This window comes from Arthrobacter sp. Alg241-R88 (assembly GCF_900537115.1).
GTDB lineage: Bacteria > Actinomycetota > Actinomycetes > Actinomycetales > Micrococcaceae > Arthrobacter.
This window is the reverse complement of sequence record NZ_UNRG01000002.1, coordinates 57,221-172,563: the sequence shown is the minus strand read 5'-3', so window position 1 is coordinate 172,563 and position 115,343 is coordinate 57,221. Positions and strand designations below refer to the sequence as shown.

General features: G+C 65.9%; 96 protein-coding genes (2 of these 96 running past the window's edge). 34 read left to right on the top strand and 62 right to left on the bottom strand.

Annotated elements, in window-relative coordinates:
* Window positions 1-876, bottom strand: the 5' portion of a protein-coding gene (locus tag G6R19_RS05565) for an alpha/beta fold hydrolase (RefSeq protein ID WP_240341803.1). It extends 333 nt beyond the left edge of the window; only the first 876 of its 1,209 coding nucleotides appear in the window; it begins with the start codon at window positions 874-876; the stop codon falls past the left edge of the window.
* A gap of 176 nt (window positions 877-1,052) precedes the next feature.
* Between G6R19_RS05565 and G6R19_RS05560 the strand changes: the two genes are divergently transcribed.
* The 9 genes from G6R19_RS05560 to G6R19_RS05520 all read left to right on the top strand — a co-directional run bounded on the left by G6R19_RS05560 (window position 1,053) and on the right by G6R19_RS05520 (window position 11,466).
* Window positions 1,053-1,544, top strand: coding sequence for a hypothetical protein (locus G6R19_RS05560; protein ID WP_163163180.1), 492 nt, complete (start codon window positions 1,053-1,055; stop codon window positions 1,542-1,544).
* A gap of 14 nt (window positions 1,545-1,558) precedes the next feature.
* Window positions 1,559-2,077 (top strand): peptide-methionine (R)-S-oxide reductase MsrB, encoded by a 519-nt coding sequence (gene msrB / locus G6R19_RS05555; RefSeq protein WP_205484254.1) that lies wholly within the window; start codon window positions 1,559-1,561, stop codon window positions 2,075-2,077.
* A 142-nt stretch (window positions 2,078-2,219) separates the two neighbouring features.
* Window positions 2,220-3,584 (top strand): DUF6421 family protein, encoded by a 1,365-nt coding sequence (locus G6R19_RS05550; protein ID WP_163163179.1) that lies wholly within the window; start codon window positions 2,220-2,222, stop codon window positions 3,582-3,584.
* A gap of 62 nt (window positions 3,585-3,646) precedes the next feature.
* Window positions 3,647-4,405, top strand: a complete 759-nt coding sequence (locus G6R19_RS05545; RefSeq protein WP_163164113.1) for an SDR family oxidoreductase — start codon at window positions 3,647-3,649, stop codon at window positions 4,403-4,405.
* 61 nt (window positions 4,406-4,466) lie between these two features.
* Entirely contained in the window at window positions 4,467-5,564 is a 1,098-nt protein-coding gene (locus tag G6R19_RS05540; RefSeq protein WP_163164112.1) for a low specificity L-threonine aldolase, read from the top strand.
* Window positions 5,565-5,625: 61 nt separating this feature from the next.
* The gene (locus G6R19_RS05535) at window positions 5,626-6,273 is read left to right on the top strand and encodes a DUF3000 domain-containing protein (protein WP_163163178.1); all 648 of its coding nucleotides are present in this window, start codon (window positions 5,626-5,628) and stop codon (window positions 6,271-6,273) included.
* 75 nt (window positions 6,274-6,348) lie between these two features.
* Window positions 6,349-7,686, top strand: coding sequence for an HRDC domain-containing protein (locus G6R19_RS05530; RefSeq protein ID WP_163163177.1), 1,338 nt, complete (start codon window positions 6,349-6,351; stop codon window positions 7,684-7,686).
* A gap of 316 nt (window positions 7,687-8,002) precedes the next feature.
* Window positions 8,003-9,283, top strand: a complete 1,281-nt coding sequence (locus G6R19_RS05525) for a thiolase family protein (protein ID WP_163163176.1) — start codon at window positions 8,003-8,005, stop codon at window positions 9,281-9,283.
* Window positions 9,280-11,466, top strand: a complete 2,187-nt coding sequence (locus G6R19_RS05520) for a 3-hydroxyacyl-CoA dehydrogenase NAD-binding domain-containing protein (protein ID WP_163163175.1) — start codon at window positions 9,280-9,282, stop codon at window positions 11,464-11,466. The genes G6R19_RS05525 and G6R19_RS05520 overlap by 4 nt, the downstream gene beginning before the upstream one ends.
* Window positions 11,467-11,571: 105 nt before the next feature.
* Here the strand turns inward: G6R19_RS05520 and G6R19_RS05515 are convergent, their stop codons facing one another.
* The 11 genes from G6R19_RS05515 to G6R19_RS05465 all read right to left on the bottom strand — a co-directional run bounded on the left by G6R19_RS05515 (window position 11,572) and on the right by G6R19_RS05465 (window position 26,523).
* Window positions 11,572-13,119, bottom strand: a complete 1,548-nt coding sequence (locus tag G6R19_RS05515) for an ATP-binding cassette domain-containing protein (RefSeq protein ID WP_163163174.1) — start codon at window positions 13,117-13,119, stop codon at window positions 11,572-11,574.
* The gene (locus G6R19_RS05510) at window positions 13,120-13,857 is read right to left on the bottom strand and encodes an energy-coupling factor transporter transmembrane component T (protein ID WP_163163173.1); all 738 of its coding nucleotides are present in this window, start codon (window positions 13,855-13,857) and stop codon (window positions 13,120-13,122) included. It lies immediately after the preceding gene.
* A gap of 10 nt (window positions 13,858-13,867) precedes the next feature.
* Window positions 13,868-14,686 (bottom strand): ECF transporter S component, encoded by an 819-nt coding sequence (locus tag G6R19_RS05505; protein WP_163163172.1) that lies wholly within the window; start codon window positions 14,684-14,686, stop codon window positions 13,868-13,870.
* Window positions 14,687-14,843: 157 nt separating this feature from the next.
* Window positions 14,844-15,869, bottom strand: coding sequence for a nucleoside hydrolase (locus G6R19_RS05500; RefSeq protein ID WP_163163171.1), 1,026 nt, complete (start codon window positions 15,867-15,869; stop codon window positions 14,844-14,846).
* A 7-nt stretch (window positions 15,870-15,876) separates the two neighbouring features.
* Window positions 15,877-16,854, bottom strand: a complete 978-nt coding sequence (locus tag G6R19_RS05495) for an aldo/keto reductase (protein ID WP_163163170.1) — start codon at window positions 16,852-16,854, stop codon at window positions 15,877-15,879.
* Window positions 16,855-16,862: 8 nt separating this feature from the next.
* Window positions 16,863-17,423, bottom strand: a complete 561-nt coding sequence (locus tag G6R19_RS05490) for a hypothetical protein (RefSeq protein WP_163163169.1) — start codon at window positions 17,421-17,423, stop codon at window positions 16,863-16,865.
* Entirely contained in the window at window positions 17,420-18,004 is a 585-nt protein-coding gene (locus tag G6R19_RS05485; RefSeq protein WP_240341802.1) for a DUF402 domain-containing protein, read from the bottom strand. The genes G6R19_RS05490 and G6R19_RS05485 overlap by 4 nt, the downstream gene beginning before the upstream one ends.
* 29 nt (window positions 18,005-18,033) lie before the next feature.
* Window positions 18,034-20,007 (bottom strand): 1-deoxy-D-xylulose-5-phosphate synthase, encoded by a 1,974-nt coding sequence (gene dxs / locus G6R19_RS05480; RefSeq protein WP_163163166.1) that lies wholly within the window; start codon window positions 20,005-20,007, stop codon window positions 18,034-18,036.
* Window positions 20,008-20,149: 142 nt separating this feature from the next.
* Window positions 20,150-22,975, bottom strand: coding sequence for an aconitate hydratase (locus G6R19_RS05475; RefSeq protein WP_163163164.1), 2,826 nt, complete (start codon window positions 22,973-22,975; stop codon window positions 20,150-20,152).
* Window positions 22,976-23,140: 165 nt separating this feature from the next.
* The gene (locus G6R19_RS05470; protein ID WP_163163162.1) at window positions 23,141-24,550 is read right to left on the bottom strand and encodes a class I SAM-dependent RNA methyltransferase; all 1,410 of its coding nucleotides are present in this window, start codon (window positions 24,548-24,550) and stop codon (window positions 23,141-23,143) included.
* Window positions 24,547-26,523 carry an APC family permease gene (locus G6R19_RS05465; protein WP_163163160.1) on the bottom strand — a complete coding sequence of 659 codons (1,977 nt, stop codon included), beginning with the start codon at window positions 26,521-26,523 and terminating at the stop codon, window positions 24,547-24,549. Before G6R19_RS05465 ends, G6R19_RS05470 begins: the two co-directional genes overlap by 4 nt.
* Window positions 26,524-26,643: 120 nt before the next feature.
* Here G6R19_RS05465 and G6R19_RS05460 point away from each other — a divergent pair, with 120 nt between their 5' ends.
* Window positions 26,644-27,318, top strand: a complete 675-nt coding sequence (locus G6R19_RS05460; protein WP_163163158.1) for a TrkA family potassium uptake protein — start codon at window positions 26,644-26,646, stop codon at window positions 27,316-27,318.
* A complete protein-coding gene (locus G6R19_RS05455) occupies window positions 27,315-28,058 on the top strand; it encodes a TrkA family potassium uptake protein (RefSeq protein ID WP_163163156.1) in 744 nt (247 codons plus the stop codon). The genes G6R19_RS05460 and G6R19_RS05455 overlap by 4 nt, the downstream gene beginning before the upstream one ends.
* Before the next feature lie 4 nt (window positions 28,059-28,062).
* Here G6R19_RS05455 and G6R19_RS05450 read toward each other — a convergent pair whose 3' ends face one another.
* The 4 genes from G6R19_RS05450 to dut form a co-directional block, all read right to left on the bottom strand.
* Window positions 28,063-28,887 carry a DUF3159 domain-containing protein gene (locus tag G6R19_RS05450; protein ID WP_163163154.1) on the bottom strand — a complete coding sequence of 275 codons (825 nt, stop codon included), beginning with the start codon at window positions 28,885-28,887 and terminating at the stop codon, window positions 28,063-28,065.
* Window positions 28,884-29,246, bottom strand: a complete 363-nt coding sequence (locus G6R19_RS05445) for a hypothetical protein (protein WP_240341774.1) — start codon at window positions 29,244-29,246, stop codon at window positions 28,884-28,886. Before G6R19_RS05445 ends, G6R19_RS05450 begins: the two co-directional genes overlap by 4 nt.
* Window positions 29,239-29,952, bottom strand: a complete 714-nt coding sequence (locus tag G6R19_RS05440; RefSeq protein ID WP_163163152.1) for a DUF3710 domain-containing protein — start codon at window positions 29,950-29,952, stop codon at window positions 29,239-29,241. The genes G6R19_RS05445 and G6R19_RS05440 overlap by 8 nt, the downstream gene beginning before the upstream one ends.
* A gap of 124 nt (window positions 29,953-30,076) precedes the next feature.
* On the bottom strand, window positions 30,077-30,619 hold the full coding sequence (dut, locus tag G6R19_RS05435; protein WP_163163150.1) for a dUTP diphosphatase: 543 nt from the start codon (window positions 30,617-30,619) through the stop codon (window positions 30,077-30,079).
* A 137-nt stretch (window positions 30,620-30,756) separates the two neighbouring features.
* On the opposite strand from dut, the gene G6R19_RS05430 reads away from it, so the two are divergent.
* Window positions 30,757-31,245, top strand: coding sequence for a DUF3093 domain-containing protein (locus tag G6R19_RS05430; RefSeq protein ID WP_163163148.1), 489 nt, complete (start codon window positions 30,757-30,759; stop codon window positions 31,243-31,245).
* A gap of 96 nt (window positions 31,246-31,341) precedes the next feature.
* Here the strand turns inward: G6R19_RS05430 and G6R19_RS05425 are convergent, their stop codons facing one another.
* A complete protein-coding gene (locus G6R19_RS05425) occupies window positions 31,342-31,641 on the bottom strand; it encodes a DUF4193 domain-containing protein (RefSeq protein WP_163163146.1) in 300 nt (99 codons plus the stop codon).
* 224 nt (window positions 31,642-31,865) lie between these two features.
* Here G6R19_RS05425 and sepH point away from each other — a divergent pair, with 224 nt between their 5' ends.
* Entirely contained in the window at window positions 31,866-33,272 is a 1,407-nt protein-coding gene (gene sepH / locus G6R19_RS05420) for a septation protein SepH (protein ID WP_163163144.1), read from the top strand.
* 57 nt (window positions 33,273-33,329) lie between these two features.
* Here the strand turns inward: sepH and G6R19_RS05415 are convergent, their stop codons facing one another.
* From G6R19_RS05415 to G6R19_RS05395, 5 genes are all read right to left on the bottom strand, one after another.
* Entirely contained in the window at window positions 33,330-35,066 is a 1,737-nt protein-coding gene (locus G6R19_RS05415; RefSeq protein ID WP_163163142.1) for an HNH endonuclease signature motif containing protein, read from the bottom strand.
* A 250-nt stretch (window positions 35,067-35,316) separates the two neighbouring features.
* Window positions 35,317-36,048, bottom strand: coding sequence for a thymidine kinase (locus tag G6R19_RS05410; protein WP_163163140.1), 732 nt, complete (start codon window positions 36,046-36,048; stop codon window positions 35,317-35,319).
* Window positions 36,041-37,264 carry a nucleotide pyrophosphatase/phosphodiesterase family protein gene (locus G6R19_RS05405; RefSeq protein WP_163163138.1) on the bottom strand — a complete coding sequence of 408 codons (1,224 nt, stop codon included), beginning with the start codon at window positions 37,262-37,264 and terminating at the stop codon, window positions 36,041-36,043. Before G6R19_RS05405 ends, G6R19_RS05410 begins: the two co-directional genes overlap by 8 nt.
* Window positions 37,264-38,007 (bottom strand): DUF5998 family protein, encoded by a 744-nt coding sequence (locus tag G6R19_RS05400; RefSeq protein ID WP_163163136.1) that lies wholly within the window; start codon window positions 38,005-38,007, stop codon window positions 37,264-37,266. The genes G6R19_RS05405 and G6R19_RS05400 overlap by 1 nt, the downstream gene beginning before the upstream one ends.
* Window positions 38,008-38,048: 41 nt before the next feature.
* Entirely contained in the window at window positions 38,049-40,733 is a 2,685-nt protein-coding gene (locus G6R19_RS05395) for a GNAT family N-acetyltransferase (RefSeq protein ID WP_163163134.1), read from the bottom strand.
* A gap of 77 nt (window positions 40,734-40,810) precedes the next feature.
* On the opposite strand from G6R19_RS05395, the gene G6R19_RS05390 reads away from it, so the two are divergent.
* Both G6R19_RS05390 and G6R19_RS05385 read left to right on the top strand, forming a co-directional pair.
* A complete protein-coding gene (locus G6R19_RS05390; protein ID WP_163163132.1) occupies window positions 40,811-43,318 on the top strand; it encodes a DNA topoisomerase IV subunit A in 2,508 nt (835 codons plus the stop codon).
* Window positions 43,319-43,327: 9 nt separating this feature from the next.
* Window positions 43,328-43,846, top strand: a complete 519-nt coding sequence (locus tag G6R19_RS05385; RefSeq protein WP_163163130.1) for a DinB family protein — start codon at window positions 43,328-43,330, stop codon at window positions 43,844-43,846.
* Here the strand turns inward: G6R19_RS05385 and cydD are convergent.
* The 3 genes from cydD to G6R19_RS05370 are packed head-to-tail and all read right to left on the bottom strand — an operon-like array spanning window position 43,828 to window position 50,080.
* Window positions 43,828-47,379, bottom strand: a complete 3,552-nt coding sequence (gene cydD / locus G6R19_RS05380; RefSeq protein WP_163163128.1) for a thiol reductant ABC exporter subunit CydD — start codon at window positions 47,377-47,379, stop codon at window positions 43,828-43,830. The genes G6R19_RS05385 and cydD overlap by 19 nt on opposite strands.
* 1 nt (window position 47,380) lies before the next feature.
* Complete coding sequence (gene cydB / locus G6R19_RS05375) at window positions 47,381-48,430, bottom strand: cytochrome d ubiquinol oxidase subunit II (protein WP_163163126.1); 1,050 nt, start codon at window positions 48,428-48,430, stop codon at window positions 47,381-47,383.
* A gap of 45 nt (window positions 48,431-48,475) precedes the next feature.
* Window positions 48,476-50,080, bottom strand: coding sequence for a cytochrome ubiquinol oxidase subunit I (locus G6R19_RS05370; protein ID WP_163164110.1), 1,605 nt, complete (start codon window positions 50,078-50,080; stop codon window positions 48,476-48,478).
* 273 nt (window positions 50,081-50,353) lie between these two features.
* Here G6R19_RS05370 and G6R19_RS05365 point away from each other — a divergent pair, with 273 nt between their 5' ends.
* Window positions 50,354-50,740, top strand: a complete 387-nt coding sequence (locus tag G6R19_RS05365) for a BlaI/MecI/CopY family transcriptional regulator (protein WP_163163124.1) — start codon at window positions 50,354-50,356, stop codon at window positions 50,738-50,740.
* A 6-nt stretch (window positions 50,741-50,746) separates the two neighbouring features.
* On the top strand, window positions 50,747-51,739 hold the full coding sequence (locus tag G6R19_RS05360; protein WP_163163122.1) for a M56 family metallopeptidase: 993 nt from the start codon (window positions 50,747-50,749) through the stop codon (window positions 51,737-51,739).
* Between the two features lie 65 nt (window positions 51,740-51,804).
* Here G6R19_RS05360 and G6R19_RS05355 read toward each other — a convergent pair whose 3' ends face one another.
* The gene (locus G6R19_RS05355; protein ID WP_163163120.1) at window positions 51,805-53,913 is read right to left on the bottom strand and encodes a DNA topoisomerase IV subunit B; all 2,109 of its coding nucleotides are present in this window, start codon (window positions 53,911-53,913) and stop codon (window positions 51,805-51,807) included.
* A 254-nt stretch (window positions 53,914-54,167) separates the two neighbouring features.
* On the opposite strand from G6R19_RS05355, the gene G6R19_RS05350 reads away from it, so the two are divergent.
* On the top strand, window positions 54,168-54,389 hold the full coding sequence (locus G6R19_RS05350) for a hypothetical protein (protein WP_013600696.1): 222 nt from the start codon (window positions 54,168-54,170) through the stop codon (window positions 54,387-54,389).
* Between the two features lie 139 nt (window positions 54,390-54,528).
* Here G6R19_RS05350 and G6R19_RS05345 read toward each other — a convergent pair whose 3' ends face one another.
* The 4 genes from G6R19_RS05345 to G6R19_RS05330 form a co-directional block, all read right to left on the bottom strand.
* Window positions 54,529-55,845 (bottom strand): RNA polymerase sigma factor, encoded by a 1,317-nt coding sequence (locus tag G6R19_RS05345; RefSeq protein ID WP_163163118.1) that lies wholly within the window; start codon window positions 55,843-55,845, stop codon window positions 54,529-54,531.
* Between the two features lie 255 nt (window positions 55,846-56,100).
* Window positions 56,101-57,375: a DUF4192 family protein gene (locus G6R19_RS05340; RefSeq protein WP_163163117.1), complete on the bottom strand. Its 1,275-nt coding sequence runs from the start codon at window positions 57,373-57,375 to the stop codon at window positions 56,101-56,103.
* 93 nt (window positions 57,376-57,468) lie between these two features.
* On the bottom strand, window positions 57,469-58,815 hold the full coding sequence (locus G6R19_RS05335; protein ID WP_163163115.1) for an MFS transporter: 1,347 nt from the start codon (window positions 58,813-58,815) through the stop codon (window positions 57,469-57,471).
* A gap of 51 nt (window positions 58,816-58,866) precedes the next feature.
* Window positions 58,867-59,805 carry a PAC2 family protein gene (locus tag G6R19_RS05330; RefSeq protein WP_163163113.1) on the bottom strand — a complete coding sequence of 313 codons (939 nt, stop codon included), beginning with the start codon at window positions 59,803-59,805 and terminating at the stop codon, window positions 58,867-58,869.
* 257 nt (window positions 59,806-60,062) lie between these two features.
* Here G6R19_RS05330 and G6R19_RS05325 point away from each other — a divergent pair, with 257 nt between their 5' ends.
* The 5 genes from G6R19_RS05325 (at window position 60,063) to G6R19_RS05305 (ending at window position 66,258) form a co-directional block, all read left to right on the top strand.
* Window positions 60,063-61,589 (top strand): leucyl aminopeptidase, encoded by a 1,527-nt coding sequence (locus G6R19_RS05325; RefSeq protein ID WP_163163111.1) that lies wholly within the window; start codon window positions 60,063-60,065, stop codon window positions 61,587-61,589.
* 259 nt (window positions 61,590-61,848) lie between these two features.
* Window positions 61,849-63,231, top strand: coding sequence for a dihydrolipoyl dehydrogenase (gene lpdA, locus G6R19_RS05320; RefSeq protein ID WP_163163109.1), 1,383 nt, complete (start codon window positions 61,849-61,851; stop codon window positions 63,229-63,231).
* Between the two features lie 114 nt (window positions 63,232-63,345).
* Complete coding sequence (gene sucB, locus G6R19_RS05315) at window positions 63,346-65,124, top strand: 2-oxoglutarate dehydrogenase, E2 component, dihydrolipoamide succinyltransferase (protein ID WP_163163107.1); 1,779 nt, start codon at window positions 63,346-63,348, stop codon at window positions 65,122-65,124.
* Window positions 65,125-65,289: 165 nt separating this feature from the next.
* Window positions 65,290-65,640 (top strand): hypothetical protein, encoded by a 351-nt coding sequence (locus G6R19_RS05310; RefSeq protein ID WP_163163105.1) that lies wholly within the window; start codon window positions 65,290-65,292, stop codon window positions 65,638-65,640.
* A 189-nt stretch (window positions 65,641-65,829) separates the two neighbouring features.
* On the top strand, window positions 65,830-66,258 hold the full coding sequence (locus tag G6R19_RS05305) for an OsmC family protein (RefSeq protein ID WP_163163103.1): 429 nt from the start codon (window positions 65,830-65,832) through the stop codon (window positions 66,256-66,258).
* Window positions 66,259-66,335: 77 nt separating this feature from the next.
* On the opposite strand, the gene G6R19_RS05300 is transcribed toward G6R19_RS05305, so the two are convergent.
* Window positions 66,336-69,842: a S41 family peptidase gene (locus tag G6R19_RS05300; protein ID WP_163163101.1), complete on the bottom strand. Its 3,507-nt coding sequence runs from the start codon at window positions 69,840-69,842 to the stop codon at window positions 66,336-66,338.
* 76 nt (window positions 69,843-69,918) lie between these two features.
* Between G6R19_RS05300 and G6R19_RS05295 the strand changes: the two genes are divergently transcribed.
* Window positions 69,919-70,812 (top strand): TIGR01777 family oxidoreductase, encoded by an 894-nt coding sequence (locus tag G6R19_RS05295; protein WP_163163099.1) that lies wholly within the window; start codon window positions 69,919-69,921, stop codon window positions 70,810-70,812.
* Between the two features lie 26 nt (window positions 70,813-70,838).
* Here G6R19_RS05295 and G6R19_RS05290 read toward each other — a convergent pair whose 3' ends face one another.
* Window positions 70,839-72,485: a serine/threonine-protein kinase gene (locus G6R19_RS05290; protein WP_163163097.1), complete on the bottom strand. Its 1,647-nt coding sequence runs from the start codon at window positions 72,483-72,485 to the stop codon at window positions 70,839-70,841.
* A gap of 142 nt (window positions 72,486-72,627) precedes the next feature.
* Between G6R19_RS05290 and lipB the strand changes: the two genes are divergently transcribed.
* The 4 genes from lipB to G6R19_RS05270 all read left to right on the top strand — a co-directional run bounded on the left by lipB (window position 72,628) and on the right by G6R19_RS05270 (window position 75,646).
* Window positions 72,628-73,296 (top strand): lipoyl(octanoyl) transferase LipB, encoded by a 669-nt coding sequence (lipB, locus tag G6R19_RS05285; RefSeq protein ID WP_163163095.1) that lies wholly within the window; start codon window positions 72,628-72,630, stop codon window positions 73,294-73,296.
* Entirely contained in the window at window positions 73,293-74,300 is a 1,008-nt protein-coding gene (gene lipA / locus G6R19_RS05280; RefSeq protein ID WP_163163093.1) for a lipoyl synthase, read from the top strand. The genes lipB and lipA overlap by 4 nt, the downstream gene beginning before the upstream one ends.
* Before the next feature lie 87 nt (window positions 74,301-74,387).
* A complete protein-coding gene (locus G6R19_RS05275; RefSeq protein WP_163163091.1) occupies window positions 74,388-75,140 on the top strand; it encodes a DUF4191 domain-containing protein in 753 nt (250 codons plus the stop codon).
* A gap of 161 nt (window positions 75,141-75,301) precedes the next feature.
* Window positions 75,302-75,646: a DUF3817 domain-containing protein gene (locus tag G6R19_RS05270; RefSeq protein WP_163164109.1), complete on the top strand. Its 345-nt coding sequence runs from the start codon at window positions 75,302-75,304 to the stop codon at window positions 75,644-75,646.
* Between the two features lie 12 nt (window positions 75,647-75,658).
* Here the strand turns inward: G6R19_RS05270 and G6R19_RS05265 are convergent, their stop codons facing one another.
* Window positions 75,659-76,096: an RDD family protein gene (locus G6R19_RS05265; protein WP_163163089.1), complete on the bottom strand. Its 438-nt coding sequence runs from the start codon at window positions 76,094-76,096 to the stop codon at window positions 75,659-75,661.
* A 290-nt stretch (window positions 76,097-76,386) separates the two neighbouring features.
* Between G6R19_RS05265 and glnA (G6R19_RS05260) the strand changes: the two genes are divergently transcribed.
* A complete protein-coding gene (gene glnA, locus G6R19_RS05260; protein WP_050055503.1) occupies window positions 76,387-77,811 on the top strand; it encodes a type I glutamate--ammonia ligase in 1,425 nt (474 codons plus the stop codon).
* A gap of 139 nt (window positions 77,812-77,950) precedes the next feature.
* Here the strand turns inward: glnA (G6R19_RS05260) and G6R19_RS05255 are convergent, their stop codons facing one another.
* The 5 genes from G6R19_RS05255 to glnA (G6R19_RS05235) all read right to left on the bottom strand — a co-directional run bounded on the left by G6R19_RS05255 (window position 77,951) and on the right by glnA (G6R19_RS05235) (window position 84,317).
* Window positions 77,951-78,598 carry a hypothetical protein gene (locus G6R19_RS05255; protein ID WP_163163087.1) on the bottom strand — a complete coding sequence of 216 codons (648 nt, stop codon included), beginning with the start codon at window positions 78,596-78,598 and terminating at the stop codon, window positions 77,951-77,953.
* A 292-nt stretch (window positions 78,599-78,890) separates the two neighbouring features.
* Complete coding sequence (locus G6R19_RS05250; protein ID WP_163163085.1) at window positions 78,891-79,424, bottom strand: GNAT family N-acetyltransferase; 534 nt, start codon at window positions 79,422-79,424, stop codon at window positions 78,891-78,893.
* A 5-nt stretch (window positions 79,425-79,429) separates the two neighbouring features.
* Window positions 79,430-79,888 carry a VOC family protein gene (locus G6R19_RS05245; protein ID WP_163163083.1) on the bottom strand — a complete coding sequence of 153 codons (459 nt, stop codon included), beginning with the start codon at window positions 79,886-79,888 and terminating at the stop codon, window positions 79,430-79,432.
* Between the two features lie 68 nt (window positions 79,889-79,956).
* Window positions 79,957-82,968 carry a bifunctional [glutamine synthetase] adenylyltransferase/[glutamine synthetase]-adenylyl-L-tyrosine phosphorylase gene (locus G6R19_RS05240; RefSeq protein WP_163163081.1) on the bottom strand — a complete coding sequence of 1,004 codons (3,012 nt, stop codon included), beginning with the start codon at window positions 82,966-82,968 and terminating at the stop codon, window positions 79,957-79,959.
* 8 nt (window positions 82,969-82,976) lie between these two features.
* Entirely contained in the window at window positions 82,977-84,317 is a 1,341-nt protein-coding gene (glnA, locus tag G6R19_RS05235; protein WP_163163079.1) for a type I glutamate--ammonia ligase, read from the bottom strand.
* Between the two features lie 259 nt (window positions 84,318-84,576).
* Between glnA (G6R19_RS05235) and panB the strand changes: the two genes are divergently transcribed.
* Window positions 84,577-85,473 carry a 3-methyl-2-oxobutanoate hydroxymethyltransferase gene (gene panB / locus G6R19_RS05230; protein ID WP_163163077.1) on the top strand — a complete coding sequence of 299 codons (897 nt, stop codon included), beginning with the start codon at window positions 84,577-84,579 and terminating at the stop codon, window positions 85,471-85,473.
* 54 nt (window positions 85,474-85,527) lie between these two features.
* Here panB and G6R19_RS05225 read toward each other — a convergent pair whose 3' ends face one another.
* The gene (locus G6R19_RS05225; RefSeq protein ID WP_163163075.1) at window positions 85,528-85,692 is read right to left on the bottom strand and encodes an SPOR domain-containing protein; all 165 of its coding nucleotides are present in this window, start codon (window positions 85,690-85,692) and stop codon (window positions 85,528-85,530) included.
* A gap of 118 nt (window positions 85,693-85,810) precedes the next feature.
* Here G6R19_RS05225 and map point away from each other — a divergent pair, with 118 nt between their 5' ends.
* The 3 genes from map to G6R19_RS05210 all read left to right on the top strand — a co-directional run bounded on the left by map (window position 85,811) and on the right by G6R19_RS05210 (window position 88,389).
* Window positions 85,811-86,689, top strand: a complete 879-nt coding sequence (map, locus tag G6R19_RS05220) for a type I methionyl aminopeptidase (RefSeq protein WP_163163073.1) — start codon at window positions 85,811-85,813, stop codon at window positions 86,687-86,689.
* 123 nt (window positions 86,690-86,812) lie between these two features.
* Window positions 86,813-87,616: a polyphosphate--glucose phosphotransferase gene (locus G6R19_RS05215; RefSeq protein WP_163163072.1), complete on the top strand. Its 804-nt coding sequence runs from the start codon at window positions 86,813-86,815 to the stop codon at window positions 87,614-87,616.
* Window positions 87,617-87,654: 38 nt separating this feature from the next.
* On the top strand, window positions 87,655-88,389 hold the full coding sequence (locus tag G6R19_RS05210; protein ID WP_163164108.1) for an SDR family oxidoreductase: 735 nt from the start codon (window positions 87,655-87,657) through the stop codon (window positions 88,387-88,389).
* A gap of 96 nt (window positions 88,390-88,485) precedes the next feature.
* On the opposite strand, the gene nrdR is transcribed toward G6R19_RS05210, so the two are convergent.
* The 3 genes from nrdR to G6R19_RS05195 all read right to left on the bottom strand — a co-directional run bounded on the left by nrdR (window position 88,486) and on the right by G6R19_RS05195 (window position 91,101).
* Window positions 88,486-88,992, bottom strand: a complete 507-nt coding sequence (gene nrdR, locus G6R19_RS05205) for a transcriptional regulator NrdR (RefSeq protein WP_163163070.1) — start codon at window positions 88,990-88,992, stop codon at window positions 88,486-88,488.
* A 155-nt stretch (window positions 88,993-89,147) separates the two neighbouring features.
* Complete coding sequence (hisD, locus tag G6R19_RS05200; RefSeq protein WP_163163068.1) at window positions 89,148-90,545, bottom strand: histidinol dehydrogenase; 1,398 nt, start codon at window positions 90,543-90,545, stop codon at window positions 89,148-89,150.
* A gap of 4 nt (window positions 90,546-90,549) precedes the next feature.
* Window positions 90,550-91,101, bottom strand: coding sequence for a hypothetical protein (locus G6R19_RS05195; protein WP_163163066.1), 552 nt, complete (start codon window positions 91,099-91,101; stop codon window positions 90,550-90,552).
* Window positions 91,102-91,226: 125 nt separating this feature from the next.
* On the opposite strand from G6R19_RS05195, the gene G6R19_RS05190 reads away from it, so the two are divergent.
* Window positions 91,227-91,727: a flavin reductase family protein gene (locus G6R19_RS05190; protein ID WP_163163064.1), complete on the top strand. Its 501-nt coding sequence runs from the start codon at window positions 91,227-91,229 to the stop codon at window positions 91,725-91,727.
* Between the two features lie 83 nt (window positions 91,728-91,810).
* Here G6R19_RS05190 and dnaE read toward each other — a convergent pair whose 3' ends face one another.
* The 20 genes from dnaE to rsmH all read right to left on the bottom strand — a co-directional run.
* Window positions 91,811-95,368, bottom strand: a complete 3,558-nt coding sequence (gene dnaE / locus G6R19_RS05185; RefSeq protein ID WP_163163062.1) for a DNA polymerase III subunit alpha — start codon at window positions 95,366-95,368, stop codon at window positions 91,811-91,813.
* A gap of 36 nt (window positions 95,369-95,404) precedes the next feature.
* The gene (locus tag G6R19_RS05180; protein ID WP_163163060.1) at window positions 95,405-96,331 is read right to left on the bottom strand and encodes an RluA family pseudouridine synthase; all 927 of its coding nucleotides are present in this window, start codon (window positions 96,329-96,331) and stop codon (window positions 95,405-95,407) included.
* Window positions 96,324-96,896 carry a signal peptidase II gene (lspA, locus tag G6R19_RS05175; RefSeq protein WP_163163058.1) on the bottom strand — a complete coding sequence of 191 codons (573 nt, stop codon included), beginning with the start codon at window positions 96,894-96,896 and terminating at the stop codon, window positions 96,324-96,326. The genes G6R19_RS05180 and lspA overlap by 8 nt, the downstream gene beginning before the upstream one ends.
* Window positions 96,897-96,987: 91 nt before the next feature.
* On the bottom strand, window positions 96,988-97,677 hold the full coding sequence (locus G6R19_RS05170) for a DivIVA domain-containing protein (protein WP_163163056.1): 690 nt from the start codon (window positions 97,675-97,677) through the stop codon (window positions 96,988-96,990).
* 177 nt (window positions 97,678-97,854) lie between these two features.
* Entirely contained in the window at window positions 97,855-98,142 is a 288-nt protein-coding gene (locus tag G6R19_RS05165; protein WP_163163054.1) for a YggT family protein, read from the bottom strand.
* A gap of 120 nt (window positions 98,143-98,262) precedes the next feature.
* Entirely contained in the window at window positions 98,263-98,793 is a 531-nt protein-coding gene (gene sepF, locus G6R19_RS05160) for a cell division protein SepF (RefSeq protein WP_163163052.1), read from the bottom strand.
* 90 nt (window positions 98,794-98,883) lie between these two features.
* The gene (locus G6R19_RS05155; RefSeq protein WP_163163049.1) at window positions 98,884-99,621 is read right to left on the bottom strand and encodes a YggS family pyridoxal phosphate-dependent enzyme; all 738 of its coding nucleotides are present in this window, start codon (window positions 99,619-99,621) and stop codon (window positions 98,884-98,886) included.
* Window positions 99,614-100,303, bottom strand: a complete 690-nt coding sequence (locus G6R19_RS05150) for a polyphenol oxidase family protein (RefSeq protein ID WP_163163047.1) — start codon at window positions 100,301-100,303, stop codon at window positions 99,614-99,616. Before G6R19_RS05150 ends, G6R19_RS05155 begins: the two co-directional genes overlap by 8 nt.
* An 8-nt stretch (window positions 100,304-100,311) precedes the next feature.
* Window positions 100,312-101,547, bottom strand: a complete 1,236-nt coding sequence (gene ftsZ / locus G6R19_RS05145; RefSeq protein ID WP_163163045.1) for a cell division protein FtsZ — start codon at window positions 101,545-101,547, stop codon at window positions 100,312-100,314.
* Window positions 101,548-101,731: 184 nt separating this feature from the next.
* Complete coding sequence (locus tag G6R19_RS05140) at window positions 101,732-102,748, bottom strand: cell division protein FtsQ/DivIB (RefSeq protein ID WP_163163043.1); 1,017 nt, start codon at window positions 102,746-102,748, stop codon at window positions 101,732-101,734.
* A complete protein-coding gene (murC, locus tag G6R19_RS05135; protein WP_163163042.1) occupies window positions 102,741-104,117 on the bottom strand; it encodes a UDP-N-acetylmuramate--L-alanine ligase in 1,377 nt (458 codons plus the stop codon). The genes G6R19_RS05140 and murC overlap by 8 nt, the downstream gene beginning before the upstream one ends.
* On the bottom strand, window positions 104,114-105,214 hold the full coding sequence (gene murG, locus G6R19_RS05130) for an undecaprenyldiphospho-muramoylpentapeptide beta-N-acetylglucosaminyltransferase (protein ID WP_163164107.1): 1,101 nt from the start codon (window positions 105,212-105,214) through the stop codon (window positions 104,114-104,116). Before murG ends, murC begins: the two co-directional genes overlap by 4 nt.
* Window positions 105,215-105,221: 7 nt before the next feature.
* A complete protein-coding gene (gene ftsW / locus G6R19_RS05125) occupies window positions 105,222-106,580 on the bottom strand; it encodes a putative lipid II flippase FtsW (RefSeq protein WP_163163040.1) in 1,359 nt (452 codons plus the stop codon).
* A gap of 2 nt (window positions 106,581-106,582) precedes the next feature.
* Window positions 106,583-108,160: a UDP-N-acetylmuramoyl-L-alanine--D-glutamate ligase gene (gene murD, locus G6R19_RS05120; protein WP_205484252.1), complete on the bottom strand. Its 1,578-nt coding sequence runs from the start codon at window positions 108,158-108,160 to the stop codon at window positions 106,583-106,585.
* Window positions 108,142-109,251 (bottom strand): phospho-N-acetylmuramoyl-pentapeptide-transferase, encoded by a 1,110-nt coding sequence (mraY, locus tag G6R19_RS05115; protein ID WP_163163036.1) that lies wholly within the window; start codon window positions 109,249-109,251, stop codon window positions 108,142-108,144. Before mraY ends, murD begins: the two co-directional genes overlap by 19 nt.
* A complete protein-coding gene (gene murF, locus G6R19_RS05110; protein ID WP_163163034.1) occupies window positions 109,248-110,714 on the bottom strand; it encodes a UDP-N-acetylmuramoyl-tripeptide--D-alanyl-D-alanine ligase in 1,467 nt (488 codons plus the stop codon). Before murF ends, mraY begins: the two co-directional genes overlap by 4 nt.
* A 6-nt stretch (window positions 110,715-110,720) precedes the next feature.
* A complete protein-coding gene (locus G6R19_RS05105) occupies window positions 110,721-112,352 on the bottom strand; it encodes a UDP-N-acetylmuramoyl-L-alanyl-D-glutamate--2,6-diaminopimelate ligase (protein ID WP_163163032.1) in 1,632 nt (543 codons plus the stop codon).
* An 83-nt stretch (window positions 112,353-112,435) separates the two neighbouring features.
* Window positions 112,436-114,238 carry a penicillin-binding protein 2 gene (locus tag G6R19_RS05100; protein WP_163163030.1) on the bottom strand — a complete coding sequence of 601 codons (1,803 nt, stop codon included), beginning with the start codon at window positions 114,236-114,238 and terminating at the stop codon, window positions 112,436-112,438.
* A 48-nt stretch (window positions 114,239-114,286) separates the two neighbouring features.
* Window positions 114,287-115,015 carry a hypothetical protein gene (locus G6R19_RS05095; protein ID WP_163163028.1) on the bottom strand — a complete coding sequence of 243 codons (729 nt, stop codon included), beginning with the start codon at window positions 115,013-115,015 and terminating at the stop codon, window positions 114,287-114,289.
* On the bottom strand, window positions 115,015-115,343 hold the end of the coding sequence (gene rsmH, locus G6R19_RS05090) for a 16S rRNA (cytosine(1402)-N(4))-methyltransferase RsmH (protein WP_163163026.1). The gene runs 661 nt beyond the window's last position; only the last 329 of its 990 coding nucleotides appear in the window; its start codon lies off the right edge, out of view — the gene reads right to left on this strand; the stop codon is at window positions 115,015-115,017. Before rsmH ends, G6R19_RS05095 begins: the two co-directional genes overlap by 1 nt.

Below are 115,343 nucleotides of genomic sequence, written 5' to 3'. Positions count from 1 at the left end.
GTAGCGGCCAACCAGTGACGGAATTCTGTTAATTTGCGCGTGGTGGGCGAGCACATTGACCCAGTCGGTGACCGGCGCATCCAGCACCATGGCCCGGATCAAATGGCGGTAGCGGGATAAGTCAGCAGCCTGCAGGCAGATGGCACCGCCCATGGACCAGCCGAAGAGGACGATCTCCTCGGCCCCGTTGGCAAGAGCGTATTCAATGGCTGCCTCGATGTCCCGCCATTCAGTCGAACCCAGGCCGTAGCGCCCGTCGTCGGCCGACGGGGCGAGCCCGTCGTTGCGGTAGGACACCAGAAGGCTGGTCAGGCCCAGCTCCAGCGCTGGCCCGACGGCGCGCAGCGCCTCCTGCCTGCTGGCCCCGCGTCCGTGGACCATCACAGCCCAGGTGCGTGCGGTGCCACCGGCGCGGACCAGCCAGGCGGGTGCCTGCCCCCGGTCCACTTCGATCACCACGTCCTCTGCCGGAATTCCGGCGGCGGCGGGGTCCGGATAGACGGCACCGCTCCACCAGCCCCAGCGCGCGGCAGTGAGGTCTCCCGCGTAGACCGCTTCAACGTCGCGCAGCACGGTGCGTTCAGCCGGCGAGTACGACACGATGCGGCCGATGCGGGCGTGCCCCTTGCCGCCGTCGAAAAAGAACCCGTATACACCGTCAACGGTGGTGTCCTCGTTAGCCGCCAGGATCACCTGCTGCCTCTGGCCGTCGCGGATCACGGCCAGCACTTCCTGGTCCGATGCCCGCTGCCGGGCGGGTGTGATGACGCGGCGGGCGAAATACACGGCCAATGCCGACGATCCGGTGGCCAGCAGCCCCGCCAGCGCCCCGCCTCCGATGGCTCCGCCAATCGCCCACTTCGTCCGCAGCGACATGCCCGCCCCGGAATCCTGGGGACGGGGAGCTGGGGCGGGGCCGGTCTGCTGGAAAAGTGCCATGGAACTATTCTTACCGTCCAGCCACCCAGAGCCCGTATTTCCGGCGGGCCGGTGGGAATTGCCTGCACCGGCAAAGGAGTGCAGCACCCCAGGCTCGGGACTAGGCTAAGGCCATGAGTGATCCCATCGTCATCCTGACCGAAGAACCCCTGGGGGCGGACGACCGCCTGAACATCGAGCGCCTGGTGGATGGTGCAGACACCCGGCTCGTGGTGCTGGTACCGGCAAACACTGAGCGGCACCTGCTGGTGGACTTCCTCGAAAACCTCTCCATGCTGGACATCGCCAAGGCATTCCGGGAGCTGACATCCCACGCTCCGGACCCCGCCACAGAACGGGCCCAGGCAGCCGAAACGCTGGCAGTATCACTGGCCACGCTCGCAGGACTCGGCGGAGGCGTCACGGGCGAGGTAGTGGACGGCGGGGCGGTCCAGGGCCTGGTGGCCAAAGTCAAGGAAACCGGCGCCGCGCAGGCCGTGGTGATCACCAGGCCGCACGCAGTGGCAGATACGTTCCACACCGACTGGGCCAATAAGGCACAGGACCAGTTGGGCCTCCCCGTCCTGCACCTGTACGCAGGTTCGGGATTTATCGGCGACTCCTGAGCGTTGAGAAGGCTATGAGCATCTTCGGTAACAACATCCTGGGAAACAGCATCTTCGGAAACAAGGCCACGGATCCGGCTCCCGAGTCGCCCGCCACCGGGCCCACCGTGCAAAAGAGCGACGCCGAGTGGCGCGAGGAGCTCACGCCGGAGGAGTATCACGTGCTCCGGCAGTCCGGGACCGAGCGCCCCTTCACCGGTGAATACTGGGACACCCATACGGCAGGCGTCTACCAGTGCCGCGCATGCGGGACCGAACTCTTCACCAGCAACGAAAAGTTCGATTCCCACTGCGGCTGGCCTTCCTTCTGGGCGCCGCTGGCTGAAGGCACCGTCCGGTACATCCATGACCGGACCTTGGGCATGGACCGCGTGGAGGTCCGCTGCGCCACCTGCGATTCCCACCTGGGCCACGTGTTCGATGGCGAGGGGTACGGCACGCCCACGGACCAGCGCTACTGCATCAACTCCGTGTCCCTGAAACTCGTCCCGCAGGAAAAACCGCAGGTCAGCGGCGCGGGCACGGAAGCCTGACACTGCTGAACACTGGACCTACAAGCCATACAAAGCGCCCTGAGCACAAGGCTTTCTTAGGCTAAGCCTATTTTCAGATTAGTCCTGCTGGTTGCTTGCTACGCTCACCGTAGATAGCAAGCAACCAGAAAGGCAGCCGACGATGACCGAAACACTGATCGCCCCCACCGGAATAACCGCGGAAAACCAGGACTGGCTCCGGCTTAAGGCCGCGGCCTCTTCCCTCCAGTCTTTGCAGATTAAGGACGGTTCCATCCCCGATGCCGGCGCCCACGCAGAAGCGTCCCGGCACGTGAGTGACATAGTGGAAGCAGTTCGCGTCCTGGCCCCCGCCTTTCCGCATGATGCCGCGTACCTGGACGCAGTCTGCGCCGACTTTTCCGCCTGGGAAGCCAACGGCTTCAACGTCCCGGACTTCCTGTCTTCGCTCCTGGCCTTCCAGCCGCAGGAACAGCGCCGCGACGGGCTCCAGCACCTTGTGGTCTTTCCGATGTACACCCAGAACGGCAGCAGCAACCGGCTGGTCGAGGCAGTCCTGATCGAGGTGATCTGGCCCGAGTTCATCGCCGGCCTGGAGGCAGGGGAATACTCGAACAAGCTGTTCGTCCCCATCCGGTTCCTGGACTTCACCGCCGGCTACGACACCAATTCCGCCGTGCTGTTCCCCGAAACCGTCGCCGTCCGTGAAACCCCCACCTTCACCTGGGGCGCCATCTTTGCTGACCGCGAGGCTGCCCGGTTCCGCCGCGTGCTCAAGGCGGCCGCCGAAACCACGCGCCTGGAACTTCCCGAAGGCGCCGCGGAGCTGCTCGCCGACCAGGACCTGACGGAAGCCACTTTTGTGATGTGGGACCTCATCCACGACCGCACCCACATGCGTGGCGACCTGCCGTTCGATCCGTTCATGATCAAGCAGCGGATGCCCTACTTCCTGTACTCCCTCGAAGAGCTGCGCTGCGACCTGACGGCCTTCCGTGAATCTGTCCGCATCGAGAAGGACGAGGACGCCGATCCGGAGGCCCGCCGCCACGCCAAGCTGGTGCAGTACGCCATCATCTTCGACCGGATTTTCCGCTTTGCCATTACCGGCAGCCGGGTCCGAAACTATGACGGACTGGGCGGCCAACTCCTGTTCGCCTGGCTGCACCAGCAGCACGTCCTGCACTGGACCGATACCCGGCTCACCATCGACTGGGACGAAGTAGCCGACGCCGTCATCGCCCTGGGTGCCAGCATCGATGAGCTGTACTGGCGCTCCATCGACCGCCCGAAAACCGCGCACTGGATCGCGGCATACCAGTTGGTCTCCGCTACCGTTACACCCAATCCGGCATCCGTCTGGGCGAAGGGCCCTGACGCGCTGGCCCTGGCCGGTCCGCCGCGCGGCCTGACGGACCAGGTGCTGGATGACGAGTTCCCGCTGTCCATGTTCTACGAAGCACTGGAGAAAAAGATGCGCCCCGTCATTGAGTCAACTGCCGGCATCACCGGAGCCACCGCACTGTGACAGAAGAGTTGGGGAACCAGGCACCGGATGAGGCTGGGGCCGGGACGCCCGGGACTCCGCGCCTGAACGTCCTGGTGACCGGCGGCAGCGGAGCGTCCGGCATCGCCGTCGCCCGGGCGCTTCACGCCGCAGGCCAACGGGTGTTCACCGTTGGGTCGGACCAGGCAAGGATCGATGCAGCGGCGGAAAAGGCGGGCGACGGCGTCACGGGCCTTGTGTGCGACCTCTCCCGGCTGGAGGACGTGCGGCAGCTGGGCAAGGACGTGTCAGCCGCTGCCGGGACGATTGACGCCGTCATCCACCTGGTGGGCGGCTGGCGCGGCGCCACGGGCATTGCCGACCAGACAGACGAGGACTGGGACTTCCTGGAACGCGGCGCCATCACCACGCTCCGCAACGTGTCCCGCATCTTCTTCGACCATATCGCCGCTTCCCCTTACGGCCGCTTCGCGATGGTGTCCTCCACCGCCGTGGCCAAGCCGGCAGCAGCCACAGCCAGCTATGTTGCCGCCAAGGCCGCAGCAGAAGCGTGGACCATGGCCATGGCGGACGGTTTCCGCCGGGCCAACGCCGCTGCCGGCGATGACACTGCCGCCAACGACACTGCCGGGAACGGTACTCCCGGGAACACCGGTCGCGGGGAGGCGGCCGCCGTCGTCCTGGTGGTCAAGGCCCTCGTGGATGATGAGATGCGCCGGAACCACCCGGAGCGGAAGTTCCCCGGCGCAACTGACGTCGAAGACCTGGCCCGCGCCGTCGTCGGACTTTTTGACACCCCGGCCGGCGGCCTGAACGGCAGCCGGCTCGTGCTGGCCCCCTGAGAGTCCGTTCCCTGCCTGCAGGGCGGCCGACTGTATTTAGACTGAAAGCGTGAGCAAAGCCATGACAACAACAGCAGAAACTGCCGCCGGAACCCGGCTGCACGATCCCACCATCCGCGGATTCGCCTCGGACAACTACTCCGGCGTGCATCCGGAGGTCCTCGCGGCCCTGGCCGCGGCCAACGACGGCCACCAGGTTTCCTACGGGGAAGACGACTACACGGCCAGGCTGCAGGAGCTGATGGAGGAACACTTCGGGCCCGGCATCGAATGCTTTCCCGTTTTCAACGGGACCGGCGCCAACGTCCTGTCGCTGCAGTCGCTGCTCCCCCGCTGGGGCGCCGTGGTGTGTGCCTCCACTGCCCACATCAACATGGACGAGAACGGCGCGCCGGAACGGATTGGCGGCATCAAGCTCCTGCATGTCCCCACCCCGGACGGCAAGCTCACGCCGGAACTGATCGACCGGGAGGCCTGGGGCTGGGGCGACGAGCACCGCGCCCAGCCGCTCGCCGTCTCCATCACCCAAACCACGGAACTCGGAACCTGCTACACGCCGGACGAGGTGCGGGCCATCGCGGACCATGCCCACTCCAAGGGGATGAAGCTGCACATGGACGGCGCCCGGCTGGCCAATGCGGCGGCCCACCTCCAGGTCCCGCTGCGGGCCTTCACCCGCGACGCCGGCGTGGACATTCTTTCCTTTGGCGGCACCAAGAACGGGCTCCTGTTCGGCGAAGTGGTGGTGGCGCTGAACCCGGAGGCTGCCCATGGGCTGGTGTACCTGCGGAAGATGAACATGCAGCTGGCGTCGAAGATGCGCTTTATGTCGGCCCAGTTCATCGCCCTCCTGGAGGGTGACCTCTGGCTGCGGTCCGCCTCCCACGCCAACGCCATGGCCACCAGGCTCCGCACCGCCGTCGACACCATTGACGGCGTGCAGCCGACGCAGAAAACCGAGTCCAACGGCGTCTTTGCCATCCTGCCCGACGGCGTAGCGGACCGGCTGCGGAAATCGTTCCGCTTCTACGACTGGGACGAGGCCGCCGGGGAAGTCCGGTGGATGTGTTCATTCGATACCACTGAGGAGGACATTGATGCTTTCGTGGCAGCAATCCGCCATGAGCTCCGCGCTGACGCCAGCGGGCAGTCCAGCTAGACGGCGCCTGGTGACGGCGAGCCTTCCCGCCGTCACCAGCATGGTTGCGTAACCTGCGAAGGTGAACGCACTTGACAAGGTTCCCCCGGAATTTCTCCACGCTTTGGGAACCCTCAGGAAAGCCCAGTGCCGCGGGGAACTCCACCTTGCGGAGATTCCCGCGCCTGCGCGGCTGGCGCCCTTCGCCGTAGCGCTTGGCGCGGAGGTCCTGGCACCGGGGCCGGGCACCGCCACTCCCCTGCACGGCCCGGCTGCCATGGCGCTGGCGGCAGCGTCGGGAACAGCGGACGACGACGAAACAGAGTTGGCAACGGGCCGCTTCATCCTGCTCCACGACCCCGAAGGCTCTGCAGTCTGGGACGGCGAGTTCCGCATCGTGACCTACATCCGGGCCCAGCTGGAGCCGGAGATGGGCAACGACGAGATGCTGGGAACGGTGGCATGGACGTGGCTGGTGGAGGCGCTCGAAAACCACAAGGCGCCGTACAGGGCAGCCGGCGGCACAGCCACCAGGGTCCTGTCCGAAAGCTTCGGAACACTTGCGGAGCGGCCCGGCTCCATCGACATTGAGCTGCGCGCCTCCTGGACTCCCGCGACGTCGGACGTAACAGCCCACCTCGAAGCCTGGTCCGACATGGTGTGCACTTTCGCCGGCCTACCTCCCCTCCCGGAGGGCGTCACCCCGCTCCCGCACCGGCGCCGGAACTAGCAGCATGGCTCGTGGCGTGTCCGGCGCGGTCAGAAAGGCAGTCCGGAACCGGCCGGCCGGTAAACTAAAGGCATCATGACCCCTAACATTCCGGAAAACACCACGGCCGGCGCCCCGGCTGCTGATACCGCACCCCAGATCACGGTGGAAGGCTTTGACAGCTCCATCCCCGAAATCGTTGAGCTCGACTCGCCCCGCGACGGCGTTCCGCTGGTCATCGAAACGCAAGCCGGCCTGGAGCGGTGCGCAGCTGCCATCGCCGTCGGGACCGGTCCGGCCGGAGTCGACGCAGAGCGGGCCTCCGGCTTCCGCTACGGGCAGCGTGCCTTCCTCGTCCAGATCCGCCGCGAGGGCGCCGGGACATGGCTGATCGACCCCGAACCCTTCGACAACCTGGCCATCATCAACGAATCCCTCCGGGGGGTTGAATGGATCCTGCACGCGGCCAGCCAGGACCTTCCCTGCCTGTCCGAACTCGGCATGTGGCCGGACAAGCTCTTTGACACCGAACTGGCTGCCCGCCTGGCAGGCCTGCCCAGGGTAGGCCTTGCCGCCGTCATTGAACAGCTGCTGGGATTCGGGCTGGCCAAGGAACACTCGGCCGCTGACTGGTCCACCCGGCCCCTTCCCGAACCCTGGCTGCGGTACGCCGCACTGGACGTCGAGGTCCTGACGGAACTGCGCGAAGAGCTCATTGAATTGCTGGCGGCCGACGGCAAACTGGAGTACGCGCAGCAGGAGTTCGCCGCGATCCTGGCTGCCGGCCTCGCTCCGCCGCGCGTGGACCCGTGGCGGAAAACGTCCGGCCTTCACCAGATCCGCGACCGGCGGCAGCTGGCGGCTGTCCGGGAGCTGTGGCTGGAACGGGATTCACTGGCGCAGAAGCGGGACGTGGCCCCGGGAAGGCTCATCCCGGACTCGGCTTTAGTGGCCGCGGCCAAGGCCATGCCGTCCACGGTGCCCCAACTGCTCGGCACCAAGGGCTTCCACGGGCGGGCGGCGCAGCGCGAAGCTCCCCGGTGGCTGCGCTGCATCGCGACGGCCCGGGACCTGGAGGAGCTTCCGCCGCTGCACTTGGCCACCAATGCGCCGCCGCCGCCGCGGGTCTGGGCCGACCGCGACCCTGAGGCTGCTGCACGGCTGGCCACCGCCCGGCCACTGCTGCAGGAGAAAGCCGACCAGCTCAACCTTCCCCTGGAGAATCTGCTGACCCCCGACTACCTGCGCCGGGTGGCGTGGCGGCCCCCTGCGGAGGTCAGCGAAGAATCAGTAGCGGCGGAACTGCGCGCCCTTGGCGCACGCGCATGGCAGGTGGAACTTGCGGCTCCGCTGATCACGCACGCCTTCCTCAACCCGCAGCCGCTGCCGCCCAAGGAGCCCAAACCGGACGCCGCTCCGGCAGCCCACCAGTAGGTCCCACTGGTGGCCACGGCCTCCCAAACCCCCAAACGCTCTCTCAGTTGATGCACGAAATTTGGCAACGCTCTCTCAGTCGATGCGTAAATATTGGCAACGCTCTCTCCAGTCGATGCGTAAATATTGGCAACGCTCTCTCACTTTCTAAAAGAGAGTGAGAGAGCGTTGGTCAAAAAGGGGCATTAAGTGAGAGAGCGTCCTTTCATTCCGGGCCTTGCGGCCTAAGTTACTCGCGAGTAACATCGGGGGTACTGCCGTTCAGCTGCCGCCTTCCGGCGCGCACTGACGCCTACGTCTCGATGAGGAGTTACACGTGAGCAACAACGGAAGCAGCGCGTCCAACCGCACTGTCCGGGACGTCGTTTTTGTCGACGGCCTCCGCACCCCCTTCGGCCGGGCGGGAGAAAAGGGCATCTATGCCGGCACCCGGGCGGATGACCTGATAGTGAAGTGCCTGCGCGAACTGCTGCGCCGGAACCCGTCGCTGCCGCCGGCACGCATCGATGAAGTGGCCATCGCCGCCACCACCCAAAGCGGGGACCAAGGCCTGACCCTCGGACGGACAGGGGCCCTCCTCGCGGGACTCCCCCGCACTGTTCCGGGGTTCGCCATCGACCGCATGTGCGCCGGGGCCATGACGGCCGTAACCTCCACCGCAGGCGGGATCGGTTTTGGCGCCTACGACGTAGTGATTGCCGGCGGCGTCGAGCACATGGGCAACCATCCCATGGGCTCCGGCACTGACCCCAACCCGCGGTTTATGTCCGAACGGCTCGTCGATCCGGCAGCACTCAACATGGGCAACACCGCCGAGAACCTGCACGACCGTTTCCCTTCCATCACTAAGGAACGGACCGACGCCTACGCGGTGGCGTCGCAGAAGAAGTTTGAAGAAGCCCGCCGCGACGGCAAGATCCAGCCGGACCTGGTTCCGGTAGCAACCCTGAAGCCCGGCCAGGGCTGGACCCTGAACACGGTGGACGAGCCGCCGCGCCCCGGCACTACCCTGGCTGACCTCGCCAGCCTCCGCACGCCGTTCCGCGCCCACGGCCGTGTCACCGCAGGAAACGCGGCAGGCCTGAATGACGGCGCCACGGCCGCCATCCTGGCATCGGCCGAAGCCGCCTCCGAGCTGGGGTTGCCGGTCCGGATGCGTTTAGTCAGTTACGCCTACGCCGGAGTTGAGCCCGAGGTGATGGGCATCGGCCCTGTTCCCGCCACCGAGAAGGCCCTGAACAATGCAGGGCTCTCCATCGGGGACATCGGGCTGTTCGAAATCAACGAAGCCTTCGCCGTCCAGGTCCTGAGCTTCCTGGAACACTTCGGCATTGCCGACGACGATCCCCGGGTTAACCGTTACGGCGGAGCCATTGCCGTGGGCCACCCCCTCGCTTCGTCCGGAGTGCGGCTCATGAACCAGCTTGCCCGGCAGTTCGAGGAAGACCCCTCTGTCCGTTACGGGATCACCACCATGTGCGTGGGATTGGGAATGGGCGCCACCGTAATCTGGGAGAACCCGCACCACGCCGACTACAGCGGAGCCCGGCCAGCGGAATCCGCCACCACCGAAGCCGTTTCCGAAGGAGCAGCATGAGCGCCGCAGATTTCACCAAGCTTGCCGACCTCTTCCCCCATGAAACCGTGACGCATTCCTTCGTCCAGGACATCGAACTCCCTGGCCCGGCCGGAAAGCCCGGCCCGGGCACGTTCGCCCTCATTACGCTGGACAACGGCCTGGACCACTCCAAGCCCACCACGCTGGGGCCCAACACGCTGGTGGAACTGGGCACGGTGCTCGAAGAACTCCGGGAACGGGCACGCCGGGGCGACATCGTGGGAGTGGGTGTCACGGGCAAGCCCTACTACCTGGTGGCCGGCGCGGACCTCTCTACGGTTAAGACCCTGGACAAACGCGAGCACGGTTTGTGGATGGCACAGCTGGGCCACGACGTCTACAGCACGCTGGCCAACCTGGGCGTACCCAGCTTCGCCTTCATCAACGGCGCAGCGCTGGGCGGCGGCCTGGAGATTGCGCTCCAGTCCACCTATCGCACAGTGTCCACGGGAGCGGGAGCACTTGCGCTGCCGGAAGCGTTCATTGGCCTGGTCCCGGGCTGGGGCGGCGTCTACATCCTGCCGCGGCTCATCGGCCCGGAAAACGCCGTGAAGGTCATGATCGAAAACCCCCTGAGCAACAACAGGACTCTCAGTGGCCCGGAAGCCTTCTCGCTCGGCATCGCCGATGCCATGTTCGAGCCAGCGGATTTCCTGGAGCAGTCCCTTGCCTGGGCCGCGAAAGTCATCACCGGCGAGGCGGCGGCGGAACGGCCCAACGCCGTCGACCCCGCCGATCCGGAGACAGCAGCCCGCTGGGCGGGCGCTGTAGCAGCCGGGCGGTCAATGGTGGAAGCCAAGACGTCCAACGCTGCACCGGCTCCGGCCAAGGTCCTGGACATCCTCGAAGCCAACCGCACCATGAGCCAGGCCGCGTCAGCGGAGCTGGAGTGCGAAACCCTCGCCGAACTCATGCAGACCGACGAGTTCCGCGCCACCGTTTACGCCTTCCTGGACCTGGTCCAGAAGCGGTCCAAGCGCCCGGCCGGCGCCCCCGACCGTACGCTGGCCCGGCCCGTCACCAAGGTGGGCGTCGTTGGCGCCGGCCTGATGGCCAGCCAGCTGGCACTGCTCTTCGCCCGCCAGCTCAAGGTGCCTGTGGTCATGACGGACATTGACCAGGCCCGGGTGGACAAGGGTGTGGGCTACGTCCACGCCGAGGTGGACAAGCTCCTGGGCAAGAAGCGGATCAGCCAGGACGCCGCCAACCGCACGAAGGCGCTGGTGACAGGTTCAGTTTCCAAGGACGTTTTCGCCGATGCCGACTTCGTGATCGAAGCCGTTTTTGAAGAGCTGAATGTCAAGAAGCAGGTGTTCGCCGAGCTCGAGGGGATTGTGACTCCCGAATGCGTTCTGGCCACCAATACGTCCTCGCTGTCCGTCACGGCCATGGCGGAGGACCTCCGGCACCCGGAACGGCTGGTGGGCTTCCACTTCTTCAACCCGGTGGCCGTGATGCCGCTGCTGGAAATCGTCCGCGCCCCGAAGACCGACGACGCCGTACTGGCCACCGCCTTTGAGCTCGCCAAGTCCCTCAAAAAGACCGGAGTGCTGGTCAAGGACGCCGCCGCCTTCGTGGTCAACCGGATCCTGCTGCGGCTGATGGGCGAAGTAACGGCCGCCTTTGATGAAGGAACCCCCGCCGACGTGGCGGACAACGCCCTGCGGCCCATGGGACTGCCCATGACGCCTTTCACCCTCGGCGCCATGGTGGGCCTGCCGGTGGCCCAGCACGTGCAGGAGTCGCTGCACGCCGCGTTTGGTGATCGGTTTACCGTTTCTGCCAACCTGCAGAAACTGATCGACAACGGTGTGAAGAGCCTGTGGGCTCCCGGTCCGGGCGGCGCACAGGAGATTCCACAGTCCACCTTGTCGCTGATGTCCTTCGGGACCAGCCCCTCAAGCGCCGACGAAGTCCTGCGCCGCACCCAGGATGCCCTCGCCGAGGAAATCGGCCTGATGCTGGAGGAAGGGGTGGTGGCAGGGCCGGAAGACATCGACCTCTGCATGATCCTCGGCGCCGGCTGGCCGATGTTCCTGGGCGGCATCACACCCTACCTCGACCGGGTGGGCGCCTCCGAGCGGGTCAACGGCAGGCACTTCCTTCCGCCGGGGGTGGCGTCCCGGCCTGCCGGGACGCCAGCAGCCAGGCCCGCCGGCTGAGGCTGCCCTGGCACAGCCAGGAGTCCGTTCAGAAGCGCAGGGGCTTCGTCCGGTTCTTCCGGACGGAGCCCCTTGCCTTGGAGGGACCTCATTGCCTTGCCCGCGTCAGCCTCCCGGCAGCCGCCCGCCGTCGAGCGTCAACAAGCGGTCCGCCACCGAGTGTGCGTACGGCACGTCATGGGTGACGAGGACGACGGCGGCGCCCGCCGCTGCGGCGGACCGTACCGCCTTGTCCAGCACAGCCAGGCCATCACCGTCCAGGGCAACTGTGGGCTCGTCCAGGGCAATAATCGGCGGCCTGCGGGCAAGGACCGTTGCCAGCGCCAGCAGCCGCTGCCCGGAGGCCGGCAGCTCGGCCGGGTGGTCCTCGGCAGCGCCGGACAGACCGACGGCGGCCAGGGCAGCAGCGGTTCTTTCCGCCGCCTCGGCTGCACCAAACCGCCGGTCCAGTCCGAACCGCACCTCACGGGCAGCCGTCCGTTCGAAGAGCTGGTCGCGAGGGTTCTGGAAAAGGAGCCCCACGTAAGCGGCCACGTCCCCAACCGGCCGCCCGGCAATGTCCTTCCCGTTGACGAGAACGGATCCGGACGTGGGCTGCAGCAGACCGTTGAGATGGCGTAAGAGCGTGGATTTACCCGCACCGTTTGGTCCGGTCACCGCAACGATCTCCCCCGGCTGGAGCACAAGGTCGATGCTTTGCAGCACGGTGCTGTGCTGATACCCGCCGGCTTTACCACTGGTTGCCCGGGCCTTCCTGCCGCGGCCTGCTGTGGCCGGGTAGGAGAAGTGGACGCTGCGGAGCTCCAGGGCCGGGGCGGCAGCACCACTGCCCAGGCGGGCGGCTGCGCCGGAGGCCGGCATGCTGAAATTCCTGTTCGCAACCGGCCTCCGGATGCCGGTCGGCAGACGCTCCGGCGCCGCCATCAGTTCTGCGGGTGCGCCGCTCACCGCAACCGAGCCGGCGTCCAAAACGATCCAACCGTCGGCCTCAAGCAGCACCTCCTCGATCACCTGGCTCAGGACGACGACGGCGGTCCCGCCGGCCACGAGCTTGCGGAGCAGCAGTGCGAGTTCGCCCGACCCGGTTGTGTCCAGGGAGGCAAAGGGCTCGTCCAGGACCAGCACCGCGGGCCCCAGTATGACTGCACATCCGATGGCCAGGCACCGCAGCTGGCCGCCGGAAAGCGTGCCTGGGTGACGCTCCAGCAGCCCGGCCAGTCCCAGCATGCCAGCGGTGCGCTCGACGGCTTCACGCATGGCGGCCCGGTCCATACCGGCATTCTCCAGGCTGAACGCCAGTTCTTCGGCCACAGTGGCGCGGACCGTGGACAGGGCGGCGGAGGCGTCCTGCGGAACGAAACCCACCCACTCACCCCACCTGGCAGGGTCGATGCGGGGGTCGTGCGCGGTTCCGTTGAAGTGCAGGCGGGTTCCCGCGAGTTCGAGGTGTCCTGCCAGGCTTCCGCCTGCCCCGGGAGACAACCAGCCCGCAAGGAGCCGGCCAAGCGTAGACTTGCCGCTTCCGGACCCGCCGAGGATCGCGGTGTACGTCCCGGGGGCAAACGAGACGTCCACGCCCCGAAGGACTGGCGCGTCGTCGTCGTGGAAGGCAAAACTCCGGATGCTGGCGGCGAGGGCACTGGAGGTCTTCATCTAGCCACCCGCCAGCCACAACCGGGCCGCCACGGCAGCCGCCGCGGCCAGCACCAGCAGGATCCGCAGCCAACGCTCCACAACTGGATCCGGGACGTCCCGGTAGCTGGTGCGGGGGCCGGTGCCGCCGAAGCCGCGGGCTTCCAGGGCCGCGCCGCGGACCGCGGCGTCCTCCACCAAAGCAGAGACCAGCGGAACTGCCTGGAGCCGGAATGCTGCGATCCGGTGCAGCAGGCCGCGCCGGATTACCAGCCCCCGGGCCTCCTGGGCCTGCCGGATACGTTCCAGCCGGGACGTGATGGCCGGCAGCAGGGTCAGCGTTGACGCCAGCACGAAGGCAAACCGGCCCTGGACCCCTTTCACCGAGAGCGCCGCGACCAGGTCAGGCACGCTGACACTGAAGGAGAACACCAGCAGGGCCAGGACGGCAGCCGAAACCTGCGCCACCCGCTCAAGTGCGAAGGAAAGCCCTTCAGCGGTGACGCGCGCAGGGCCCCATTGGGCAAGGATGATCTGCCCTTCGGGGAAAAACAGGCCGTGCAGGACCAGCAGCGACAAACACAGCGGCACCAGCACGGCAACTGCCGCAGGCAGGAGCCGCCGGAGCGTGCCGCCCACGGCCGAAAGGCCGAGTGCGCCCCCGATCACGGCGAGGGAAAGCGGCAAACTGGCTGCCGCCGTCGTTATCACGGCCGTGCTGCCGGCAGCCGCGAGTGACGTCAGCGGATGCAGTCGCATGGGCAGGAGGTCAGGAGTCCTGTCCGGAATTCCGGCCCGCCAGCACACGGTGCCACCGGACAAACAGGAACTGCAGCGTTGCGCGCCGGGGCAGGGCGTAGACCAGCACGGCCACCACCGTGAACACGATGGCCTTGTCCATGGGATCGGAGATCAGGGCCTGCTTGGTGATGGCGGCGAGCAGGGTGTCCCCCATGGAGCGGAAGGCGCTGACGATGGCTCCGGTAGCAACCCCGGACGTGCCGCCGAAGACGAAGGCCGCCACCGGGGCGGACACCACGCCGCCGATGATCCCGGTAGCGAATCCGGCTACAGGGGCGAGGTAGAAACGGCGGAAGAGCCCGTGACGCGCAGCCACGCCCGCGAGGCAGCCGATGAGTGCGGCCCCGGCAGCGAACGGCAGCACCGTCGGGTTGAAGAAGGACCAGACGATGCTGCTCAACGCGCCCGTTGCTGCACCGGCCGCCGGGCCGGCGAGGACCGCGATCAGTACCGTACCGATCGCATCAAGGTAGAACGGGACCAGGGTGCTGCCCACGAACTGGCCGAGCACGATGTTCAGCACCAGGGCCACGGGGATCAGCACCACGGTGGAAGTCGGCAGGGCCGGAAGGACAGCGACGATGAGCAGAACGGCGCCCACGAGGAAGCCGGACAGGGCGATCAGGGCCGAGGCGCTACCCGGCCCGCCAGTGATATCGGCGGGCTGGTTGAGGACCAGGTAGATGTAGGTGCCGGCGATGGCCAGGGCACCGAGGATTTCCAGCAGCCGGCGTTTGCGGGCGGCCGCCGGTGCCGGAGATGGAAGCGTCAGGGAGGGCGATGACATGGTGTTCCTTCGGGATGCGCACGGCCGGCCCGGGAATCCGGGGCCGGAATGGAACGCTGCCTATGTCACCTCGGCAGCTGCCGCCAGGCAGCTGCGCCTGTCCGGTCCGCGGACTATTCTACCGCGGCTGTCCGGGGCTTTGCGAAGGTTTTTATGCTCAGCCGAGGCGCCGGGCCAGGCCGCCGACGGCGGACACCAGCTCCCGGAACGCAGCTTCCGGATAATTGGTGGAGACCACGCGGGCGTTTGGCGGCTGGCCCCAGAGCCCGCGGAAGTCCGCCACCGTGGTGCCGATCAGCATCCGGGAGCCTGTTTCCACGTCCACAGTTGCCGGACGGGCTTCGAAGTCAAGGGTGCCGGCGGCAACACCTGCGGCGAAGTAGTCGTGGACGTGGGCCAGGTAGCCCTGGTCGTAGTGGCGGTGGAACTCGAAATAGAACCTCAGCGCATCGGACAGGTGCCGGATCACGGTGTTGTCAGACGTGCTGGGCTGGCCCTCGGGCTGTTCCGGCAGCACCAGTTCAGGAACCGTTGCCCCGGCCGCCTCAGCCAATTGGCGGACATGCTCGGGGTGGAGCTCCATCCGCTCCGTGGTGTCCAGCGAACAGACGATGGGAAGCTTTTCCAGCGGCCGGCCCTGGAACGCGGCATAGACTTCCTTGGCCGCGTGCGGGTCCACGTGCGTATTCCACTCCGCGGTGGGCGTTGTATTGCCCTGGTGGTAGAAGCTGCCGCCCATGATCACCACTTTGGCCAACAATTCCGGCAGCCGGGGTTCCTGCCGCAGGGCCAGCGCGAAGTTGGTCAGGGGTGCGGTGATGAGGGCGGTGAGCTCCCCCGGCCGCGCCCTGGCGTGTTCAACCCACAGGTCGACGGCGTTCCGCTCCGAGACTTTGCCGGCCGGTTCCGGCAGGACCGCGTGGCCGATGCCCTGCGGACCGTGCGTTTCGGGAGTGGTCAGCAGCTCGACGGCCAGCGGTTCGCGCGCACCTACTGCCACTTCTACTCCCTTGCGGCCGCAGAGTTCCAGCAGGGCCAGGGTGTTGCGCGCCACCTGGTCCACGTCAACGTTCCCGGGGGTGGCGGTGACGCAGACGAACTCGGTGTCAGGCAGGGCGGCAAGGTAGGCGAGGGCCAGGGCGTCGTCGATGCCCGTGTCCACGTCCAGCAGGAAGGCGGTCATGAGGGTCCTAGAACAGGGCTACCTTGGGGGCGGCAGGGAAAATACTGTCCAGCTCGGCGAGGTCCTTTTCCGTGGGGAGCCAGTCCGCTGATTCCGCGTTCTGGCGTACCTGTTCCGGCCTCGTGGCGCCCGCGATGACGCTGGCTACGGCCGGCTGTGCTGCCAGCCAGGAGAAGGCAACCTGGATCTCGCTCAGTCCGCGTTCCCTGGCAAAGCTGCTGAAGCTGTCCAGCTGGTCCCAGTCGGCGTCATGGACGAGATGTGTGCGGGTGTGGCTGAGCCGGGAGCCGTCCGGGGCGTGGCCGGGCGCGTACTTTCCGGTCAGCAGGCCATTGGCGAGGGGGAAGTACGGCAGGACACCCAGGCCGAATTCCTCTGCTGCCGGTGTTACCTCAAGCTCGGCCCGCCGGTCCAGGAGGTTGTAGTGATTCTGGGTGGAGATGAAGCGGACGCTTCCCAGTTCGCGGGCCACGTATTCCGCCTGGGCAATTTGCCAGCCGGCGCGGTTGGAGTGCCCGATGTAGCGGACCTTGCCGCTCCTGACGAGGGTATCCAGGGCGGACAGGGTTTCCTCGATGGGGGTGAGCGGGTCCGGGGTGTGGAACTGGTAGAGGTCGATCCAGTCGGTGCCCAGCCTCCGCAGCGAGGCCTCCACTGCCTGCATGATGTAGCGGCGCGAGCCGCGGGCACCGAAGTCGGGGCCGCTGGCCCCCTTCATGTCCATGCCGAACTTGGTGGCCACGACGACGTCGGCCCGCCTGGTGCCGAGGGCCTTGCCGAGCATCGTTTCGCTGAGGCCGGGTTCCCGGCCGTAGGTGTCGGAGACGTCGAACAGGGTGATTCCGGCATCCACCGCCGCGTGGACCACCGCGTCCGTGGCCTCCTGCGTCTCAGTGGCAGTGTTCGCACGGCCCAGGTTGTTGCAGCCCAGGCCGACGGTGGAGACTGTGAGGCCTGACTTTCCAACGCGGCGGTAGGTGGTCACATACGCTCCTAGAGGCTGAAGGTGTTGGCGGGCTTGGCTGAGTGCTTGAGCTTGAAGTTTTGCGGATCACTGTAGGGCGCTGCGCCGATGCTGAGCTTGGTGAAGTCCAGGTCCTCGCCGCGGCTACAGACCTTGATGGCGGCGACTGCCTTGTTGACGTCCGGGCAAAGACAGAAGATGTTGAGTTTGTAGTCAGTGAATTCAGAGCGTTCCACCGTGCCGAGTCCGCGCCAGGCGAGATGGCTGATCAGCGCGTCCGTAGCCTTTTCTTCCAGGTAGCGGTCCCTGTCGGTGCCCTCCCGGGTTTTCAGCGCGAACTGGGCCACAACCCAGAACTGTTCCTCGTCCGGAATTTCCGAGTAGCCGTCTTCCGCGCACTGGACCGCAAATGCGTCCAAAAGGCCCTCGGCTGCCTCGGGGTCCGGTACGTCGGTCTCCTCGGTTTTGCTCTGGTGCCCCACAGCCCCGTAATTCATCACGAACTGGTTGTAGTCCTCATCGAACCAGGCCTCCCGGAAATGGAGGGTGCCCTCTTCGTCGCGTTTGTAGACCCTGACAATGCCGCTCATGACCGTCCCTTTGTAAACCATTCGACGTCGGTGCCGTCGAAGGGTGCCTGCTGTGCCTCGACGGCCTGGTAAAGCTGGTCCGCGCAGGCCTCGAGTGTTTCCACCAGGGCTGCGGGGTAATCCATGGACATCCGGTGTTCGGCGAACTCGTCCTCGTCATCGATGAACACGCCGCGGCCTGCTGTCCGGACCACGTCCAGGTCCATGTCGATGACGTGGAACTCCGTGACGCCCGGCCGGATCCGGTGCCATTCGTGCGCCACGGCCAGATCGATGTAGATCCGTACACCGCCGGGGTGGGCGTCGTCATAGAACGTGGCCACCCAGTCGCCTTCGCGCGGGACCAGTAGGACGGCGTCGGACCTGGTGTAGAAGGCCGCACCGGGGCGGGAGCAGAATTCGTTGGTTCCCTGGAAGATCCACCACCCGTGGCGGTCCTCGCCCAGGTAGCGCCCGGGGACCACCCAGTGCGCCTTGCCGTTCCATTTCCGGTTCCGGGCGACCACCAGCTGGCCGGGCTCAAGATGCCGCGGTTCGCGGCTTGGTCCGGCCTGGTCCTCAGCTTCCGGCCCGGCCACCACACCCGGATACTTCAGTAGGTCCTCTCCCCTCACAGGATCGGAAGGCTGCCGGTGGTGGGGTGCTGCTGGCCTGGCAGGGGACGCGCAAAGGGGACCTTTGTCCCGAGGACCTGGGCAACGACGTCGTGCGTTATCTGCTGCGCAGTCAGGCCCACACGTTCCAGGACCTGGCTGCGGGTGCCGTGATCCAGGAATTCAACCGGCAGGCCCACCTCGTTCAGGGCGGTGTCTACGCCGGCTGCACGCATCTCCTGGCGGATCCGTGAACCCACGCCGCCGGCACGCACGCCGTCCTCGATGCAGATGACCAGGCGGTGGTGCGATGCCAGCGCGATGATGGAGCGCGGAACGGGAAGAACCCAGCGCGGGTCCACCACAGTGGTGCTGATGCCCTGCGCGCCAAGCCGGTTGGCTACGTCGAGGGCGAGCTCGGACATGGCGCCCACGGAGATGATCAGGACGTCATTCTCGGTGGAACCGCTGGGCCTGCGGGACAGGATGTCCACGCCGTCGCTGAGGCGTTCGAGCGCTTCGACTTCGGCGCCGACGGATCCCTTGGAGAAGCGGACCACTGTGGGAGCGTCGCTGATGGCCACGGCTTCGCGGAGTTCCTCGCGCAGCCTGCTCGCGTCACGGGGTGCGGCCAGGTGCAGGCCCGGGACAATTTGGACCATGGACATGTCCCACATGCCGTGGTGGCTGGCGCCGTCCGGCCCGGTGACGCCTGCGCGGTCCAGGACGATGGTGACGCCGGCCTTGTGCAGCGCAACGTCCATCAGGAGCTGGTCGAAGGCCCGGTTCAGGAAGGTGGCGTAGACGGCAACCACGGGGTGCAGGCCGCCGAAGGCCATGCCGGCCGCGGACGTCAGGGCGTGCTGTTCGGCGATGCCGACGTCGATCACCCGGTCCGGGTGCCGGGCCGCGAACTTGTGCAGGCCCACGGGAATGAGCATGGCGCCGGTGATGCCGACGACTTCCTTCCGCTCATCCGCGATCGCGGCGATCTCGTCAGCGAAAACGGAGGTCCAGGACTGGGCCCCGGCGGTGCCGGTCGGTTCCCCGGTTTCGGGGTCGATGATGCCCACGGCGTGGAATTGGTCCGCCTCATGCGCGCGGGCCGGAGCGTAGCCGTGGCCCTTTTCGGTCATGGCGTGCACGATCACGGGCCCCGCGTAGTGCTTCGCCGTTGCCAGTGCGTGCTCCATGGCCTGGAGGTTGTGGCCGTCCACCGGGCCGATGTACTTCATGCCGAGGTCTTCGAACATGCCCTGCGGCGCCCACCAGTCCTTGATGCCCTTCTTCATGGCATGCAGGCTCTTGTAGGTGAACTGTCCCGCGGGGCCGCCTCTCTGCAGCTTCTTCTTCCACCAGTCCAGCGCCCGTTCGTAGGCCGGCGTGGTGCGGAAGGAATCAATCGTGGGGCGCAGGGACGCGAGGTAATCGGCAAAGCCGCCCACGGTGGGGGCGTAAGAGCGGCCGTTGTCATTTACTACGATGACCACGCGGCGCCGCTTGTCCGCGGCGATGTTGTTAATCGCTTCCCAGGCCATGCCCCCGGTGAGGGCGCCGTCTCCGACGACGGCGACGACGTGCCGGTCGCCTTCACCGGTGAGCTGGCGGGCCCGGGAGATACCGTCGGCCCAGGACAGCGACGAGGAGGCGTGCGAGCTTTCGACGATGTCGTGCTCGGATTCGGCACGGGACGGATAACCGGAGATGCCGCCCTCCTGGCGCAGGGTGCTGAAATCCTGGCGGCCGGTCAGCAGCTTGTGGACGTACGACTGGTGGCCGGTGTCAAAAACGATGCTGTCGCGGGGCGAGTCGAAGATGCGGTGCACGGCAAGCGTCAGTTCCACCACGCCCAGGTTGGGACCGAGGTGCCCGCCCGTCTGGGAGACGTTCGTGATCAGGAAATCCCTGACCTCCGAAGCCAGCTGTTTCAGCTGTTCTTCGGACAACTCGTTCAGGTCCTGCGGATTCCGGATGGTGTCCAAGATTCCCAATGACCCCTCCTTCGGGTGGTAGACGTGCCGTTTAACTCTAACGCCTTGGTCCGCAGGACCAGACGCACCAGCAATGCCGAAGCCCCGGCTGGTCGGTGACCGGCCGGGGCTTCGGAGGGTGGTGCCTGCTGGGCAGTTACCGCTAGTTCGCGGAGATCTGGCGCAGCACGTACTGCAGGATGCCGCCGTTGCGGTAGTAATCCGCTTCACCCGGGGTATCGATACGCAGGACGGCGTCGAACGACGTCGAGCTGCCGTCCTCGGCAGTTGCGGTGACCTTGAGCGTCTTCGGCGTGGTGCCCTCGTTCAGGGCGGTTACACCCTCAACCGAGAACGTCTCCGTGCCGGACAGACCCAGGGTGGCAGCGGATTCGCCGGCCGGGTACTGCAGCGGCAGGACGCCCATGCCGATGAGATTGGAGCGGTGAATGCGCTCGTAGCTCTCGGCGATGACAGCCTTGACACCCAGCAGGGCAGTGCCCTTGGCAGCCCAGTCACGGGAGGAACCGGAACCGTATTCCTTGCCCGCCAGGACCACCAGCGGGGTGCCGGCTGCCTGGTAGTTCTGCGAGGCATTGTAGACGTAGGCCTGCGGGCCGCCTTCCTGGGTGAAGTCGCGGGTGAAGCCACCTTCGACGCCGTCCAGGATCTGGTTCTTGATGCGGATGTTTGCGAACGTTCCGCGGATCATGACCTCGTGGTTTCCGCGGCGGGAACCGTAGGAGTTGAAATCCTTGCGCTCCACGCCGTTGGCCAGCAGGTACTGGCCGGCAGGGGTGTCGGACTTGAAGGAACCGGCCGGGGAGATGTGGTCCGTGGTGACCGAATCGCCCAGCTTCAGGAGCACCCGGGCGCCCGTGATGTCCTTGACCGGCTCAGGCTGTGCCTGCATGCCCTCGAAGTACGGGGGCTTCCGGACGTACGTGGAGTTCGGATCCCACGCGAAGGTGTCACCGGCAGGCGTATCGAGCGCCTTCCAGCGGTCGTCACCCTCGAAGACGCCTTCGTAGCCCTTGGCGAACATTTCCTTGTCGATCGAGGAATCGATGACCTGCTGAACCTCAACCGGGTTCGGCCAGATGTCCTTCAGGAAGACATCGTTGCCGGCCTGGTCCTGGCCCAGGGCGTCGGTTTCGAAGTCGAAGTCCATGGAACCGGCCAGGGCGTAAGCGATGACCAGCGGCGGGGAGGCCAGGTAGTTCATCTTGACGTCCGGGTTGATGCGGCCTTCGAAGTTGCGGTTGCCCGAGAGGACAGCCGCGACGGCGAGGTCGTTCGCCTGGATGGCTTCCGAAACTTCGGCTTCCAGCGGGCCGGAGTTGCCGATGCAGGTGGCGCAGCCGTAGCCGACGATGTAGAAGCCAAGCTTCTCCAGGTAGGGGGTCAGGCCGGACTTCTCGTAGTAGTCGGTGACCACCTTGGAGCCCGGTGCAACGGACGTCTTGACCCACGGCTTGGACGTGAGGCCCTTGTCGACGGCGTTGCGGGCCAGGACCGCGGCGGCCAGCATGACCGACGGGTTGGACGTGTTGGTGCAGGACGTGATGGACGCGATGGTGACTGCACCGTGATCCAGCTCGAACTCGCGGCCGTCAGCCATCTTGACCGGAACGGGCTGGGAGATGCGTCCCGCTCCCCCGTGGCCCGCCGAGTACTTCGGGGGCTCCCGGTCGGTGTCGGAGATGTGCGTGGTTCCGGCGGTGAAGGAAGGCGAGTCGGAGGCCGGGAAGGTCTCCTCAAGCGATTCGTCCAGGGTACCGGCGTCGGCATCGTGGGAGACGTAGTTCTTCAGGTCGTGCCGGAACTCGTCCTTGGCCTCGGTCAGTTCGATCCGGTCCTGCGGGCGCTTGGGGCCGGCGATGGACGGAACAACCGTGGACAGATCCAGTTCCAGGTACTCGGAGAACTTGATCTCGCGGGAAGGATCGTGCCACAGGCCCTGTTCCTTGGCGTAGGCCTCAACAAGGGCCACGTTCTGGTCTGAGCGGCCCGTGAGGCGCAGGTAGTCCAGGGTGACGTCGTCGATCGGGAACATTGCAGCCGTGGAACCGAATTCCGGGCTCATGTTGCCGATGGTGGCGCGGTTGGCCAACGGCACAGCGGCGACGCCTTCGCCGTAGAACTCCACGAACTTGCCCACAACGCCGTGCTTGCGGAGCTGCTCGGTGATGGTGAGCACCACGTCGGTTGCGGTGGCACCGGCAGGGATGGATCCGGTCAGCTTGAAGCCCACAACGCGCGGGATCAGCATGGAGACGGGCTGACCCAGCATGGCAGCCTCGGCTTCGATGCCGCCGACGCCCCAGCCGAGCACACCCAGGCCGTTGACCATGGTGGTGTGTGAGTCGGTACCAACGCAGGTGTCCGGGTAGGCGCGCAGGGCGCCGTCAACCTCGCGGGTCATCACGGTGCGGGCCAGGTACTCGATGTTGACCTGGTGCACGATGCCGGTTCCCGGGGGGACCACCTTGAAGTCATCGAACGCCGTCTGGCCCCAGCGCAGGAACTGGTAACGCTCCCCGTTGCGCTGGTATTCGATCTCCATGTTGCGCTCCAGCGCGCCGGAGTTGCCGAAGGCGTCGATCTGGACCGAGTGGTCGATCACCATCTCGGCCGGTGCCAGGGGGTTCACCCGCTTGGGATCGCCGCCCAGTTCCTTGACCGCTTCACGCATCGTCGCCAGGTCAACCACGCAGGGAACGCCGGTGAAGTCCTGCATGATCACGCGGGCGGGCGTGAACTGGATTTCTGTATCGGGCTGGGCGTTGGGATCCCAGCCTGCCAGGGCGCGGACGTGATCGGCAGTGATGTTCGCGCCGTCCTCGGTCCTCAACAGGTTTTCAAGCAATACCTTGAGGCTGAACGGAAGGTTTTCTGAACCTTCAACGGAGTTCAACCGGAAAATTTCGTAATCGGTTCCGGCTACATTAAGTTTGCCTTTTGAACCGAAGCTGTCCACAGTGCTCATCGCAGGACTCCTCTCGCAACAGTTTCATCTTTGTCGCGCGGTTGACCGCCTGCTAGTTAGGAGGCCCTAATTAGTGCAGGGCCCGAAAATTGCACACGGCCGGCCGTGATTACGGAGCGCGACGTGGGACTACTACCGCCATAGTAGTCGATCCCGGTTCCGGTATCAGGGACGCGGTGTCAGCAGCGCGACCGTCTCCAGGTGGTGGGTGTGGGGGTAGAGGTCGAAGGCCCGGAGGCCTGCAAGCTCCCAGCCCGCCTGCCGGAAGTAGCCCACGTCCCGCGCGAACGAGGCCGGATCGCAGGATACGTAGGCAATGGCACGCGGGGCCGCCGCAACAAGCTGGTTCACCACCGCCTTTCCGGCCCCCGCCCGGGGCGGATCAAGGATGAGGGCGTCGAAGTCCCGCGGTTTCTGGCGGAGGACCCGCTCGACGCGGCCCTGGACGATCTCCACCTGGGGTGCCGCATGCAGGTTCTTGCGTGCGTCCCGGCTGGTTCCGGGAGCGCCCTCCACTGAGAGGACGGACCCCGTCTCCCCCACCGCGTCGGCCAGGACGGCTGTGAAGAGGCCGGCTCCAGCGTACAGGTCGGCCACCACCGCGCCGGGGTGGAGGAAGCCACCGCCCTGCAGGAATTCTGTGACAGCCCCCACAAGGGTCCCGGGCGCGTCGCGGTGGATCTGCCAGAACCCTGCGCCGGTCACCCGGTACTCGTGACCGGCGGCAGATTCCTGCACCCACAGCCTGCCCCGCACCTGCTGCACTTCCTCGGTGGTGGGGTCGAAGGCAGCAACGGAGACGTCAGCGGGAAGTGCGGCCGCGATGGCAGCCAGGCGCTTGGGCTTGGTTCCCTCGGCCGCGGCCAGCAGCACCAGAGGCCGGGAGCCGTTCGCCGGTGCGGCCACCTCCACGCGGTCAACTCCCTGCAGGTCGAGGTCCCACAAGCGGAGGTTGTTGATGGCGTCGGTGGCCAGCGGCATCTCATGGATTGGGACGATGTGCCCCGACCGGTGGGCGTGCATACCAAGCTTGCCGCCGGGGGTGACCGAGAAACTTGCCCGCGTCCGCCAGCGGAGGCCGTCCCCGCCGTCGCCTGTTGCCCCGGCGCCTTGACCCGGCGCCGGTGTGGGGCCGCCCACGGCTTCCACCGATCCGTCCCAGCCGTCCGGGAGCTGCTCGACGCCGGCGAGCCGCTTGAGCTGTTCAGCAAGTACGTCTGCCTTGAGCCTGCGCTGGCGGGCCAGGCTAATGTGGCCGAACTCCGCACCGCCGACAGGCGGATGCCCGTGGCCCCAGGCGCGGCGCGAATCTGCAGGGCGCCAGAAGTGGTCCACGCGGTCCGGTGAGGCCTCGAGCACCTCAACCACGTCGGCGCGCCAGAACTTGGCCTTTCCGTCGGCGTCCGTCAGCCTCGCCCGCACTTTTTCGCCCGGGATGGCGTGCCGGACAAAGATGACGCGCCCTTCGTGCCTGGCGACGCAATGGCCGCCGTGCGCCACCGGTCCGACGTCCAGCACTACTTCCGTTCCCGCTTCTCCGGTCATCGCCGGCTGGGTTTGTGTCTTTGCAATCATTGGATGTCCTGCAGGTTCTTTGCTTCTTCGGATGATTTGAGCTGCCAGGGAACGCTGGCCACCATAACGCCGGGTTCGAAGTGGAGCCGGGTCTTGATGCGCAGGGCAGTCTGGTTATGGACGAGCTGCTCCCACCACTTGCCCACGACGTACTCGGGGATGTAAACCACGATCAGGTCCCGCGGGGAGTCACGCCGCATCTGCTTGACGTACTCCATGATGGGTGTGACCGTCTCCCGGTAGGGGCTGGCCAGCACCGTCAGCGGCACGGGAATGTCAAGTTTCTCCCAGTCGGCTACCGTGCCTGCGGTTTCCTCGGGGTCGATGTCCACCGTCACCGCATCCAGCCTTGAGGGCCGGGACGCCCTCGCGTAGGCCAGGGCCCTGAGGACCGGCTTGCGCACGTGGGACACCAGCAGCACGGCATGCACCCGGGTGGGCAGGGCACGCGGGGAAGAGTCCTCATCCACTGCCAGCTCCCTGGCCACGTTGTCGTAGTGCGCCCTGATGCTCCACATGATCAGGAAGAGGACGAACATGGCGAGCAGCGCAATCCATGCCCCCTGCTCGAATTTGGTGACCAGCACAATGACCAGGACCAGGGCGGTCATGCCGAAGCCGATGCTGTTGATCGCACGGGACTTGGCCATCCGCCGTCGGACTCCCTTGTCCCTGGCGAGCTTGAGCTGCCGGCCCCAGTGCCGGATCATCCCCAGCTGGCTGGCCGTGAAGGAGATGAAGACGCCCACGATGTACAGCTGGATGAGCTTGGTGACGTCCGCGTTAAACGCGAGGACAAGCACCAGCGCTCCGGCGGCGAGGGCAAGGACGCCGTTGCTGAAGGCAAGCCTGTCGCCCCTGGTGCGCAGCTGGCGCGGCAGGTAGCCGTCCTGGGCGAGGATGGAGCCGAGCACCGGAAAGCCGTTGAAGGCGGTGTTGGCCGCGAACACGAGGATGATGCCGGTGGCGGCCACCACGACGTAGAACAGGATGGATCCGGGGCCGAAGATGGTCTGGGCGATCTGGCTGATGGCAGGGGTCTGGATGTAACCCTCCGGGAGCGGGCTGCCATTCAGCAGGAACTCGGTGGCGGGGTCAAGGACAATGTGGACCTTGGTGGCGTTGGCCAGGTAGATGATGCCTGCGAGCATGGATGCGCCGATCACGCCCAGGAGCAGGAGCGTGGTGGCTGCGTTCTTGCTTTTCGGCGGCTTGAAATTCGGCACGCCGTTGCTGATGGCTTCGACGCCGGTTAGTGCGGCGGCACCCGAGGAGAAGGCCCGCAGCAGGAGGAAGGCGCCTGCGAGCCCCACCAGCCCTTCGTCGAAGCCGGGCGCGGGCACGATGGTGAAGGCAGCTGACGGGGCCTCCCCCAGTTGCCCAGTGGCCGCTTGGAAGATTCCCACCGCCGTCATGCCCAGGATGGAGGCCATAAAGATGTAGGTCGGGACGGCGAACACGTTGCCGGCCTCCTTGACGCCGCGCAGGTTCACCAGCGCAAGGATTACCACGCCGATAGTGGCAATCAGGGCCTGCTGGCCGTGGAGGGCCGGGATGGCGGTGGTGACGTAGGAGGCCGCCGAGGACATCGAGACCGCCACAGTCAGCACGTAATCCACCAGCAGGGCCGATGCCACGGTGAGGCCCGCATACTTCCCCAGGTTTTCGCCGGCGATCTCATAGTCTCCGCCGCCGGAAGGGTACGCGTGGACGTTTTGCCGGTAGGAGGCTACGACCGTCAGCAGGACCACCATGACGGCCAGTCCCACCCAAGGTGAAAACGCCACTGCGCTGACACCTGCCAGCGCCAGGGTGAGCAGGATCTCATCGGGCGCGTAGGCGACGGAGGACAGGGCGTCGGATGCGTAGACCGGAAGTGCGATCCGCTTCGGAAGCAGCGTATGGGCCATCCGGTCGTTCCGGAACGGCCTGCCCACGAGCACGCGCTTCGCGGCGTTCAATATTGTCAGCACTCCACAAAGCTAGTCTGATTCCCGGGCTGTGTCATGACAGCCTGTGGACAGCCGGATCCGGGACGCTGACGGTAGAGTTCTAGCGGCAGGACCGTGGGGAAAGATACAGAGGAGATACTGGTGGCGCATTTCGTGATCATGGGATGTGGCCGGGTGGGGGCGACGTTGGCGCATACGCTCGAAGACGCCGGCCACTCCGTGGCCATCATCGACCAGGACGACCGCGCTTTCCGCAGGCTCCGCCAGGGTTTCACCGGGCGCAAGGTGACCGGGGTCGGTTTCGACCGGGACACCTTGAAGCAGGCCGGCGTGGCCGACGCGTACGCCTTTGCCGCAGTCTCCAGCGGGGACAATTCCAACATCCTGGCCACCAGGGTGGCCCGCGAGACGTTCCACGTACCGCATGTCGTGGCCCGGATCTACGATCCCGGCCGGGCCGAGATCTACCAGCGCCTGGGAATTCCCACGGTGGCGGCGGTCCGCTGGAGCGCGGACCAGGTGCTGCGCCGCATCCTTCCGGAACAGCACCTGGCCGGTGACTTCCGGGAGCCATCCGGACGCCTGGTGCTCGCCGAACTTGACCTCGACGCCGGCTGGATCGGCCACCGGATCAGCAGCATCGAAAAAGCGGCGAACATCCGCATTGCCTACCTCACCCGGTTCGGCGAAGGATTATTGCCCGACGCCGGAACCGCGTTCCAGGACGGCGACACCGTACACGCCATGCTGCAGGTTGACCGCAGCGCCCAGGTGGCCCAGATCCTGGCCAAAGCCCCCGCCAAGGAGTTTCAGTGAAAGTCGTGATCGTGGGGGCCGGCAGTGTCGGTTCGTCCATCGCCAGGGAATTGCTGGCGCACAAGCATGAAATCCTCCTGATCGACTTGAAGCCGGAGGTTATCGGACGGAGCGGACTCCGCGGCGCCCATTGGTTGGTCGGCGACGCGTGCGAGTTGAGCACGCTGCAGGGGGCCAGGGTTGAGGACGCGGACGTGGTGGTATCGGCCACCGGTGATGACAAGGTGAACCTTGTAGTTTCGTTGCTGGCCAAGACCGAATTTGGCGTTGGCCGAACCGTGGGCCGGGTCAACAACCCAAAAAACGACTGGATGTTCAACGATTCCTGGGGCGTGGACGTCGCGGTCAACACGCCGCAGCTGATGACCGCCCTGGTGGAGGAAGCTGTGGAGATCGGCGACCTTGTCCGGCTCCTCACCCTCCAGACGGGCGTGTCCTCACTGGTGGAGTTCACCGTTCCGCATGATTCACACGTGATCGGTCGGACCGTGGGGGAAATCCGTTGGCCGGAGGACTCCACGCTGGTGGCCATCCTGCGGGACCACGCCCCGATCACACCGAGCCGGGACGACGTGATTGACGGCGGTGACGAGCTGTTTTTCGTCACCACCATCGCCGCCGAGGACGAGCTGCGGGCGCTGCTCTCCCCCGACTCCTTCGAATCTCCGCAGCCCAGGCCTGCGGAAGAAGCGGGGCACCTGGAGCAGCAGGGCCCCGAGGACGACGGGTTCGACGGGTAGGCGGCTAGCCTTTCGCAGGCGCGCCGTCCGCCTCGTCAACGGGGGCCGGCTTCGTGACGAGCCAGGCGATCCAAATTCCCAGGATGTACAGGGGCGCACCCATAAGGAGCCTGGTGGTGGCCAGTGCGGCAAAGCCTTCCTGTCCCAGGAGGTAGAGGGGAACCTGCACCACAAGCCTGAGCACCAGGACTGCCACGATGATCCAGGTGCCCAGCCGGTACGCCTTGAGCCTGGCCGGGTCCTTGCGCCAGTCCAGGCCCTCGTTGCGGATGAACCCGAAGAGCAGCCCGGCCACCGGCCACTTCACGAGGATCGAAATCACCATTGCCACGATGTAGGCCGCATTGGTGAAGAAGCCCGGCAGGTAGAAGTCCTCGGCTTTTCCGGTGGTGTTGGCGAGCCAGGCGGAGATGCCCACACCGACGACGCCGGCCAGCGCCTGTGTCAGGGGTCGCCGCTGCACCAGCCTGACCACAGTGAATACGGCGGCGATGGCCAGCGCGGCCACGAGCGAAACTGTGAGGTCCTGGGTGATGGTGTACGTCACGAGGAACAACAGTCCCGGAAGGATGCTTTCGGCAATGCCCTGGACTCCGCCGGCGCTGCGAAGCACATCCACCCGGCCGTCATGGGTCCGGTGCAGCCCTGCTTTTGCGGCATAGTCTGCAGCGAGGCCAGCTACAGGGGAGGGTTCCTGGACCACTCCGTCCGGCAGTTTGTCCTGGTTAACGCCTTGCGGACCAGTGCCTTTGGAGGCTGCGCCGTTCGGGCCTGGTGCGCCGTTCGGGCCTGGTGCACCGGAGGACGGGTTGGGCTCGGACGCAGTCATTCGTTCTCCTGGCGGGACAGTATTTCGTAGCGTGGATTAAACATGGTGGGCAGGCCGTCGACACGGGACAGCATCCCTTTGAGCCGCACTTCGGTGCCGGCGTCGATGCCCGGCACGCGCCGCCGTCCCAGCCACACCACACGAAGCCGCCCCCGGGGACTGGCCGCGGCGCCGGCTCCTGATTCGCGGGGATCGGCGTCAGAGACCATGGCGCTAAACGCCGCCGTCTGGTCCGCCGGAACATAGGTCACCGATTCGATGCGGCCGCGGCACACCACCCGGCCTTTGTCCGGTAGCCGGCTGAGGGGAACATCGTCGCTTTCGTTCAGCGGAGCTCCCCCGGGCGCGTTGTCAGCCAATCTGTGTAATTTCAGGACCACGTTCAGGTTCCTGAAGTGCAGGTGCAGCAGGCGGTGGCGTGGTGGTGGCGTCCTTGGGCAGCCGGAGCTGCAGCAGGTCGCGCGGCGGCATGGGGCTGTCGCCGCGGATCACAACCACCTGGCGGAACAGCGCTTCGAGGGGTTCGGCCGCGGGGCGTTCCAGTGCCGCGGCTCCACCCAGTACGCCGCGCAGGAACCAGCGGGGGCCGTCCACTCCAATGAAGCGTGCCACCCGGTAGCCCTGGCTGCCGTCCGGCAGTCCGGCCGGCAGCTTGGCAACGAGTTCGGTTCCGAAGGTGCCTTCGACCTCCTCGACCTGCCCGCCCTGGACTCCCACGGACTGGCCGATCTGCTCGCGGATCTCGTCCCAGAGCCCCTCGCTTTTGGGCGCTGCGAAAGCCTGGAGCTGGAGGCTGGAGCCGTTGAGGTCCAGGGTGACCGCGACGACGCGCTGGGTGGCCTCTTCCACTTCGAGCCGGAGCTGGAGGCCCTCGCTCGGGGTGATCAGGAGCGCGCCCAGGTCAACATAGCCATCGCGGCTGCTGATTTCGGATTCGTCGAAAGGGCCGTTCTTGCGGCGTCCGGAACTGTCCACTGCCTCTTCCGCAGTCTCCGCCTCAGCGGACAGTTCGTCCGGTTCGGCTGCTTGTTCCTTCTTGGCTTTCCTGCCGAGCCCAAAGACCATTGGGGTTTCTCCTTATGTGTGAAGTTTTGCCGGTCCGGCCCGTGGGGGTCCCGCCGTCGTGATCTGTTGCCGCCCGGCGTGCAAGCACCGGCGCGGCAGAACGGGTGAGGGAAGAGATTAAGGGTCAGGCTTCCGGCAGGTTGAAACCGCCGGTGGAGCCGAAACCTCCAGTGCCACGTACCGATTCGCTCAATTCGTTGACGGGGATGAACTGCGCGTACTCGACGCGCTGAATTACCATCTGCGCAATTCTATCGCCGCGGCCCAGTTCGATGCTTTGCTTCGCATCCGTGTTCAGGAGGGTGACAGCGATCTCACCGCGGTAGCCGGCGTCCACGGTTCCAGGAGCGTTCACGATGGTAAGCCCGTGCTTTGTGGCCAGGCCCGAACGGGGATGGATCAGTGCGACGAAGCCTTCAGGAAGGGCGATGGCCACTCCCGTAGGGACCAGCTTCCGCTCCCCCGGCTGAAGCACAACGTCCACGCGGGCACGAAGGTCAGCGCCGGCGTCGCCCGGGTGGGCATAGGACGGGGCCTCCAGGTCCGGATCCAGCATCTTCAGCTGGACCTGCAGGGTGGGAGCACTTGAAGCCGTGGCGGGCGCGGCGGTGCCGGCTGCGGTCGCTTCAACGTGGAAAGTATCTACTGTGGCGGGATGATCAGTCACAGTCACTCACTCTAACCCGCGCGCCCAAATCAGTCCTAGGGCAAGCTCCCGGTAGGGCAGCGCGGGGGAACGGGATGCGGTACAGGAACGGTTCCACCCAAGATGAAATAGCTGAACAAAGATGAAAAGCTGGGCCTATGCCCGAATCAAGCTCCCCTGCGCCCGTTCCCCCGAAACCGTCCACCGGGGCTGCGGTGATCTACAGGGAGAAGCTCTGGCCGAACGTATGGATCTGGATCATCGCTGCGGGTGTGGCAGGAGCGGGCATCCTGGTATTTGCGCCCATCAGCACAGCAGCGGGTTTCACGGCCGCCGGCGTGCTCTTCGTCATCATGGCTGTTCTCCTGATCCTGTCCACCCCGGCCATCGTGGTCACCGACGACTCCCTAACAGTGGGCCGGGCCAGCATCGAACGCAGGTTCGTGGGCGCCGTTGAGGCATTCCGGGGTCCGGAAGCAACAGCCGAACGCGGGACCCGGCTGAACGCCCTGGCCTACCTCTGCATCCGCGGCTGGATCGACCCCGTGGTCAAGATCGAAATTACCGATCCCTCCGACCAGACGCCATACTGGCTGGCCTCCTCGCGGCACCCGGATGAATTGACTGCGGCGCTGTCACGCCGGTGACCCGCCCGCCGGGCTGCATGTCGCCGTCGTCATAACAGCACCCCGGCTTGCCGGCTCACTCGACGCGCTGGCTGCTGCTTTTATCCTGCTCAGGGATCAGCCTTCGCACTCCTTACAGTAGAAGCGGCCATCTTTTTCGCGGGCAATTTGCGAGCGGTGACGGACCAGGAAGCAGGAAGAGCAAGTGAACTCATCTGCCTGGGCGGGAACCACCTGAACCGTCAGTTCTTCACCGGAAAGGTCTGCGCCGGGCAGTTCGTAGCCGGCGGCAAGATCGCTTTCGTCTTCGTCCACCACCGCAACAGGCTTGTCAGAGCGCCGGGTCTTCAGCTCTTCGATGGAATCCTCTCCGAGCTCTTCCTCAGACTTGCGCGGCGCATCGTAATCGGTGGCCATTGTCGCCGTATCCCTCTTCCTTTTGCCTGCCTGTGAACAACACCCTGCATAACGCTGGATGTCCCGGGTTTGTGCCCGGTCGCGGCGCAACCATTCGCTTCCGGACAAGCCCCTATACCCAACCCCGGGCCGGAATATCGCGGCGCGCCCTGCCCCTTGAGCCAAAACGGGATCAGCGGGTGGCAGAGTTTCGATTGATAGTAATGCCAGGGTGGAGGATTTGTATGCAGGATCTACGGCTTGTAGGCGTACACGACGACGGGGCGCATCTCCTGTTGAGCGGTGCCGGCGGCGAGATGTTCCAGCTGCCGATCGACGAAGCGCTGAGGACCGCGACCAGGTCGGCCGGGAGGGCGCCTGTCGAGCGGTCTGCCGTTCCCATGTCTCCAAGGGACATCCAGGCGCGGATCCGGGCAGGTGCGACTGCTGCGGACGTGGCGGAACTCTCCGGCCTGCCGTTGGCCAAGGTGGAACGCTACGAGGGACCCGTCCTGGCGGAGCGCGAGTACGTCGCCCAGCAGGCACGGAAGGTCGAGGTCGCCTCACCCTCGCCGGGTCACGACATCTACCGGTCCGCTTTTGGGGACAATCCCGCGTCGCTCAATGACATGGTGGCGCACCGGCTGTCAGCCCATGGCATTGATCCCTCCACCGTGGAGTGGGATTCCTGGCGGCGCCAGGACGGAACCTGGACGGTCTCGGCCAGCTTCGAGGCCAATACCGGCGGAAAAGCCGGCATCGGCGAGGAGCCGCCGGCACTATGGACGTTCAGCCCGGCCAGGAAGTCGCTGCAGAACGCAAACCGGTGGGCGCAGCAGCTCAGCGAGCTTGAGCCCTTGGATGGGCCCGTCCCCGCCCGCAGGCTCTCTGCAGTCTCCGACCGCCCCTTCGACTTCGAAGCCGACGCCGACTCCGCCCGACCTGCCCCGCGTCCCGGTCCCGAGGCCGAGCAGGCGGACGGCAAGGAATCAGACGGACTCCTGGACATGCTCCGCTCGCGCCGCGGACAGCGCCTGGGGGTGGACGAGGATTCTGACGACGCCTTGGCCCTGCTCCTGACCCACGGCGTACCTGCTGCCCATCCCAGGCCGTCCGAAGTAACGCCTGAACTGGAAGAGCCCGGCGACCAGTCGCAGGATGACACTCCCGAAGCCCCTGCCGCACAGGCCAATTCCTTTACCCGCCGCCGCGACGCCAGGCCTTCCATGCTGTCCCGGCTTAGCCTCATTCCCCCGCACCGGGACGCCCTGGAAGACGCTTTAAAGCTGCACGACGGCGTGAGTACCGATACCCGCGAGATCACCATTGTGGCGTCCCCCCGCAGGCCCTCCGGCAGCACCCCCGAAACCGGGAACGCGGACGCCAACGGCACCAGTGATGGCAGTGGCAACAGCTATGGCGGTGCCAACAGTAACGGCAGTGGCACCACCGACGGCAGTCCTGTCAGCGGCGGAGGCTTGAACGAGCTGCTGGGCGGGAACCCTCGGCGGCCGGCTCCGCGGATCGACGACAACTCCCCCGTTACCGGCCAACTTCCGGAGACGGGCGCCCCTGAGCGCCAGCCGGGCAGGCCCAAGCGCTCCAGCGTCCCTTCCTGGGACGAGATCGTCTTCGGTACACGGGGCGACTAGCGCTCAAGCCGCAAAACGTCGGAGCCTGAGGCTTCACACTCGTTCTGCGTTTCCTGACTAGGCGTGGACCGCTAAGGCCAGCATCAGATGCCACTCGGCGAATGGGTCTTCGGGCAGTTCTTCTTCGGGGACCCCGGGGTCCTCAGGAATGTCGAAGTCCGGCAGGTCCTCGAGAGGCGGGTCCGCATAGTCGGTTCCAGAAGAAGGCATGCCTTGTTCCGGCAGACTTGGATTCTTGCCACACATATTGGACAGCTCGAGGTCCAACTGGTCCAGGTCGGGCAAAGCCAAATGAGACATTCGTGGGCCTTGAACGGAGCCATCAGCGTGATGCCCGTCCGCCATCCACTCGGGCTCGAGCCATTTCGGCCACTCGGGTGGTTCCCAGTCCTGGTGTTCGCTTTTGTAGTGCCGGCCGGTGGGGGAAATCCAGCCCGGTGGCTCGTTTTTGGTGGCCGGGGTGGGTTTCCAGCCGCCGGTGTGCCGGAGTTTGTGGTGTTTCGGGCAGGGTTGGCCGAGGTTGCTGATGCCGGTGGTGCCGCCTTGGTGCCAGGCGAGGAGGTGGTCCGCTTCGTTGTCCAGGGAGTTGTTGCTGCAGCCGGGGAACGGGCATTTACCATCCCGCAGCAGCAGCCAGTTCCGCATCGCTTTGGTCAGCCGGTAGCTGGTGCGGCCGATCTCCAGTGGAGCCCCGTCCCGCGGATCCACCAGCGCCCGGTAAAAAGAGCCTGCCCCATTGGCGACGAGGTTCCGGGCCATTGAAGCGGGTATGGGGCCGGACCCGTCCAGCATCGCCGGCTCGTCGGTCAGGCCCAGCAGCGAGAACACGGGAACGGTGACCAGGACCTGCGCCCGGACCGACGACGGACCGGGCGCTGTGCCCTCCCCGCCGCCGGGACTGTTTCCAGCGTTGATCCCGGCCCCGCTGTTCAGGAGCCCTGAAGCGAAGTTGTCGGCCCGGAGTTGGGTGAGGGTGCGGGGTTCGTCCGGGCCCTGCATTTCCCGGGAGATGGCGATGAGCCGGTCCCAGATCGCGGACGCCTGGTCCGCGGGCAGGCACGCCGCGATCCAGCCCATCCCGTCGTTGTCCGGCCAGAATTCGACCCGACGGTCCGCCACACTTTTGGCGTGCCGCTTCTCCAGGCTCTCCGGGTGGTGGCGTTCCCGCCACTGCCTGGCTTTGGCCTTGAACCGGTACGCCGGCATCTCCCCGACCCTGGCGGCTGCGGCCGGTCTCGGCGTGCCCGGGTCCAGGAAGTGCGCCTCCAACGCCGCCGCTCCGGCAGCGTCAAGGCTCGCGGTCTGGTCCACCATAGCCCGGGCATGCGCCCAGGAAACCGTCCCGGCCTGCAAAGCCGAAAGGGTCCCCGGCAGGAACGTGGTCAGGGCATGGGACTCGGCGAGCAAGGCACCGGCGGCCCGATCACCGATCGCCAGCACACACCCCACCTCGGCCACCAGGCTCCGCTCCTGCGCAGCCGCCTCATACGGCGACCGCGCAGGCGCGTTCAGCGCTTTTGTGGCTTCCGCGAAGACCGCCACGGCCTGCACCTTCGCCGCCGCCAGTTTCGCTTCCGACCGCGCCACCGCGGCAAGAACGTCCAAAGCCCCGTCAGCAACCCGCTGCAACGGATCATCATCAAAACCCAGCCCAGCATCACGCGCACCCCCGGCACCAGGTCCACCAGTGACGCCGGCCGGAGCACCATCACTGTCTGCCAGCACCGCGGCAAAAGCAGCGACAGCAGCCACAAGGGCTGCCTCCGCCTGTGCCACTGCCGGGTTCGTTTCCATACACCCATCATGGCGAGGGGGTCTGACAAAACAGGGCCCTGCGCAGGGTTCAAGAAAAACTTTTTGATTTTTTATGGAAACGGCGCGTCAAGGCAGCCCGTAACCGCGAGTGGCGGAGTGGATAGCTGGCCTCGGTGCCCGAAGTCCAGCGAGGGTGCCGGGGTCATTTGTATGGCTTGCGTCAGAGCGACGAAGGAGCAGCAAGCGGCAAATGGCCGCGGTGCCGGAGCAGCTCAGGCTAGTGCCGGCTCTACGCCCCGGCAGTTCCGGCTCCACCCGATCCACGCCACAGGCAGGCGTCCACTTCGAACGGCAGCAGCGGGTCCTGCTGGCCCATCAAGGCGGCGCCATGCGCGGTGACACGCCGCATGTAATGCCTGCGGCAGAGGGTCTCGTAGCCCACAACGGGGACGTGGTCGCCGGCCACGGGTGCAGCGGCGGAGTCTCCCGCCATGTCCACGTCGCCCACCACCACCTGCGCGCCTTCGGTGACCATCACGCCGTCGACCGTCCGGGCATTGTGGGTGGCACGCCGGCCGCACCAGCACAGCGCCTCCACCTGCAGCACCTGCACCCGGTCCGCGAGTTCGACGAGCCGCTGGGAACCCGGAAACAACCGGGTACGGAAATCGGCAGTGATACCGAACGCGAAAACGTCCACGTCAATCTCGTCCACGACTTTCGCCAGCTGTTCCACCTGCTCGGGCGTGTAAAACTGGGCCTCGTCGCAGATCAGGTAGTCCACCCGCTGCCCCTGCGTACGCCGCAGCATGACTTCCTCCCAGAAGTCGGTGCCATCCACTACTTCCACCGCGTCAGTCTCCAGGCCCAGCCGGCTGGAGATGCGCGATTCGCCGGCGCGGTCGTTGCGGCTGAAGCGCACTCCGCCACGCCCCCTGGCCCGGTGGTTGTGATCCATTTGCAGGGCCAGGGTCGACTTTCCGCAGTCCATGGTGCCGGAGAAAAAGACCAGTTCAGCCACGGCGGGAACTCTTGCCGCCGGCCGTGAAGCAAAGCAGGGGGACCTCCCGCTCGGCTTTGGTGAGCGAGCCGTGCTGGCCCACCACTTCCATGGCGCTGGGACGGACGCGGCGTGTGTCGTACAGAGCGACGGCGTCCCTCGCCGCGATCATGATGTCGCCGATCCTGCCCTCGACGGCGGGACGGACCGTTCCGAACAGGCCCGCCGCGAGTGCCTCCTCGCGGGTGAATGCCCAGACCTGCTCTCCGAAGCGTGCCCGCCATGCCGAGAGCACGCGGTCCCGGACGTCCTCCCCCGCACCGTGTTCAAGGTAGAGATGGACCATTCGGGGCTCCCCTGCGGTATGCCGGACCCCTTCCACCAAGGCAGGCTCAGCGGAGAAATCGATGCGCTGCTGCTCAGGGACGTCCAGCATGCCGTGGTCCGCGGTGAGCAGGATGGTGGTGCCGGCAGGCAGGGAAGCGTTGAGCCGCTTCACGGTTGCATCGAGCTCTTCGAGTTGGTGCTCCCACTGCGCGGACTGGCAGCCGTAGCGGTGCCCGGCCTTGTCCAGCTCGTTCAGGTAGAAGTACATCAGGGCGGGATTGGCGGCAGACATGGCCTCGGCCGCGGCTTCCGTGCGGGCGTGCGCCGTGGTTGCGGAGATAAATTTGCCGCCCCGCAAGGCGGCCCGGGTCATGGGCGAGCCGCCGAATTGCGGCAGGCTGACGGTGGTGACGTCCACGTGTTCCTCGGCGCGCTCCAGCACGGTGGGAAAGGGCTGCCACGTCGCGGGGTCGACGCCGGCATCCCAGTTCCCGAGCAGGTTGACTACCTTGTCCTGTTCCGGGTCCAGCACGTCATAGCCCACCATGCCATGCTGGCCCGGCGCGAGACCGGTGCCGAAACTGGCCAGGGCGGCTGCGGTGGTGGAAGGGAATGCCGAATCCAGCCAGACCGGAACAGCGCCCTGCCCGGCCTGGATGACTGAACGCAGGAAGGGTGTGTGGGCGGATTTCTGCTTCAGCAGGTTGCGGCCCAGGCCGTCCGCCAGCACCACGCACACGCGCGAGGCGGCAGGCAGGCCAAGGGTATTTGCAAACCCGTCCACCCCCAGGCTTGCCGCCGCGCTGGTGAGCACGTCGGCGATGGAACGCTGCCCGTAGGCAGGCGCCGGCGGCAGGACAACCTGGGGCCGGGCGCAACGGTTAGGGTTCGGGTGGCGGTCTTCGGGCATCAGCGCTGCTGGTGCCCGCGGCTGAGGCGGTTGCCGAATACTCCTGCGCGCGGCCGCGGCGGCATCGACTGCACGTGGGGCTGCGGGGCGGGGGAACCGGTGTTCACGGCACGAAGGGCGCGGGCGAAGAGCTTGGCGTCCTGCACTGCCTGCAGGCCGTCCGCCTCGGCGCTGATGCGCAGGACGATGTCCTCCTGCGCAATGGTCCCGCTGTAGCCGTGGTCCGCTTCGCACTGGGGATCCCCGCAGCTGGCAGGGCCCATGTCCAGCCGCTGGCCGCCGGACCAGGCGATGGACAGCGTTACTTCGCGCACAGGGTCGGAGGGCTTGTAGTCCTGCGGCTGCGCGTACATGTAGCTCAGCACGACAGACCGGATCTGGGCCACGGGAACGGATTCAGTGGAGATCTGGGCGACGATCTGCTCGCCGGCCTCGTCCAGCTGCTGGTCGTCCACATGGGTGATCACCAGCATGTCCGCGGTGAGCACCAGAACCGTGATGTGGCGCCGGACTTCAGCGCGGTCGAAGTGGGTTTCCAAGTGCACAAGGTGGGCAACACAGTCGCGGCCGTCCAGGGCGTCATCGACGACATCGGCCACGAGGCGGGGGTAGAAGCCCGCCTTCTGGAGGGCGCCTTCCAGGCTCTGGCCCTGGGCGCTGTGGCTGTGTGAGCTGTGCTGGCGGACTGCCTGGGTTTCATTGCCGGGCGTTTCGGGCGCCGACGCGGGAGGCTGTGAGCTCATTCCCCCATTTTCACAGATCGGCCGGTCACTTGCTAACCGCGTCAGCCCAGCATGGCCCGCCGCGCGCTGTCCGTCCGCTGGGCGGCGTTGCCGATGCGTACGTCAGCAGCAAGGGTGGTGGCTCCCGAGTTGCCGCACAGGACGGGGTTGAGTTCCACCAGGGCAATTTCGGGGTGGTTGTCCTTGAGCCAGGCGAGGCGGCCGGCAAGGTCCTCAAGCGCCGTGACGTCCACGGGCGGCAGCCCCTGGTAGCCAAAGAGCTTTTGCGCCGCCCGTGGGGCGCGGATGAAATCGTCCACGTCGGCGGCGGAGAGCGGCGGGACGCGGTGCGCCCAGTCGTCCAGCAGGTTCACGGCGTCGCCGGCGAGCCCGAACGAGATCACCGGGCCCAGCAGCGGATCCTCGATCGCCCGGAACGTGCAGGCCTGCCCCACCGGCGCCATGCTTTGAACTTCCAGCGCTGGGTCCCCGTAGTGGGAGAGCACGCGCCGCATCTGCAGCACGTTCTGGCGCAGCGATTCCGCATCCTGGATGTCCAGGCGCACCCCGCCGAGATCAAGCCGGTGCCGAAGCGCGGGATCGGTTGTCTTCAGCACCACGGGCCAGCCCAGGGCATCCGCAGCCTCAACGGCCTGGTCGGGATTGTCAAAGCCCACCGAAGGCAGCACCCTGATTCCGTAATGCCCCAGCAGTGAGGCCGCGGCTGCCGGGTCCAGCTTCTTCAGCTGCTCACCTTTGACATCCCTGAGCAGCGCTTCGATTTCCGCCCGGGCAAGCTCGGGGCTGCACCCTTCGGGTTCCACGAAATGCCCCTGGTCCCGGGACACCCATTCGGAGTAGCGGGCCACGGCAGCGAGCGCAGCCACAGCAGCCCCCGGATTGGAAAAGCAGGGGACGGCGCGTTCCTGGGACCCCAGCATTCCCTCCACCGATATGGAAGGGTCAAGGATGCCGGTGAAGGCGGCCACCACCGGCTTTCCGGCTGTTGCCGAACATTGGGCCAGCACTTCGGCGATGCTGTCCACGGTCAGCCCGCGGGCGGGGAGCAGCGCCGCAACAGCCGAGTGGACGGCGTCGGACTCAAGTGTCTTGAGCAGGCTGGCCCGCAGGGCGGGCAGGGCAATCGACTGTCCGGCGTCGAGGTCCACGCCGGTGACCAGTTCTGCGACGATGAGGCCTTGGGAAGACGCGCTGTCCGCCACCACTTTGCCCAGCGCCTGGGAGTTGCTGAAGATGGCCAGTCCCGGGCCGGCGGGGAGCGGCTGCGCCGAAACCACCTGCGCGACGTCCACCAGTTGCTCAATGGTTTCCACCCGGATGACGCCGGACTGGCGCAGCATCGCGTCCAGGGCGCCGGCGGGAGCCTGGGTTGTCCGGACGGCGTGCCCGGGCGGCAGCCGCAGCCCCATGGCATCGGACTTGGCCACGATGACGGGCCTGGTGCGCGCCAGCCGCCGTGCCAGGCGGGAAAACTTGCGCGGGTTGCCAATGGATTCAAGGTAGAGCCCGACCGCGGTGGTATCGGGATCGTCCTCCCAGTACTGCATCATGTCGTTGCCGGACACGTCGGCCCGGTTACCGGCGGACAGGAACGTGGACAGACCCAGCCGCCGCCGGCTGGAAGCGGCATACAGCGAGACGCCGATGGCCGCCGACTGGCTGAACAGGCCCAGCCCGCCCCGGAGCGGCATGGTGGGGGCCATCGAAGCGTTGAGGGACACCTCCGGGTTGGTGTTGACGATTCCCAACGACGCCGGCCCAATAACCCGCATGCCGCTTGCCCGGGCCTGCCGAACGAGGTCCCGCTGGCGTAGCAGGCCGCGTTCGCCGTCGTCCGCGAAGCCTGCAGAGGCAACCACCAGTCCCCTGACGCCGGCGGCGGCGCAGTCCGCCACTACGGCGGGGACTTCTTCATACGGGACGGCGACGACGGCCAGCTGGACGGGATCCGGGACTTCGGAGAGTTTGCCGAAGGACATCATGCCGGCGAGTTCCAGTGCTTCCGGGTTGATGGCGTAGACGGGGCCGCTGAAGCCGCCCTCGATGATGTGCTCCAGGAGCTGGTAGCCGACGGTCCCCCACTTGCGGCTGGCACCGATCACGGCAATGGACGACGGCGTCAGCAGGTCCCGCACGCTCCTCGCCTCTGCGCGGTGCTCCCGGGATTCCATCACGGCACGCGACTTCTCAGTGGGGTCGATGTTGAACTCGAGGCTGACGACGCCGTCGTCAAAATGCCGACGGACGTCGTAGCCGGCCTCGGAAAATACCGTCAGCATCTTGCGGTTTTCCGGCAGCACCTCGGCGCTGAAGCGCCGGATCCCGTTTTCGTGTGCGGCGGCGGCCAGGTGTTCCAGCAGGATGGAGCCGATTCCCCGTCCCTGATGGGAATCGGCAATGTTGAACGCCACCTCCGCCTCGGTGGGGTCATCAAGCCGGTCGTACCGTCCGATGCCCACGATTTCGCCGCGGATGGTGATGACGAAAGCTACCCGGTCCTTGTAGTCAACCTCGGTGAAGCGCTTGAGCTCTTTGCTGGACAGCCTGGCCTTGAAGGCGAAGAACCGCATGTAGATTGAATCCTGCGACTGCCCGACGTGGAATGCCTGGACAGCGTCGGCATCGGAGGGATGAATCGGCCTCAAGTGGGCTGTCCCGCCGTCCCGCAGCACGACATCGGCTTCCCAATGTTCCGGATATTCGCCGTCCCCGGGCTGATCCACCATAGGCTTAGCCTAGCCAAAAACTCCCGCAGCACACCCCCGTCAGCTGCACAGTACCGAAGAAGGATTTACCAACCCCCATGGCCCGCCGCCAAAGTTCAGCCCCTCCCGTGGACACCACCCCCTACACGGAGAACATCGTGGACATCGATGTAACCTCCGAAATGGAAGGCTCCTTCCTGGAGTATGCGTACTCGGTGATCTACTCGCGGGCGCTTCCGGACGCCCGGGACGGCCTCAAGCCGGTGCAGCGCCGCATCCTGTACATGATGAGCGACATGGGCCTGCGCCCGGACCGGGGACACGTCAAGAGCGCCCGTGTGGTGGGCGAGGTCATGGGCAAGCTGCACCCGCACGGCGACACGGCCATTTATGACGCCATGGTGCGCATGGCCCAGGACTTCTCGCTTCGGCTGCCGCTGATTGACGGGCACGGCAACTTCGGCTCGCTCGACGACGGCCCTGCCGCCCCCCGGTACACCGAGGCCCGGCTTGCGGCTGCTGCCCTCACCCTCACCGACCACCTCGATGAGGACGTGGTGGACTTTGTCCCCAACTATGACAACCAGCTCACCCAGCCGGACGTCCTGCCGGCCGCGTTCCCCAACCTGCTGGTCAACGGCGCCACGGGCATCGCCGTCGGCATGGCCACCAACATGGCCCCGCACAACCTTGTGGAGGTCATCTCCGCCGCGCGGCACCTGATCGCCAACCCGGACGCCACGCTGGATGACATCATGCGCTTCGTGCCCGGGCCGGACCTGCCCAGCGGCGGGCGGATTGTGGGACTGGACGGTATCCGCGATGCCTACGCCACCGGCCGCGGGTCCTTCAAGACGCGGGCCAAGGTGGAAGTCGAACAGCTGTCCGCGCGCCGGACCGGCCTGGTGGTCACCGAGCTCCCCTACATGGTGGGCCCCGAAAAGGTCATCGAGAAGATCAAGGACGCCGTCAACTCCAAAAAGCTGACCGGCATCAGCGACATCGTTGACCTGACGGACCGCAAGCACGGCCTGCGCCTGGTCATCGAACTCAAGAACGGCTTCAACCCCAACGCGGTGCTCCAGCAGCTCTACCGCTATTCGCCGATGGAGGACTCCTTCGGCATCAACAACGTCACCCTGGTGGACGGCCAGCCGCAGACCCTGGGCCTGGTGCAGCTGCTGACCGTGTACGTGAACCACCGGATCGACGTGGTGCGCCGCCGGACCGTCTTCCGGCTGGGCAAGAAGAAGGACCGCCTGCACCTGGTGGAAGGCCTCCTCATCGCCATCGTGGACATCGACGAGGTCATCCAGATCATCCGGTCCTCGGACGAGGCCGCCGCCGCCCGGGCCCGGCTGATGTCCATCTACGACCTCACGGAAATCCAGGCGAACTACATCCTGGAGCTGCGGCTGCGCCAGCTGACCAAGTACTCGCGGATTGAGCTGGAGAAGGAACAGGACGAGCTGCGCCGTGAAATCGCTGAGCTCGAGGCCATCCTCGGTTCAGAGGAACGCCTCCGGACCCTGGTATCGGACGAACTTGGCGCCATCGCCGCAGAGCACGGCACCCCGCGGCGGACAGTGCTGCTCGAATCCGAGGCCGTGTCCCCCACCGTCGCGGCCGACCTGGCCCTGACCAACGGGAAGAAGGGCAAGGCAGTCCCGCTGGCGCTGGAAATCGCCGACGACCCCTGCTGGGCCATCCTGACCGCCTCGGGCCAGATAGCGCGCACCAGCAACCGGGAACCGCTGGCAGAGGCAGGACCCAGGACCAAGCACGACGTGTATACCTCCGTGGTCAAGACGTCCGCCAGGGGCGAGATCGCCGCCGTCACCTCGCAGGGGCGCATGCTCCGCCTGCAGGTGATGGACATGCCCGTCCTGCCACCGGTATCCGGGCTGCCGAACCTCGCCGGCGGCGTTCCGGCCAAGGACTTCATCACCCTGCTGAAGGGGGAAACCCTGGTGGCATTTGCCCCGCTCGACGAAGTGCTGGCCATCGGCACGGCCCAGGGAGTGGTGAAGCGGGTGCAGCCGGAGTATCCGCTGAACCGCGAGGACTGGGAAGTCATTGCGCTCAAGGACAAGGACTTTGTGGTGGGTGTCGCGCCGGCGGGAGCGGAGGATGCCGAACTCGTCTTCCTGACGAGCCAGGCCCAGCTCCTGAAGTTCGGCGCCGGCGTGGTGCGGCCGCAGGGGCGCACGGCCGGCGGAATGGCGGGAATCAAGCTCGCTGCGGATGACCGCGTTCTGTTCTTCGGCGCCGTCCAGCCCAAGGACGAGTCCGCCGTGGTGGTGACCATTGCCGGCACCACGGGGGCGCTGCCCGGCACGGCACCGGGTACCGCCAAAGTGACGGCGTTCTCCGAGTACCCTGCGAAGGGACGTGCCACTGCGGGAGTGCGGGCACACCGCTTCCTGAAGGGCGAGGATACGTTGCTGCTGGCATGGGCCGGCCACGGCCCCGCGAAGGCTTCCTCGGCGGCCGGCGTGGCCCGGTCCCTGCCTCAGGAGCACGGCCGGCGTGACGGTTCGGGGATCCCGCTGTCCCAGCCGGTCGAGGTGGTGGGCCCCGCCATGGCCTGGCCCGATCCCGCTTAGACTGCTCTCATGCCTATCGTGCCTGATGAAAAGGACTGGACCTGGGTCCTCACCCGTCCTTGCCCGGAATGCTCGTTCGATGCCTCCACGGCCACACCGTCCACCGTCCCTGGCAGTATCGGGAGCCTGCTCCCCCGCTGGCGCGCCGTGCTGCGGCGGCCTGACGTGGCCGAGCGTCCTGACGACCACACGTGGTCCGCTTTGGAGTACGCCTGCCACGTCCGCGACGTGTTCAGCCTTTTCGACCAGCGGCTAAACCTCATGCTTGACTCGGACGACGCACGGTTCGACAACTGGGACCAGGACCAGACCGCCATCGACAAGGACTACGCCAGCGCCGACCCCGCGGTAGTCAGTGCCGAGCTTACGGCTGAAGGACAGCAGGCGGCTGAATCATTCGCGGCCGTCCGTGAATCGGAGTGGGGACGCAAGGGGCTGCGCAGCAACGGCTCGGAGTTCACCGTACTGACGCTTTCCCAGTACTTCCTGCACGACGTGGTCCATCACCTTCACGACGTGGACGGCTGATCCCCCGCCCACGACGCCACAAGGTGGTCACCCTGGTGCTCTGAACGGGCATGCCCTTCGCTTGCTTCTCCGGTAGCGGGCGCAAGCACCAGTCGCGCATCCTCTGCCCGGATGTCGGCCGGGTTGTGCGTCACCAGCACCACGGTGCGGTGGCGCAGTCCCTGCCGCAGGTCCGCCAGCATGGCCCGGGCCGACTCTGCGTCCAGGTGGGCCGTTGGCTCATCCAGCAGGATCACCTCGGCCCCGGTCATCAGCGTTCGGGCCACGGCCAAGCGCTGCCGCTCCCCACCGCTGAGGAACGCCCCGCCCGGACCGATTCGTGTGTCCAGGCCCGAAGGGAGCCGCTCCAGCAGGCCGGCCAGGCCCACCGACGCCAGCGCAGCTGTCATATCGCTGTCGACATCTTTCCCGCTTCCGGTTGTTCCATCCCCTGAGCCGGGCCTGCCCAGCAGCAAGTTCCCCCGGATGGTGGAATCAAACAGGTGCGCTTCCTGCGGGCACCAGGCAGCCCGCCCGGTCACGCCCACCCGTCCGGCGGCAACCGGCAGGAAGCCGAGCAGCACCGACAGCAGCGTGGACTTCCCCGACCCCGATGGGCCGGTGACGGCCAGCCACCTCCCCGGTTCCGCCACGGCGTCCAGGCCGGAGAAGACTGGAGCACCGCCCGGCCAGGCTGCTGAGAGGCCAGCCAGTTCGACGCCGGGACGGCCGCCCGGGCGGGCAGGAACAGTCTGCAGGCCATCGCCAGTGGCCCCCGGAACATGGTCCCGCATGCTGGGGTCCCGGGTGTCCGCGTCCAGTGCCCCGGACGCAGCCACGCGCTGCATCACGGTCCGCAGTGCAGGGAACTGGCGCACCGCCGTCGTCATTGCTGCGAACGGCTCCACCAAAGCCAGGAGCAGCAGGACCACCACGGCCGCCGTCGCCGGCGCGAGCTGGCCGTCGAGCACCGCCGGACCCGCCAGCAGGGCGGCACCCAGGGCGGCGGCACCGCACGCTGCGGTGGTGATGGCCTGTCCCAGCCCGTCTGCCCAGGCCGAACGCCGGGAAGCCTTGGTGGCCTCGCGGTCCTGGGCCTGCAATTCGTTGAGGACGCGGGGAGCTGCGCCGTTGGCGTGGAGCTCGGCACGGGCGTCAAGGGCTGCGGAAACCCGGCGCAGGACCCCGGAGCGGAGGAGTTGCTCGGCGGTGGCGGACTTGCGGTCGCCCCAGAGTGCGGCTGCCGGAGCGAGCAGGAGGCTGGCCACGCTGGCGGCGATCACGGCAGGAAGCGCGGCAGGCACCAGCAAGGACGTGGTGACCAGGGCCAGAACTGAAACCGCGAGCGCTGTGACCGGCGGCAGGACAACGCGCGGCAGGAGGTCGCGGACGGTATCGACGTCGTCAATCACCGTTCCGAGGACGTTGCCGCCCTGCAGCAGGCGGCGGAGCGGCAGCGCCCGCCGGCTCAGGGACTCCCACAGCCTGCCCCGCAACTGCGTGAGGGCAGCAAACACGGCATCGTGCAGGATGAGCCGCTCACAGTACCGGAGCACGGCGCGGCCGATTCCGAAGAACCGCACGCCAACGATCGCGGTCAGCAGGTACAGGATGGGCGGCTGCTCGCTGGCGCGGATAATGAGCCAGCCGGACAGCCCGGACAGCGCGACCGCGAACACCGCTGCGAGGGTGCCCACCAGGGCTGCGGCGGCGAACGTGCCCCGCACGGGCGCCAAGAGTGCGGCCAGCAACCGGGCGGCACCGTGTTTGCCTGCACCGTGCTCTCTGCCGCTTGCAGCCGGAGCTTCTGTAGAGCCCGGCCTATCCCCCGCAGGGAAATGGGGCACAGCAGGTGCCGGCGCGTTCCCGCTCACACTATGCGGGAGCGATTCCGCACCATCCGCGGGGTGTCCGGCAGCCGCGACCGCGCGGCTGGGACCGCCCACCTGCCCGCCCACCGGCACCAGGTGTTCCGCGAGGGCACGGGTGCGCTCCTCGTGCGCCACCAGGATGACAGTCACCTTTCCCCGGAGCTTCCTGATGGTGTCTTCCACCAATGCCGCCGATACATCATCCAGGTGCGCCGTGGGCTCATCCAGCAGCAGGACGGTGGCGCCGGCCTCGATCCGTGCCAGGCCGCGCGCCAGGGCCACACGGCGCAACTCTCCCGGGCTTAGTTCCGCAGGGTGTTTCGCAGCAAGGTGTCCGGCTGCAGCACGGACCAGGCAGGCGCGGGCAGCAGCTTCCGCTCCCTGGCGCCTGTGTTCAACTGTTTCGATGCCGGAACCGCCCGACAGGTAGAGCACGATCTCGTCGAGTACCGTCTCTGCCACCATCACCGGATGCTGCGGAACCCAGGCAATTTTGGTGCGGTCCAGGCCCGTGATGGTGCCGCTGACCGTGGTGCCCGCTCCATGGCCGACGGTCCCGGCCAGTATGCCCAGCACCGTGCTTTTGCCGGCGCCGCTGGGTCCGTCCAGCGCGGTGATCCTGCTCTGCGGTGCGGTGAAACTGAGCGGTCCGACGGCGGGCAGGGACCGTCCTTGGTAGCTCACGGTGAGGCCGCTGACGGTAATGGGCGCGCCAGGCCTGCCGGCCGGGGCTGTCCGAAGCGGCTGCGGCTCCGGCGCATCAGTCACTGCAGTTGTTTCGGCGAGCGCCACCCGGCCGTCGTCACTGGCATGGTGGGCCGTGCCCAGTTCACGCAGCGGCAGGTAGCACTCCGGTGCGAGGATCAGGGCCAGCAGGCCGGCCTCCAGCGGCATGTCGCCGTGGACGAGCCGGACACCGATGAAGACAGCCACCACGGCCACGGAGATGGTGGCGATGAGCTCCAGGGCCAGCGCCGAGAGGAATGCAGTCCGCAGTGTTCCCATGGTGCGGGCACGGTATTCCTCGGAGATTTCCTCGAGTGCCCTGCGCTGGGCGGTGGCGCGGCCCAGGCCCACCAGGACCGGCAGTCCCTTGGCGAGTTCGAGCATGTGGGTGGAGAGCCTGGCGAGGGACGCCTGTGCCTCGCGGACGTTGTCCTCGGTGTACCGGCCGATCAGCACCATAAACAGCGGCACGAGCGGAACGGTCAGGACGATGACTACTGCACTCACCCAGTCGGCGAAAAGGATGCGGGCCCCCACCAGGAGCGGGATGGCCGCGCAGTTCACGAGTGCGGGCAGGAACTGGGTGTAGTAGCTGTCCAGCGCATCCAGCCCTCGGGTGGCAAGCACTGCCAGTCCGCCGTCGGCCGGCCCCGTGCCGCGGACGCCGTTGCGCAGCGCCCTTTCCAGCAAACCGGAGCGCAGCTCCTCCTTGATGCCCAAGGCAGCGCGGCGGGATGCCACTGCCTGCCCCCACACGGTGAGGGACCTCAGCACCACTCCCGCCATGCCGACTGCCATCTGGTCCGCCCAGGCCGGGTTTCCCGCCGCGAGTCCGGCGAGAGCCGAGGCGACAGCCTGCCCGATCAGGACCAGCGACAACGCCTTGAGGGCGGCGAGGAGTCCCAGCCAGTACATGGCTGAACGGGTGGCGGGTCCGGGCGGGAAAGTTGGACGCATGTCAGTCCTTGGTGGTGAAGGCCTTGGCGGCGATGGCCGGCAGGAAGCTGTGGGCTTCCGGAATGTGCGCGGCACTGACCCGCCTCCGGAACACCCAGTAGGTCCAGGCCTGGTAGGCGATGACCAGGGGCAGGCCGAACGCTGCCACGACACTCATAAGGCCCAGAGTGTAGTCGGAGGAGGAAGCGTTGGAAATGGTCAGGTCAAAAGCTTCATTCAGCGTGGAAGGCAGCACCACAGGGAACACAGCGCCAAAGATGGACGCCGAACCCAGCGCCAGGAAAGCTCCCAGGGCCACGAAGGCCTTGCCCTCCGCCCCCTTGCGGGCCATGGCCCAGGCTGCAGCCGCTGCAGCAACCGCCAGCACGATCAGCGCCCAGGTCCAGGCCTTGCCGTCGAGGAACTGGATGCTCAGGGCCCAGCCTGCGATGGGCAGGAGCAGGACGGGAAGCAGCCGGACAAACCACTTCCGCGCACGGTGCCGCACGGCGCCGTCGGTCTTCAGTGCCAGGAAGGCGAGGGCGTGTACCAGCGAGAATCCGACGACGGCGAGTCCGCCCAGCACCGCGTAGCCGCTGAACCAGGCGAGGGGCCCGCCTTCACGGTCCCCGTTGGCGTTCAGCGGAAGGCCGGTGGTGGTCAGGGCCAGGGCTGCACCCACGCCGAAGGCCGCGAAGAAGGATCCCAGCGCGATGGCCCAGTCCCACCTGGCCCGCCACTGATCCGTGTCCACCTTGCCGCGGTACTCGAAGGCCACCGCCCGGAAGATCAGGGCAACCAGTACCACCAGCAGCGGAAGGTACAGGGCGGAGAACAGGGACGCGTACCAGAGCGGGAACGCGGCAAAGGTTGCACCGCCGGCGGTCAGGAGCCAGACCTCGTTGCCGTCCCACACCGGGCCTACGGTGTTGAGCAGGACGCGGCGTTCGGTGTTGTCCCGGGCGAACAGCTTCATCAGCATCCCCACACCCAGGTCAAAGCCCTCAAGGAAGAGGTAGCCGGTCCACAGCACCGCTATGGCGATGAACCAGATGGTTGGCAGCAGTTCCATTCTTCGTTTCCTCTGCTCTTCTTTGGCGGGGTCTATTGGCGCGGACTAGTAGGCGAAGGCCAGGACGTCGTCGGCGGATTTTCCGCCGCCCTGCCCGCCCGGGCCGGGGGTGGCGTCCTCGTTTTCGTCAACGGGTGCGTGGACCAGCTCCGGCATGGCCGACACCACTCCGCCCCGGATGTACTTGACCAGCAGTTTCACTTCCACCACCAGCAGTACCGCGTAGATGGCCGTCAGCGTGATGAGTGACGCCAGCAGTTCCCCGGCGGTGACACCGGGTGAGACAGCGGCCGCGGTGAACATAAAGACCTGGTCGATGCCGTTGGGATCGGGATTGGGGGCCACCACAAACGGCTGGCGGCCCATCTCGGTGAAGATCCAGCCCGCTGCGTTGGCTCCGAAGGGGGCGAGGATTCCGAAGACGGCGAGGCGCATCAGCCACCGGGATTCCGGGACGGTTCCGTTGCGGGTGAGCCAGAGGGCCACCAAGGCAGCGAGGGCGGCGAGCCCGCCGAACCCGATCATCATGCGGAAGCCCCAGTAGGTGACCTCCATGACCGGAAGGTAGTCGATTTCCTGGCCGGCACGTTCGCCGTAGATGGGGTTGTCCGGCAGGTGCGTTCCGTAGGCCTCCTTGTACTGGGGCAGGAGGCTGTTGACGCCCTGGACTTCGGTGGTGAAGTCGCCCTTGGCCAGGTAGGAAAGGATGCCGGGGACCTCGATCAGGGCCACGATGTCATCGCAGTTCTGGGAGCCGAGGTTGCCGATGCTCAGGACGGAGAAGCCGGTGCCGTCGTGGCAGGCTGCTTCTGCCGCCGCCATTTTCATGGGCTGCTGCTCGAACATCAGCTTGCCCTGGAGGTCTCCGGTGAGGGCGGTCCCGGCGAAGGAGATCATGGCCACCACTGCGCCGATGCGAAGTGACCGGATCCAGACTTTGTGGTCATTCTTGTCACGGCCGGGGATGTCCCCTGCCTCACCGGGGACCACCTTGCCGTCGGCACCCACGGTGTCGACGCCGTCGCGCCGCCTCCGCCACAGGTGGTACCAGGCAATGCCGAGCAGGAAGCCGCCGGCGACGGCGAGGGCGCCGAACAGCGTGTGGGGAACTGCAACGAGCGCGGTGTTGTTGGTGAAGACTGCCCAGGCGTCGGTCATCACGGGCCGGCCGTCAATCATCTCCACACCTACGGGGTGCTGCATCCAGCTGTTGGCGACGATGATGAAGTACGCGGAGAACACCGAGCCCACCACTGCGATCCAGAGGCACGCAAGGTGGATGCCCGGCTTCAGCTGCTTCCAGCCGAAGATCCACAGGCCCAGGAAGGTGGATTCGACAAAGAAGGCCAGGAGCGCCTCAAGGGCCAGGGGCGCACCGAAAACGTCGCCCACAAAGCGGCTGTACTCGCTCCATGCCATTCCGAACTGGAATTCCTGGACGATGCCGGTGGCCACGCCCATGATGAAGTTGATCAGGAAGAGCTTTCCCCAGAACTTGGTCATCCGGAGGTATTCAGGTTTTCCGGTACGGTGCCAGGCAGTCTGGATCACAGCCACGACCAGCCCCAGGCCGATGGTCAGCGGGACCATCATGAAGTGGTAAACGGTGGTGATGCCGAATTGCCAGCGTGCAATTTCCAGAGCGTCCAAAGCGTCCAAGGCGGTCCCTACTGTCAGCCAATGCAGGTTTTCTACGTTCTGTAGAAACTCTAACTTCTACAAAGTGTAGAACAACGCCCGCTACGGAGTAAAACGCGCTGCCGCACTCTCCGCCAAGGTCTCCAGCTGACGCGCAGGCCTCCTGTTCTACCCAATGTAGAAAGTGGCGCGGAATCGGGGTAAATTGGATCCTGTAGTTGGAATTCACGCATGACGTCACCGCAGCCCTCCGGTTGCGGTGCGGGGAAACAAAGGAAAAGTGCAATGGCTAGTCTTGGTGAACTGGAACGGGCAGTGATGGACCTGCTCTGGGCGGGCCATGAAGCAGCCACCGCGAACACCTTGCGGGACCGGCTCGCGCAGACATCGGTCGGCCAGGATGGTGCGGCCGGGCACGAGGGCAAGGAACTCGCCGTCACCACGGTGCTCACCGTGTTGTCCCGGCTGGAGAAAAAAGGCCTGGTGGAACGCGAGCGTGGCACCCGTCCACACCGCTACCAGGCAGTATCAAGCCGCGAGGACCACACCGCCGAGCTGATGCACGAAGTGCTGGGGTCGGCTCCGGACCGCGAGGCCGTGCTGGCACGTTTCATCGGGTCCGTTTCCGAAGGTGAAGCCGAGACGCTGCGCAAACTGCTTGGCCACCTCTAACGGACCATGTTCTGGGCCTCGTACCTGCTGGCGGTCCTTGCGATAGTCCTGGCGTGGCCGGTACCTATCCTCCTCTCGAGGGCGCAGTGGCCCGCGCGCTCCCCCTTTACGGCCATGCTGCTCTGGCAGGCCATCGCACTGGCCGGCGGGCTGTCCATGATCGGCGCCATGCTGGTGTACGGCCTGGAACCCATCGGCGATAACCTCATCGCCGGTCTTCGGGCGCTGGCGGGGATGGTGCTTTTCAACGCCCCCACCACCGCCTTGGGCTTCTGGCATATCTTCGCGCTGTCCGCCGCGGCACTGCTGACGGCCCACCTGGTGTTCACGCTGTTGCTGACGTATTACAAGATCGAACGCCAGCGGCGGCGGCACCGCGAGCTTCTCGCGCTCCTTGCTTCTCCTTCCACCGAAGGAACCGGGACGCTGGTCATCAACCACGATTCGCCTGTGGCTTACTGCCTCCCCGGCGGCGCGCGCTCCGTGACCGTGCTGTCCGATGGCTTGATGGCAGCCCTTGAGCCGGCTGAACTCCGCGCGGTGCTGATCCACGAAAACGCCCACCTGAGCCAGCGGCACCACCTGTTGCTGTGGGCTTTCGCCGCCTGGCGCCAGGCACTTCCCTGGCTGCCCACCACCCGCCTCGCCCAGGAGTCAGTCAACTCCCTGATCGAAATGCTGGCCGACGACGTCGCGCTCAAAACCGAAAGCAAGGCCACGCTTATCAAGGCCATCGCCATCGTGGCCAGCGGTTCGGCAGCGGCTGCCGGTGACGTGGAAATTCGTTCCGGCGCCCCAAGCCTGGCCCTGGCCGGGTTGGATTCCGCGGGGGGAACATCCGGCTCGGATTCGGCCCGCACCACCGCGTCACGGGTCAGCCGGCTGCTCTCCCCGCAGCCGGAGCTGCCCTCCACCATCCGCAGCCTGGTGCTGGCAGGCTGTCTCCTCCTGTTGGCCCTGCCCACGGCCCTTCTGGTGGTGCCGGGCCTGCTGGGCTGACGCCCGCCGTCGTACTGCCTGAAACAGCCTCCTGCACGCGCCTGCGGGCGCGGCCCCACGTGCCGTCAGGCGTCGATGCGCTCCCGGTCCAGGCTTGCAGCGCCGGCGATGATGAAATCCTTGCGCGGCGAAACATCCGAGCCCATCAGCAGGTCAAAGATCTCCTCCGCCTGCTTGGCGTTCTCGATCCCTACTTTGCGGAGGGTACGGTGCCGGGGGTCCATGGTGGTCTCGGCCAGCTGTTCAGCGTCCATCTCACCCAGGCCCTTATAGCGCTGGATGGGTTCCTTGTACCGCTTGCCCTCCTTCGCAAGCCGCGCCAGCAACACGTGCAGCTCGGCTTCGGAGTAGGTGTAGATCATCTCGTTGGCCTTCTGGCCCGCGTTGATGACTTCCACCCGGTGCAGCGGCGGCACCGCGGCAAAGACCCGGCCCTCGTCGATCATTGGCCGCATGTAGCGGAAGAAAAGGGTGAGGAGCAGCGTGCGGATGTGCGCGCCGTCCACGTCCGCGTCCGTCATCAGGATGACCTTGCCGTAGCGGGCGGCGGCGATGTCGAAGCTGCGTCCGGACCCTGCCCCCACCACCTGGATGAGGGCCGCGCATTCGGCGTTGGAAAGCATGTCCCCCACCGAGGCTTTCTGGACGTTCAGGATCTTGCCGCGGATGGGCAGCAGGGCCTGGAAGTCCGAGGACCGCGCCAGCTTGGCGGTTCCCAGCGCCGAGTCGCCTTCCACAATAAAGAGTTCGGAACGTTCGACGTCGTCCGTGCGGCAGTCAGCGAGCTTGGTGGGCATGGACGAGGTTTCCAGCGCGTTCTTGCGCCGCTGCGTTTCCTTGTGCACGCGAGCCGAGATGCGGGATTTCATCTCGTTGACGATTTTTTCCAGGAGCAGGGCGGATTGTGCCTTGTCGTTCCTGTTGGCGGAGGTGAGCTTGGCGTTGACCTCGCGCTCTACGACCTTGGCCACGATCGCCCGAACGGCAGAGGTGCCCAGGATCTCCTTGGTCTGCCCTTCGAACTGCGGCTCAGCGAGGCGGACGGTCAGGACGGCGGTGAGGCCGGCGAAGATGTCGTCCTTTTCGATTTTGTCGTTGCCGGCCTTGAGTTTGCGGGCGTTGTTTTCCACGGCCTTGCGGAAGGTCTTGACGAGGGCCTGCTCAAAACCGGACTGGTGCGTTCCGCCCTTGGGCGTGGAGATGATGTTGACGAAGCTCCGGACGGTGCTGTCGTAGCCGATCCCCCACCGCAGCGCCACATCGACTTCACAGTCGCGCTCCACCTCGGCGAGCTGGCTGTGCCCCCGTTCATCCAGCACGGGAACCGTCTCCTTGAACTTTCCGGAGCCGTGCAGCCGCCATACATCGGTGACGGCGGGATCGGCGGCAAGGAACTCAACGAATTCGGAGATTCCGCCGTCGTGGTGGAAGACCTCCTCATGGGCTCCAGACTCGCCGGGCGTCCCCGGGACTTTGCGCTCATCGCGGACCGTCAGTTTGAGGCCGGGCACCAGGAAGGACGTCTGCCGGGCCCTCGCGGCGAGTTCCTCGTAGGAAAACTTTGCGTCCGGGGTAAAAATCTGCCGGTCTGCCCAGTAGCGGATCCTGGTTCCCGTGACGCCCCGCTTGGCCTTGCCCACCACGTCCAGCACCGAGTCATCCACGAACGCCGTGAACGGGGCGGCCGGATCAATTTTGGACCCGGTGTCCTTAAAGCGCCCGGGCTCGCCCCGGCGGAAGGACATTTTGTACGTTTTTCCGCCCCGGTCCACCTCAACATCGAGGCGGGAGGACAGTGCGTTGACCACGGAGGCGCCCACACCGTGCAGGCCGCCGGAAGCAGTGTACGAACCGCCGCCGAACTTGCCGCCCGCATGGAGCTTCGTAAAGACCACCTCGACACCGGTAAGCCCTGTTTTCGGTTCCTTGTCGATGGGGATGCCGCGGCCGTCGTCGTGGATCTCCACGGAGTTGTCCGCGTGCAGGATGATCTTGATGTCGTGGCCGAATCCGGCCAGCGCCTCGTCCACGGAGTTGTCGATGATCTCCCACAGGCAGTGCATCAGGCCGCGGGAGTCAGTGGAACCGATGTACATGCCCGGGCGCTTGCGGACGGCTTCGAGGCCTTCCAGTACAGACAGGTGCCGGGCAGTGTAATCAGAACTTGGTGCCACTGGTGATGAACTCCTTCAGGGACGGAACAGCGGGCTGGGATCGCTCTTCCAAGGGTAGTCGGCCCGGCCCGGCAGTACCGACTGCCACACCTGCCGGGGCGTGTGCGCCACGCCACGTGGCACCCCTCGAGGGGCTGTGGCGCGATCTTGATCCATTCTTGCGGCTACGCGCACAGCGAACTTGTCCCATCCTTGCGATGGTTTTGTTACGAATGCTGGTTATATAGACGTACTGATCTACTAAGGAGGCCGACATGACAACAGCAGTGGCAGACCGCACACTCAACGCACTGGACAGGTGCGATCGTTGCGGAGCCCAGGCATATGTCCGGGTTGTACTGGAGTCCTCCGGTGGTGAGCTTCTTTTCTGCGGCCACCACGCCCGTGCAGTTGAGGCAACGCTCAAGCCCTTGAGCTCCGACTGGCACGATGAGACGGGGAAGCTTCACGAGAAGGCTGCCGTAGAAATCGACTAGCTTGGCTGAAGCTGTTGGGACCTCACCGAAAGGTGGGGTCCCAATCTTTTTAAGTTGGTTCAAGCAAAAAGCGGCCCGCCGGGAACCGTGCCCGCTACGGGCACGGTTCCCGGCGGGCCGCTTGTGGTGAGTGCTGCTTCTAGTCCAGGTAGTCCCGCAGCACCTGCGACCGCGAGGGGTGGCGGAGCTTGGACATGGTCTTGGATTCGATCTGGCGGATACGCTCGCGCGTGACCCCGTAGACCTTGCCGATTTCGTCTAAAGTCTTCGGCTGTCCGTCAGTGAGGCCGAACCGCATGGCCACCACTCCGGCCTCGCGCTCAGAGAGCGTATCCAGCACGGAATGAAGCTGCTCCTGCAGGAGCGTGAAGCTCACGGCATCCGCCGGCACAACAGCCTCGGAGTCCTCGATCAGGTCACCGAACTCGGAATCGCCGTCCTCGCCCAGGGGCGTGTGGAGCGAGATGGGCTCGCGGCCGTACTTCTGGACTTCGACGACCTTTTCGGGGGTCATGTCCAGTTCGAGCGCCAGCTCTTCGGGCGTAGGTTCACGGCCGAGGTCCTGCAGCATCTGGCGCTGGACGCGGGCCAGCTTGTTGATGACTTCAACCATGTGCACCGGAATACGGATGGTGCGGGCCTGGTCGGCCATGGCACGCGTGATCGCCTGGCGGATCCACCAGGTGGCGTACGTGGAGAACTTGAAGCCCTTGGTGTAGTCGAACTTCTCCACTGCACGGATCAGGCCGAGGTTGCCTTCCTGGATCAGGTCCAGGAACAGCATGCCGCGCCCGGTGTAACGCTTGGCCAGCGAGACCACGAGGCGGAGGTTGGCTTCCAGCAGGTGGTTCTTGGCGCGCTTGCCGTCATGGATGATGAATTCAAGCTCGCGCTTGTACTTCGGATCCATCGAGCCGTCGTCAGCAGCGATCTTCTCTTCTGCAAACAAGCCGGCTTCGATCCGGAGCGCAAGGTCCACTTCCTGCTCGGCGTTGAGCAGTGCGACCTTACCGATCTGCTTCAGGTAGTCCTTAACAGGGTCGGCGGTAGCTCCGGCGGACATGACCTGCTGGACAGGTGCGTCGTCGTCATCTGCGTCGGAGTAGACGAAGCCCTTGCCGGAGCCGGCGGCTCCCTTGACGGGATCGGCCTCGGCGTCCTCCTCAACAACATCAGGGCCTTCGAGGATGATCTCATCGAGGTCTTCCTCGACTTCTTCGACGTCATCGGCGTCCGTGTCACCGGCCGATTTGCCGGCCGCTTCAGCAGCAGCCTTCGCGCCGGGTTTGGGCCCGCGCTTCTTGGGCTCACGCTTGCCGTCCGCACCAGCTTCACCGGCAGAAGCCTTGTTGGCTGCCCGCGTGGCGGCCCGCTTGGCGTTTGTTGCAGCCTGCTTCTCCTCGGCGGACAGTTCGTCCTGGGCGGCGGGGTCCTTCTTCGTGGAAGACGGGGTCACAGAAAACCTTTCTAGCGGTGGTCTGTGGAATCGCCATACGGGCAACACCACTATGACCCTGTCAAGTCCGTGGTGAAAACCAAGCGCCACCACGGCCGGCAGAGTCTATAAATAGAACTGCCGGAGCGGCCGTAATGTTCCCATACAGCGGTCATTACAAGCACTCGATACACGGACCCAACCGGGTCTCGGCCTCCATTGTCTCACGATTTCCCGGAATAGGGCCTAACCCGCCATTTCCTGCCGTCTTCGCCTTCAGGCGGCTTCCGGTCCGAATTTCTGCCAGGCAGCCTCCTTCCGCGCCGCCCAGCCGCACAACGTACCCCGGCGGACCAATTCAAGCAGCAACTCTGCAAGCCGGTACCCGGGCTCGATGTCGAGCGCCTCCCCCAGGTACGCCGCCGAATACGAGCCCCGACCTCGGCACCACGCGATCCAGCCCCTCCCCGTCAAGGCAGCCGCGGCCGGTGGCCCGCCCATCGCGGCGAGGTGCTCCAGGACGAGGTCGAGGGCGTCAAGGCTGTGCCATTGGGGAACGGCCGGCTCCTGCCCCATCAGGACGTTTCCGTAGCCGGGAGTACCATCCTGGCCGCCGGACATCAGGAAGCCTTCCCCGCACTGGTCCGGTAGCGCGAAGGACGGAAAAGCGGTGCCATCCGCTGCGGATGGCACTTCTTCCGGCCCGGCCTGTTCTGCCCCGGGCGCCATCGGCCCCGGCTGTGCGTCCTGGCTGAAAATTCCGAACTCTTCAGCCCCGGCTGCAGCGGCTGTTTTCCCCGCCGCCGCCATAACGAGGACGGCGTCCCGCCAGGCGGGCACCAGGAGCGTGGCCCGCAGGAAAGCGTCACGGTGTACCGACGGGCGTTGCAGGTCCCCGGCCGGGCGGGCCAGTACCGCCTCCCACTGGCCGAGCACCGCGGCAAACTGCGGCCGGCTCTGCCGCCGAAGGTCCAGCTGGGCCGACCACTCGGCCTCCGCTTCCAGCACAGCGGCGCGGTGGAGGGCAGAAACAGGGCCGGCCGGCTGCCGCTGTTCCGGGGCCGGTCCAATGCTGCTTCCCCGGTACACCATCTCGGTGTTGAGCAGGCTGTCGTGGATTTCCTGGATGGGGCGCCCTGGCAGCGGGCAGCATAAAACATCCAGGCACCAAACCTCCCGCCAGAAATCATCCCCGATGTACCAGGCTTCCCGGACTGGCATCCGCGCCCTTTGCAGCATGGAGTCCAGGCCGGCCAGCAAACCGTCGTACCGCGACTGCGGCGCCGCGCCGCCGTTGCTGGTGAAGATCGCCAGCAGTGTGCCGTCAGCCTCCTTGTCCGCCTCGAGATAGCGCCGGACGGCCCGCAGGAATTTTGCCGGATTGGCAAGGACGTCCGGCCCGGGAAGATCCAGCCGCAAGGTGGCCCCCACCCTTTTGCCCTGCAATGTGATGGCCACGAGGCTCTGCGCCGGCCAGTATCCCAACGAGTGGGGAATGAAACCCAGTATGTCTTCCGGGCCGCGGACTGTGAGCCGTTCTGGAGATGTCATGGCTCCAGCATTCGCCGGCCAGGGGTCACTCGACAGTAAGGGCCGCAGCTATGTGGAAACCGCCGCTGTGCAGCCGGCCCTGTGGAGGACCAGTCAGTCGTCTGAAGCGGCCGCCTTGCTGCGCCGGGCCAGGTGTTCGCGCCGCTGGCGGGCCAGCGCGCTGCGCAGCGGCGGGACCACAACACCCTGGGCAGCCATCTGCCGCCGTACCTTCCGGCGGCAGACCAGCATTGCTGCGGCCCCAAAGCCGAGCAGCAGGAACTGGACACTGAGTGCGATCCGGAACGGGTCCAGCCCGTACAGGACTCCGTTGGAGAACCCGCTGGCGTACAGCACGTCCAGCACCAGGCCGATCAGGAAGATCGCGATCAGCGCGGCGATGAAGCCGCCCACGTTGACGATGCCCGTCGCGGTGCCAATGCGGTGCGCGGGGTTGAAGGTGCGGGCGAAGTCGAAGCCGATCATCGAGCCGGGCCCACCGATGGCGAGCACCACCACGAGGCCGGCCAGCAGCCACAACGGTGAACGCCCCGGAGTCAGCAGCACGGCTGCCCAGGCTCCGGCGGTGGCAGCGGCGATCAGCAGGACCATGGTTGAACGCCGCAGCGGGTGGCGGGAAACGAAGCGGCCGATGAACGGCCCCACTGCCATGGCTGTTGCCACGTAGAGCGCCATCAGGGCGGCGACTGTTCCGGCGTCGAGACCCTGCCCGGAAAGGAGGAACGGGTAACCCCAGGTCATCGCGAAGACAGTACCGCTGAACTGGATGGTGAAGTGGCTCCACAGTCCCAGCCTGGTCCCCGGCTGGCGCCAGGCGCGGGCCAGCGAGGCTCCTGTTGCCTTCAGGCCTTGCTGTGCCTGCGGCCGCTGGGTGCCGGGCGGCACGTCCTGCAGGAGCAGCAGGACCAGGACGACGGCGAGTCCCGACATCCCTGCCAGCATCAGGAACGCCGGGGTCCAGCCCGCCGCGTGCAGCACGAAGGCGAAGGGAATGACACTGAACAGCTGCCCCAACTGGCCGGACATACCCGTCAACTGGGTCACGAGCGGCACCCGGGCGGGCGCAAACCAGAGCGGGATCAGGCGGATCACCGAGATAAAAGTCATCGCGTCCCCGGCGCCCACCAGGACCCGTCCGGCTACACCTCCGGGAATACTGTCGGCGAACGCCAGCTGGAGCTGGCCCAGGCCCATCAGGACGGCACCGCCGGCGATCATGGCGCGTGAGCCGAACCGGTCCACCAGCAGGCCCACGGGAATCTGGAGTCCTGCATAGACCAGCAGCTGGAGGACGGTAAAGAACGAGATGGCGGACGCGCTGGCGTGGAAACGCTCGGTGGCCTCCAGGCCCACCACGCCAAAGGACGTGCGCTGTGAAACCGCCACAAGGTACCCGAAGATACCAACGGTCCAAATCAGCCAGGCGCGGGGTGCAGTCACCCCTTCATTATGCCCGGACAGCCGTGGCCACCCCGGCAGCAGCGGGTTCCGCTACTGGCCGGGGTTCTCGCGGGCGAGGTAGGCCTCGACGGCAGCGCCGAGGACATCCGCATTGGGAAGCTCGTCATTTTCGTCCGCAAGGAGCGAGCGGCGGACCGTGCCTTCGGCCTTTTCGTCGTACCGGGATTCGAGGCGCGACACAACCTGCTGGACATCCTCCGAGGCATCAATCTGCTCGGCGATCTGGCGGCTGACTTCGCGGCCGGCTTCCCGAAGCCTGTCCGAGGGCAGCATCAGCGAAGTGGCTGCACCCAGGTATTCAAGTCCTGCGACGGCGGCGGTGGGATATTCCGCCTCGGCAAGGTAGTGCGGCACGTGGATGACATAGCCGGCGACGTTGCGGCCGGCCTCCACCAGGCGGAGCTCCAGGATGTGGCCCACCGCTGCGGGGACCTCCACCGTTGGCTTCCAGACCGAGATGCCCTCGATCAGTTCGGGCCTGTTGCCGTGCACCGTCACGCCCACCGGACGCGTGTGGGGCACCGGCATGGGAATGGAGTGGATCCAGGTGACCAGGTTGACGTCCAGCTTCTCCACGATGCCCACCACTGCCCGCGCGAACCGTTCCCACTGCAGGTCGGGCTCGAACCCTGCCAGCAGCAGGAAGGGATTGCCCAGGCCGTCGATAAGCCGGTAGAGGGCGAGCGTCGGCTCCTGGTAATCCTGCAGGTGGTCCTCGACGAACGTCACGTGGGGCCTGCGCGACCGGTAGTCGATGAGCTGGTCAGCATCGAAGACTGCAACCGGCTCGGCGTCGAGCGTGTCCAGCAGTTCAGCGTTGATTTGCTTCACTACGTGACCGGCATCGGCGAACCCGGTGAAGCCCATCACCAAATCCAGCCCGCGGAGTTCAGGGCTGTGGAACAGCTCAATGTTGCTCGCGTAGAGCGCGTCGGGGTCCAGCAGGGAGCCGGAGATCCGTTCAAGCACGGCATGTTCCTTTCATAGGTGCGGGTGGACATCTTCTACAACGCCGCAGGGCAGCCGCACATTCCTGCGGCCGGTGTGGCGCACCTCTCAGGAAATACACCGGCGCGGGCGGGGACGGGCTACGATCGGAACTGGCCTGCCAGACGGGCTTGCAGACACCCGGACTGCGTCCCGAACGATAGCATCCGGGCAACCATGGCAGAGCGCCGAACATGCATCCTGCCCGAGCATCTCTCGAGAATTGAGGACTGATCCCTGTGGTCAAGAATACTGAAATCAACCTTAGTACCCTCCCAAGGGACCTGAAGAAGAGCCCCAGTGACGCAGTGGTCATCGGCGTGGGAAAGGGCACTGACGGGCCCGTCCTCCTGGACAACCCGCTGACCGCAAAGAGTGCAGAGGCCCTGGCGCAGTCCCTCAAGTCCCTGGGCGTCACCGGTGCCGCGGACCAGATCGTCCGACTCCCGGGCCTTCCGGAGACGGGCGCCGGAATCCTGGTCCTCGCCGGCACCGGCAAGGTCTCCGCTGCGGAACCGCTCACGGGAGAGGCCCTGCGCCGGGCGGCCGGTTCCGCTGTCCGCCAGCTTGCCGGCCTCGCAACGGTTGTCCTTGCCCTTCCGACGGCGTCAGTTGCCGACGTCGCGGCAGTCGCCGAGGGTGCCGCGCTCGGCGCCTATTCCTTCACTGAATTCCGTTCCTCGAAGGACGGGCTGAAGGATCCGGTCCGGAACGCCGTCATCTTCACGGAGTTCGCCAGCCACAAGGAGACGGACGCCGCCCTGAGGCGTGCCGGGCTGATCGGCAAGGCCGTCAACGCCACCCGTTCCCTCGTCAACCAGCCGCCCAGCCACCTTTACCCCGAAACGTTCGCTGAGGCCGCGAAGGAACTGGCCAAGGGCCTGCCCGTGAAGGTCACCGTCTGGGATGAAAAGCGGCTCGAAAAGGAAGGCTTCGGCGGCATCATGGGCGTGGGCAAGGGCTCCGCCCGCCAGCCCCGCCTGGTCAAGGTGGAATACTCCCCCGCGAAGGCAACCTCGAAGATCGCCCTTGTCGGCAAGGGCATCACCTTCGACACCGGCGGGATCTCCATCAAGCCGGCCCTCGGCATGGGCGACATGAAGAGCGACATGGCGGGCGCCGCCGTCGTCCTTAACACTGTCCTCGCCCTCGCCGGACTTGGCCTTCCGGTCAAGGCGACCGCCTGGCTCTGCATTGCCGAAAACATGCCCTCCGGCGCGGCCTCACGTCCCGCGGACGTCCTCACCATGTACGGCGGAAAGACCGTTGAGGTCCTGAACACCGATGCCGAAGGCCGGCTCGTCATGGCAGACGGCATCGTGGCCGCCAGCCGTGAGTACCCGGACGCCATCATCGACGTCGCCACCCTGACGGGCGCACAGCTGATCGCGCTCGGCAACCGCACGGCCGGCGTTATGGGCTCGGACAGCGTGACCGGCCCGCTCAAGGCCGCAGCCGACCGGGCCGGAGAACTGGTATGGCCCATGCCGCTGCCCGAGGAACTGCGCCCCAGCATCGACTCGCAGGTTGCGGACCTGGCCAACATCGGCGAACGCCACGGCGGCATGATGACGGCCGCTGTTTTCCTGCGCGAGTTCGTGGGTAAGGGCAAGGACGGGGAACAGATCCCCTGGGCCCACATCGACATCGCCGGGCCTTCCTTCAACAACGGCAGCCCGTACGGCTACACCCACAAGCAGGGCACGGGCTGCACCGTCCGGACCCTGGTGGCCTATGTAGAGGACATCCTCGCCGCCGCGGCCTGACACCGCCGGCGAAGTCCGGCCGCCACGGGTGCCCTGCGGCACGGGAATGTTCCCTGTGCCGCAGGGCCGCGTGACACTGGACACAAGCGCTCCACAAACGCGGCACCAAGGTGGAGCATGGATAAGTGGTTCGCTAAGGTGAACCACGGTAGTCACAAATGCAAGAGAACAAGCACGCTGGCATAATCACGGCAGTGCAAGTTCCAAGACCAGATGATGCGCGGAGAACGCGTCATCGTTCACGCGAGGGAGCGTTTAAGTGGCCGATCAGGCAACTGCGCAAGAATTCGACATCCTGGTACTCGGTGGAGGCAGCGGCGGATACGCCGCCGCACTGCGGGCCGTACAGCTTGGCCTTACCGTCGGCCTCGTGGAGAAGGCAAAGCTGGGCGGCACCTGCCTCCACAACGGCTGCATCCCCACCAAGGCGCTGCTGCACTCTGCAGAGCTCGCCGACCACGCCCGTGACTCCGCCAAGTACGGCGTGAACGTCACCCTCGACGGCATCGACATCACTGCCGTCAACGCGTACAAGGACGGCATCATCGCCGGCAAGTACAAGGGCCTCCAGGGCCTCATCAAGTCCAAGGGCATCACCGTGATCGAAGGTGAGGGCAAGCTCCAGGGCACCGACACCGTTGTGGTGAACGGCACCGCGTACAAGGGCAAGAACATCATCCTGGCCACCGGGTCCTACTCCCGCACCCTTCCCGGCCTGGAAATCGGCGGCAAGGTCATCACCTCCGACCAGGCCCTGACCATGGACTCCATCCCCAAGAGCGCCATCATCCTGGGCGGCGGCGTCATCGGCGTCGAGTTCGCTTCCGTCTGGAAGTCCTTCGGCGTGGACGTCACCATCGTGGAGGGCCTGCCCTCGCTGGTTCCCAACGAGGACGCCACCATCGTCAAGAACTTCGAGCGCGCCTTCAAGAAGCGCGGCATCAAGTTCTCCACCGGTGTATTCTTCCAGGGCGTTGAGCAGAACAACGACGGCGTCAAGGTCACCCTGGTGGACGGCAAGACCTTCGAAGCGGACCTGCTGCTCGTCGCCGTCGGCCGTGGCCCCGTCACCGCCAACCTCGGCTACGAGGAAGCGGGCATCACCATCGACCGCGGCTTCGTCATCACCAACGAGCGCCTCCACACCGGCGTCGGCAACATCTACGCCGTCGGCGACATCGTCCCCGGTGTCCAGCTGGCCCACCGCGGCTACCAGCAGGGCATCTTCGTGGCCGAGGAAATCGCCGGCCTGAAGCCGGTGATCGTTGAGGACATCAACATCCCCAAGGTCACCTACTCGGATCCCGAAATCGCTACCGTCGGCTACACCGAAAAGGCTGCCAAGGAGAAGTTCGGCGAGGACCAGGTGCAGACCCAGGAATACAACCTGGCCGGCAACGGCAAGAGCTCCATCCTGGGCACCTCAGGACTAGTCAAGCTGGTCCGCCAGAAGGACGGCCCCGTGGTGGGCGTCCACATGATCGGCGCCCGGATGGGCGAGCAGGTCGGCGAAGCCCAGCTGATCGTGAACTGGGAAGCCTACCCCGAGGATGTGGCGCAGCTGGTGCACGCACACCCCACCCAGAACGAGGCCATGGGCGAAGCCCACCTGGCACTCGCGGGCAAGCCGCTTCACGGCTAGTTTCGCCACGCACCACAGGGCCTGGTGCACCCGGCACGGAATGCCGGGTGCACTAGGCTTCCAACAAGGCAGCAATCATCCGCACTAAAGATCAATAAGGAGAACGGGGACGACATGTCTGAATCCGTTAACTTGCCCGCCCTCGGTGAGAGCGTCACCGAAGGAACCGTCACCCGCTGGCTCAAGCAGGTAGGTGACCGGGTAGAGGTGGACGAGCCGCTGCTCGAGGTCTCCACCGACAAAGTAGACACTGAAATCCCCTCTCCTGTAGCTGGCGTGATTGAGGAAATCCTGGTTGCCGAGGACGAGACCGCCGAGGTCGGCGCTCCCCTGGTTCGCATCGGCGACGGCTCCGGTGGCGGCGCCCCCGCCGAAGAAGCACCCGCAGCAGCTCCTGCTGAAGAAGCAGCGGCACCGGAAGCTCCCGCGCCGGCCGCCCCGGCCGAGCAGGCTCCTGCACAGGAAGCACCCGCCCAGGAAGCACCGGCAGCCGCCCAGGAGGCACCTGCAGCCGGCGGCGAGGGGCACGAGGTCACCCTCCCGGCGCTGGGCGAAAGCGTCACCGAAGGCACCGTCACCCGCTGGCTGAAGGCCGTGGGCGACTCCGTAGAGGTGGACGAGCCGCTCCTGGAAGTTTCCACCGACAAGGTTGATACCGAAATCCCGTCCCCGGTAGCCGGTACCCTTCAGGAAATCCGCGTCAACGAGGACGAAACGGCAGAGGTCGGCTCCGTCCTGGCTGTTATCGGTTCAGGCGCAGCCGCTGCCCCTGCCGAAGCACCGTCCACCGAGGCACCGGTCCAGGAAGCCCCCAAGGCTGAAGCACCCGCACCTGCCCCGCAGGCTGCACCGGCCCAGGAAGCCCCGAAGGCAGCACCGGCACCGCAGGCTGCACCCGCCCCCGCGGCAGCACCTGCCGCAGCGCCTGCCACTGCACAGCCCGCGGCCTCCAACGGCGGATCTGAATCCGGCTACGTCACTCCCCTGGTCCGCAAGCTTGCCAACCAGCACGGCGTGGACATCGCTTCGCTCTCGGGCACCGGCGTGGGCGGACGCATCCGCAAGCAGGACGTTATGGCAGCCGCTGAAGCCAAGGCCGCACCCGCCGCAGCCCCTGCAGCAGCGCCCGCCGCATCAGCACCGGCAGCGTCCAACGCCGCTGTTTCCTCACTGCGCGGCACCACGCAGAAGGCTCCGCGCATCCGCCAAGTCATCGCCCGCCGCATGCGCGAATCCCTCGAGATCTCCACCCAGCTGACCCAGGTCCACGAAGTGGACTTGACCAAGGTCGCCAAGCTCCGTGCCCGTGCCAAGAACTCGTTCCAGGCCCAGAACGGCGTCAAGCTGACCTTCCTCCCGTTCATCGCCAAGGCCGTGGCCGAGGCACTCAAGCAGCACCCCAAGCTCAACGCTGCCTACGACGAGGACAAGCAGGAAATCACTTACCACAACGCCGAGCACCTGGCGATCGCCGTCGACACCGACAAGGGCCTGCTGGTCCCGGTCATCAACGACGCCGGCAACCTGAACCTCGCCGGCCTGGCCGGCAAGATCGCCGACGTTGCAGGCCGCACGCGTGACGGCAAGATCGGCCCGGACGAGCTGTCCGGCGGCACGTTCAGCATCACCAACATCGGTTCGGTCGGAGCCTTGTTCGACACCCCGATCATCAACCAGCCTCAGGTGGGCATCCTGGGCACCGGCGCCATCGTGAAGCGCGCCGTGGTTGTTGCCGATGAGAACGGTGACGACTCGATCGCCATCCGCTCCATGATGTACCTGTCCCTGACGTACGACCACCGCCTGGTGGACGGCGCCGACGCCGGCCGGTTCCTCCAGACGCTGAAGGCACGCCTTGAAGAGGGCGCCTTCGAGGCAGACCTGGGGCTGTAACGCGCTAAAACGTTCGACGGCGGTGCAGGCAGCGGTGGGAGACCAGCGCAAGGCCTGCACTGCCGTCGGCGTTTAACAACCCTGCGTTTAAAACCATGGAGGCGTCGGGCCACCGACTGATCCGAAACTACTACAAGCTGTAGAACCTCTGGCTACACTGGTCCCATGAACATCGTTTATAACATTGTGGTTTTCCTGCACATCGTCGGCGCGGCCATGATCGTCGGAATCTGGATCGGGCAGATGAAAAAGCCCACCGTCCACCCCCGCCAGTTCGACGGCGCCATGACGCAGCTGCTCACCGGTGTCATCCTGATGGGCCTTATTCCAGCCCTGGACATGGACGCCAACTACGCAAAGCTGGGCATCAAGCTCGTCATTGCCGTGGTTGTCGGCGTCCTGGCCTTCATCGGACGCCGGAAGTACAAAAAGGGCGAGGCCGTCAGCCCCGGCCTCGCGCACGGCGTGGGCGGACTCGCGCTCCTGAACATCGCGATCGCCACGATCTGGCAGTAGCACTTCATCTGCATCGTACGACGGCGACGCTCCCTCTCTGCGGGGAGCGTCGCCGTCGGCGTTCTACGCCATGGTCACAATCCTCTGACAGCGGACAACCCGTGCACCCGGAGTGCCGAATCCCTAGGATGGGTAGCGGCGGGTCCAGGCACCAGCCTGCCCCGGTTCGAATCGACTTGAGGAGTGGTTATGGCAGCAACACGCACCGCGCACACAGTATGGAACGGCGACCTGATGTCAGGTTCCGGAAACACCACGCTGGACAGCTCCGGCCTGGGTACGTACGACGTCACGTGGAAGGCCCGCACCGAGGCTGCCGGCGGCAAGACCAGCCCGGAAGAACTCATCGCGGCAGCCCACTCAGCCTGCTTCTCCATGGCCTTCAGCCACGCCCTGGCCCAGGCTGGCCACGCGCCGGAGGAAGTCAACACCAAGGCTGACGTCACCTTCGTGCCGGGCACCGGCATCACCGGCAGCCACCTGACCATGTCCGCCCGGATCCCGGGAATTTCCGAAGACGAGTTCCAGAAGATCGCTGCCGAAGCCAAGGTCGGCTGCCCCGTTTCCGGCGCCCTTGCCAGCATCGACATCACCCTGGACGCCACGCTCGAGGCCTGATCCGTTTCGGGGCGCAGACGCCAAAAAGCCCTGCCTGGCCATTTCCGGCCAGGCAGGGCTTTTTCGTGCTGGTGGGGTTACTTGCCCTGGCCGCGCGGCGGGAGCGGCGCAGGGCGCAGCCGGCGGTAGCCTTCGCGTGCTGGCGGGCGGTCAGTGGGAAGCTCCTGCACCATCTCCTTCAGTGCCCCGATGCCGTATTCCAGTTGCGGATCGCGTCCGGCTGCGTAGGCGTGCGGCGGGTAGGTGACCTCAATGTCCGGGTCCACTCCGTAGTTCTCGACGCTCCAGCCCACGCCGCCGCCGAACCAGGTGGCGTACCGCGGCTGGGTGACACCCGTGCCGTCAGCCAGGGCAAACCTGTTGTCGATGCCCACCACGCCGCCCCAGGTGCGCGTTCCGATCACGGGACCGATGCCGCGCAGCTTTGACACCTGGGTGATGATGTCGCCGTCGGACCCGGCAAACTCGTCGGCCAGGATGATGACCGGCCCGCGCGGCGCGTGGTGCGGGTAAGTGCGTGGCTTCTCTGCCCGCGGCATGCTCCAGCCGGTGACTTTACGGCCGATCAGCTCAGCCACAAGCTGGGAGGTGTGCCCGCCGCGGTTGCGCCGCACATCCACGATGAGGCCGTCCAGCGCGGTTTCTGTGTCAAGATCGCGGTGCAGCTGGGCCCAGCCGTTCGCCATCATGTCCGGGATATGGAGGTAGCCGAAGGTGCCTCCCGAAGCCTCCCTGACGGTCCGCCGGTTCGAGGCAACCCATTCCTGGTACCGCAGGCGCTCCTCGTCCTTGACGGGTACGACGGCGACCCGCCGTTGCCTGCCGGCGCTGTCGCCGTGCGCTCCGCCGTTAAGGAGTGTCAGCTCCACCGGCCGGCCGGCCGCCCCCACCAGCTGCATCGCCGGGGTCACGGCCGCGGACAACGGAACGCCGTCGATTGCCAGCAGGATATCTCCGGCCTTGGCACCGACGCCCGGACGGGTCAGGGGCGACGTTGCGAGGGGATCGGATGATTCGCCGGCCAGGATGTGGGTGATCTCCCAGCCGGCCGCTGTCAGGGCAAGGTCGGCACCGAGCCGGCCCTGGCCATGGCTTCCGTTCTCCGTGACGGGTGCGGGCCGGACGTAGGCGTGCGAGGTGCCCAGTTCACCATGCAGTTCCCACAGCAGGTCCACCAGGTCGTCGTGGGAACCCAGCCGGTCCACGAGCGGACGGTAGCGCTTGTAGATGGACTCCCAGTCTTGCCCTGCCATGTCTTCAGTCCAGAAGAAGTCGCGCTGCAGGCGCCATGCCTCGTCAAAGGCCTGGCCCCACACGCTGAGCGGGTCCATCATCACCCGGACCCGGCCAAGGTCCACCTTGACCAGCTCGCCTGATTCCTCGTCAGCCTTCTTGTCTGCCGGTACAACGCTGACCTGCTTGTCGGATATCAGCACCACTTTGGTGCGGTCGCCGGAGAGCCGGAAGCTGTCCAGCGACTCCACCAGCGTGGACTGTTTCCGGCGGGCGAGGTCGAAGCGGGCAAGGCTGGGGCGGGCATCCTTGTCCTCCTGGCTGGCCTTGCCGTCGCCGGTGACTCCGGCAAGGGCCCAGTCGAGCCACAGCAATGCGCCGTCGGCTGCCTTCAGGGACGTGTAGTTGCCCTGAGGTACGGGGACGCCGATAACACGGTGGGCGAGCCCCTCCGGGTCCACCCTGACCTCCGGCGCTGCTGCCGCAGCTTCCTGCCGAGGTTCCCCGGCTCCGTCGCCTGCCCGGGCTTCCCCCGCGTCCAGATCCACAGACGGGCCGAACGGCGACGGCGTGTCAGCGGCCAGTGCCACGAGGTACGGCTTGATGGGGCTGGGGAAGGAGAGGTCAAAGGAGTGCCCGTCGTAGACGGGGTCGAAGCTGCGGTTGGAGAGGAACGCCAGGAACTTGCCGTCCGGGGTGAAGGCCGGCGAGGTGTCGCAGAAGCGGCCATCGGTAACGTCCACCAGGCCGGAACCAGGATCTGCTACCTTGGCCAGCCGGAGCCGGCTGCGGGAACCGAAGGAGGTCACGGGTTCGGACCAGACCAGCCATTGGGAGTCCGCCGACCAGGCCAGATCCGTGACGGTGCCTTCACCGATGCTGGCCACCAGCGTCAGTTCCCCGGTCCGCGTGTTGGCCGCGTACACCTCGCCGAAGGACGTACCCAGCGCGAGCCACCCGCCGTCCGGGCTGGCCTCGAGGGAGCTGGTGCGGGTGGGGCGGGGAAAGGCGATCCGGGTTGCTGCGGAGGCAGCCGCGGCGGCTGAGGGGGCGTCCTCCGGGGCGACGTCAGCCTGCTGGTCATCCCTGACGGCGGGAGCCGCACCGGCTCCTGCCAGGACCGCAGCCCCGGCGGCCGGAACGGGCTGCGGCAGGGCGACGGCGGCTTCGTCCTGTCCGGCCCCTGAAGCAGTACCGCTGCTTGGCTCTCCGGCGGGGGTGGATGTCCCCTGGGCGCTTCCCTCCGTTGTTCTGCCGGGCACCGGCGCGGCAACGTCCTTGATGTACAGCGCCTCGACTCCGTCGTGGTCCGCCACGTAGGCCAGCCGCCCGTTGCCGAGCGGCCTGGGAAGGCGGGCACGGACGCCCGGTGTTGCTTCAATGATCCGGGAAGGTCCGTCCTTGTGCCGCAGCCAGTGGATGGTGCCGTGCGCTTCGACCGCACTGGCCGCCCCGGCGCCGTCCGGGACTGCCGCGGCAAGGTGCTTGCTGGTGTTCAGCAGCGCCGGGCGCCGCGACTGGGAAGCAGAGCCCAGCGTGATGTCCAGCCGCACGGGGTCGGAACCAGGATCAGCAAGAACCCAGAGCTCACCCGCGGACTCAAAGATGATGCGCTTTCCGTCGGAAGCGGCGTGCCGGACGTAGAAATCCTCGTGATCCGTGTGCCTGCGAAGGTCCTTTCCATTCGGAAGGACCGAGTACAGGTTGCCGTACCCCTCGTGGTCGGACAGGAATGCGATGCGCCCGTCCACCCACATGGGATCAGCGAGGTTGCCGTCAAGGTCCGGCAGCAGGCGTTCAAATTCACCGTTGCCGTCGTTGTCCAGCCAGAGCTTTCCGGCGGTGCCTCCGCGGTAGCGCTTCCACCACGCGGGTTCGCGTGACAGCACGCTGCCCACTACTACCGGGCGCTCATCGCCCACTTCGGGGCCAAAGGCGACCGACTCTACGGGGCCGAAGGGCAGTTCCTCGGCCCAACCGCCCTCAAGCGGGACACTGTAGGCGTGTGTGTGGCGGCTTTCAGCCTGGCGGAAGGCGCTGGTGACCACGACGGAGCCTTTAGCAGTAAAGCCCTTCACCCGGGTGGTGCTGTGGCCGAAGTAGGTGAGCTGCCGGTAGTCGCCGCCGTCCACTGCCGCGGACACCACCTCCGGTGCTGTTCCCTGCACCACTGTCCATACCAGCCTCTGTCCGTCCGGGGTGAAGCGGGGATTGCGGGCGGGCAGCTGGAGCGAGGAGACACGCCAGGCGCGCCCTCCACCCAGGGGCGCAATCCACACGTCATCCTCGGCCACAAAAGTGACCAGATCGCCGTGCAGGTGCGGGTAACGGAAGTAGCTCGAAGAGGTCATCGTTTGATCATAGTCAACCCCCGGTTACCCCTGTTGGAGGTGCCTGCGCTGCGTCCGCCGTGGTGTGATGGACCCCATGCGCATAGTTATCGCCGGCGCCTCCGGTCTTATCGGTACCCACATGTCGGCCACCTTCCGCGATGCAGGCCACGTCGTCGTGTCCCTGGTCCGGCGCGAGCCGGCATCGGCAACGGAAGTCCGGTGGAACCCGGCCGCCGGAGAACTTGACCCGAAGGCACTGGCCGGAGCCGACGCCGTCGTCAATCTCTCCGGTGCCGGCATTGGCGACAGGCCGTGGACCCGCCGGCGCATAGACGAACTTTTCAGCTCCCGGGTGGACTCCACGCGGACGCTCACCCGGGCCATGCGCCAACTCGATTCCCCGCCCCCTGTCTTCATCAGCCAGTCCGGCTCGGGGTACTACGGCGACGCCGGCAACACGGTACTTCGGGAAAACGCGCCGAAGGGAGCCGGCACCCTCGCCCGGATCTGTGGCGAGTGGGAAGCGGCAGCCGCCACCGCTCCCCCGGGTGTGCGGGTGGTGGTGCCGCGGACGGCGGTGGTCCTCAGCCGTTCGGGCGGCGCACTGGGCAGGCTGCTCCCGCTGATCCGGCTGGGGGTTGGCGGGCCGCTGGGCAACGGCCGCCAGTACTGGCCATGGATAACCCTGCCCGATGTTTCGGCAGCTTTCCTCTTCCTGCTGGAGTCCCCGCTGTCCGGGCCGGTGAACCTCTGCGCCCCCGAGGATGCAGACGTGAACGCACTGGTTGCTGCGCTGGCCAAAGCCCTGCACCGCCCCGCCGGGCTGAGGGTTCCGGCCCCGGTCCTGCGCCTGGTGATGCGCGATCTTGCCGACGAACTGCTCCTCGCAAGCCAGCGCATGGAACCCGCCCTGCTCTCGTCTGCCGGTTTCACCTGGCAGCATCCCACGCTCGCCCATGCCGCGCAGTGGGTTGCCGGCAGGGAGTAGGAGCCCTTCTTTCCTTACAGACAGGATCAGGTGCCGGGAAGGATGTCGCTGACCCGCCACTTGCCGTCCACAAGGACCAGCACCAGGCGAAGCCGTTGTTCGGCGCCGGCCACCCCCCTTGCCGTCACGTTGCCCTGGGCATCCTTTTCCTCATAGGCGGACGAGGCCGAGGTGACGGCAACCACGGCACCGGCTTCGGTTCCGGCCTCCTCCGCCTGCACTTGTGACAGGGTTGTTGAGAACCCGGACAGGACGCGGCCGGTTTGGCGCAGCCGCCCGCTGATCCCGCTATCTCCTGCCGCCGCAGCCGAACCATGCTGGTTCACCTCATCGAGGAGTTCCAGCTTGCCCGTGCTGAGGGCCAGAGACCTGAGCACCGCGAGGCCGTGGACCGCCACAGCGGGATCAGGTGATGCCGCCTGCTGCCTGGCTGTCTCCACGGGATCGGCTTGCTGGCGTGTTTCCGCAGGAGAAAGTTCGGGGACGCCGGTTGTGGTTGCCCCGGCAGCCGTCCCTGTAGGGGAATCAGGCCCGGCGGCGGTGACCCCCGCACCGGACAGCCACCAGGCTGCAGCAACTGCCGCAGCGGTGGCACCGGCAAGAGCGGTCCGCCGCACCTGCCGCCCACCCCGCGGCGAGGCGTGCCGTCCTTTCCCCTGGTCCCCGGGGTGGGCCGGAGGCGTGACTGCCATCGACTCACTGAAGGGCAGCTTTCCCGCGGCAAGGAACGGGCCTGACCATTTCGACGTCGTCATCCGGCGCCGCAACCCGTGGACCCGCTCTCCGAGCCTGCGTGGAGTTGGTGCCTGCAGGCGGGTTACCAGTTCCGGCAGGACTGTGGGGTGGACTGCAGGCGCCAGGTCCAGCGGCAGGGGTGATGCGCTCCGGTACACGGCTGTGGCGAGGGAGGCCGCGGTAGGCCGGAGCCGCCGGTCCTCGTTCAGCCCGGACTCCAGGGCCGCCGCGAGTTCCCGGGGGACCTCCGGAAGCAGGAGGGACAACGGCGGCCGGTCCGCCGTCCGCTGCGGAGGCAGGCCGGTGAGGCAGAACCAGCCGAGCGCGGCTACTGAGTAGACGTCACGTTCGGGCTGAAGGCCGGCCCGAACTGCGTCCACTGGCGCCGGATCGAGAAATCCGGGTGTGCCTGCACCGGCTGCAGAGCCAGGGTCACCCAGCATCCGGGCGATGCCGACGTCGGACAGCATCGGTTTGCCGTGGGCGGTGAACAGGACGTTGCCCGGCGACACGTCACCATGGGTGAACCCTTTGCCGTGCAAATACGCCAGGGCCTGGGCGATGGGCGTCAGTACCGTCACTGTTTCCCCCACGCTGAGTTTTCCTCCGGCACCGATCAGGCCGGCGAGGGAGCCGCCTGGTGCGTATTCCATGATCAGTGCGGCAGGGCCTTCCGCGCCGGCCAACGCCACTGTGTCGTAGGCCTTGATGAGGTGCGGATGATCCAGGACGGACACGATGCGGATCTCCCGCCGGATACCTTCTTCGGTCATCTCGGCTCCCCGGGACGACCTGCGGGCGGGCGGACGGAAGTACTTCAGGGCGAACTCCCGGCCGCTCCGTTCCTCTCGGACCAACCAGACAGAGGAACTGCCGCCGCGGCCAAGCAACCGCCTTACGGTATAACCGGAGGCCGTTATCCCCTGCAAATCTTCCATGACCCATGTCTAGTCGAATCCGGCGCGGCGTGCAGAAGTTATCCACAGGGGGCCCAGGCCCCTGCCGCCAAGGCCCGGGGGTGCACGGTGAGCTTAAGCACTAAACCGGGTGCGTGCGCGCCCAAGGTCTAAGCTGGATGCCATGACTCTTGAGTTTTCACAGCTGGGTCTTGCTCCGGACTTTGTCGACTACACCCGCGGTTGGGCCATCCAGAGCGAACTCCACGACAACGTCGTCGCCGGAAAGGCCCCGAGCACAGTACTCCTCCTCGAACACGCCCCGGTCTATACGGCCGGTAAACGGACGGAGGATCACGAACGGCCCTTCGACGGCACGCCGGTGGTCCCGGTGGACCGCGGCGGCAAGCTCACGTGGCATGGCCCCGGCCAACTGGTGGGGTATCCCATCATTAAGCTGAAGAACCGGGCGGGGATCCGCGACTACGTCGAACGCCTCGAGTCGGTCATCATCAATGTCCTTGCCGACTATGGCATCCAGGCCGTGCGGATCAAGGGCCGGGCAGGGGTCTGGATCGCAGCAGACGCGAAGGGTCCGGACAGGAAAATTGCCGCCATCGGCATCCGCGTCCACGAGGGCGTCACCATGCACGGGTTCGCCATCAACTGCAACAACGATCTCGCCCCCTACAGCCAGATTATTGCCTGTGGAATAACCGATGCCGGCGTAACAACCATCGCCCAGGAAACCGGTTATGACGTCTCCCCGGCTGACCTCGTTTCCAGAATCATCGAAGAACTGCGCAAGAATGAAGACGCCTTGATCGCTACCCCCGAAGGAGCTCTACTGTGACATTGGCACCTGAAGGCCGGAAGCTTTTGCGCGTTGAACAGCGCAACTCTGCTGTCCCGGTGGAGCGGAAGCCGGACTGGATCAAGGCCAAGGTCCAGATGGGCCCGGAGTTCGTCCAGCTCAAGAACCTGGTGAAGAAGGAAGGCCTGCACACGGTGTGTGAGGAGGCCGGCTGCCCCAACATCTTTGAGTGCTGGGAGGACAAGGAAGCCACGTTCCTGATCGGCGGGTCCGAGTGCACCCGTAGGTGTGATTTCTGCCAGATCGATACCGGCAAACCGTCCCCGGTGGACCGGTTCGAACCGACCAAGGTGGCCAGGTCGGTGCAGGCGATGCAGCTGCGCTACGCCACCGTCACCGGGGTGGCCCGCGATGACCTCGAGGACGAGGGCGTGTGGCTGTACGCCGAGACGGTCCGTAAGATCCACGAACTGAACCCCGGCACCGGGGTGGAGCTGCTGATCCCGGACTTCTCCGGCAAGCCCGAACACATCGCCGCGATCTGCGACTCCAAGCCCGAGGTGTTCGCGCACAACGTCGAGACCGTGCCCAGGATTTTCAAGCGGATCCGGCCGGCGTTCCGCTACGAGCGGTCCCTGGACGTGATCACGCAGGGCCGGAACCTGGGCATGGTGACCAAGTCCAACCTGATCCTGGGGATGGGCGAAACCCGCGAGGAAATCTCCGAAGCGCTGCGGGACCTGCACGAGGCCGGCTGTGACCTGATCACCATCACCCAGTACCTGCGCCCGTCCGAGCGGCACCTGCCGGTGGACCGGTGGGTCAAGCCGCAGGAATTCGTGGACCTCCAGGACGAGGCCACCGAAATCGGCTTCCTCGGCGTGATGAGTGGCCCGCTGGTCCGCTCCTCCTACCGCGCCGGCCGGCTCTGGGCCACCGCAATGCGCAAGAAGGGCTGGGACATCCCCGCAGAACTTGCCCACATCGAGTCCTCCGGCACCACCCGCCAGGAAGCCAGCTCCCTCCTCGCAGCCCACTCCTGACCCCGGAAACTCTTCATCCCCCAAGGGCCGGCACCGGAAGTCTTCGGTGCCGGCCCTTGGGCTTTGGTCACGTAGAATTAAGTCACTATGGCGAAATCCCCTGATTCCAGCAACTCCACTCCGTCTGGCTCCAGCGCAGTCAAGCGTGGCCTCTTCTCCCGCAAGCCTAAAGAAGCAAAGGTCAAGAAGCCCAGCCGGCTCAAGCAGATCGGCGAGGTCTTCAACATGACCCGCCGCCACGACCCCATGGTTCCGTGGCTTATGCTGCTGGTTTTCCTCGGTGTTGTGGCTGTCAGCTTCCTGGTGGGCTTCTGGCTTGAAAACTGGATCACGGGCCTGATCATCGGTATCCCGCTGGGCCTGCTGGGAGCCACGCTGATCCTCTCCCGGCGCGCGGAACGTGCGGCTTTCGCCCAGATTGAAAACCAGCCTGGCGCCTCCGGCGCCGCTCTGGGAACGCTTAGGCGCGGCTGGATCACCGAAGAACAGCCCGTCGCCGTCAACCCGCGCACGCAGGACGCCGTGTTCCGCGCCATCGGCCGTCCCGGCGTCGTGCTGGTCAGCGAAGGCCCCACGCACCGTGTAAAGCCGCTGCTGGACGCGGAACGCAAGCGCCTGGCGCGGATCCTTCCCAACGTCACTGTGCATGTCATTGAGAGCGGCCGCGGCGAGGGCCAGGTTCCCATCAGCCAGGTAGCGAAGAAGATGGGCAAGCTGAAGAAGGAACTGACCAAGCTTGAGGTGAACGCAGTGTCCAAGCGCATCGCTTCGCTGGGCAACCGTCTCCCCATCCCCAAGGGCATCGACCCCTACAAAGCGCGCCCCAACCGCGGACGCTAGAGCGCAAGCCCCGGTCCCGGCCATGAGCCGGGACCGGGGCTTTTTTATGGCCGGCCAACGGCGCAATACCGACTACAGGACAGGACACAGTGGAACAGGATCGGGCGAAACAGGACCAGGCGAAACAGGACCAGGCCAAACAGGACCAGGTGGCATCTCCCGTGAGGAATACCGTGCTCCGCGCCTTCCGGATTCTCGCGATTGCCGAAGCGTTCAGCTGGGCGGCGCTTCTGGTGGGCATGTACTTCAAGTGGATCGCCGGCACCACGGAAATTGGCGTGCAGGTGGCCGGACCCGTCCACGGCGCCTTGTTTGTGGGCTACGGGATCGCGGCGCTGGCACTCTGGCGGCTGCAGCGCTGGCCATTCGTGGTGGCCCTCTTCGCAGGCCTTTCCGCCGTCTTCCCGTTTGCCACCCTCTGGTTTGAGGGCTGGGCGGGCAAGCGGGGGCACCTCGCGGCTGCCGCAGCCGGGGCTCCGGCAGCGAAGGAAGCCAGCCGCGTCTGAATCCCGGAGCTCCTACCGGCGCAGGAGCAGCGTGTCCATCGCCTTGTCGTGGAGGCCGCGGTGGTCCGGATCGAAGATGACGGCGGGAATCACCAGGCAAAGCAGTACCGACCTCACCACCGCGGCCAGCGGTCCCGGCGCTCCGCCGCCTGCTTTCACCACGTGGATGCCGGCGGCGCGGTGCCCGATGCTGTAGCCAAGCGTGCCCACCAGGAGGATTTGTTCGACGGCGAAAATCGCCAGGGTGGCCCACGCATCGCCCCCGAAGGCGAAGTTGCTGATGAGCAACGCAATGCCCCAGTCGATCATGATCGCGATGATCCTGCGCCCGGCCCGGGCAATGGAGCCGGATCCGGACTCCGGCAGCCCAAGCCGCTCACCGGGATACTTGGAGATGCCGGAGGTGTCAGGGCCGGTGAGCCAGGAGCCAATGTCTTTGCGTTCTACCACCGTCCAAGTTTACTTCGGTTCCTTCGCCCACACTGTGGAAGCGGTTAGACCACAGTGTGGACGGCGGATAGCCTTTCCATATCAGGGCATTCTGTAACCTGCCCGAAACAATGCGGACACGGACGGGAAATGCCGCGTCCATAGGCTGTTAGCAGTTTCAAGCAAATCCACCGGCAGACATGTGCAGCGGGTACTTTCAGCAGGGAAACACTGCGGCGTTTCCCTGCTTTGGATTGCGCTGGATCAGATGGCTTTCACGCCAGATAGTTACATATGCGTTAGGAGCATAGATGTTCAAGACTGCGGACGAGGTCCTCAAGTTCATCAAAGACGAAGACATTAAATTCGTCGATATCCGTTTCACCGACCTTCCGGGTGTCCAGCAGCACTTCAACGTCCCGGCCAAGAGCGTTGACGCCGACTTCTTCATCAACGGCCAGCTCTTCGACGGATCCTCCATCCGCGGTTTCCAGGGCATCGCCGAATCCGACATGCAGCTGATCCCGGACGTCACCACCGCGTTCCTGGACACGTTCCGCATGGAGAAGACCCTTGCTCTGAACTTCTCCATCGTCAACCCCCGCACCGGCGATCCCTACCACCGCGACCCCCGCGGCGTGGCTGAGAAGGCCGAAGCCTACCTGGCCTCCACCGGCATCGCTGACACCGCCTTCTTCGCTCCCGAAGCCGAGTTCTTCGTGTTCGACAACGTCCAGTACCAGTCCTCCCCGCAGGGCAGCTTCTACAAGATCGATTCCGAGGAAGCCCACTGGAACACCGGCCGCGAGGAAGAGGGCGGTAACCTCGGTTACAAGACCCCCGTCAAGGGCGGCTACTTCCCGGTCTCCCCCACCGACAAGCAGGCTGACCTGCGCGACGCCATGTGCGTAGCCCTGGACGAAGCCGGCCTCGAGGTCGAGCGCAGCCACCACGAAGTTGGTTCCGCCGGCCAGGCTGAGATCAACTACAAGTTCACCACCCTGACCCACGCTGCCGATGACCTGCAGAAGTTCAAGTACGTCATCAAGAACACCGCAGACGCCTGGGGCAAGTCCGTGACGTTTATGCCCAAGCCGGTCTTCGGCGACAACGGTTCCGGCATGCACTGCCACCAGTCGCTGTGGAACGGCGGCGAGCCGCTGTTCTACGACGAGAAGGGCTACGCCGGCCTGTCCGACACCGCACGCTGGTACATCGGCGGCCTGCTCAAGCACGCCTCCGCCGTCCTGGCGTTCACCAACCCGACGGTGAACTCCTACCGCCGCCTGGTCAAGGGCTTCGAAGCTCCGGTCAACATGGTCTACTCGCAGGGCAACCGCTCCGCCGGTATCCGTATCCCCATCACGGGCACCAACCCCAAGGCCAAGCGGATCGAGTTCCGCGCGCCGGACCCCTCCTCCAACCCGTACCTGGCATTCGCTGCCCAGCTGATGGCCGGCATCGACGGCATCCGCAACCGCATCGAACCGCCGGCACCGATCGACAAGGACCTCTACGAGCTCCCCGCAGAAGAAGCCAAGGACATCCCCAAGGCTCCGGGCACGCTTGAGGAAGCCCTGGAGGCCCTGGCCGAGGACAACGAGTTCCTGCAGGCCGGCGGCGTGTTCACCCAGGACCTGATCGACACCTGGATCGAGTACAAGTACGAGAACGAAATCCGTCCGCTGTCGCTGCGCCCGAACCCCTACGAGTTCGAGCTCTACTACGGCGTCTAGTTACGGTCTGCGGCTAATGGGGGCATAGTCCGCCAACATTCTGCAGGACCTTAAGAGGCCGGCTTCAGGGTTTCCCCTTGAAGCCGGCCTTTCTGCTGTCCGGATCCGCCAGGGCTGCCGGCCGGTCCTGTTGCCCGCCTCACCGAAGCGGGTGCGCTTCCTCCTCACCGCCCGTAACGGACGGCTGTACGGCGACACGGGTGAATTCGGTTGGCAGTTCAGCGTCCGGGGAAGCGAGGATGACGGTGGTGCGTTCCGCTGTGTCCACGTCAGTTATGTCCGCGTTGTACAGGTTATTGGCCTCACGCTTCAGTGCGGCGCCCTGTTCCTCATCCAGACTCTTGCCATTCATGGACCACCCGAAGTCGTAGCTGAAGGTGGGTGCCCAGCTATGGAGCGCATCGGCAACGCTGGTGAACGTGGACTGACGGCCTTCTTCATTGAAGGCGTTCACCGTGTACAAATTGACCGGTGCAGTGCCTGCGCGGTTGTCCACATCCGCAACAAGGTATGAAACGGGCGCTGCTCCAACCTTTGCCCTGTAGGCGTCGATTGCCGCCACAGCAGGGTCCGTCACAGGCGTGGGCAACGTGAAAGTGATGCGGGCTCCTGAGGCCGTCGTCAACCCGTATGGTTCGGCGGGCACCGCCCCGGGTGCCGTGACCGATAGCAGGTCGGCGACCGGGACCGCCGCTCCCGCCGTCGGGCTGCCTTGCACCGGCGCCGGCGCTGAACAGGCCGTGAGCAATAATACAAAGGCCGGCAGGGCCATCCTGAGCTGCTTCATGGCTTCCCAAACTATGTTTGTAGCCCCCAGAGCTATCGATGTAAAACCCAGCATAGGGGCCCTCCACTGGCTGCGGAAGGGCCGGCACCATGGTGTCCGGAGGTACCGCTCCGGGACCGCTCCTGGAAGGTGGGGACCCGGCTCCAGACGTGCTGAGACCGGGAACCGGATCCCCTGACGATGCTCCCCGAGACGAAGACTTTGCAAGCCTTCCCCCCAACAAGGTTTGAAGAACACCGTCAATCCTCATACTCGGCCAATACCGGACCGAGCGCAACGCCGGCCTGCCCGGTTACGGTGCGTCGGACCGGTCAAAACCGCGGAACATGATCCGCTGGGGTCCGGCTGGGCCCCCCGAATATTGCCCGCGGTCCTCAAAGCCGGCGCGGCGGTAGGCGGACAATCCCGCCGGATTCGATTCGTTCACGGAAAGGACGACGCCCGCCTCACCGGTCCCATTCCTGGCGCTAAGTTTTTCGGCGGCCGCCACCGCGGCAACCGCACCCAGTGGGCCAAGGCCCTTGCCCTGTTCACGCCGGTCGATGAGGAATCCCCGGAGCAGCCAGGCCGAATCGTCGTCCGGCCAGCCCGCCAGCCGGGCTGCTCCGGCCTGCAGCGTGAGCACGCCGACGGCCCGGCCGCGGCATTCCATCACATAGGGCCGCCGGGAGTCCTCAGCGAGCCCCGCCAGGGCCATGCGCAGCGGATCACCTACGAACTGCTCCTGGCCCGGCCCGAGTTCAAGCTCCGCCACGGCGCCCAACTGGATGGCACGTGCGTCGTCGTCGAGGTCCTGAAGCGAAATCAGCCAGACGGTGGGGTCCATGCCGCTCAGGACTGCGGGCCGGCGGACCCGTCAGTGGACATGGAATCAGCCGTCACGGAATCAGCCGGCGGACCGGCGGGATCCATCCACATCACTTCCCAGAGGTGGCCGTCCGGGTCCTGGAAGCTGTGGTTGTACATAAATCCGTAGTCCTGGGGGTCTTCGGACGGGGATCCGCCGGAGGCCAGGGCGGTCTTGACGGCCTCATCCACTGCCTCCCGGCTGTCCACGGAGTAGGCGATGATCGCTTCCGCGGAGTCCTTGCTGTTGGCAACGTTCTTGGACGTGAAAGTCTTGAAGAAGGTGTCCACCAAGAGCATGACGTAAGCATTCTCGTTGATGATCATGCACGTGGCATTCTCGTCCGTATAGTCCGGGTTGAAGGAGAAGCCGAGGGCAGTGAAGAACTCCACGGAGCGATTCAGATCCTTGACGGGCAGGTTGAAAAAGATTTGGGTAGCCATGGGCTCAAAATAGCACCGGCCCCGGACAAGTGTCAGCCACTCCCAACTAACAAGGCGCAGCAACCCCGTTAGTGGCCGTAGAAAACCCGCTCAAAGACTGCCCTGGCCCGGCGGCTGACGCGCAGGTAGTCCTCTTCCAAAACCGCGGCCTGGCCAGGTTCGTAACCGCACCACCGCGCCACGGCTTCCAGGTCACGCCGTGAGGACGGCAGCAGGTCCGAGGCCTTGCCGCTCCAGATGACGTTTGCAGACCTGATCCGGCTGGCAAGACGCCAGGCCGCCGCCAGCAGGTCCGCGTCGTCCCCGTCCAGCAGCCCGGCCCGGGTTGCGGCTTCGAGCGCCCCTATGGTGGACGTGGTCCGCAGCTCCTCGTGCTTGCCGGCGTGCTGAAGCTGCAAAAGCTGGACCAGCCACTCGACGTCGCTGAGCCCGCCCCGGCCCAGCTTGAGGTGCCTGGCTGGATCAGCCCCGCGGGGAAGGCGTTCTGATTCAACCCGTGCCTTAACGCGCCGGATTTCGCGGACATCCTGCTCCGATATGGATTCCGGATACCTGAGGGGATTGATGAGATCGAGGAAGTCCGCGGCCAGGGCGTCATCTCCCGCCATCGGCCGTGCACGCAGCAGCGCCTGCGCCTCCCAGATGAGCGACCAGCGCCGATAGTACTCGGCAAAGGAATCCAGGGAACGGACCATGGCGCCGCTCTTGCCTTCCGGCCGCAGGTCGGCGTCCACCTGCAGCACCCGTTCAGCCATAATGGCCGGCTTCAGCGGCTGGGTCAGGAGGCTGGAAACCTTCGCCACTATCCGCGATGCCTGCTCCTGTGCCTCCACCTCCGAAAAGCCCGGCAGTGCCCTGTGGACGTACATCACATCGGCGTCGGACCCGTAGCCGATTTCGCGGCCGCCCTGACGGCCCATGGCAACCACCAGGACAGCGGTTTTCAGTGGCCCCTTGGCGGAGACTATTCCTTCGGCCACGCGCAGTGCGCCCAGCACCGCGGCCCTGTCGGTGTCCGCCAGGGCTGCTCCCACGCGGTCCTGGTCCAGCAGTCCGGCAGAGTCGGCGATGGCGATCCTCAGCGTCTCGCGCCGCCTGATCAGGCGGATCAGCCGCATGGCACTTTCCGGATCAGCATGGCGGGACATCTTGGAGGTTATCTCCTGCCACTGTGCCTCAAAGGTGACCGGCACCAGGTCCTTGTCATGGCCGAGCCACGCCACCGATTCAGGGGACACTTCCAGCAGGTCGGCAATCAGCCGCGAATTCGACAGCATGTGGCACAGGCGCTCGGCGGCAGCGTTGGAGTCCCTGAGCATGCCCAGGTACCAGTGGGTGGTTCCCAGGGCTTCGCTGACCCGGCGGAAGGCGAGGAGGCCGGCGTCGGGATCCACGCCTTCAGCCAGCCAATCGAGCAGGATGGGCAGCAGCTGCCGTTGCAGCGAAGCCCTGCGGCTCACACCGGCGGTGAGGGCTTCAATGTGGCGCATGGCGCCCTTCGGGTCCCGGTAGCCGAGGGCAGCAAGCCGGCCCTGGGCCGCTTCGGGCGAGAGCCTGGCGTCCTCGCTGCTGAGTTTGGCTGCGGTGTTGAGCAGGGGCCGGTAGAAAATTCGCTCATGCAGCTCACGCACCGAGCGCTTGGTTTTCTGCCAGGCGGCCAGCAGGGCGTCCGGATGCGGACGCTCGTTGGAAAACGGCCCCAGAACCGCCTTGGCCAGCGCCCGGAGGGCCGGTTCGCCGACCGGCATCAGGTGAGTCCTGCGCAACTGGAAGAGCTGGATGCGGTGCTCCAGCAGGCGCAGGTAGCGGTAGGCGTTGTCGAAGGCCGCGGCATCGGTGCGTCCGATGTAACCGCCTGCTGACAAGGCCGCAATCGCGGAGGTCGTGTCGCGCCGGCGCAGGCTTTCGTCGGACTTGCCGTGGACCAGCTGGAGCAGCTGCACCGTGAATTCAACGTCACGAAGTCCGCCGCGGCCCAGCTTGATCTGCCGCTGTTCCTCTGCCTGTGGGATGTGTTCCGTGACCCGGCGGCGCATGGCCTGCACGGACTCAACGAATCCATCGCGGCTCGCTGAACTCCAGATCAGCGGCGCAATGGCGTCCTCGTACTGCCGGCCCAGGGCAACATCGCCGGCGATGGTGCGGGCCTTCAGCAATGCCTGGAACTCCCAGCTTTCGGCCCAGCGGGCGTAGTACGTCTGGTGGGAGGCGAGGGTACGCACCAGCGGCCCGGACTTCCCTTCCGGCCGGAGGTTGGCATCCACTTCCCACAGCCCGGGTTCCCTGGCGACTGATGAAATGGCGCGGGAAATTCCGCTGGCTAGGGCAGCGCCGATGGTGCTCGCCTGCGCGTCCTCCAGGCCGCCCGCGTCCACCACGTAAATGACGTCGACGTCGGAAATGTAGTTAAGCTCGCGCGCTCCGCACTTGCCCATGCCAATGACGGCAAGGCCGACGTCGGCCACGTCCGAGGCGCTGAACTGGCCCGCTGCCTCGGCGCGCGAGACAGCGAGGGCCGCCTCAATGGCTGCGCCGGCCAGGTCTGCGAGCTCCCCGCCCGCCAAGGGCAGGAAGTCCAGTGGATCCGCCGCGCACAGGTCCTTGACCGCAAGATCCACCACCCCCCGGCGGTACGCCGTCCGCAGGGCGGCGTACGCCTCCGTACCGGTGAGCCCGGCGACGGGCCGGGCGGCCCGCGGATCGGCGCCCACAGAGTGGAGGAGGGCAGCGCGCAGAACCGAAGCATCCGCTTGCAAGGGCTCGGGACTGGGCCGCACATTAAGGGCGTCGAGGTGCTCGGGGTGGCGGATAAGGAACTCCCCCAGCGCCTCCGAAGCCCCCAGCACCCGGTAGAGCGGTTCACTCGTTTCGGGATCGGCACCCGCCAGCTCGCGAAGGGCCGGATGCTTTTCGATCAGCCGCACCAGGGACTGAAGGGCTGTGTCCGGACTGGCTGCCAGCTGCAGCCCCGCAAAGAGCCGGTCTTCGTCCAAGCCATCAAGCTCGCGGGCAGCCAGGAACCGCTCGCCCTTCTCCAGGTCACTGAAGCCGGCCGAAATCAGGCGCCGTGCGAGGCTCACAACGATGCCTAGAGAATTCCCAGGTTGCGCTGCAGCTCGTACGGCGTCACCTGGAGCCGGTAGTCCTGCCACTCGGCGCGCTTGTTCCGCAGGAAGTGTTCGTAAACCTGCTCGCCCAGGATCTGAGGCATCAGTTCAGAGTCCTCCATGGAGCGGATGGCCTCATGCAGGCTGGCCGGAAGGGGATCGTGCCCCATCGCACGGCGCTCCGCCGAACTCAGCGACCAGACATCGTCCTCGGCGGCAGCCGGCAGGTCGTAGCCTTCCTCGATGCCCTTCAGCCCGGCGCCCAGCAGGACGGCGTACGCAAGGTAGGGGTTGGCTGCGGAATCGATGCCGCGGTACTCGATCCGCGCCGACTGGCCCTTGCCCGGCTTGTACAGCGGAACGCGGACCAGGGCCGAGCGGTTGTTATGTCCCCAGCTGAGGTAGCTTGGGGCCTCCCCGCCGCCCCACAGCCGCTTGTAGGAGTTCACGAACTGGTTTGTCACCGCGGTGAACTCGGGAGCGTGCTTGAGGATGCCGGCAATGAATTGGCGCGCTGTCTTGGACAGCTGGAATTCGGCGCCGGCCTCATAGAAGGCGTTGGTGTCGCCCTCGAACAGGGAGAAGTGGGTGTGCATGCCGGAGCCGGGGTGCGCGGTGAAGGGCTTGGGCATAAAAGTGGCGTAGGTCCCCTGCTGGAGCGCCACTTCCTTGATGATTGTCCGGAACGTCATGATGTTGTCCGCCGTCTGGAGTGCATCGGCGTAGCGCAAATCGATCTCGTTCTGCCCCGGCCCGGCTTCATGGTGGCTGAACTCCACCGAAATGCCCACGGATTCCAGCATCGTCACCGCCGTGCGGCGGAAATCCTGGGCCACTCCGCCCGGAACATGGTCAAAGTAGCCGCCCTCGTCAACCGGCACCGGTGCGCCGTCCGGGCCTGGCTCCTGCGACTTCAGGAGGTAGAACTCGATCTCAGGGTGGGTGTAGCAGGTGAACCCCATATCCGCGGCCTTGGCGAGGGTGCGCTTGAGGACGTTGCGCGGATCTGCGGTGGAAGGCTCACCGTCAGGCGTCAGGATGTCACAGAACATGCGGGACGTCTGCTCGGTTTCGCCGCGCCACGGGAGGATCTGGAAGGTGGACGGGTCCGGCTGCGCGAGCATGTCGGACTCAAAGACACGCGCCAGCCCTTCAATGGCGGAACCGTCGAACCCGAGGCCTTCTTCGAATGCGCCCTCAACTTCGGCCGGCGCCAGCGCCACGGACTTGAGTGAACCCACGACGTCGGTGAACCACAGGCGTACGAAACGTACGTCGCGCTCTTCGATTGTGCGCAGGACAAACTCTTGCTGGCGGTCCATGATGGCCTCTTCTCCGGTCAACGTCCATGCCCCGGTCCGCAGAATGCCGGCAGCAGTTCACAAACACTGTACTAAGCAATTGACGCCCGTGCTGGAGCCTGCAGGCCGCGTAACACAGCGTTAACACGGCCGCCCGGAAAATCACAGCAACAGCAGCCACTGCCCGGACGCCGCTGACGCCTCCCTTATGACACGAATCACCCATGCTGGGAGACAACGACTGTAGCTAGGACCGCTGGTGCCGCATTACGCTCGTGCCATGGCCTCAAGCAACAGCCCTGACTCAAGCACGTCCGCCGACGTCCCCGCCCCCTACGGCAGCGGTCCCGGCCAGGGCGCGCCGCCACCCTCGGAGCGGAAGCCGGCCAAGGTGCGCGTCCACCACCTTCAGCAGGCCAAGAACGACGGAACCAGGTTCGCGATGCTGACCGCTTACGAGCAGTACACGGCAGAAATCTTCGATGCTGCCGGCATCGAAGTACTCCTCGTGGGCGACTCCGCGTCCAACAATGTCTTCGGCAATGAGACCAGCCTGCCGGTAACCGTGGATGAACTGCTGCCCTTGTGCCGCGCAGTAGCGAGGTCCGCGAGGCGCGCCCTCGTCGTGGCCGACCTGCCGTTCGGCAGCTACGAGGTTTCCCCCGAGCAGGCCGTCGCCGCGGGTGTGCGGTTCCTGAAGGAAGGCCTGGCGCATGCGGTCAAAATCGAAGGCGGGAAGTACTATGCGCCGACGGTCCGGGCCATGGTGCAGGCCGGGATTCCGGTGATGGCCCACATCGGCTTTACGCCGCAGAGTGAGCACGCGCTGGGCGGTTACCGTGTCCAGGGCCGCGGCGACGACGCTCAACGCCTGATTGACGACGCCGTGGCGTTGGCGGATGCCGGCGCCTTCAGCGTGCTGATGGAAATGGTCCCCGCGGAGACGGCAGCGGCAGTGGATAAGGCCGTTTCCGTTCCCACCGTGGGCATCGGCGCCGGCAAGGAGACCACCGGCCAGGTGCTGGTCTGGCAGGACATGGCCGGGCTCCGGGGCGGCAGGATGGCCAAGTTCGTCAAGCAGTACGCGGACCTTCGGACCACTCTCCTGGATGCGGCCGCGGCGTACGGTGAGGATGTCAGGTCCGGCCAGTTCCCGGGACCTGAGCACACTTTCTAGCCACAGGTTCTCCGGAAGCAGGCCGGCGCCAGGCCGGCCTGCCCTGGCTGCCCGTCAGTCGTCGTCGTCCTTTTCCCAGGATTCATTGCGGGCGCGGACCTTCTCCAGGGCGTGTTCCGCTTCTGCCCTGGTCTTGTAGGGGCCGATCAGCTGGCTCCAGTCCGAGAGCCGGTCCTCCTCCACCTCGTGGGTTTTGATGTTGTACCAGTACTCAGTCATCGTTGTTCCCCGTTCCGGCAGGCAGGAACCTGCGTGACGCGCGTAACTTAAACCCTTACGCGGGACAGACGCGGCTCCCGGTTGTTAGGCCTTCTGTGGTGCCTTATATGATCAATCTATGCCTTCCCTTGCCTCGACTGCACCCATCGGCACCCTTACCCCGGGAACCGTCAGCCCGCAGCGTCCCGTGCCGGCGTCCATCCCCCGCCCCGAGTATGTGGGCAGGCCGGCACCCGCGAAGTTCACCGGCTCCGAGGTAAAGTCCGCGGAAACCGTCGAGAAGATCCGCGTGGCCGCAAAAATCGCAGCGCAAGCCATCGTTGAAGTGGGCAGGCACATCGAGCCCGGTGTCACCACCGACCAGCTGGACAAGGTGGGCCACGAGTTCCTCCTTGACCACCACGCCTACCCCTCCACCCTCGGATACCGGGGATTCCCGAAGTCCTTGTGCTCGTCCCTGAACGAGGTCATCTGCCATGGGATCCCGGACACCACCGTGGTGAACGACGGCGACATCCTCAACATCGACATCACGGCCTACATCGACGGCGTCCACGGAGACACCAACTACACCTTCCTGGTGGGGGATGTTGACGAGGAGTCCCGCCTGCTCGTGGAACGGACCCAGGAATCCCTGAACCGCGCCATCAAGGCCGTTGCCCCGGGACGCGAGATCAACGTGATCGGCCGCGCCATCGAGTCCTACGCCAAGCGCTTTGGCTACGGGGTGGTGCGGGACTTCACCGGCCACGGTGTCGGTGAGGCCTTCCACACCGGGCTCATCATCCCGCACTACGACGCCGCCCCCGCCTACAGCACTGTGATTGAGCCCGGCATGGTGTTCACCATTGAACCGATGCTGACGCTGGGCACCGTGGAGTGGGACATGTGGGCCGACGACTGGACCGTTGTGACGCGGGACCGCAAGCGCACGGCACAGTTTGAGCACACCCTGCTGGTCACCGAGTCCGGGGCGGAGATCCTGACCCTCCCCTGACCCGCAGCAGTCCCAAGCTTCTTCACAGTTTTACCGGTCAGCCAGCGCCGTTGACCACGCAACTACCGGGCCGGCGTCCCGCCGCCCCTTCCCTGCCCGCCCCTGCCACGAACGGAAAACCCATTGGCCAAGAAGGACGAGAAGTCGCACAAGAACGCCCCGCTGATCGGCATCGACATCGGAGGCACGGGAATCAAGGGCGGCATCGTCGACCTGAAGAAGGGCAAACTGCTCGGTGACCGCTTCCGCGTTCCCACCCCTCAACCGGCCACCCCGGAGTCGGTTGCCGAGGCAGTGGCACTCGTGGTTTCCGAGCTCTCGGCACGCCCTGAGGCGCCTGCTGCCGGCTCCCCCGTTGGCGTCACCTTCCCCGGCATCATCCAGCACGGCGTGGTCCACTCTGCCGCGAACGTGGACAAGAGCTGGCTCAACACGGACATCGACGGCCTCCTGACGGCGCGCCTGGGCCGTCCGGTGGAAGTCATCAACGACGCCGACGCCGCCGGCCTTGCGGAGGCCCGCTACGGCGCCGGGGCAGGGGTCGCCGGCACGGTTTTGGTGATCACCCTCGGCACGGGAATCGGCTCGGCCTTTATCTTCGACGGCAAACTCGTACCGAACGCCGAGCTGGGCCACCTGGAGATCGACGGCCACGACGCGGAAACCAAGGCCTCCGCCGTGGCCCGTGAAAGGGACGGCCTCACCTGGGACGAATACAGCGTCCTGCTGCAGCGCTACTTCTCCCATGTCGAGTTCCTGTTCTCCCCCGAACTGTTCATTGTGGGCGGGGGTATTTCCAAGCGGGCAGACGAGTACCTGCCCAACCTCAAGCTCCGCACGCCGATCGTGCCTGCGGTCCTGCGGAACGAGGCCGGCATCGTCGGCGCCGCCATCGAAATCGCCTTGAAGCACAAGCTCGCCAAATAGCGGTGGGCGTCGTTTCCGGCCCCGCCACCCGCGGCGTTATGGTGGTCACCGGTGCCAGCCGGGGCATCGGTGCCGCCACCGCCCGCTTGGCTGCCCGCACCGGTTACGCCGTGGTGGTGAACTACTCCGCCGATGCTGACGGTGCCGCGGCGGTGGTAAAGGACATCACGGACGACGGCGGCACGGCAGTACGTGCCGAGGCCGACGTCAGCGATCCCGCCGCAGTCCGCTCCCTGTTCGACGCCGCTGCGCGGCTTGGGCCGCTGACTGCAGTAGTAAACAACGCGGGCATCACCGGCAACCTGATCGGGAACCTCGTGGACGTGCCCGCTGAGAACATCCGGCGGGTCATGGACGTCAACGTCACCGGGCTGATCTACGTCTGCCAGGAAGCAGTGCGGCGTCTGGACAGCCGGGCGGGCGGCGCCGGCGGTTCCATCATCAATATCTCCTCCACCGCAACCAAGGCAGGTTCCCCCGGAACCTGGGCGCACTACGCGGCGTCCAAGGGGGCGGTGGATGTGCTCACCACGGGCCTGGCGGCCGAAGTGGCAAAGCAGGGCATCCGGGTCAACGCAGTTGCCCCCGGGAGCACCAACACCGGCCTGCACGCCGCGGCCGGGATGCCGGACCGCGTGGAGCGGCTCAACCCGACCATTCCGCTCGGCAGGGGCGCCGAACCCGAAGAGGTGGCGGCCGCCGTACTGTGGCTGATGTCGGCGGAGGCGGGCTATATTACCGGCGCCGTGCTGCCCGTTTCAGGGGGAAGGTAGCCGGCCGGGCCCTCTGCAGGCGGCCTGTGTGCCTCTGCAGCCGGCCTGTGGTGCCGGTGGCGGCTGCGGCTTCCCCTCCACTGCCACCACCGGAGCTTACAGTGTGCTCTTTTCGGAGCTTCTGGCACCCTTGGCAGGAGTACCCTTTGCGTCCTCTTCGGCTTCCTGGCGGAGCAGCGCGATGGCCGATTCGAAATCCTCGAGGGATTCAAAAGCCTGGTAGACGCTCGCGAAGCGGAGGTAGGCCACCTTGTCCAGCTTCTGCAGCGGACCGAGGATAACGAGTCCCACCTCGTGGGCGTCAATCTCGGCGGCGCCGGATGAGCGGATCTGCTCCTCGACTTCCTGGGCGAGCAGCGCGAGGTCGTCCTCGCTGACCGGGCGTCCCTGGCAGGCCTTGCGGACACCGTTGATGACCTTGCTGCGGCTGAAGGGCTCCCCCACGCCGGAACGCTTGATCACGGACAAACTGGTGGTCTCCACCGTGGTGAACCTGCGCCCGCATTCAGGGCACTGGCGGCGCCGGCGGATGGCCGAGCCGTCGTCCGCCATGCGGCTGTCAACCACCCGGGAATCGGGGTTGCGGCAGAACGGACAATACATGGCGTCCCTTCTTTCGCTGGATGTTCTTCGCTTGGCGGTTTGTTTTATTGATGACCGTTGCGGCAACCCACAGACAGCCCGTATTGCCTTTTAGTTTACGTCCCGGCACAGCCTAATCACAAGCCTGTAACTACTACATGTTGTGGTGGGTCCTACTAGATATCGGAGCCCGGCAGGTCCTGGCCCCCTGGGAACCGGGCCGTCACAGCCTCGCCGTGGGCGGGCAGGTCTTCTGCGCCTGCGAGGCTGACGATGTGGCCGCTTACTTCGGCCAAGGCCTCACGGCTGTAGTTCACTACCTGGATGGCACGCAGGAAGGTGGTGACATTCAAGCCGGACGAGAAGGCAGCCGTGCCGCTGGTGGGCAGTACGTGGTTGGAGCCGGCACAGTAGTCCCCCAGGCTGACGGGGCTGTAGTCCCCAACAAAGATGGCGCCGGCATTGCGGATCCTGGCGGCCACACCGGCTGCGTCCCGGGTCATGATTTCCAGGTGTTCTGCGGCGTACGCGTCGCAGGCAGCGATGCCCTGTTCCAGGTCGTCCACCAGGACCACTCCGGACTGCGGGCCGGACAGTGCTTCGCGGACCCGGCTGGAGTGCTTGGTGGCCGTGGCCTGCTTGTCCAGTTCCGTGCGTACGGCAGCCGCAAGGTCCTCGGAATCCGTAATCAGCACCGAGGCTGCCTTGGGATCGTGCTCGGCCTGGCTGATCAGGTCGGCGGCAACCAGGGCAGGTTGGGCCGTGGAGTCCGCCAGGATGGCAATTTCGGTGGTGCCCGCCTCGGAATCGATCCCCACCGCACCCTTGACCAGGCGCTTGGCCGTGGCGACGAAGATGTTGCCCGGCCCGGTCACCACGTCCACCGGTTCCAGGGCCGGACCGGCCTCGGCCGCAGGAACCCCGTAAGCGAAGGCGGCAATGGCCTGGGCACCGCCGATGGCGTACACCTCAGTGATGCCGAGCAGTGCAGCGGCCGCAAGGATGGTGGGATGCGGCAGCCCGCCAAACTCCTTCTGCGGAGGGGATGCCAGGGCAATGGACTGCACCCCGGCTGCGAGGGCCGGAACCACGTTCATGATCACCGAAGACGGGTAGACGGCCAGGCCGCCGGGGACGTAGAGTCCCACCCGCGCCACCGGCACCCAGTTCTGGCTGACCACCGCGCCGTCCCCGAGTTGGACCTCCACGTTGCGCGGACGCTGGCCGTCGGCAAACCGGCGTGCCCTGCTGATCGATTCCTCCAGCGCCCGGCGGACGGCCGGATCCAACTGCTGAAGCGCCGCCGAGAGGGCATCCTGCGGGACGAGCGGGTGGTTTTGCGCCACCCCGTCGAAGCGCAGGGCCAATTCGCCCAAGGCATCGAAACCCCGGTGCCGGACGGCCGCGATGATGTCGAGGACCTTTTCCTCCGCGTCGGCCACCGTCTGGCCCTGGGCGCGCGGCACCGCAGCGCGAAGTCCGGCGAGGGTCAGGTTCCGGCCCCGAAGGTCAACGGTCCGGAAGCTCAGGGCGGAAGCGGCGGGGGTGGCGGGAAACTCCGAAGAAATGGTCACCGCACTATTTTACGGGCCCAACTGCAACGGGCGGCGAACTGTCCGCGCCGCCGTCGTCCTTCCTGCCGTCGTCCTTCCTGCCCAGGAGGTGCATCAACTCCAGCACGAAGACGGACACGGCAGTGGCAGCGGGCCACAGCAGCAGCACGGGCAGGGCGCGCAACGAAAAGGCAATGCTGGCGTTGGCCGAGGCGTCCACGTCAGGCCCCCACAGCCGTGCGGACAGCAGCCCGGCGTGCCAGGCGAGGACGGCGCCGCATAACGCGCCGGCCAGCCCCATCAACAGGTCGGTCTGGGGGTCCCGGCGCTTTTTGTCCGCCAGGAACACCGCCAGGAGGCACCCCGCGAAGACCAGCAGCCCGGCCAGCGTGAGGTCCCTTGGCAGCCACACCAGGGGGTTGGTGCCGGCCCCGAGGACGGGATCCCTGGTGATCAGGTTGAGGCCGCCGGGCGCCAGGATCCACCAGAGGATTCCAGCGGGCACGCCCGCCGCTGCCGGGACCGCAAGCAGGGCCCAGGGCAACCGCGGACGTAACCGGCGGGTTGTTTTCGTCATGCAACAAACCTTAACAAATGTTCCAGCGGCTTAACGGCCGGACGTGGGGCTTCAAGAGATTCCCTGCCCGGCCAGCGGGACCATACCCTTGAAGGAGAACGCAGCCATCCACCACAGGAGTACCCGTGACCGTAAATGACGTACCGTTCGAGCGGACGTTCAGGGAGATGTTCCGGCGCCATGCCGCGGGCGTTGCCATCATCACGGTCAACTACCAGGACAAGCCCTTTGGATTCACCGCCACGTCCGTAGCGTCGCTGTCAGCGCAGCCCCCGCGTTTCACCTTCAACATGGCGCGCAGTTCCAGGTCCTGGCCGGCCGTGGCCAACACCACCTATCTGGGGGTCCACATGCTCGGCTTGGAAAACCAGCAACTCGCGGACCGGTTTGCCGGGGCCGGCAACCGCTTTGAAGGCGACCACTGGGATGTCGGGCCGCACGGGGTTCCGGTGCTCAAGGACGTGGCCGGCTGGTTGATCGGCGAGGTGCAGATGCGCCTCTCGTTCGAGAACAACGCGGTTGTGGTGGTGCAGGTGGTTGACGGCCAGGTGGGCGGGGACGGCTCGCCGCTGCTCTACCACGGAGGGGGCTACAGTCAGCCCGTGCCGCTCGACTACGAAATCTGACAGCCTTCACCCGCCCAACAGCAGCCGACGGCGGGGATGCGCTCCCGCCGTCGGCTGCTGTTTGCTGCCCCTCCCCGGAGCCCTTAGGCGTCCAGGCAGGCGGGGCCCAGCAGTACCTTCAGGTCGCCAAAGAGCGACGGGCTCGGGTTCACGCGGAGGTGTACCGGCAGTCCCATGATTTCGGTCCTGGTGTCGCCCTGCAGGTGCAGGCGGACTTCCGAGTTCCCGCGGTGCGTCCGGAGCACATCGCCCAGCTCCGTGACCACAGCCTCGGTGGCTTTGTGCGTGGGCATGGTGATCACCAGTGGTCCGTTCAGCCCTTCGCTCAGGTCCGGAACGGACAGTTCCATGCAGTTGAGGGTGATGGCGCCGTCGTCACGCTTCTGCAGGCGCCCCTTGACCACCACGATCAGGTCTTCGGCGAGCACCGAAGCAATGGGGCCATACACCTGGCCGAAGAACATCACTTCCATCGAACCGCCCAGGTCCTCCACCTCGGCCCTGGCGTAGGCGTTGCCGCTGGCCTTCGCGATGCGCCGGCTCAGCGACGTAATCATGCCGGCGATGGTGATGATGGCGCCGTCCTGCGGCCCATCCTCGCCCAGGACGGACGTGATGGTCATTTCGGCGTGCTGGCTCAGCACCCCTTCAAGGCCCTGCAGCGGGTGGTCCGAGACATACAGCCCCAGCATGTCCCGTTCGAAGGAGAGTTTGTCCTTCTTCTCCCACTCCGGAAGGTCAGGGATGTCGATGCTCAGCGACGATTCGGACTCGGCCTCCTCAAAGCCGGCGAAAAGGTCGAACTGGCCAATCGCCTCGTTCCGCTTGAGCGTGATAACGGAATCGATGGCCTCCTCATGGATCATCGCCAGGGCACGGCGGTGATGGCCCAGTGAGTCGAACGCGCCGGACTTGATGAGCGATTCAATGGTGCGCTTGTTGCAGACCACTGCCGGCACCTTCATCAGGTAGTCCTTGAAGGACGTAAACGCGCCCTCGCTTTCGCGGGCGGCCACCATGGCCTCCACCACGTTGACGCCCACGTTGCGGATGGCGCCCATTCCAAAGCGGATGTCGTTGCCCACAGGAGTGAAGTTCAGCGCGGACTCATTAACGTCCGGCGGCAGCACGGTGATGCCCATGCGCCGGCATTCGTTCAGGTAGATGGCGGACTTGTCCTTGTCGTCACCCACGGAAGTGAGCAGCGCGGCCATGTACTCGGGCGCGTAATGCGCCTTGAGGTACGCGGTCCAGTAGGAGATGACGCCGTATGCGGCGGAGTGTGCCTTGTTGAACGCGTAGTCCGAGAACGGCAGCAGGATGTCCCACAGGGTCTTTACGGCCTCCATGGAGTAGCCGTTGTCCTGCATGCCCTGGGAGAAGCCCGCGAACTGCTTGTCCAGCTCGGATTTCTTCTTTTTACCCATGGCGCGGCGGAGGATGTCTGCCTGGCCCAGCGAGTAGCCGGCCAGTTTCTGGGCCACCGCCATTACCTGCTCCTGGTACACGATCAGGCCGTAGGTTCCGCCGAGGATCTCTTTGAGGGGCTCCTCCAGTTCCGGGTGGATCGGGATGACTTCCTGGATCCCGTTCTTGCGCAGCGCGTAGTCGGTGTGCGCGTTGGCGCCCATGGGCCCTGGCCGGTACAGGGCGAGCACGGCCGAGATGTCTTCGAAGTTGTCAGGCTTCATCAGCTTGAGCAGGGAACGCATCGGCCCGCCGTCGAGCTGGAACACTCCCAGTGTGTCACCACGGGCCAGCAGCTCGTAGGACGGGGCGTCGTCGAGTTCCAGGGACTCCAGGTCCAGGTCGATGCCGCGGTTCATCTTGATGTTTTCCAGGGCGTCGGAAATGATCGTGAGGTTCCGCAGCCCCAGGAAGTCCATCTTGATCAGGCCAAGGCCCTCGCAGGTGGGGTAATCGAACTGCGTGATCACCTGGCCGTCCTGGATCCGGCGCATGATGGGGATGACGTCGATGATCGGGTCCGAGGACATGATCACGCCGGCGGCGTGGACGCCCCACTGGCGCTTCAGGCCCTCAATGCCCAGCGCGGTCTCGAACACCTTGGCGGCTTCCGGGTCCGTGCTGATCAGCTGCCGGAAATCGCCGGCTTCGCCGTAGCGCTTGGCCTCCGGGTTCTGGATATCCGCCAGCGGGATGTCCTTGGCCATCACCGCCGGGGGCAGCGCCTTGGTCAGCTGCTCGCCCATGCTGAACGGATACCCCAGCACGCGCGAGGAGTCCTTCAGCGCCTGCTTTGTTTTGATGGTGCCGTAGGTAACAATCATGGCAACGCGCTCGTCGCCATACTTGCGCGTCACGTAGTCGATGACTTCCGGACGGCGCCGGTCATCGAAGTCGACGTCGAAGTCGGGCATGGAGACGCGGTCAGGGTTCAGGAACCGCTCAAAGATCAGGCCGTGCCGCAGCGGGTCCAGGTCGGTGATGCGCATGGCGTAGGCCACCATTGAGCCGGCGCCGGAACCACGGCCGGGACCTACCCGGATGCCGTTGTTCTTGGCCCAGTTGATGAAGTCCGCCACCACCAGGAAGTAGCCGGGGAAACCCATGGACGTAATAACGCCCAGCTCGTAGTCGGCCTGTGCCCGCACCTCGTCCGGAACACCGGCGGGGTAGCGGTACTCGAGCCCCTTGGCTACTTCCTTGACCAGCCACGAGGTCTCGTCCTCGCCGGGCGGGCAAGGGAATCGCGGCATGTAGTTGGCGCCGGTGTTAAAGGAAACCTCGCACCGCTCGGCGATCAGGAGGGTGTTGTCGCAGGCATCGAGGTGGTCGCGGAACAGCTCACGCATCTCCTGCGGTGACTTCAGGTAGTAGCCGCTGCCGGAGAAGGCGAAGCGGGAGCCGCCGTTGTCGTACGTGGGTTCCAGGAGGGTGGAGCCGGACTGGATGGCCAGCAGCGCCTCGTGGGCCTTGGCGTCGTGCTCGTGCGTGTAGTGAAGGTCGTTCGTGGCGACGAGGGGAAGGTTCAGGTCCTTGGCGAGCCGGAGCAGGTCCCCGGTGACCCGCCGTTCGATGTCCAGCCCATGGTCCATCAGTTCGCAGAAGTAGTTCTCGGCACCAAAGATGTCGCGGAACTCGGAGGCTGCCTCAAGCGCCTCCCGGTATTGGCCCAGCCGCAGCCGCGTCTGGATCTCCCCTGAGGGGCAGCCCGTGGTGGCGATAAGCCCCTCGGAATAGGTGTTCAGCAGTTCCCGGTCCAGCCGCGGCCATTTGCCGAATACCGCATCCAGGGAAGCGATGGACGACGCCCGGAACAGGTTCCGCATGCCCGCGTTGTTGTAGCTGAGCAGCGTCATGTGGGTGTACGAGCCACCGCCGGAGATATCGTCCTTGCGCTGGTGCTCCTCACCCCAGCGCACCCGGCTTTTGTCACCGCGCGCCGTTCCCGGAGTTACGTAGGCCTCGACGCCGATAATCGGCTTGATCCCTTTATCCGTGGCCTTCTTCCAAAAATCGAAGGCGCCGAAGAGGTAGCCGTGGTCCGTGGTGGCAATGGCGGGCATACCCAGCCGTTCGGTTTCATCGAACAGCTCTCCGAGCCGTGCGGCACCGTCCAGCATTGAATACTCGGTGTGGTTGTGGAGATGGACAAACGAGTCGTTGCTGGAAGTCACCGCACTATTCTATGCGCTGGTCCGGCTGGAGATTGGCTAGGCCTGGCCGGACTCCAGCACTTCGAGGGCAAACGCAAGGTCCTGCGGGTAGTCGCTCACCACACGTACCGGTTCGCCCGTCACCGGGTGTTCAAAGCCGAGCTCGCGGGCATGCAGCCACTGCCGCGTCAGGCCGAGCGTGGCGGCCAGGCGGGGATCGGCTCCGTAGGTGAGGTCACCGGCGCAGGGATGGCGCAGAGCCGAGAAATGTACCCGGATCTGGTGGGTGCGTCCGGTTTCCAGGTGCACCTCCACCAGGCTCGCTTTGCCGAATGCTTCCACCACTTCGTAGTGGGTTACGGACGGCCGCCCGTCCTCAATGACCGCGAAACGCCAGTCATGTCCGGGGTGCCGTCCGATCGGCGCGTCAATGGTGCCCACCAGCGGATCGGGCAGGCCCTGGACCACTGCGTGGTAGACCTTGTCCACGGTGCGTTCCTTGAAAGCCCGCTTCAGGGCGGTGTAGGCGCGTTCGGACTTGGCCACCACCATCGCCCCGGACGTTCCGACGTCGAGCCGGTGGACGATGCCGGCGCGCTCTGGCGAGCCGGAGGTGGAAATGCGGTACCCCGCCCCGGCAAGGCCCCCCACCACTGTGGGGCCCACCCAGCCGGGGGAAGGATGGGCGGCAACACCCACGGGTTTATCGACGACGACGAAATCGTCGTCGTCGAGCAGGATCTTCAGGCCTTCCACAACTTCCTCCACGACTTCCAGGGGGTCACGCCGTTCCGGCAGGCTCACCTGGAGGACGTCTCCGGCCACGAGCTTTGCTGACTTGCCCAGTGCTTTGCCCCGGCTGAGGACGTTGCCTTCAGCGATCAGGGTGGCCGCAAGGGAACGGGAAATTCCCAGCAGCCCGGCGAGGCCCGCGTCTGCGCGGGACCCCGCGAATTCTTCGGCGACGACGACGCGCTCAGGCATCGCCGGACTTCTCCTTGCGGTCATGTGTGAGCCGGGTTCCGTCCAGGGCGATTCCGCGCAGCGTCAGGATGCAGATGATCGCAACGGCGGACACTACCGCTGAGTCGGCGATGTTGAAGATCGCGAAGTTGGGCAGTTGGATGAAGTCCACGACGTGCCCCATGCCGAACGACGGCTCCCGAAAGAGCCTGTCCGTGAGATTGCCCAGCGCGCCGCCCAGCAGCAGGCCGAGGGCAAGGGACCACCATTTGGAGCCCAGCTTGCGAACCTGGAAGAGGATGGCCACGGCAACGGCGGCCATGATGATGGAGAACACCCACGTGACGTTTTCCCCGATGGAGAACGCCGCCCCCGAGTTCCTGATGAAGTACCAGTGCAACAGCGGCGGGAGTACCGGAATCCGTTCCCCTTCCACCATCGTGGACGTGACCCAGATTTTCGTCAGCTGGTCCAGGACGTAGGCAAAAACTGCGAACCCTGCAAAGAGGGACAGCAGCACGGCCCTCCGGGGGCGGGGCGAAGGCGGTACGGGGCGTGCCGGGTCGGCGGCGAGTTCGTCAGTCATGGTGCTTTCATTTGTAAGACCTGTGTCAATGCCAAAAGCCGGTGGCCGAGGAATCCTCAGCCACCGGCTTTCAGAATACGTGCTTGCCGGATTAGTTGGCTTCGCTGACTTCCGGCGTTGCCACTGAGCCGCGGGCATCGAGATCGCGGAGCTGGCCCTCGATGTAGGCCTTCAGGCGTGAACGGTAGTCGCGTTCGAAACCGCGGAGCTGCTCCACCTTGCGCTCCAGCACGGAACGCTGCTGCTCAAGGGCGCCAAGGATCTTGCGGGACTTCTCCTGGGCGTCGTTGACGAGGCTGCTGGCTTCGATCTGCGCCTCTGCGATGATCTTGTCCTTCTGTGCCTGTCCGTCTGCGACGTGGCGGTCGTGCATCTGCTGGGCCATGGCGAGCAGGCCGGCGGCGGATTCGGCGGAGGCCGTGGGGGCGGCCGGAGCAGCGGCAACGGGAGCGGCAGCTGCCGGAGCGGCCGGCTGGACGTCCTTCTTCTTGCGCTCTTCGGCGGCCTTGGCTTCGGCTTCTGCCTTCTCGCGTGCTTCGTCCTTGTCGGACTTGACGGGCGCGGGGACCTTCTCCACCACTGGTGCGGCGGCGGAGCTGGCGGGAACGCTGGACCCGGCTTCGGCGAGCTTCTTGCGAAGCTCGTCGTTTTCCTGGTTCAGGCGGCGGAGTTCAACAACGATTTCGTCCAGGAAGTCATCAACTTCATCCTGGTCGTAGCCTTCGCGGAACTTGGTCGGCTGAAAGCGCTTGTTGACAACGTCTTCTGGCGTCAAAGCCATCTGGTCACCTCACTGGTCTAGTTAGTCAGTAGGCCTTCCGGCCGTCAAAACTACGGTACCTAAAGTTGGACTGGTTCCTCTAATTCAACACTGCGGTGTCAAACTCGAGATTTCTTCACATTGCAAGGGTGGTTCCCGGCGGGTTCCATCCGTGCGTTGCTGGGTCTGGCGGGTAAATCAGGCGAGGCCTCTGGTGATCCCCATGGCAATACTGACGGCGATGAACAGGACCAGGAATCCCAGGTCCAGCGAGATACCGCCCAGGCGCAGTGGCGGGATCAGCCGGCGCAATCCGTTGAGCGGCGGGTCGGTGATGGAATAGACGGCGTGCGCCGCCACCAGCGCCGCTCCCCGGGGACGCCACTCACGGGCGAACATCTGGACCCAGTCGAAAACCAGACGGATGATCAGTGCCACAAAGAACAGCAAAAGCGCGAGATAGACAAGCCCGAAAACAATTCCCATGACTTAATTCATATCTCCATGTCCATAGTGGTTACCGCGGTTCCAGCCGATGCTTCTCGTCTATTTCAGCACAGATGCCAGGCAGGTGTGTCCCTGCCTGGCATCCGTCAGGTTATTTGGTCAGCTTTGGTTGAAGAAGCTGGCTTGGGTCTCACTGGCTTTTTTGTCGTCACCGATGACCTCGACGTACGACGGCGAGAGCAGGAACACCTTGTTGGTCACCCGTTCGATGCTCCCCCGGAGTCCGAAGACCAGGCCGGCGGAGAAATCTACCAGGCGCTTGGCGTCGGCCTCGCCCATGTCCGTCACGTTCATGATGACCGGGATTCCGTCACGGAAGCTTTCGCCGATCAACTTGGCATCGTTATAGGAGCGCGGATGGATGGTGGTGATCTGGCGGAGACCGCTGGTCTCCTCGCGGCTCGATGCCGCTCGCTTGATGGGGGTCACTGGGGCGCGGTATTCCTCTTCGGGGGTGAAGGACGCTTCGCGGCTGACCTCGCGGACGGGTGCAGGTGCACGGCGCTCCTCGCGGTCAGCTTCCATCGTTTCGTCCTCATCCTTACGTGTGGTCTGTTGCTCGGACTCGTAGTGTTCATCGCCGTCGGCGAGCCCAAGATAGATCATTGTCTTGCGCAGAGCGCCGGCCATGGTCGACTCCTAATCGTGTCCGTTAAGCGGGCCGCCCAATGACTTGACAGCACTGGAGTCCCCCGCCCATCACTTCCAATAGGACCGACGCTACCCCACGGCAGGACGCGATCCGAGAATATCGGAACCGATTCGCAGGTGTGTCGCCCCGAACAGGATGGCGGCTTCCAGGTCCTGGCTCATACCGGCCGAAATTGCAGTCGCGGCGGGATGGTCGGCCACGAGGCCGGCAGACACTGCGGCGAGCCTTTCGAAGGCGGGCCCGGGCGCGGCGCCCAAAGGGGCAACCGCCATCACGCCGGCAAGATTGAGGCTCCCGGCTGCTGCTATCCGTTCTGCAAGCATCCCAACATCATCGGGAGCGGCGCCGCCGCGGTGCGTTCCGGCGTCGTCCTCCAGGTTGACCTGGATGAAGCACTCCAGCGGCGCCCGTCCCGTCGTGTCCCGCTCAGCCTCGGCTGCCCTGGCCAGGGCGTCCACGAGCTGTGGCCGGTCAACCGAATGGACAGCTGCTGCATACCGGAGCACGGACTTGGCCTTTTTGGTCTGCAGCTGACCCACAAAGTGCCAGGCAAGACCGCACTCCGCCAACTCTTTGGCCTTTGCCGCCGCCTCCTGGTCCCGGTTTTCGCCAACGTCGGTGATACCCAGGGCGGCGAGCCGCCTAATGTCCTCTGCCGGGTGGAATTTGGTGACCACGATCAAGGTGGGCAGGTTGCCTTCCCGGCCGGCAGAAACCGCCGCCGCACTGATGCGGCGGCGGACGGCCTCAAGCCGGGCTTTGAGCTCCCCGGTCCGTGCGTCCGCGGCTGCCCCGGTGTCAGTCATGGCACCACACCACCCCGGCGAAGCGTCCGGTGTTTTTGTCCCGCCGGTAGGAGAAGAGGGAGTCCGTCTCAAGCGTGCAGGGTCCGCAGTACTCCACGCTGACGCCCAACCGCTCCAGCTGGCTCCGGGCACCGGCCGGCAGATCCAGCCCAGGGGTGCCCCACGACGTCGTACTTCGTGCTGCCGGCTCGGCCGCGGCCACCTCGGCCTGCAGCCCGGCCGGCACCTCGTAGCAGTTCCCGCAGATGGACGGCCCCAGCCAGGCGCGGATGCCGGAGGCACCGAGAGACTCCATGCCGGCCACCGCGGCTGGAATGACACCGTTGGCCAGGCCGGGCCGGCCCGCATGAACAGCAGCGAGGACCGGCCCTTCCGCGGACTCCCCTGCCAGCAGGACAGGAATGCAGTCGGCGACCATCACGGCCAGCGGAAGGCCCTGGGAAACCATGGCGTCGGCCTCGGGTGCGGGGCTTTCCCGGCCCATGACTGCCACGGTGGTGCCGTGGACCTGGTTCATGAACCGCAGGCGGTGCGGGGCGACGCCGATGGTCTGTTCCAGGTCCGCTCGGCGCCGGGCCACCTCCGAAGGATCGTCGCCCACGTGCAGTGCCAGGTTTCCGGCGGCAGCGTCAGTGAAGGCGATGGACACTCCAGGCCGGATTTCGGCACGCCAGTGGAACAAGCCGGGGCCTACTTCAGGAAATCGGGGACATCCAGGTCATCCGAGTGGGTGCCGGTGAGGTCCGGCTCCACCACGGAGGGGAGGTCGACGTCGAAGCCTGAGTCGGCGGGGACAGCGGAGGGGCGCTGCTGCCCCCAGTTGCTGAGGCCGGCTGCGCCGACGCCTGCGTGGACCGGCTGGACGTTCATCGAGTGGTTGCCTGCGGTAGGGGCCTGGGCGGGTGCCGGGGCAACGGCGGCGGCCGGCCGCTGGGGGGCAACCTGGGGCTGGGACTGGTCCATGGACGGCGAGGTGGCCTTCACGTCGTCGAACCCGGCTGCGATGACCGTCACGCGGGCTTCGTCGCCGAGGGCGTCGTCGATGACGGCACCGAAGATGATATTCGCTTCCGGGTGAGCCACTTCCTGGACCAGGCGTGCGGCCTCGTTGATCTCGAACAGGCCGAGGTCCGAACCACCCTGGATGGACAGGAGCACACCGTGTGCTCCGTCGATGGAGGCTTCCAGCAGCGGCGAGGCAATGGCGAGCTCTGCGGCCTTGACTGCGCGGTCCTCGCCCCGGGCGGAGCCGATGCCCATAAGGGCGGAACCCGCACCCTGCATCACGGACTTGACGTCCGCGAAGTCGAGGTTGATCAGGCCCGGAGTGGTGATGAGGTCGGTGATGCCCTGGACACCGGAGAGCAGCACCTGGTCAGCGGAGCGGAAGGCGTCCAGGACTGAGACGTTGCGGTCGCTGATGGAGAGGAGGCGGTCGTTCGGGATCACGATCAGCGTGTCCACTTCGTCGCGCAGGGCGTCGATGCCGGCCTCAGCGGAACCTGCACGGCGCCGGCCCTCGAACGTGAACGGGCGGGTCACCACACCGATGGTGAGGGCGCCGAGGGACCGCGCAATGCGCGCGACGACGGGAGCGCCGCCGGTACCCGTTCCACCGCCTTCGCCTGCGGTAACGAAGACCATGTCGGCCCCGCGGAGCACTTCCTCGATCTCGTCTGCGTGGTCCTCTGCAGCCTGCTTGCCCACCTCGGGGTTCGCGCCCGCCCCGAGGCCACGGGTCAACTCGCGTCCTACGTCCAGCTTGACGTCGGCATCGCTCATCAGCAGGGCCTGGGCGTCAGTGTTGATGGCGATAAATTCAACACCTCGGAGGCCGACCTCGATCATGCGGTTGACTGCGTTCACGCCACCGCCGCCGATGCCGACGACTTTGATGACGGCCAAGTAATTCTGCGGAGCTGCCACGTTACGTGTCCCTTGTTCGTGTCTTATTGCGAAATCTGATGAAGAGCTTAGTGCCTGCAACCTTAACCTTCGAGTTGAAGGTTATAGTTATGTCAAGTAACTCATGTCTGTGACGGTATTTCCTCTGGTTCACACATTCAATAACCGGCTCCGCGTGTCGGATTAATACCGAAAAGAAAGCGTGTCAGCGGGTCACCGGGTGCCGGGGAACGCTCACGTCGTACACCTTAACCGGGTTTTTGGGATCCGCCGGGACCTTGAGGAGGGCGGCCAGTACTTTGGCCTTGAGTTCCTTCTCCCCCGCGTTGCCCCAGATGATGGTCTGGCCGTCCACAAGTTTGAGTTCCACCGCGTCCACTGACTGTGCTGACGCGTTGGACAGCTTCGCGAGCACATCTGCCGGAAGGGCGCCCAGCACCTCTGCCGTGGCGCGGAAGAGCTCCTTGCCGATGGTGCCGGCACCGCCGTCGATCACCGGCAGCGAGACGGACGACGGGTCGTCGGTAGCTGCCAGCTGGATGCCCTCGACGTCGACCAGCTGGTACTGCTCCCCCTGCTTGACCAGCGCCACGGGCACGCGTTCGCGAACCTCTACCGCCAGGGCCGACGGCGGGCGTGCTTCAGCGGAGACGGACTTGACCTGGACCAGCGGTTCAAGAAGGCGCCCGACTTCCTCATCCGTGATTTGGGGCAGGGGCTTCCCGCGCAGGGGTTCCAGCGCAGTCTGCACCTGGGCAGGCGTCAGCAGGCGGGTCCCGGAAACTGAGATCGTATTCACGGCAAGTACCGGGGAAAAGACCGCCGCGGCCAGCAGCGCGGCCACGGCCGCAACCAGGGTGCCTGCCACGGCCAGTACTTTCCGTTTACGCCGCTTGCCCTTGGGTTCCGGAAACGCCAGGACATTGCCGGCTGGGCCCCCGGAAGCAGTGGAGCTTTCCGCGGGGTTTTCCTTCTTTCGGCCCGCGAACCTGGTTTTCTTCGCCTCTTTGGGCGACTGCGGAGCGGGGTCGGCTACCGGCCGGGAGGCCGAAATGACGTCAGGGCCGTTGCCCGCATCCCGGCTGGCGGTGCCCGGGCGCTGGTTCCGGCCGGAAGTGCTGCCCGCGGGAGTGTTTCCAGCGGTGGTGTTTCCAGCGGCAGTGTTCCCAGCGGCAGGACGCCTGCCGGTGGAAGCGTACGTGGGGCGGCGGGAGCTAGGCACCCAGGGCCTCGACGATCTGCGGACCGTATGCCGTCACATCACCAGCGCCAGCCGTGAGGACGATGTCCCCGTCGCCGGCGGCGGAGGCGAGGGCAGCCACGGCATCCGCGGCGCGGACCAGCCGCCCGCCGTCGTCCAGGTGGTCAGCGATGAGGTGGCTTGTGACGCCGGGAATCGGATCCTCACGGGCGGGGTAGATATCCAGCACCCAGGCAGTATCGGCGAGGTTCAGGGCCTCCGCGAATTCACGGGCGAATTCCCTGGTCCGCGAGAACAGGTGCGGCTGGAACAGGACATGCACCTTGTGGCTGCCGGCTACGGACCGGGCTGCGGCGAGGGCTGCCCGGACTTCCGTGGGGTGGTGGGCGTAGTCGTCGAAGACCCGCACGCCCCGTGCCTGCCCCTTCAGCTCGAAGCGCCGTGAAGCCCCTGAGAACTGTGCCAGGGCACCGGCAGCCACTGCAGCTTCGACGCCCAGTTCAAGGGCCACGGCAAAGGCGGCCGCGGCGTTGAGGGCGTTGTGCCGGCCGGGTACCTGGAGTTCGAGTTGGAAGCTGCCGGCCGGCGTGGACACCGCAACGTCTCCGGGGCCGCCGTCGTGCAGCACCAAGTCCGCCCCAGCGCCTGTCCCGTAGAGCACCACGCGGGTGTTGCCCCGGGCCCGGGTCCGCTCTGCGAGGGCCAGTGCCCCGGCATCATCGGCGCAGGCGATCAGCACGCCGTCAGCCGGCAGCAGGGCGGTGAAGCGGTCAAAGGATTCATAGACTGCCTCCGCAGTGCCGTAGTAGTCCAGATGGTCCGGTTCCACATTGGTCACCACCGCGATGCTGGGCCGGTAGTTCAGGAAGGACCCGTCCGATTCGTCTGCCTCGGCCACAAAAATCCCTGATGTTCCCGACGCTGCATTGACGCCAAGGGCCGGAACATTGGCGCCGATGGCAAAAGAGGGGTCCAGGCCGGCACCCTGCAACAGGACAGCGACCATTGATGTAGTGGTGGACTTGCCGTGTGTCCCGGCCACGGTCACCACCACGTCCTCCCCCATGGTTGCGGCCAGTGCTTCGGAGCGGTGCAGCACCGGCACACCTGCTTCCCTTGCTGCCATCACTTCCGGGTTGTCCGCCCGGATGGCGGAACCGGCCACCACGGTCTGTGCATCCGCCATGTTGGCTGCGTCATATCCAACGGCGATGCGTGCACCGGCAGCGGCAAGGTCGGCCATAACGGGAAGGTCCTTGGCGTCCGAGCCGCTCACGGGTACACCGCGGGCCACCATGATCCGAGCGACGGCGGACATGCCCACGCCGCCGACGCCGACGAAGTGGACCTTCCCCAAGGCGGCAAGGCCAGGGTTACTGACGGAACTCATGCGGATACCGCTTCCAGGACAAGACCAGCCATGCGCTGGTCGGCGTTTCGGATGCCAAGCCGGTATGAATTGGCTGCCATGGTGGCGAGGCGGGACTCGTCGGTGACGAGGGGGATGAGTTCGCTGCCCACCCACCCGGACGTGAAGTCCCGGTCGGCAACGAGCACGGCGCCGCCGGCGGCAACGAGCCCCGCCGCATTGAGCGCCTGTTCCCCGTTGCCGATGGGCAGCGGGACCAGGACGGCCGGCACACCGACGGCGGCAATCTCGCATACCGTCGCCGCACCGGAACGGGCCAGCAGCACATCGGCCGCAGCGTAAGCCAGCTCCATCCCGTCGATGTACTCCACCTGCCGATAGCCGTCGGCGGCGAGCGGCTTGCCGCCGTCGTCCAGGATTGACTTGCCCCGCCCGGTGATGTGCAGGGTCTGGATGCCGGCGTCGGCCAGCTGCCCGAGGGAGGCGGCGATGGTCCGGTTGATGCTCTGCGCGCCGGACGAACCGCCGGTGACGATCAGTGTGGGCTTGGCGGCATCCAATCCCAGCGCCTCCCGGGCTGCGGTGCGGGCGGCCGTCCGGTCGAGGTGCGAGATTTCAGTGCGCATGGGCATGCCCACGTGCAGGGCGCCCTTCAGCGGGGTGGTGTCGAATGCCACTGCCACGCGCTTCGTGAACAGGGCGCCCACCCTGTTCGCCAGGCCGGGCCGGATGTTGGCCTCATGGATCACGATGGGGATACCGCGTTTCCGTGCGGCGAGGTACATCGGCGTGCACACGTAACCGCCCACGCCCACCACGACGTCCGCGCCGGCCTTGTCCAGGATGGCGCCTGCCTGCCGTACGGCGCCGCCGAGCCGGCCAGGGAGGCGAAGGAGGTCCGCGGAAGGTTTTCTTGGGAAGGGCACGCGGTCAATCGTCGCCAGCTCAACACCGGCGGCGGGAACCAGGCGCGTTTCCATTCCTGCCGGTGTTCCCACCGCGAGGATGGCGGCGCCTGGCGCTGCCGTGCGGACGGCAGCCGCGATGGCGAGGAGTGGACTGATGTGGCCGGCGGTTCCGCCGCCCGCCAGGACAATGGAGGGATTCTGGGACGTCATATGGGGCTTAGGCACGCTTTCTTGCAGTCTTCTTCTTGGGCGCCGTGGCGCGGGCCTGCTTGGTCTTGAACTTCAGCATCCGTTTGGGCCGGATCGCCGGGGCCATCTGCTCGCGGGCCAGGGAGAGCACCACTCCGATGGCGCAAAGGGACATCAGCAGGGCGGACCCGCCGTAGGAAATGAAGGGCAGCGGTACGCCGATGACGGGCATCAGCCCGGTCACCACCGACATGTTCACCGTTGCCTGGCCGAGCAGCCACACCATGATGGTGCCGGCAAGCACCCGGTGGAACATGCCTTCCTGTGCCACCACCACCCGGTAGATGGCTGCACCGAGGATGGCGAAGAGGATGAGGACGACGACGGTGCCCACCAGTCCGAGTTCCTCGCCGATGATGGCGAAGATGAAGTCGTTGTGGGCTTCAGGGATCCAGCTGTATTTCTGCCGGCTTTGCCCCAGGCCCACCCCGAACCAGCCGCCGGAGGCCAGGCCGTAGAGCCCGTTGGTTGCCTGGTAGTTGGCATCGATGCCATTGGCGCAGGACTCACCTGTCCACCAGGACGTGATGCGGCACATGCGGTTTGAACTGGTCACCGCCATAACAGCCGTTCCGGCGGCAGCCGCAAGACCTGCGATGCCGAAGAGATAGAGAGGTGCACCGGCAAAGAATAGTGCGGCAGCCGTGATCATCATGATGATCATGGCGGTGCCGAGGTCGTTTCCCACCAGGACCAGGCCAACGATAATGATGGCCATCGGGACGGCCGGGACGAACACATGCACTGCCCGGCTGAGCAGCTTTCCCTTCATGGCCAGGACTGTGGCCATCCAGAGCGCCAAGGCAAGTTTTGATGCCTCCGACGGCTGGAAGGTGATGCCACCGAGGTCAATCCAGTTTTTGTTGCCGTTGACTTCGTCGCCGACCACCTGCACCAGGGCAAGCAGGACCACCGCGGCCCCGATCGCCGGCCAGGCGAGCCGCTTAAGCCAGGTGACATTGATCCGGGACAGCACAAACATGGTGAAGATGCCGATGGCAGCAAACATTCCTTGCTTCAGGGCGTCGCCGTACGGCGATTTTCCGGCAGCAATGGATTCAACACTGGAGGCCGAGAGCACCATCATGATGCCGATGGCCGTCAATGCCAGGGTGGATCCCAGGATGAGGTAGTACGTGGAGCCGTTCCGCGAGGTCCCGGTCCCCTCCAGTGCAGACCAGAACCGGCGGTAGACGGTCCGGAGACGGGCGGTCGCCGCTGACTGGCGCGCGCCGGCCGTTGCCGAGGAGCCGGGGCGTGGCTTGCCGGCCTGCTGCTTATGTGGCTGCTGTTTGGCTGGCTGCGGGCGCGTTGGCGTGCTGACCATTGTTACTCCTCGCCGGTCTGGGCCTGCCCTTCCACCAGCTCGCGGACAGCTTCGATGAAAGTGTCACCACGGTGAGCATAGGAAGAGAACTGATCCATGGAAGCAGCTGCCGGAGCCATCAGCACAGTATCGCCGGACTCGGCGAGCTGTGCTGCTGACGCCACGGCTCTGGCCATCACCGTTTCACCGGGCACGGAAGTGCCGGTTTGGACGGCGCCAGCCGCTTCGGCAGTCTGCACCTCTTCAGTTTCACCCGTCCCCGGGATGATCACGGGGACATCCGGTGCGTGTCGCTGGAGGGCCTCCATGAGCGCCGAGGTGTCGCTTCCGATGAGGACCACGGCCTTGAGCCGCTGGACGTGCTCCCGGACCAGGTCGTCGTAGGTCACTCCCTTGGAGAGGCCCCCGGCGATCCAAATGACGTTGCTGAACGTAGCCAGCGAGGCTGCCGCCGCATGGGGGTTCGTGGCTTTGGAGTCGTTTACCCACAGCACACCATCTTGGCGGGCTACGGGCTGGATGCGGTGGTCACCGGGGATGTAGTCCTGGATGCCCTGGCGCACGGCCTTCGCCTCGACCCCGTAGGCGCGTACCAGACCGGCGGCGGCCAGGGCGTTGGCCACCATGTGGCGCGGCGCAAAGGCCCCCAGGTCGCTCATCGAAGCGAGCTCCGCCGCACTGTCCTTGCGTTCGGCGATGAACGCCCGGTCCACGAGCAGTCCCTCCACCACGCCGAGCATGCTGATGGCCGGGGTGACAGTGGTGAAACCGACGGCGCGGCAGCCCTCCATCACGTCGGCATTTTCCACCATGCGTTCAGTTTCAATTTGCTCGGCGTTGTAAATGCAGGCCTTTTGGGTCTGCTCATAGACCTTCGCCTTGTCGGCGAGGTAGGAATCGTAGGAGCCGTGCCAGTCAACATGGTCCTCGGCCACGTTCAGGCAGACGCTGGCCACGGGCGAGAGCGACTCCGCCCAGTGGAGCTGGAAGCTCGAGAGTTCGACGGCGAAGACGTCGTACTCCACAGGATCGCGGAGGGCGTCCAGGATAGGGGTGCCAACGTTGCCGACGGCGATGGCCTTCAGCCCGGCAGCGCGCAGCATGGATTCGGTGAGGCCCACAGTGGTTGTCTTACCGTTCGTTCCCGTGATGGCGAGCCAATCCGCCGTCTTGCGGCCTTCCCGCACGCGTACGCGCCAGGCCAGTTCGACGTCGCCCCACACCGGGATGTGCGCCCTGGCGGCGGCTGCCAGGAGGGCCTGGTCCGGGCGCCACCCCGGTGAGGTCACGATGAGTTCGGGAAGTTCGCCATCGATCCTGGGAATGCGGGTAACTGCCTCCTCGCCGAGCAGCACATCGGCTGCACCTACGATTTTGAGGGTTTCTGCGTGAGCCTTGGCCGTCGCGCTGGTGGCGGCATCCACCACCACCACGCGGGCACCCAGTTCGATGAGGGTGTCGGCCGCCGCGAAACCGGAGACGCCAATGCCGGTCACGGCTACCCGGAGTCCGGACCAGTCTGAGTCCCAGCTGGTGAGGTTCTTGAGGCGGGAGGAAACGGTCACAGGAGCACAACCCATTCAGCGTAGAAAATGCCGAGCCCGACGGCGACGAAGAGCCCGCCCAGGATCCAGAACCGGACCACCACTGTCACTTCCGCCCAGCCCTGCAGTTCGAAGTGGTGCTGCAGTGGGGCCATCTTAAAGACACGCTTACCGCCGGTGGCTTTGAAGTAGCCCACCTGGATGATGACGGACAGGGTGATCAGGACGAACAGTCCGCCGATGATGCCCAGCAGCAGTTCGGTCCGGGACAGGATGGCGAAACCGGCGATGGCGCCGCCAATGGCCAGCGAACCGGTGTCGCCCATAAAGATCTTGGCCGGCGAAGTGTTCCACCACAGGAAGCCCACCAGCGCGGCGCTCATGATGGCTGCCAGCAGCGCGAGGTCGAGGGGATCACGGACGGAATAGCAACCGCTGCCGGCCTCGCGGGGTGAGCCGCAGGCCTGGTTGCTCTGCCAGATTCCCATCAGCGTGTAGGCACCGAACACCATCACAGAGGCACCTGCGGCGAGGCCGTCGAGGCCATCGGTCAGGTTCACGCCGTTGGTTGCGGCGGTGACAATCAGGTTGGACCAGACCACAAAGAGGATGGCCCCGAGGACAGTTCCGCCGAAGGCAAGGTCCAGCCAGGGCAGGTCACGGACCAGGGAAATTTTAGTGGAGGCCGGCGTGACGCCGGCCCCGTTGGGAAAGTTCAGGGCAAGGACCGCGAAGATGATGCCTACCGCTGCCTGCAGGATCAGTTTTGCCTTGGCGTTCAGGCCGAGGCTGCGCTGCCTGGAGATCTTGATGAAATCGTCCAGGAATCCCACCAGGCCCATTCCCACCATAAGGAACAGCAGGATGAGGGCGGAAGCGGAGGGGCCCGGAGAGTCCGGGTTCACCATCAGCATGATCAGGTGGGTGAGGCCGTAGCTCAGCAGTACCGCCGTCACCACCACTGTCCCGCCCATGGTGGGCGTGCCGCGTTTTGTGTGGTGCGAGGTGGGACCATCGTCCCTGATGAACTGGCCATAGCCGCGGCGGACCAGCAGCCGGATAAAGAGCGGCGTCCCCACCAGGGCGAATAAGAGTGCCAGGCCGGCGCCGATCAAAAGTGCAATCACAGCAGAGTGCTCCTTTCATCGGCGGGTTGCGGGGTTTGTCGGGGTAATGCTATCCGATCGCCCAAATGGCGAAGTCCCACGCTGTTCGAGGACTTGAACAGCACCAGGTCCCCTGGCTGGAGTTCGGAGTCCAGCAGTTCGTAGGCCTCTTCCACTGTTTCCGCGAAGAGGCATTCATCGCCCCAGGAGCCCTCCTGAACCGCTGACACATACAGCGCCCGGGCTTCCCTGCCCACCACCAGCAGGCGGGATATGTTGAGCCGGACCACCTGGGTGCCCACGGCGGTATGTTCCCTGATGGAGTCCTCGCCGAGTTCCAGCATTGCTCCCAGCACGGCCCAGGTACGCCTGCCACGGCCCAGGTCCGCCAGTGTCCGCAGGGCGGCACGCATGGATTCGGGGTTGGCGTTGTAGGCATCGTTGATGATGGTGACGCCGTCTGCCCGCTCAGTGCGCTCCATGCGCCACCGGCTGGCGGCAGTCTGGCTGCTGAGGGAGTTGGCTATGGCCTGTCCGGGCACCCCCGCAGCCCACGCTGCGGCTGCGGCGGCCAGGAGGTTGCCTACATGGTGCGCGCCGATGAGGCGGCTGCTGACGTGGAGGCCGGTTTCGCCGTCCGGCAGCTGGAGGTCGAATTCGGGATGGCCCCCGGCATTGGTGTCGGCGTTAAGTGCTTGTACGGCAGCGTCCCCGCGGCCTTCCGCGGAATATCCAAGGACCGACGCCGACGTGCGGGCGCGCATCACGGCCACCCGCTCGTCGTCGAGGTTTACGACGGCGGTGCCTGCCGGGGCAAGGGCTTCAACAAGCTCCCCCTTGGCCAGGGCGATGTTCTCCACTCCCCCGAACTCCCCCGCGTGGGCAGTTCCCACGGCGAGCACTACGCCGATATCGGGCTTAACCATCTCCGCGAGGTAACGGATGTGGCCGATTCCGGTGGCGCCCATCTCGATCACGAGGTAGCGCGTGTCTGTTCCGGCGCGGAAGACCGTGAGCGGAACGCCGATCTCGCCGTTGTAGGACCCCTGCGGCGCCACGGTATTCCCCTGCGTTGCCAGGATTCCTGCGAGCAGATCCTTGGTGGTGGTCTTTCCGGCCGAGCCGGTGATCCCCACCACTGTGAGTTCGCTGCCTTCCCGGTTGCGCGCAGCACGGATCCTGCGTACGGCCTCTGCGGCAAGTGCCCCCATGGCAAGCACGGCATCCGGAACCAGGACGGAGGGATAGGGGGTCCCGTCCGGTGCGGACACCGGACGCTCCGCCAGAGCCAACGTGGCGCCTGCTGCGAAGGCGGCCGCCACGAAGTCGTGGCCGTCCGCGTGCTCACCCGGCTTTGCGACGTAGAGCGAACCGTGTGTGGATTCGCGTGAGTCCGTGACCACCGAAAGGGGCGTGATCCCGGGATCGGCGTCCAGGCGCCCGTTAGTGATTTCGGCGATCTCCGCCGCAGTAAATGCAATCATCTCGGTCTAGGACTCTATCCGGTCGTCTCGGAGAACGTTGAATCCCCTGGCTGTCAAGGCGCTGCGCAGTTCCACCCTGTCGTCGAGGGCAAGGTTGACGCCTTTGACCTCCTGCCACACCTCGTGGCCCCTGCCTGCCACCAGGATGGTGTCCTCCGGCTGTGCCAGCGCGACGGCATGGCGGATGGCATCGGCGCGGGGGAAGACCTCCAGGACTTCACAGGCCAGGGAGTCTTTTTCTTTCGCTTCCAGGGCTCCTGCCAGGACGTCGGCGCGAATGGCAGCGGCGTCCTCGTCGTGGGGGTCGTCATCGGTGATGATAACGGTGTCCGCGAGCCGGGCGGCGATGGCACCCATTGCAGGGCGTTTACCCTGGTCGCGCTGGCCGGTGGCACCAAACACGACGATGAGGTTGGATCCGGGCTGGGGGGACCGTACCGCCTCAATGGCCCTGGCCAGCGCATCCGTGTTGTGGGCGAAGTCCACGATTGCGGCGGGCGCTTCGGAAACCAGCTGCATGCGTCCGGGCACCGCAACGGTGAAGGGGTCCGACTCGTCCAGTGCTGCCTGCAGTGTACCGGCGTCCACGCCTGCCGTCAGGACCATTACCGCGGCCAGCGCCGCGTTGGCAACGTTGAAGCTGCCGGGGAGGCCGGTGTGCACTGTGAGCACGGCGCTGTCGGGGCCGCTCAGCGTGAATTCTGTACCGAGCCCGCGCGCGGCAGTCCTCGTGACAGTCCAGTCGGCAACGGTCCCGGCAGAGGTGGCGAGCGTGGTGACCGGCACTTTCGCGCCGCCGGCAAGACGGCGGCCCCACTCGTCGTCGACCGTTACCACGGCCGCACGCGCCCGGCGGGGCGTAAAGAGCTCCGCCTTGGTGGCGAAGTAGTCGTCCATGGTGAGGTGCAGGTCCAGGTGGTCCTGGGTCAGGTTGGTGAAGCCAGCAACATCAAACAGCACCCCGTCCACCCGCTGGAAGGAAATAGCGTGGGACGAGACTTCCATGGCGGCCGCTGCCAGTCCCCGTTCCCGCATGAGGGCCAGCAACGCGTGGACATCCGTAGATTCGGGTGTGGTGAGCAGGCTGGGAATCGGATCGCCCCCGGCATGAATCTCAATGGTGCCGATCAACCCGGTCTTCCGGCCCAGCGCGCGCAGCAGCGAGTTGATGAAATAGGTGGTGGTGGTCTTTCCGTTGGTGCCTGTGACGCCAAACAACTGCGGCTGCCCGGCGCCCGGCTGGCTCTGATAGATCAAGGCGGACAGCGGCCCCACCACATTGCGGGGTGAGTCCACGATGAGTACCGGTACCGGAATGTCGGTGGACAGCGCCAGCAGCCTTGCGCCGGCGTCGTCAGTGAGGACGGCGACTGCTCCCGCTTCGATGGCCTGCGGAACGAAGTCGGCGCCATGGCGGGCGGCACCCGGGAGTGCGACGTAAAGGTCCCCCGGCTCCACGGCGCGCGAGTTCAAAGAAATCCCGGTGACTGCCACCTCCGCCGCCGCGCCGGGAACGGCCACACCGATGGCATCGCAAATGCTTGCCAGCCGGACCGCTTCAACAGTTGACGGGCGGAAGCCCTGGCCGGACGGTCCCTCCGGGACGGCGCGGCTATCGGACGGGTTGAGCTCAGACAAGGAATCTCCGATGGTGCTAGTGGATCGTGCCCGGCATGGATGAACCGGTAGTGCTGCTGGTGCGGACTGCTGCCGCCGGGATGCTACTTGGCGAACTGGGGCAGCCGGGCCGGTTCGCCTGTGGACGGCTGGACGTTGTAGGTCCGCAGTGCCTGGCTCATGACCGACCGGAAGACCGGCCCGTTGGTAATCCCGTAGATGCTGCCCTTGGGCCGCTGGAGTACCACCTCCACAATAAACCGCGGATCATCCATCGGTGCCATACCCACCATCGAGGCGGTGTAGCCGCAGAACCCGGATTTGCCGTCGTCGCATGGTGATTCGGAGGTACCCGTCTTTGCGCCCACCCGGTAGCCGTCGATGGCCGCGTCCTTGATTTGCCCCTCGGTAACGGCGCTTTCGAGGATGTCCTGGACCTGCTGGGCGGTATCCTCCGACACGATCTGCCGGGACGGTGCGGCCGGCACCTTTTCCTCTGTTCCGTCCGGGGAAATGTATGCGTCGATGAGCCGGGGCTGCAGCATCACCCCGTTGTTGGCTATGGACTGGAACGCCCGCACTGTCTGGAGCGTGGACTGGGACACGCCCTGGCCGAACAACACCGTGTACTCCTGGCGCCCGTCCCACTGCTGCCAGGGCGTGAGGATACCCGAGGCTGTGGCCGGCAGCCCGATCTCCGGTGCCTCGCCGATGCCAAACTTCTTCAGCCACTCGTACCGCTGCTCCTTGCTCAGGCGCTGGCCGGCCATAACGGTGCCGGTGTTCATCGAGTAACCCAGGATGCCTGCGAGGGTGCGCTCCTCGGTGCCATGGGCAAACGAGTCGCTGAAGGTCTGCCCGTCCACGGTGTAGGTGGGGCCGAGGGTAAACGAATCAAGCGGTTTGGCCTTGCCCTCTTCGATCAGTGCGGCTGCCGTCATCATCTTCTCAACGGATCCGGGCTCGTATGCAGCCGTGACGGCGCGGACCCCGCGGTCCTTGGCCGCCACCCGGCCTGGGTCATTGGGATCAGGGGAATTGGTGTCTGCCATGGCCACCAGGTCGCCGGTCTTGGCGTCCATCACAATGATGACGCCCCACTCGGCGCCGAGCTTGTCCGACTGGCTCTGGATGGCCTGCTGCGCAAAGTACTGCAGGTCCGAGTTGAGGGTGAGCTTGACGTCCTTGCCGTCCTGTGGCGAGGTCAGCTCATCCACGCCCACGGGGATGCGAAGGCCGTCAGCTCCGATCTCGAAAAGGCGTTCGCCGTCCGCGCCCTTCAGCAGTCCGTCCTGGGTCTGTTCTATACCGGCCAGGCCCGTAGCGCCGTCCTGCAGGAACCCGATGATTCCGCCCGCGACGGAACCATTGGGATAGACCCGCTTGCTGACGCCCTCCGTGACGATGCCGGGTATCTGCAGCTTGGAGATCCGGTCCTCGATGTCCGGCTTCACGTCCTTGGCCACAATGTAATAGGGCTGCTCGCCAGTAACGGCGTCCCGGATTGCATCCTTTTCCATGCCCAGGGCTGCGGCAAGCTCCGTGAGCCCCTGGTCCCGGCTGACGTCCACCAGCTTTTCTTTGCCGTCCACCGTGTCCAGGCGCTTGAACGTTTCCGTCTTCGTGTTCACCCGCTGGTCCACCACCACGTTGTAGCGGATTACGCTGTTGGCCAGCACCGTGCCGCGGGAGTCCAGGATGCTGCCCCTCTCGGCAGGCAGGACGGTCCGCTTCATGCGGCTGTTAAGCGCGGCTTCGGCCATTCCCCCGACGTCCAGTCCCTGGACGAGGAAGAGTTTCCCGCCCACCACCAGCAGGAGCGTCAGCATCATGCCAAGGCCCAGGCGGAGACGCTTTTTGGCGTTCGGTACCTTGCCGCTTCTTGCCTTGCCGGTCCTCTGCGCCACCGTAAAATTCCTTGCTGCTCGACCTTGTTGCCTGTCAGACCTGCGGGCCTACTGTCCGGGAACCTTCTGCTCGGGCGCCGGAACCGATCCGCCGTGGAGCTCCACGGGCGGCACTGCCGGAGCCGCCGACGGCGGAGTCTGTGCGGGCGCGGCGTCAGCCGCAGCACCGGAGGCTGCAGCTGCCGGGGCATTGCCGGAGGCTGCGTCACGGGCAGTGCCGGAGGCGGCCGCTGCAGGCGTGTCCTCGACGGGTTTCCGGGCTTCCAGGGGGTCGCGTTTGGTTGCCGGCGGAACCACTGTCAGCTGGCCGGCGACAGCGGGCGCCGGGATAACGGCCCCGGCAGCGCCGTCCTTGACAGCGGGGGTTGCCTTGCCGGTGACGGACAGGGTGGACAGGTCAATCTGGCCCTTCACGGTGGAAGGCACCATCCCCAGTTTCGTTGCTTGGGCGGCAAGGTTCTGGGGTGCTTCGAAGTTCTGGACCTGCTGGGTGAGATCCTGGTTCTGCTTGGTCAGCGTGCTCTGCTTGGCGCGCAGTTCCACCAGCTGGTACTGCGCCGTGGACACCGAAATGTTCAGGACAAGAACGGCGATCAGCGCAACGGCAAGCATGGCGAAGCACAGCACCACGAAGGGGGCGCGGCGCTTGCGGGGAACGGTCCGGACTACGGAGAGCGGGGTGCGGCTCCGTCGCGGCCCGGCCGGCGAACCCGCAGGAAGCTGCTTGGCGGCCGAACCGGAAACGACGGGAAAGTTCTTGACGGCAGCTGTGCTCATTAAGCTCTCCTGGTTCGGATACGTTCCACCGCACGCAGCCTTGCTGAGGCGGCGCGGGGGTTTTCGGCGATTTCGACGGCGGTTGGCACCTCGGTGCCTTTGGTCAGGGTCTTCAGTTCCGGTTTATGTTCTTCCAGCTCCACGGGGAAACCGAGTGGAGCGGAGGATTTGGAGCGCGCCTGAAAGACTCCCTTGACGATCTTGTCCTCCAGCGAGTGATAGGACATCACCACAATGCGGCCGCCCAGTGCTGTGGAATCCACGGCCGCGGGAACGGCGCGTTCCAGGACGTCGAGTTCCTCGTTGACCTCGATCCGAAGTGCTTGGA

Excerpts from the sequence above, each read along its gene's own strand:
- G6R19_RS05560 (WP_163163180.1), top strand. The coding sequence starts at position 1,053 with ATGAGTGATCCCATCGTCATCCTGACCGAAGAACCCCTGGGGGCGGAC.
- msrB (WP_205484254.1), top strand. The coding sequence starts at position 1,559 with ATGAGCATCTTCGGTAACAACATCCTGGGAAACAGCATCTTCGGAAAC.
- G6R19_RS05550 (WP_163163179.1), top strand. The coding sequence starts at position 2,220 with ATGACCGAAACACTGATCGCCCCCACCGGAATAACCGCGGAAAACCAG.
- G6R19_RS05540 (WP_163164112.1), top strand. The coding sequence starts at position 4,467 with ATGACAACAACAGCAGAAACTGCCGCCGGAACCCGGCTGCACGATCCC.
- G6R19_RS05530 (WP_163163177.1), top strand. The coding sequence starts at position 6,349 with ATGACCCCTAACATTCCGGAAAACACCACGGCCGGCGCCCCGGCTGCT.
- G6R19_RS05520 (WP_163163175.1), top strand. The coding sequence starts at position 9,280 with ATGAGCGCCGCAGATTTCACCAAGCTTGCCGACCTCTTCCCCCATGAA.
- G6R19_RS05515 (WP_163163174.1), bottom strand. The coding sequence starts at position 13,119 with ATGAAGACCTCCAGTGCCCTCGCCGCCAGCATCCGGAGTTTTGCCTTC.
- G6R19_RS05510 (WP_163163173.1), bottom strand. The coding sequence starts at position 13,857 with ATGCGACTGCATCCGCTGACGTCACTCGCGGCTGCCGGCAGCACGGCC.
- G6R19_RS05505 (WP_163163172.1), bottom strand. The coding sequence starts at position 14,686 with ATGTCATCGCCCTCCCTGACGCTTCCATCTCCGGCACCGGCGGCCGCC.
- G6R19_RS05500 (WP_163163171.1), bottom strand. The coding sequence starts at position 15,869 with ATGACCGCCTTCCTGCTGGACGTGGACACGGGCATCGACGACGCCCTG.
- G6R19_RS05490 (WP_163163169.1), bottom strand. The coding sequence starts at position 17,423 with ATGAGCGGCATTGTCAGGGTCTACAAACGCGACGAAGAGGGCACCCTC.
- G6R19_RS05475 (WP_163163164.1), bottom strand. The coding sequence starts at position 22,975 with ATGAGCACTGTGGACAGCTTCGGTTCAAAAGGCAAACTTAATGTAGCC.
- G6R19_RS05470 (WP_163163162.1), bottom strand. The coding sequence starts at position 24,550 with ATGATTGCAAAGACACAAACCCAGCCGGCGATGACCGGAGAAGCGGGA.
- G6R19_RS05450 (WP_163163154.1), bottom strand. The coding sequence starts at position 28,887 with ATGACTGCGTCCGAGCCCAACCCGTCCTCCGGTGCACCAGGCCCGAAC.
- G6R19_RS05440 (WP_163163152.1), bottom strand. The coding sequence starts at position 29,952 with ATGGTCTTTGGGCTCGGCAGGAAAGCCAAGAAGGAACAAGCAGCCGAA.
- G6R19_RS05430 (WP_163163148.1), top strand. The coding sequence starts at position 30,757 with ATGCCCGAATCAAGCTCCCCTGCGCCCGTTCCCCCGAAACCGTCCACC.
- G6R19_RS05425 (WP_163163146.1), bottom strand. The coding sequence starts at position 31,641 with ATGGCCACCGATTACGATGCGCCGCGCAAGTCTGAGGAAGAGCTCGGA.
- sepH (WP_163163144.1), top strand. The coding sequence starts at position 31,866 with ATGCAGGATCTACGGCTTGTAGGCGTACACGACGACGGGGCGCATCTC.
- G6R19_RS05415 (WP_163163142.1), bottom strand. The coding sequence starts at position 35,066 with ATGGAAACGAACCCGGCAGTGGCACAGGCGGAGGCAGCCCTTGTGGCT.
- G6R19_RS05405 (WP_163163138.1), bottom strand. The coding sequence starts at position 37,264 with ATGCCCGAAGACCGCCACCCGAACCCTAACCGTTGCGCCCGGCCCCAG.
- G6R19_RS05400 (WP_163163136.1), bottom strand. The coding sequence starts at position 38,007 with ATGAGCTCACAGCCTCCCGCGTCGGCGCCCGAAACGCCCGGCAATGAA.
- G6R19_RS05395 (WP_163163134.1), bottom strand. The coding sequence starts at position 40,733 with ATGGTGGATCAGCCCGGGGACGGCGAATATCCGGAACATTGGGAAGCC.
- G6R19_RS05390 (WP_163163132.1), top strand. The coding sequence starts at position 40,811 with ATGGCCCGCCGCCAAAGTTCAGCCCCTCCCGTGGACACCACCCCCTAC.
- G6R19_RS05385 (WP_163163130.1), top strand. The coding sequence starts at position 43,328 with ATGCCTATCGTGCCTGATGAAAAGGACTGGACCTGGGTCCTCACCCGT.
- cydD (WP_163163128.1), bottom strand. The coding sequence starts at position 47,379 with ATGCGTCCAACTTTCCCGCCCGGACCCGCCACCCGTTCAGCCATGTAC.
- cydB (WP_163163126.1), bottom strand. The coding sequence starts at position 48,430 with ATGGAACTGCTGCCAACCATCTGGTTCATCGCCATAGCGGTGCTGTGG.
- G6R19_RS05365 (WP_163163124.1), top strand. The coding sequence starts at position 50,354 with ATGGCTAGTCTTGGTGAACTGGAACGGGCAGTGATGGACCTGCTCTGG.
- G6R19_RS05360 (WP_163163122.1), top strand. The coding sequence starts at position 50,747 with ATGTTCTGGGCCTCGTACCTGCTGGCGGTCCTTGCGATAGTCCTGGCG.
- G6R19_RS05350 (WP_013600696.1), top strand. The coding sequence starts at position 54,168 with ATGACAACAGCAGTGGCAGACCGCACACTCAACGCACTGGACAGGTGC.
- G6R19_RS05340 (WP_163163117.1), bottom strand. The coding sequence starts at position 57,375 with ATGACATCTCCAGAACGGCTCACAGTCCGCGGCCCGGAAGACATACTG.
- sucB (WP_163163107.1), top strand. The coding sequence starts at position 63,346 with ATGTCTGAATCCGTTAACTTGCCCGCCCTCGGTGAGAGCGTCACCGAA.
- G6R19_RS05310 (WP_163163105.1), top strand. The coding sequence starts at position 65,290 with ATGAACATCGTTTATAACATTGTGGTTTTCCTGCACATCGTCGGCGCG.
- G6R19_RS05305 (WP_163163103.1), top strand. The coding sequence starts at position 65,830 with ATGGCAGCAACACGCACCGCGCACACAGTATGGAACGGCGACCTGATG.
- G6R19_RS05300 (WP_163163101.1), bottom strand. The coding sequence starts at position 69,842 with ATGACCTCTTCGAGCTACTTCCGTTACCCGCACCTGCACGGCGATCTG.
- G6R19_RS05295 (WP_163163099.1), top strand. The coding sequence starts at position 69,919 with ATGCGCATAGTTATCGCCGGCGCCTCCGGTCTTATCGGTACCCACATG.
- G6R19_RS05290 (WP_163163097.1), bottom strand. The coding sequence starts at position 72,485 with ATGGAAGATTTGCAGGGGATAACGGCCTCCGGTTATACCGTAAGGCGG.
- lipB (WP_163163095.1), top strand. The coding sequence starts at position 72,628 with ATGACTCTTGAGTTTTCACAGCTGGGTCTTGCTCCGGACTTTGTCGAC.
- G6R19_RS05275 (WP_163163091.1), top strand. The coding sequence starts at position 74,388 with ATGGCGAAATCCCCTGATTCCAGCAACTCCACTCCGTCTGGCTCCAGC.
- glnA (WP_050055503.1), top strand. The coding sequence starts at position 76,387 with ATGTTCAAGACTGCGGACGAGGTCCTCAAGTTCATCAAAGACGAAGAC.
- G6R19_RS05255 (WP_163163087.1), bottom strand. The coding sequence starts at position 78,598 with ATGAAGCAGCTCAGGATGGCCCTGCCGGCCTTTGTATTATTGCTCACG.
- G6R19_RS05250 (WP_163163085.1), bottom strand. The coding sequence starts at position 79,424 with ATGGACCCCACCGTCTGGCTGATTTCGCTTCAGGACCTCGACGACGAC.
- G6R19_RS05245 (WP_163163083.1), bottom strand. The coding sequence starts at position 79,888 with ATGGCTACCCAAATCTTTTTCAACCTGCCCGTCAAGGATCTGAATCGC.
- glnA (WP_163163079.1), bottom strand. The coding sequence starts at position 84,317 with ATGGACCGCCAGCAAGAGTTTGTCCTGCGCACAATCGAAGAGCGCGAC.
- panB (WP_163163077.1), top strand. The coding sequence starts at position 84,577 with ATGGCCTCAAGCAACAGCCCTGACTCAAGCACGTCCGCCGACGTCCCC.
- G6R19_RS05225 (WP_163163075.1), bottom strand. The coding sequence starts at position 85,692 with ATGACTGAGTACTGGTACAACATCAAAACCCACGAGGTGGAGGAGGAC.
- map (WP_163163073.1), top strand. The coding sequence starts at position 85,811 with ATGCCTTCCCTTGCCTCGACTGCACCCATCGGCACCCTTACCCCGGGA.
- G6R19_RS05210 (WP_163164108.1), top strand. The coding sequence starts at position 87,655 with ATGGTGGTCACCGGTGCCAGCCGGGGCATCGGTGCCGCCACCGCCCGC.
- nrdR (WP_163163070.1), bottom strand. The coding sequence starts at position 88,992 with ATGTATTGTCCGTTCTGCCGCAACCCCGATTCCCGGGTGGTTGACAGC.
- G6R19_RS05195 (WP_163163066.1), bottom strand. The coding sequence starts at position 91,101 with ATGACGAAAACAACCCGCCGGTTACGTCCGCGGTTGCCCTGGGCCCTG.
- G6R19_RS05180 (WP_163163060.1), bottom strand. The coding sequence starts at position 96,331 with ATGCCTGAGCGCGTCGTCGTCGCCGAAGAATTCGCGGGGTCCCGCGCA.
- lspA (WP_163163058.1), bottom strand. The coding sequence starts at position 96,896 with ATGACTGACGAACTCGCCGCCGACCCGGCACGCCCCGTACCGCCTTCG.
- G6R19_RS05170 (WP_163163056.1), bottom strand. The coding sequence starts at position 97,677 with ATGGCTTTGACGCCAGAAGACGTTGTCAACAAGCGCTTTCAGCCGACC.
- G6R19_RS05165 (WP_163163054.1), bottom strand. The coding sequence starts at position 98,142 with ATGGGAATTGTTTTCGGGCTTGTCTATCTCGCGCTTTTGCTGTTCTTT.
- sepF (WP_163163052.1), bottom strand. The coding sequence starts at position 98,793 with ATGGCCGGCGCTCTGCGCAAGACAATGATCTATCTTGGGCTCGCCGAC.
- G6R19_RS05155 (WP_163163049.1), bottom strand. The coding sequence starts at position 99,621 with ATGACTGACACCGGGGCAGCCGCGGACGCACGGACCGGGGAGCTCAAA.
- murC (WP_163163042.1), bottom strand. The coding sequence starts at position 104,117 with ATGAGTTCCGTCAGTAACCCTGGCCTTGCCGCCTTGGGGAAGGTCCAC.
- murG (WP_163164107.1), bottom strand. The coding sequence starts at position 105,214 with ATGACGTCCCAGAATCCCTCCATTGTCCTGGCGGGCGGCGGAACCGCC.
- ftsW (WP_163163040.1), bottom strand. The coding sequence starts at position 106,580 with ATGGTCAGCACGCCAACGCGCCCGCAGCCAGCCAAACAGCAGCCACAT.
- murD (WP_205484252.1), bottom strand. The coding sequence starts at position 108,160 with ATGGGTTGTGCTCCTGTGACCGTTTCCTCCCGCCTCAAGAACCTCACC.
- murF (WP_163163034.1), bottom strand. The coding sequence starts at position 110,714 with ATGATTGCATTTACTGCGGCGGAGATCGCCGAAATCACTAACGGGCGC.
- G6R19_RS05095 (WP_163163028.1), bottom strand. The coding sequence starts at position 115,015 with ATGAGCACAGCTGCCGTCAAGAACTTTCCCGTCGTTTCCGGTTCGGCC.